This window comes from Prevotella sp. RM4, assembly GCF_000701965.1.
Lineage (GTDB): Bacteria > Bacteroidota > Bacteroidia > Bacteroidales > Bacteroidaceae > Prevotella > Prevotella ruminicola.
This window is the reverse complement of record NZ_JNKG01000007.1, coordinates 173015-288357: the sequence shown is the minus strand read 5'-3', so window position 1 is coordinate 288357 and position 115343 is coordinate 173015. Positions and strand designations below refer to the sequence as shown.

Here is a 115343-nt window from a genome sequence, read left to right as displayed (position 1 = left end):
CACCAGAAATGCCAGAGACATCAGGCGATAACCCAATGAATGATATGAACTTATACCATCAAATGTCATCATCTTAACCACTTCCGGAAAAACAAACGAATTCCACGAATCACCATAGAACAGAGCACGGAACACTACACGCAGCGTATCGCCTACGATAAACGACAGGTGCATCATCACGAATCCTGATACGGTAGCAAAAACGGTTGCTGCCAAAAACTTCTCTAAGTTGGTAGCAGGCAGCATGAGGAATGCCTGGCGACGGGGTTTCTTATCCAACTCAACAAACAAATTACAAATACCTACCACTACACCTATTATGATGTAAACCACAAAGAATCCACCCAAAATGCCTGTAGTATGAGTCTCCTGTGGCGTAGTAGTTTGTATCATAGCGCGCACCATCAACTCGCCCATAGCAACACCCAGTGTGAGTCCCAAGGTCCACATCAGCAATGAGCGGAAGTTTACGCTAATCATCCAGCGCAAGGCCCTCCCAAATCTATTAATATCGAAACTATTCATAACCTTCAAATGTTTACAAATTTACCAATGTTCTGAGTTCTGCAGAAGATTCTGTACGACAGCCAGTAGTTAACGATGGCCCAAATGCCGTAAACTGCATCAGAGATATAAAGCAGCGTAATAGCATCACCGTGAATCATATCAAACTGATTTTCGTAAGAAATAGGGAACAACCATGTTTGTACCATCGACAAGAAGATGAGCACCAATAAGGTGAAAATCCACGAGTACTTGTGCGAACGGAAGAAGGTGGCACCAAGGGCGAAACATGACTGAAGCCAAAGAAACATAATAATCAGGGCATTAATAACCGTAACCTTCTTTGAGCCAATGGCTTCCCAATTAACTGTGAAAGGATTTAAGCGACCGAACAGAGCGCCTGTTACAAACTGCGGATTGTTACCTATCAGCCAGTTAAAAACATACTGCACCAAGTCGGCCCCAAAGAAAGCTACAAGCGTAAGACCCAATACATATATCCAAGTGGTGTAGCGCATCAGGTATTTCTCGAAATTCGAGGCTGGCAACAACAACAGAGCCTGCATATCGTGTTTCCCTTTCATGCTGTTAAACATCATCGATGGGCCTAAGGCTACTTGAATAAAAAACATCATCACCACAACCACGCAACAAGGTTTATAACCTGTATCAGCACCTTTCAGCCAATAAAAACTTGTGGTAAAGAATAAGAATATCAGCGTAAGCACCACAAACATCTGGAGCAGCGTGCGCATGTAGAAGTGCTTGTCGTTAATGAGCGACCAACGAGCCACCTTTCCAAACCTATGTATATTAAACTGTATCATAAGATTTAATGTTTAATCTCTAAATTTTACCCTCGTTGACTGCATTAAACAGCAACTCCAAATTAACCTGAGTTTCAGCACTATCCTCCTTGCGTGGTGCAATCACGGCATTACCCTGCAGCGAAGGCTCGGCATAGAGCACATCGTCCATCTCGGCAGGCGTACGATACTCAAAGGTAAACTTCTCCTGGATATCAGCCACACTGGCATTCAGCAACAACTTCTGTGGACTCAAAATAAGGATATGATCCAGCAACGATTCAACATCGTGTACCTGATGGGTAGAGATAATGAGCGTACGATCGCCAGTCATATACTGGGTAACCACCTTACGGAACTGACTCTTCGAAGGGATATCCAGTCCGTTGGTAGGCTCGTCCATCAGCAACACACGGGTGTTGGTAGCCAAGGCAAAGGCCATAAACACCTTTTTCTTCTGTCCCATCGAGAGGGCATTCAGCTTCAAGTCGCTACTCAACTCAAAATCCTTCAGACAGCCCTCCAGTACGGTGGTGCTGAACAAGGGATAGAAGGGACGGTTGATCTTTACATACTCATCGAGCGACATAGCGGGCAGGTCGAACTCCTCAGGAACGATAAAGATATCCTGCAGTGTTTCAGGGTGGCGCAGCTTGGTCTCGATACCATCAAAGCTTACAGTACCCTTCTTGGGGCGCAGCAGTCCAGCAATCAGGTAAAGCAGTGTGCTCTTACCTGTACCGTTCTTACCCAGCAGACCATAAATATTATCCTGCTTCAGTTCCAGACTGAAATCATCGAATACCAGGTTCTTACCACCTGCGTACTTAAAACTGATGTTGTTTACCTCGATCATAATTCTATTTAATTTTAATGTTCAATGTTACGTGTTATAGTGTACCACTTTAATAGTACACTGCAAAAGTAGAATAAAAAACAATACGCTCCAAGCTTTTATGCAAAAAACTTTGAATTGTTAACACTATTTAGCACTTAAACCCTCACGCGTACATAACTAATAAACAGGGAGATAGTACGGCACTATCTATGAGATACTCGTAACTTATCTGCCCACGAAGTTACGGCTATTATTAATGGTAGCGATTGCTACATTTAATGGTAGCAAAAATTCCCATTAATGGGAACAATGGCAGCACAATGTAACACTGTAACATACGACAGGAGAGAGAAAATATATGGTCAAGATAGAACAAGTAATAGCTTATAAGATTATTTATATATTATAATATATAAATAATTAATATATAATATTATTATAATAATAGATATTATACAACCATGACCAAACTTTTTTTCGTTCCTGTCGTAAAATTAGCGTTAAACTCTTGGTAGATTGAAATATTTTTTGTACCTTTGCAGTGTAATCTTAAAAGACTGAATAATGACAAAAGAGACTAACTTAAATGACCGTTCAATCATCGAACGACAGATGCTATTCGCAGGTAAAGAAATCGAGAAACTGATGGATGTATATCCCTGCTTACGCGAGGTGTGCAAGGGCCTTAAAACCGAGGCCTACCCTGCTGCTATGTTTGCATCGTCGGCCTTTCTGGGCACACTCATGACGCGTTGCACCTATCGTTTTTACCATCGCCCTCAGGAGTTGCGTCGCCTTAACTATAGCGTATTCATCATTGGTGACCCTGGTTCAGGAAAATCGTTTGTAACCAATCTCTACGAACTTTTAGCCGGTCCTATCCGCAAAGTATCGAAGGAGGGGCAGAATGCCGAGAATCGCTATCGTCGCAAATACAAGGAGTGGCTGGACAACGGACAGAAAGGCGATGGTCCACAGAAGCCCCAGGTAATTATCCGTACCCACCCCGCCCGTACATCCAACAAGGTGTTTATCGAAGACCTGAAGCATGCCGTTGAGATGGTGGATGGCCAGGAGATGCACCTGCACATGCTCTCGTTCGACACAGAGCTCGACAATGCCATCAATCAGCAGGGCGAGGCATGGAGCAACAAGACCTATCTGGAATTGAAGGCTTTCCACAACGAGGAGGATGGACAGTTCTTCTCGAACTACGACTCAGAGCTTTGCAACTTCAATGTGTTTTGGAACTTTGTTTATACAGGCACACCCCGCGCTCTGAAAAACAAGGTGAATGCCAACAACGTAGGCAATGGATTCTCAACCCGACTGGCAGCCATTCCCATGCCCTCAACCCACTTCGAGATGCTGAAACGTGAGGAGTTGGAAGATGCGAGCATAGAGCCCGAAGAGCACAAAACCATGCGCATGTGGGCTGAGCGATTAGACTCTACCCATGGCGAACTGCCCATTGGCAAACTGGTAGAAAGCACCTACGAATGGGCCAAGGAGCACATGGAAGAAGCCGAGGAGGACCAGTCGAAAACCGACGAACTGTTGCTTAAGCGTGTACCCTACTATGGCATCGCCGTAAGCGTACCTTTCATTATGATGCGCCATTGGGATGAGTGGCAGCAGCACCACACCCTCACTCTCGACGACACCGACCTGTACTTGTGCCGTTTGGCCATGAACATCCAGTTTGCATGCCAGCGCCATTTCTTTGGCAAGTATTGGGATTACTACTTTATGCAGCAGGCTAACTGCATTAGCTATCCCACCCGCAAGCGCCACACCAAACTGATGCGTTCGCGTTACAGTGTTCTACCTGATGAATTCAGCGTGCCTTCCATGCAGATATTCCTAGGCGTGCCCCAGCGTACCGCCGAAAAGATGATAGAGCGATGGCTCAACGATGGCTACATCAAGCGCATAGAACCCGGCAGGTACCAGAAATTATATCTCGAGCTTACATAATTGCTTATTGCAATTAAACTTTCTACCACTTACAACATCTAAGATTTACAGCATTATCTAACAATTACAACTATATCAAACAAAACAGTGAAATGAAAAGACTTTTAACTTTAACCATCGCGGCGATGATGGGGGCAAGTGTGTTTGCCCAGGTTAAGTATCCGTATCTGGATACAAAGTTATCAAACAAAGAGCGCGTTGAGAACTTGCTGAGTCTGCTCACACCCGAGGAGAAGGTGGGACTGATGATGAACAAGTCGATCTCGATCGACCGTCTGGGCATCCCCAGCTACAACTGGTGGAGCGAGGCTTGTCATGGTGTGCGCCAGGATGGCTATACGGTTTATCCACAACCCATCGGTATGGCTGCCGCCTTTAATGCACAGCTGTTCTACGACGTATTCTCGCAGGTTTCTGACGAGGCACGTGCCAACTGGAACCGAACAGATCACAACGACCCCAAGCTTTTTAATGTGCCCATGGGCGTTACCTATTATCCTGGTAACCCTGAGCTTACGTTCTGGTGCCCGAATGTAAATATCTTCCGCGATCCACGTTGGGGTCGTGGACAGGAAACCTGTGGCGAGGACCCTTATCTGAATGCCGTATTAGGCGTACAGACTGTATTGGGTATGCAGGGTAACAACGATAAGTACTTCAAGACCCATGCCTGTGCCAAGCACTATGCCGTGCACAGCGGTCCAGAGCCCTTGCGCCACTCTATGAACGTAGAGCCTACCAATCGCGACCTGTGGGAAACCTACCTGCCCGCCTTTAAGGCTCTGGTAAAGAAAGGTAACGTGCGCGAGGTGATGTGCGCCTACCAGCGTTTCGAGGGTAAGCCCTGCTGCACCAGCGACCGTTTATTGATTGATATCTTGCGTAACAAGTGGGGCTACGACGCCATCGTACTGACCGACTGCGACGCTATCAACAACTTCTTTAATCGTGGACAACACGAAACCCATAAGGATGGACTCTCTGCCTCTGTTGATGCTGTGCTGAATGGTACCGACCTGGAGTGTGGTAAGGTATTCATGAGCTTGGTTGAGGGCCTGAAGAAGGGTCTGATTAAGGAGAGCGACCTTGACAATCATCTGCGTAAGACCCTGATGGGCCGCTTTGAGTTGGGTATGTTCGACCCTGCCGACATGCTGCCTTGGGCCAAACTGGGTGCCGATGTGATTAGCAGCGAGAAGAACGATGCAATGGCAGTTCAGGCTGCACGCGAGAGTATGGTACTTCTGGAGAACAAGGGTGCCGTGCTACCACTCTCAAAGAGCATCAAGACACTGGCTGTGCTTGGTCCTAATGCCGACGATGTGAACATGCTGAATGGTAACTATGGTGGTACACCAACTGCCGCCCACCAGCACTCGCTGCTCTCAGGTATCAAGGCTGCAGTACCTGGCGCTAAGATTATCTACAACAAGGCCTGTGAGTTGAACGACGAATATACCACCATCCACCATCTGCAGGACTTTAACGATGGCAAGGGTGTGAAAGTAGAGTTTTATAATAATAAGGAATTAGCAGGCGAACCTGCCAAGACTGATTACTACAACGAGCTTAACTTCTCGACCTTTGGCGCCTGGGGATTTGCCCAGGGCGTGAATCGCGATACCCTCAGTGTTCGCATCAGTGGACAGTACAAGTCAAACTTTACAGGCGAGATGAAGTACACCCTGACCACCGACAATGGCTACGTGCTGAAGGTAAATGGCGAGGTAGTAGAAGAGGCTCAGGCAGGTGGCCGTCGTGGTTTCTTCGGATTTGGTCGCAAGCCCCAGTATAAATCATTCCCTGTAGAGGCTGGAAAAACCTACGATGTAGTGATTGAGTACAAGCATGGAAACGGACAGTTTGCTATGCTGCGTGGCGACATCTGCGAGCGCAACCTGGTTGACTTTACCGACCTGGCCAACCAGGTGAAGGAAGCTGATGCAATCGTGATCATCGGTGGCATCTCAGCCCAGATGGAAGGCGAAGGTGGCGACAAACAGGACATTGAGCTGCCAAAAGTTCAGCAGATGTTGGTAAAGGCTATGCACAAGACTGGCAAGCCTGTTATCTTTGTGAACTGCTCAGGTTCAGCCATTGCCTTTGGTAGTGTTGAGGGCGAATACGATGCTCTGTTGCAGGCCTGGTATGCAGGTCAGGGTGGTGCCAAGGCTTTGGCCGAGGTGCTGTTTGGCGATTACAACCCTGGTGGAAAATTGCCCGTAACCTTCTATCGCTCTAATAACGATCTGCCCGATTTCCTCGACTACTCGATGAAGAACCGTACCTATCGTTACTTTACAGGTGTGCCTCAGTATGCATTCGGCTATGGTTTGAGCTACACCACTTTTAATGTAGGCGATGCCAAGATCTCAGCCAAGCAGATGAAGAAGAATGGCAAGGTAACCCTGACCGTACCTGTAACCAACACTGGCAAGCGCGAGGGAACCGAGACCGTTCAGGTATATGTAAAGCGTCTCGACGATGCAGGCGCACCTATCAAGGCCCTGAAGGGTTTCCAGAAGTTGAACCTGAAGGCAGGCGAGACACAGAAGGCCACCATCACACTGGATGGCGAGGCATTCGAGTACTACGACGAGATGATCGACGAACTGGCCACAAAGGCAGGTCGCTATCAGATTCTTTACGGTACCTCATCAATGGATAAGGACCTGAAAACCATCGATTTTGTTGTTAAGTAATCAGCGTGTATCAGCACCCCACATCATTTTTTCACGAAGGGTGTTGAAATAACGATGATCAGAACGCTTAACAACCTTGATGTCATAGGGGGCACGACGGAGCACAATCCTCGTGCCCTCTTTGCATTTCTCCGATCGACCGTCGATAGCCACCAGAAAGTTATGCGAGCGACTCTCTACATCGAGCTCAATCACCGACGAATCGGCCAACACTATGGGGCGCACATTCAACGAATGTGGTGCAACTGCCGTCATCGAGAACACCTTGGTGCCAGGCACAATGATTGGGCCGCCATTAGAGAGCGAGTAAGCCGTTGAACCTGTAGGCGTTGAAATCACCAGTCCATCAGCCTGATACGTATTCAGATACTGTCCGTTAACGCTGGCACGTATCGAAATCATCGATGCAGTATCGCGTTTCAGGATGGCCACATCATTCAGTGCACAACTGCACTCTCCCAATGGTGCACCATCAGCCTCCACCTGTATCAGTGCACGACTCTCAACAGCATAGTCGTCGTTATAGAGTGCACGCATACAATGTTCGATATCATCGGGACTGATATCGGCCAGGAAACCCAGTCGGCCCATATTTACGCCTAAGATGGGGATGTTCTTCTTGCCCACACGGCAAGCCGCCTTCAGGAATGTACCATCACCACCCATCGAAATCACAAAGTCGGCATCAAAGTTATTGTCAGAGAAAACCTTAGTGGCCTTCACGTCCAGTCGCTGATTATCCTTCAGGAAGTAATAATACTCCATGTCAACATAGAGCTCCGCGCCATAGTTGGCGATCGTTGAGAGCACCTTCTGGATACTGGCCGATTTGCGGGCCTGATAAATATTGCCCAACAGGGCAAACCTGAGTTTACGATGTTCCATTCTTGTATCTTTTGGGTGCAAAGATATAAAAATTCGTGCAATTCGTGTAATTCGTGCCAAAAAATTTGTATCTTTGCCGTCAGAATAACAAATTATCGAGAATATTATGGCAAAAGTTTATGTTTTCCTAGCAGAAGGTTTCGAGGATGTAGAGGCCTTGATTCCTATAGATGTATTACGTCGTGGGGGTGTTGATGTAACCACCGTTAGCATCTCTGAATTTCCTTTGGTAACGTCGGCCCACGGTGTGAATATCGAAGCTGATATTCTGTTTGAGCAGGGCGAGTTCGATAATGCCGACCTGCTGATGCTGCCAGGTGGTATGCCAGGTGCCAGCAACCTGTTCAACCATTCTGGTTTGTGCGAAGCCCTGAAGGCTCAGTACCAGGCAGGCAAGAAGATATCTGCCATCTGTGCTGCTCCAGGCGTAGTACTCGCCCCACTGGGTATCCTTGAGGGCAAGCAGGCTACTTGCTATCCAGGCTTTGAGAAAGCATTAGCCGAGAATGGCGCCAGCTATACAGGCGATCTGGTAACCGTAGATGGTAACATCACCACCGCCGAGGGCCCTGCAGCAGCTTTCCCCTACGCCTACGAACTGCTCAGTCAGTTGGTTGACAAGCAAACTGCCGACCAGATTGCCGAGGGTATGCGCTTTAAACATTTAATGCAGAAATAATGGATTATATTATCATAGTAGCAGGCGGTAAGGGCTTGCGCATGGGGTCGGATATCCCCAAGCAGTTTCTGCCCATTGGTGGCAAGCCCGTACTGATGCGCACACTGGAGCGATTCCGCGAGTACTCTAAGGATATCCAGATTATTCTGGTATTACCCGAAGCCCAGCAGGCCTATTGGCATCAGCTGTGCCAGGAGTACCATTTTGATGTGGAGTACACCTTAGCCAATGGCGGACAAACACGCTTCCACTCAGTACAGAACGGACTGGCCAAGGTACCCGATGACGCCATCGGCGTAGTAGGTGTGCACGATGGTGTGCGCCCCTTCCCCAGTATCGAGGTGATTCGTAACTGCTATACGACAGCAAGAGAAAAAAAGGCCGTCATTCCAGTCATCCCCGTTGTTGAGACCGTACGCCATCTGGAAGGCGAGCAATCCAAAACAGTGCCTCGCGATGCCTATCGACTGGTGCAGACACCTCAGACCTTCGACATCCAACTGCTGAAGGCAGCCAATCGTCAGCCCTACAACGACGGTTTTACTGATGACGCCTCGGTAGTTGAAGCATTCGGCTACAACATCACCTTGGTTGAAGGCAACCGCGAAAACATCAAGATTACCACTCCCTACGATTTAAAAATCGCAGAGGTTCTTATATAATGGACATACTCAATCAGGATATCAAATACCTACCTGGCGTGGGACCTAACCGTAAGAAGATGCTGAGCAACGAGCTTGGCATTGAGAGTTACGGCGACCTGCTGGAGTACTACCCCTACAAATACGTCGACCGCTCGAAGGTGTACACCATCCACGAGCTTACGGGCGACATGCCGTTTGTACAGGTGGTAGGACATATCCTGAGTTTCGAGACCTTTCCGATGGGCCCGCGTAAGGAGCGCGTAGTGGCACACTTTACAGATGGCACAGGCATCTGTGACCTTACCTGGTTTAATGGTGGCAAATACGCCAAACAGAATTATAAGATAGGTACCGAGTATCTGGTGTTTGGCAAACCCACTGTGTTTAACAACCGCATCAACTTCACCCATCCCGACCTGGATGATGCGTCGAAACTCGACCTCACCACCATGGGACTTCAGCCCTATTACAACACCACCGAGAAGATGAAGAAGAGCGGATTGAACTCGCGTGCCATCGAACGACTCACCAAGACGCTCATCGAGAAACTTCCGCCACAACCCGAAACCATCCCCGATTTTATCTACCAGCCCTTGCATCTGGTAGGTCGTGACTTCGCCCTGCGCACGGTACACTATCCACAGAACACCAAGGACCTGGAGCGTGCCCGATTGCGTTTGAAGTTCGAGGAACTGTTTTTTATACAACTTAATATATTAAGGTACGCGAGCGATCAGCGTCGCAAATTCCGTGGGTATGTATTCTCTACGGTAGGCGATGTATTCAACACTTTCTATAGTCAGTATCTGCCCTTCCCACTCACAGGTGCCCAGAAGCGTGTGATTAAGGAGATTCGCAAGGATATGGGTTCTGGCCGCCAGATGAACCGATTGTTGCAAGGTGATGTGGGTAGCGGTAAAACACTTGTGGCACTGATGTCAATGCTGATTGCCATCGATAACGGCTATCAGGCCTGTATCATGGCCCCAACCGAAATCCTGGCCGAACAGCATCTGCAAACCATCATGGGATTCCTCAAGGATATGAACCTGCGCGTAGCCCTGCTTACCGGTATGGTAAAGGGGAAACGTCGCGAAGAGGTGCTCGAAGGTCTGTTGGATGGTACCATCAACATTCTGGTGGGCACCCACGCTGTCATCGAGGATACTGTGCAGTTTGCCCGATTAGGCTTTGTGGTGGTCGATGAGCAGCACCGCTTTGGTGTGGCCCAGCGCGCCAAGCTTTGGAGTAAGAGCGCTAACCCACCCCACGTATTAGTGATGACTGCCACGCCTATTCCACGCACCTTAGCCATGACTCTGTATGGCGATCTCGACGTGAGTGTTATCGACGAGTTGCCTCCAGGCCGTAAGCCCGTACAAACCACACATGTTTTCGATTCGCGTATGACATCGCTCTACGATGGTATCCGTCGGCAGATTAACGAGGGCCGACAGGTTTACATCGTGTTCCCCCTGATTGAAGAGAGTGCTAAGAGCGACCTAAAGAACCTTGAAGATGGCTTTGAGGTACTGCGCGAAGCCTTCCCCGAGTTCCGGTTGAGTAAGGTACACGGACGTATGAAACCTAAGGACAAAGAGGAGGAGATGCAACGCTTTGTACGTGGTGAGACACAGATACTTGTGGCAACAACGGTGATCGAGGTAGGTGTGAATGTTCCTAACGCCTCGGTAATGGTTATTCTCGAGGCCCAACGCTTCGGACTGGCCCAGTTGCACCAGCTCCGAGGTCGTGTAGGTCGTGGTGCCGACCAGTCGTATTGCATTCTCGTCACCCCCTTCAAACTGAGCGAAGACACCCGCAAGCGTATCGACATTATGTGCGATACCAACGACGGTTTCCGTATAGCCGAGGCCGACCTGAAACTCCGTGGTCCTGGCGACCTGGAAGGCACCCAGCAGAGTGGTATGGCTTTCGATTTAAAGATTGCTGACATAGCCCGTGATGGACAGATTGTGCAGATGGCCCGCGACGAGGCACAAAAGATTATTGACGAGGACCCAGAATGTAACTCTGAGAAATTCAGCATGTTATGGAACCGACTGCGCCAATTACGTAAAACAAATATTAATTGGGCGGCTATATCCTAAAACTATGTTAACTTGTGCTGTTAGCGCGCACGTAGTTTAAAAAAAATTACTACCTTTGCAGCAGAAATCTTTTTCTATTGCAAACCATTATGAAGAAATTGTTTATATTTGCCCTGATGTTGATGCTTTCTATGAGCGACCTCGCTCTTGGAAAGGTTAACCCTGACCAGGCTCCAGACGAGGAGGAGATTGGCAACTTCGACTTCATTTATGGAACACAAGACGATTTGAACGAAGCCTTCGAGAAGACCGAGATGATTATGAGCGAGGCTTTCTCACACATGGGTGCCCGCTACCGCTCAGGTGCTAAAGGTCCAAGCGCTTTCGACTGCTCTGGCTTTACCAGCTATGTTTACAAGCAGCAAACCGATTTGTTTATCGGTGCTTCATCTAGAGATCAGTATGCACGCAATATCCCCATCACCCGCGATGAGTTGCAGAGTGGCGACCTGGTATTCTTTACCAGTCCACGTTCTGGTCGAGGTGTTGGCCATGTAGGTATCGTGGTTGATGTAGATCCCATCAACAATACATTCACCTTCATTCACGCCAGTACCAATAACGGTATTACTATCAACAGTTCTACCGACTCGGGTTACGCCCGTCGTTACATCGGTGCACGTAGAGTGCAGCAGTAAACGGAAATCGACACATTTAGCCATATTAACCTGAAAAAACAACAAAATATCGGCGAAAGTGTTAAAAGTGAACAAAAAACACCAATATATTTCCGTTTTTCATGCAATATTAGTACCTTTGCACCGGATTTTTTAATTTGATATTAACTCAACTAAGTATATGAACATTAAAAGCTTTAAGAAAATAGCTGTTTTGGCATTCTCAGTTTTTGTTGCAGCCCCCGCGTCTGCACAGGATCTGTTGGCTAAGCAGGCACCAGTCGATCGCAAGATGAAGGCAGTCGACTCGATGGTTCTCAAGCGAATCATTGAGCAGGAGGAGAAGTACAACCCCTCAGCCGACCTCTACGAAGACTGGAATAATGTATATGCCCACCGCGAAACAGTACTCCCCGACTCATTCCGTATCGACCTGAGAGGTTTCCACATGCCTACCGATAGCCGTGTGCTCACCTCAAACTTCGGCGCACGTTGGGGACGTCAGCACAAGGGCCTCGACATCAAAGTATATATTGGTGATACCATCCGCGCCGCCTTCAGCGGTAAGATCCGTATCGTAAAATATGAGCCTAAGGGTTATGGTAAGTACGTAGTTATCCGCCACCACAATGGTCTGGAGACTATCTATGGTCACATGTCAAAGCACCTGGTAGTTGAGAATCAGGAGGTTAAGGCTGGTGATCCTATCGGATTGGGTGGTAACACTGGTCGTAGTACTGGTTCACACCTGCACTTCGAGACACGTCTTTGCGGTGTAGCCCTGAACCCAGCTCTGCTGTTCGACTTCCGCAATCAGGATGTTGTAGGCGATTTCTACATGTTCCGTCGCAGCAAGTACGCTGCTGAGTCGGCTATGGCCACTCGTCTGCGTGGTGTTGGTGGTGTAACCGCTGGCGATAACGATCAGGACGACGAGCTCGAGATTGCAACTGCCCCACGTACATCATCTAATGTACACTTCCACAAGGTTAAGAAGGGCGATACCCTGCAGGCCATTGCCCGCAAGCACCACACTACGATTGCTAAGCTCTGCGAGCTGAACCATATCGGCAAGAACATTCGCTTGCGCCCAGGACAAATTTTGAAATACAACTAAAAAAATATCAGGAATCCCGTCAAGTTGACGGGATTTTTTTTGGTATATTGCTCACTTATTTGTATATTTGCGCCATAAACTTAAAACAAAAGCGTATGTACGACAAGGAAAGAGGGCTTTACATAGCCCACTGCTCTAATGGAGCACTGAGTATTACAGGTAAGATGGCCAACCGTCATGGTTTGATTGCTGGTGCCACAGGTACAGGTAAAACTGTTACCCTGCAGGTGATGGCCGAGACCTTCTGCCAGGCAGGTGTACCCTGCTTCATGGCCGATATGAAGGGCGACCTCTCGGGTATCTCGCAGACTGGTAAGCTGAGTGGCTTTATCGAGAAGCGCATGCCCGAATTTGGCATCGAGAATCCAGAGTTCCAAAGTTGTCCTGTACGCTTCTTCGATGTGTTTGGCGAGCAAGGACATCCCATGCGTGCCACCATCTCACAGATGGGTCCACAGCTGCTCAGTCGTCTGCTCGACCTGAACGAGACACAGGATGGCGTACTGAACATCGTGTTCCGCATTGCCGACGAGCGCGGACTGCTGATTCTCGACCTGAAAGACCTGCGCGCCATGCTCGACTATGTATCGCAGCATGCCAAGGAGTACACCACTAAATACGGTAATATCTCAACTGCCTCGGTTGGTGCCATCCAGCGCGCCCTGTTGCAGTTGGAGAACCAAGGCGCCAACCAATTCTTTGGCGAGCCCTCGTTCGACATCTTCGACCTGATGCAGACCGAAGGTGGCAAGGGTATCATGAATGTGCTGGCTGCCGATAAGTTGATGATGCAGCCCAAGTTGTACTCTACATTCCTGTTGTGGCTTTTGAGCGAGCTCTACTCTACCCTCCCCGAGGTAGGCGACATGCCGCTGCCTAAGTTGGTATTCTTCTTCGACGAGGCACACATGCTGTTCGACGGCACATCAAAGGCATTGCTCGATAAGATTGAGCAGGTTATCCGTTTGATTCGTTCAAAGGGCGTGGGTATCTACTTTATTACCCAGAGTCCTACCGATATCCCCGAAAACATCCTCGGACAGTTAGGCAACCGTGTGCAGCATGCCCTGCGTGCTTACACACCAAAGGATCAGAAGGCTGTTAAGACCGCTGCCGACACGTTCCGTCCTAACCCAGCATTTAAAACCGACGAGGCCATCATGAACCTGGAGACAGGCGAGGCGCTTGTTAGTTTCCTCGACGAGAAGGGTGCACCCAATATCGTAGAGCGTGCCAAGATTCTGTTCCCGCTCTCGCAGATTGGTGCCATCACCGAGGGGCAGCGTCTCGATATCATCAAGCAGAGTCGTATCTATGGTAAGTACGACACACCAGTGGATCGCGAGAGTGCCTTCGAGGTACTGATGGCCGAAGCCGATTGCGCCCTGCAGGAACAGGAGCAGACCGAAGTTGAGGTTCCACAGCCTGAAGCTAAGGCCGAGAAAAAGAAGTCGGGTATACTGGCAAAGGTAGGCAAGGCCATTCTGACTGCCATCACCTCTACCCTGGCAGCTATGTTAGGCACCTACGTAAGCGATAAGGTAACGGGTAAGAAAACCAAGAGTCGCACCTCGGCAAAAGGTCGCGTAGTGAAAAACGCCACCAGTGCCGCTACACGAACAATTACCAAGGAGCTTACAAGAGATATCCTTGGTAACCTGATTAAGTAATTAAAGATATTCACAAACAGTATAAATATACCGCTGTCGCTCGACGGTGGTATATTTATATTTGGTGGGTTTGATCAGGGATTTCACATCGTGAGTGATGCCAGTGCCGACAAGCTTGGCAGTGGCCTCTTTCATCGTCCAAAGGCGGATGAAAGTGGCTTCTGGGGTGGCAGATGCGGCGATTTCTGTTCTCTCCTCATCGTTCATGGTGTAGTTTACCAGGCTATCCTTGAATTCGCGGATACACTCCACATCTACGCCAACGGGCTTATCGCTGATGACACAGATGACAGCCTCCTTGCAATGACTCACGTTAAAGAATATCTCCGGATGGCCTATGATGCCAGGCTTACCATGCTCGTTATACTCAAAGATGGGGTTATCCATTATGCCATACTCCTTACGCAAGCCTTCCTTTAGTAGCTGATAGGCAAGCACACACAAGCGCTGCCCCTGTTCAAATTTGAACTTCAAGGCCTGCTCGCGGCGCTGCTCCGAAATCTCACCCAGCGCCGCCTGCAAATCAAAATCCCATATCTTCTCGCTTATATATACTCCCATTTTCTTTTTTTTAGCAACGGACTACAGGACTTTAGGATTTATCTTTCAGATAAACTCGTTTATAATCCCTACCCTCACCAAAGTTAAGAAGTAATCCTACCTTATAGTGAGTAATAGTCAAATAATTAATCAGTTGAGCACTGTGTGCAGGTATCAATTGTGATACTGCTTTTAATTCCAATATAATCTTATTATCTACTATAATATCTGCAATATACTCTCCAATAATATGTCCTTTGTAAACAACCTCCAGGTGTTTCTGTCTTTCATACGAAACACCCAATTCGTCAAGTTCTATACATAGAGCATTTTCATATACAGACTCTAAGAAACCTGTCCCTAAAGTACTTAAGACTGTAAAATATGCCTTTAGTATCTTCCCTGATAGTTCTTCGTATAACATAAATCCTAAAATCCTGTAGTCCGTTGCTAAAAAATCATTCAATACCAATCTCAGGTGTGGGGATTTTGCGGTTGGGATTCTCCTTGGCACCTAAAGTGATTAGTTCTTGCGCCTTTTGCGTGACGCTTTGACGACCAGTTATCAACTTGTTATTGGTGTTGTCGTAAGCCTTCTGCACAGCCTCAATCTTACTACCCAGGTCGTTATAGCGCTGCACAAAGTCGCCTAAGCGATCCAACAACTGCTCAGCCAAGCCAAATACTTTCTCCTGATTCTCGGCCTGCTGGTTCTGCACCCAGGCAATGTGTATCATGTGCAGAATGCCCAACAGGTTCTGCTCGCCCGTTACAAACACCTTCTTTTCGAAAGCCTCGCGCCACAACGTAGGATCATTGGCCAATGCCAACTGCAGCGACGACTCGAAGGGTACGAACATAATCACGAAATCAACCACATCGCGACCATTCTTCACGTATTTCGAATAGTCCTTACGTGCTAACTCGTTTACATGCTGGCGCACACTCTTGATGTGATCCTGCAGGTAACGCTCCTTATCCTCGGGTGTCTCGGCATTCACGTATTTCTCGTAGGCTACCAACGATACCTTCGAATCGATGATAGCATCCTGCCCCTGTGGGTAATGCAGAATCACGTCGGGCTGCATCTCGCGACCAGTCTCATCGTGTTTCATGGGACGTCCGAGTTCATCGCGCAAACGGGCCTGCACCTCGTAGTGGATGCCCTCCGTCAGACCCTGACTATTCAGCAGGTCGCCCAGAATAATCTCGCCCATGTTACCACTCACCTTGTTATCGCGTCGCAGCACATTCGTCAAGTTTTCAGCCTTCTCACCCAGTTGCTGCGTTTGCTGCATCATCAGCAGCATCTGCTCACGAAACGAAGCCGAATGGGCTGCGCTCTCCTTTTGGTTTTCACTGATAGCCTTCTGCATGTTGGCGATAGCATCCTTCAATGGTTGCGTGATGCCAGATATTGTTTCGGTATTCGACTGCTTCAGTTTCTGGGCACTTTGCTCCAGCAGTTGCTGAGCCATATTCTTAAAGCGCTCCTCATGGCGCTGCGACTCTTCAGCCATCTGCTGATGCAGCAACTGCAACTCTCGCATCTGAGCTTCGGCACGTGCATGCAACTCACGGTTCTCACCCTCCAAGTGGCGCACTCTGCTGGTGCTCTCTGCCAACTGCTCATTCTTCAGTTTCAGCTCCATGCCAGTTTTGCCACCCTCTATACGGAGGTGATCCATTTTGCGATCCATCAGCAGGTAAAGCGCTACAGCACCCACTGCGATACCTATTATAATATAAAGTACAATCATAAGTCGTATTGTTTTTATTTTGCTGCAAAATTAAGCAATTTCTTCGTAATAAGGACCAAATGAACCTATAATTTTGCACAAAAAAAATGTGCGTTCATTCGTTTTTCGAAATCACGCACATTTTCACTCGTTCCGTATATTACTTCATGTCAGATTAAAGGTAAACTAGATCAGATTGTTCAATAAAACTTAAAAAACTGTTGTACGAGTGCAAAAGTACGCATTTTAATCTACCAAACCAAATCTTTTCTCCATTTTCTTTGCTTTGTTAACTCTATTTAACTTTAAAAAGAGGTTGTGTTCGTCCACACAACACGAAAAACACACTAACTATGACTTTTTCTTTGCTTGGAACGTATAACCATGATTGACGACCAATGCAGTGAAAGACGTTTTTGACTAATTAAAGCGAATTTTTGGTTAAAGAATCTGTAAAATGTACGTTTTACACCTCTATATTTCGTCCACTCTTTTTAGATTTTTTAAAAATCTTATCACACTGTGTATCAGCGCTTTAGACATTTTGAGCGTATCATTTCGTCCACTTTTCGCTCTGTGCTGCCAAATGCGAGCATTAGAATTAATTATCTTTGCAGCAGAAAATCCTAATAGGGTATATTCTAACTTAACATTAACATTTAATAAAACCAAAGTATGAAGAAAAGCAGGTTAGTAATGATGTTTCTGGCACTTATGGTGACCATGACATCTTGGGCCCAGGGAATCGTGGGCACTGTGATTGACGACCAGGGCGAGACCGTTATCGGTGCTTCGGTCGTTGAAAAAGGTAATCCTCAGAATGGTACTATTACCGACTTTAATGGTAACTTCACCATTAAGGTTAACGAGGGCGCTACTATCGTAGTAAGTTACATTGGTTATGTAACCCAAGAACTAAAAGCAACCCGCAACATGCGTGTGGTGCTGAAAGAAGATGCACAGACTCTGCAGGACGTAGTTGTTATCGGCTACGGTGTGCAGAAGAAGAGCGTGGTAACAGCCTCAATCGCCAAGGTTAGCTCGGATGATCTGGAGGGTAAGACACGTCTGCGTGCCGATGATGCCCTGAAAGGTCTGGCTGCTGGTGTAAACGTTACATCTGCCAACGGACAGCCTGGTTCACAGTCGATGATTCGCGTGCGCGGTACAGGTACTATTAATGATACCAACCCGCTGTACATTATCGATGGCATGCCTACCGACCAGTACGGTCTGGAGAGTGTTAACCCTTACGATATCGAGAGTATCGAGGTACTGAAGGATGCTGCATCAGGTGCCATCTACGGTGCACGCGCAGCCAACGGTGTTATCCTGGTTACCACCAAGAAGGGTAAGATGGGTAAGGCTCAGATCAACTATAACTTCAGCTACGGTTGGCAGAGCGCCTGGAAGCATCGCGACGTGACCAGTGCTACCGACTATGCCATCCTGCAGAACGAGAAATACGTGAACGGCGGACAGGCACCTTTGTATGCCGATCCTTATAACCTGACCGATGCCAACGGTAACAAGATTACCGGTTTTGGTACCGATTGGCAGGAACTGCTGTTTAACGATAACGCCCCTGTAGTACAGCACGACGTATCGGTTAGCGGTGCTACCGAAAAGGTAAACTACTACCTGTCGCTGGGTTACTACACTCAGGATGGTATCGTGGGTGGTAACTACGGCCGCTCTAACTACGACCGTTTGACCATCAACTCAAACAACCAGTTCAACCTGTTCGACGACTCAAAGGAGCGCAACTTCCTGAACAAACTGGACATCAGCGCAAACCTCTCTTATATGCGCACACATAGCACAGGTATCGACACCAACTCTACATGGGGTTCGCCCCTGGGTTCGGCCCTGTACCTGGCTCCAACACTGCCCGTAACACTCACTGGTGCTGTGGCTCAGGATATGATTGACCGTTACAGCGCTTACGACCTTTATCGCGACGAGAACGGCAATCCTTATACTATTCCCAACTACGTAGGTAGCTATCAGGAGCAGAACAACCCCATCGCCATGATGCAGGGTAACCCCAGCCGCGGCTGGAGCCATAAGTTCAGACCTAAGTTTGCTATCGATCTGCAGATCTGGGACAACCTGAAGTACCACTTCACCTGGAGTGCCGAGCAGAGTTTCTGGGGCAGCGAGGGTGCTACCGTATCAAAGTACTACCTCTCTGGTAACAACAACAGCGACCACACATCGGCTTCAGCCGAGAAGGCCGACGCTACACAGTGGCAGGTTGAGAACACGCTGACTTACGACAAAGAGTTTGGCAAGCACTCTATCGGTGTAGTACTGGGTCAGAGCGCCCTGAAGTACAAGGGTAGCTACGTAGGTGCATCGCACTGGAACCTGATTAACGTAAACAAGCCTTATGTTGACTACACCACTGGTGGTAGCATTGAGACCACTACCGATGCCGACGGCCACATTACAGGTGTTAAGAGTCTGGTTAGCGGTTGGGCTGGTCCTAACGTAGAGCATCACCTGGCTTCGCTCTTTGCCCGTTTGAGCTACAACTACGACGAGAAGTACATGTTCCAGGGCACCATCCGCCGCGATGGTTCAAGCCGCTTCGGATCAAACAACAAATATGGTGTGTTCCCCTCATTCTCTATCGGTTGGAACATCATGAACGAGGACTTCATGAAGAACACCAGCGACTGGCTCAGCAACCTGAAGTTCCGCGCCAGCTGGGGTAAGAACGGTAACGAGAACATCGGTGACTTCCGCTACACCGTGCTCACCACCACTGGTGGCACAAGCAACTACTACTTTGGCCGTCAGGGCGTGATGAATTACGGTTCGAAGGCCAACGGACTGGCTAACGAGAACCTGAAGTGGGAGGAGAGTGAGCAGACCGACCTGGGTATCGACCTGGGCCTGTGGAACAACAAGCTTACATTTACTGTTGACTACTATATCAAGAAGACCAATGGTATGCTGATGACCATGCCTATCCCAAGCTACGTAGGTGAAACCAAGCCTATCGGTAACGTGGGCGACATGGAGAATAAGGGTATCGAGTTTGAGCTGGGTTACAAGTTCAACATTGCCGATGCACACTTTGCCATTAAGGCCAACGCATCGCACCTGAAGAACACCCTGAAGAACCTGGGTAACGACACTGGCTTCCTGAACTACGGTATCAGTCAGTTCAGCGATGGTGGCACACGTGCCGAGAACGGTCAGCCTTTCCCATACTTCTATGGTTACAAGACTGCAGGTGTACTGCAGAACCAGGCCGAGGCCGATGCTTACAATGCTAAGAATCACGCTTCGTCGGTTCCTGGCGACCTGATCTTCGTGGATGTAAACGGCGATGGCTACATTACCAGCGACGACCGCACCAAGATTGGTAAGCCAACACCCGACTGGACTTACGGTTTGAACCTGAATGCCGATTGGAAGGGCTTCGACTTCAACATCTTCTTCCAGGGCGTTTATGGTGCCGATATCTTCGACGCTACCTGGCGCCAGGATATCGCATCGGGTAACTACCCAACTTGGGTGCTGCAGCGCTGGACCGGCGAGGGCACATCAAACAAGATTCCTATGCTGAAGCTGGGCGACTCGAAGAACTGGGTTGTTAGCGACATCTACGTACAGGACGGCAGCTACCTGCGCCTGAAGAACATCTCATTGGGTTACACACTGCCTAAGCAGCTTACCAAGCGTGTAAACATCGAGCGATTCCGCGTGTATGTTCGCGCCGAGAACCTGTTTACCTGGACTAAGTACTGGGGATTCGATCCTGAAATCGGTACCAGCAGCACATCGATGGGTGTAGATTACGGTGTATATCCACAGGCACGCATCTTTACTGTAGGTTGCAACCTCTCGCTGTAAAATGTAATAATGTAATAATGTAAAAATTAAAGAATTGAAGTATTATGAATACGAAGATATATAAAACACTGTTCGCTGGAGTAGTAGCCGTATCGCTGACTGCTTGTAACGACAGCTTCCTGGAGGTAGAGAATCCAACCGGTGAGCCTCTGGAGGAATATTACATGACCGACGAGCACCTGAGCGAGGCTTGCACATCGGCCTACGCACCACTGCACTGGCCCGACTGGGACGGAACAGCCTATAACGACCTGACTTGCGACGCCGAGATTATGGGCGACGACTTCTGGGTTGGTGGTTCGAGCATCAGCGACAACCAGCACTGGCACAAGCTGTTCAACTTTGAGGGCGACGGCAACAACACCCTGGGTACTCTTTGGGGCGACTTCTACAGCGGTATCAAGCGTTGTAACGACGTGATTAAGTACTGCTCATGGGGTGGCGGCAACGAAAAGAACCGCACATCGTACGAGATGCAGGCCCGTCTGCTCCGCGTGTACTATTATAATATTCTGTGGCACTACTACGGCAACGTTCCTTTCTATCTTGAGAACCTGAGCGAGCCTTACACAGCCCCACAGATTACTGCTGATGAGATTTATGCACAGCTGCTGCCTGAGCTCGAGGCCATCATCGCTTCGAACGTGCTGCCTATGCGTTGGGATGCAGCCAACGAGGGTCGCGTATCACAGGCTATGGCCTACATGCTGTATGCCGAGATGGTGATGTACCAGAACGACGCAGCCCGCTATCCTACTGCTCTTACTTACATGAAGCAGATTATCGGCGACAGCAACTACTCGCTGAATCCCGACTTCAAGGATCTGTTCTCAGAGAACGGTGAGATGTGCTCAGAGAGCATTTTTGAGATTACTTACGACGACGATAACGCCCAGCGCGACTGGGGCACACCACTGCATGCAGGTGGTACCGTATTCCCTACACTCTGCTCGCCTAACGGTTGGGCTGGTGGCGAAGGCTGGGACAGCGGTAACGACGGTTGGGGATTCCTGCCCATGCGCTTAGAGGCCTACAATATGTATGCCGATAACGACAAGCGTCGCGATGTTACCTGCTGGGACGTTCGTGGCTACACCTATACCGAGCGTTATCAGGACACTCACATCTGGCACGGTAAGTATCGTCCACAGAGTGCCAACAATCAGGACTGTCCTACATCAAAGAACCTGAACTACAATAACAACAAGCGCATCTACCGCTATGCCGAGACCCTGCTGAATGCAGCCGAGCTGCTGTTGCAGACAGGTGGCAGCGCAACCGAGGCCACTGGTTATGTTAACGAGGTTCGTACACGTGCAGGTCTTGCTAACCTGAACAGCGTTACTATCGACGACGTACTGAATGAGCGTCACCTGGAGTTCTGCGGTGAGGGCAAGCGTTACTTCGACCTGGTTCGTGCCGAGGGTATCAGCGGTGCCACCGAAAAGGCCAGCCTGAAGCTGGTTCCCGACACCTACGGCTATCGTACTAACACCTGGAGTGCCAGCAAGAAGCACATTCCTCTGTCACAGAGCGAGCTTGATGCCGACCCAACACTGGTGCAGAACAACTATTAATATTAAACATTAATGATTAAACATTAAAAAGATTATGAAGAATCTGATTAAATATACAATGGGTGCGCTGGCAGCAGGTGTGATGATGACCGCCTGCTCGCCCGAAAAATTCGACGGCGCCGACCCCAATGGTATTCCATCGGTAAGCGGTGTTGATTTCAGCATCAGCGTCGATCAGGAAACCAACCAGATGATTGCCAACTACACCCCACAGCCAGGCACATACCCCATCTGGATTATCAACGGCAACACCTACTCTACACTGCAGGAGGTGGGATTCCAGAATCCTGAGGCCGGCACCTATACTATCGACATGAAATTGGGCAACCGCAATGGTTTCAGTCAGGGTGTCATCAGCAAGACATTCACTTTCAACGAGACTAAGATTGACTACTCTGCCGATTTCCGTCGTATCTGCGACAAGGAGTGGCGTATAGCCAACAAGGAGCAGGGACACCTGGGCTGCGGCCCTGCCGGAACAGCTGCCACCGAATGGTGGAGTGCTGCTCCCAACGATAAGAAGGACTTTGGTGTTTACGACGACCGCATCACCTTTACAGCCACCACACGCAAGGGCGGTAGCTATACCTACAATGCTGGTGCCGACGGTAACACCTATGTGAATAAGGGCGTAACCAAATGGAACACCCAGAACGACAATGCCGACGTAGATGTAGCTGTGGGCAACCAGACATCAAGCTGGAGCTTCGAGATCTACGACTGGGAGGATGCCGAGGGCAACGTGACCAAGCAGACCTACATCCAGCTGGCCGACAACACCGCATTCCCCTACATCTCGAGCGACGCTCAGTACGAGAATCCTAAGTTCCGTATCGAGACCCTCACAGCCACCAAGCTGGTGCTGGTTTACGACGCTCCTGATCGCGGTATTGCATGGCGCTACATCCTGACAAGCGCTCCTGATGAGCGCCTCGTTGAGGAGCAGGGATTCGATGCCAACAGCGACTTCAACCTCTGGAAGGGCATCACTCCTAACGCCACATTCTACTTCAACCCAGGTTGGGGCACAGAGCGCACTGGCGAGATGGAAGCTGGCTACACTGGTGGAAACAACGACTACACCGTGACAGTTCCCGATGCTTGCTCAGACCGCTGGCAGGCTCAGTTCCACCTCCACACCGACCTGAATCTGAAGGCTGGAACCAACTACGACTTCTCTGTTATCTTCAATGCTGATAAGGATATCGACGGTGTGACTGTTAAGCTCACCGACGAGGCAGATGCCGATGCTATCATCGATGTAGCCGACGTGAACCTCAAGGCTGGTCAGGATATCGTATTCTGGCAGAGCGACATAGCAGGTAAGGACCTTTCTAAGGTAAAGTTGGTATTCGACTTCGGTCATGCTACCGGTGCTACCAAGATCAACGTAAGCAACGTGGTTATCAAGGATCACGCTAACGACGATGGCACCATCGTTTCAGGTGGTGGCGAAGAGGGCGAGAAGCCTGTGATGGATTGGAACTATGAGAGCGGCGCCAACCTTTGGAAGGCTGTTGACGATGGTACAGTAGCCAGCGAGTTCGCTTACTGGTTTGCTGATGACAGCTGGACACAGATTACAAGCCCAGTATGTACACACAGCGGCGACACTTACGAGCTCACCATGCCTGATGGTATCGGTGGCAGCCAGTGGCAGGGCCAGTTCCATATCGACACCAAGCTTACAGCAAGTGCATCAAAGGCCTATAATTTCTACTGTGTATTAGAGGCCGACAACGACTGCGCTGGTGTTACCTTCAAGCTCACCGATGGTGGCGACAGCAACTTCCTGCTCGAAGAGCGCATCCCTGTTAAGGCCGACGAGCCACTCATCGTGAAGCGCGAGGGCCTGACACTGAAGGATGGTGCTGATGCCGACCAGCTGCGCATGTTCTTCGACTTTGGTGGTACACCTGCTGGCACTCACGTGAAGATCAGCAAGATCTATCTCGAAGAGGCTGTAGTTCTGAACTACGACGATGCCAGCAACCTGTGGAAGGGTGTTGACGATGGTTCAGTAAAGAGCACATTCGCCTACTGGTTCGCCAACGACGCTTGGACAGAGCTGGCCAACCAGCCTGTAGCTACTCGCAACGGCGACACTGTTGAGCTCACTCTTCCAGAAGGAATGGGTGGCAGCCAGTGGCAGGGTCAGTTCCACATTGATACTGAGCTGACAGCTAAGGCCAACAAGGAGTATCACTTCCAGGTGGTAGTAACTGCTGATGCCGACTGCCCAGGCGTAACTATCAAGCTCACCGACAGTGGCGATAGCAACTTCTTCTGCGAGGGTCGTCACGACATCAAGGCCGACGAGCCTTACACATTCACATTGAAGAATGCTACATTGAAGGAGGGTACTGATGCATCGGCTCTCCGCCTGTTCTTCGACTTCGGAGGATCAACACCTGGTACAAAGGTGAAGATTAGTAAGATTGTCTTTAAAGAGGCATAATAAATAAAAAAATTGAATAATTAATGAAACGTTACATGTTTAACACTCTATTGCTCGCGCTCACCGCAGTCTTTACTGGCTGCGGTGGGGGTGGCGATGATCCACAGCCCGCTGCTCCAACGATCACCGTATCGCAGGAGAGCATCAATGCACCTGCCGAAGGAGGCAGCTACACAATTAACGTTACCACCACTGGAAAAGAGTGGGGTGTTTATGCCGATGGCGACTTCGTGAAGGCCACGGCTCAGTATGCTAACAATGCGGTGGCTGTGACCATCGACGAGAACCCTAATACCACGGAGCGTACAGGTAACGTCGTCATTATGTCGGGTACTGCCCGTAAGAACATCACAGTGACTCAGGCCGCTGCTGCAAAGCCTGCCTACAACGCCCCCGATGGCTACACACTGGTTTGGCAGGACGAGTTCGAGACAGGCTCGGAACTGAATGCTGCCGACTGGAAGCACGAGGTGCAGAACGCCGGATGGGTGAACCACGAGTTGCAGAACTACGTGAACCACAAAACACCCGATGGTGCGCTGGTAACACAGGTTAAGAACGGCACCCTGCGCATTACAGCCCTGAAGGAGAACGGCAAGATATACTCTGGTCGTGTGTATGCCCACGTAAAGGAGGGCTGGACCTACGGCTATATCGAGGCCAGCATCAAACTGCCAAAAGGCAAGGGCACATGGCCTGCCTTCTGGATGATGCCTGTAAACTTCAAGTCATGGCCTGCCGATGGCGAGATTGATATCATGGAGGAGGTAGGCTACCACCCCAACTACGTATCGTCGAGCCTGCATGCCAATGCCCATGTACACTCTAACAACACACAGGTAACCCACGAGATGAAGTGCGATGGTGCCGAGGGCGAGTTCCACACCTACGCCATCCTGTGGACAGCCAAGAACATCACCACCTATGTGGATGGTAAGGTTCAGCTGAGCTACGACAACCGCGGACTGGGTCGCGACGACTGGCCATACGATGATCCGTTCTACGTGATCTTCAACCTGGCTTGGGGCGGCGACTGGGGTGGCGCTCAAGGCGTTGACGAGAGTGCATTGCCAGCCACCATGGAAGTAGATTACGTGCGTGTATTCCAGAAGAAATAAATGAAACCAAAATTAATACTCTCTATTTTGTTGACGATTGCCTGGGCTGGCCCTGTGCTGGCCCAGCAATATCAACAACTCACCGATGTACCAACGGTGTATATCGAGACGGAGAACGGTCAGAACATCACCAGTAAGGAAGAGTACATCATGTGTACTTTTACGATGGTGGATGGCACCGACACGCTGCGCCTTGAGAACACCCAGATAAGAGGACGAGGCAACTCATCGTGGTGGAATTCTGACAAGAAACCCTACCGAGTTAAGTTCGACAAAAAGCAAACACTGTTAGGTGAGGACTTTGCGAAAGCCAAAAGTTGGACCTTGCTGGCCAATCACGGCGACAAGACCATGATTCGCAATGCCCTGACTTATCAACTCGGACGTTTCATCGGCATGAAGTTCTGTCCAGCTGCCAAGTTCATCGATCTTTATCTTAATGGCAAATACCGCGGAACCTACCAGATTAGCGACCAGGTGCAGGTGCACAAAAAGCGCGTTGAGGTAGATGAGGACAACGGTTGGCTGCTGGAGGTGGCCAACGAGAACTCGCGCGAGGAGCCCTACATCACATCCACCCGCTACGGCATCATGTACAACATCAAGAATCCTGATGACGAGCTGCTCACCATGGATAAGCGCATCGCCATCGGACAGTGGCTGGAGGCATTCGAGAAAGCAGTGGCCAGCGACGACTACTGCGACCCCGAGAAAGGTTATCGCGCCTATATCGATGAGACCGATTTTATTAACTGGTACGTAGGCGCTGAGCTCACGGGCAACATCGATGCACTGTACAGCATCTACATGTACAAGGAGGCCGACGAACAGAAGATGCACTTCGGACCGCTGTGGGACCTTGACTTGGGCTACGACAATAGTTCGGAAAAGAGTCTGCTGCGACAGATGGAGGCCTATTTAGGCTTGTGGAACCGTCCATTCGAAAAAATTCTGCAGCGCCTGTGGCTCGACCCTTGGTTTGCCAAGGCTTGCAACGACCGCCTGAACGCGCTGGTAGAAGCCGGACTGCAGCAGCACCTGATAGCATCTATCGACAGTTTGCGTGGTGCCATCTGGCAGACACAGGCTCAGAATTTCAAGGTGTGGCCCATCAACCAGCAGGTGTACGACTGGGAGAAGCACAGCTACCACAACGACTACGATGGCTACATCAGCGATCTGAAGGCGTTTGTGAACACTCATATCCCCTATCTGCAGGAGGCCTTCGCCCAGAAGTTGAGTGCCACCGGTATTACACCTGCCAAGACAACAGAAAAGAACAGCAGCACCCTCTACGACCTGCAGGGCCGAAAGGTGCAGCAACCCAATAAAAAAGGAATATACATCCAGAACAGACAAATCATAACAAAACAATGAAGAAAGCATTCGTTTATCTCTTTGCGCTCCTGCTGATGGCCTGCAACGTGGGCAAGCAGAATAATGCCAATGGGTTCGTCACCATCAACGGTCACGACCTCATCAAGCCCAACGGTGAGAAACTCCTGATTCAGGGCACAAACCTGGGCAACTGGTTGAACCCCGAGGGTTACATGTTCGGTTTCGGACGTACCAACTCGGCGTGGATGATCGACCTGATGATGAAGGAGGCCGTGGGTCCCGACGCCACTGCCGAGTTCTGGCAGCAGTTCAAGGATAACTACGTGACACGTAAGGATATCGACTTCATTGCCAATCAGGGTGCCAACACCATTCGTCTGCCTTTCAACTACAAGCTGTTCTGCGACGAGGATTACATGGGACAGACAGGCAAGAAGGATGGCTACGCACGCATCGACTCGGTCATCACCTGGTGCAAGGCCAACAACCTGTATCTGATTCTGGATATGCACGACTGTCCAGGTGGACAGACGGGCGACAATATCGACGACGGACACGGTTACCCCTGGTTGTTCGAAAGTGAGAAGTGCCAACAGCAGTTCTGCAATATCTGGCGCGAGATAGCCTATCGCTATCGCAGCGAGACCACCATCCTGGGCTACGAACTGATGAACGAGCCCATCGCCCACTATTTCGAGAACCGCGACTCGCTCTATCAGCTGCTTCAGCCTGTATATAAGAAGGCAGTAGAGGCCATCCGACAGGTAGATAAAAACCACATCATCCTGCTGGGCGGTGCCCACTGGAACAGTTTCTTCTGGATGCTGAACGACAGCACCTACGACGATAAGCTGATGTACACCTGCCACCGTTACGGCGGTCCTGCCACCAAAGAGGCCATCACCCACTACATCAATTTCCGCGACTCCATCAACCGTCCGATGTATATGGGCGAGTTCGGTCACAACACCATGGAGTGGCAGCGCGACTTTGTGAAGGTGCTGAAGGAGAACAACATCGGTTACACCTTCTGGCCTTATAAAAAGGTAGATGAGTCGTGCATGATGGGCATCAAGCGCCCCGAGGGTTGGGATAGCATCGTGGTGAAATATGCCGAGACATCACGCAACACCTATCAAGAATGGCGCGAGGCACGCCCCAATCAGGCTCAGTTCCGCCAGCTGCTCAAGCAGTTTGCCGAGAACTGTCGCATCGAGAACTGCAAACCACAGGCGGAGTATATCCAAAGCATGGGGATGAGAAGGTGAGAAAATGAACAATAAAACTAATTATAGAATGAAGAAATTTATCATGTCAGCACTACTGATTGGCGCTACTGCAGCGGCACAGGCTCAAAGCATACCTGTGTATCTCGACGAAAGTAAACCCATCGAGCAGCGCATCGACGACGCACTCAGTCGAATGACACTCGAGGAGAAGATTGCCGTGATTCACGCGCAGTCAAAGTTTTCAAGCCCTGGTGTAAAACGTCTGGGATTCCCCGACCTGTGGACCGACGACGGTCCTCACGGTGTGCGCCCCGATGTACTGTGGGACGAGTGGGAACAGGCCGGTCAGACCAACGACTCATGCGTGGCCTTCCCTGCCCTCACCTGTCTGGCTGCCACCTGGAATCCCCAGTTGGCCCGCATGTATGGCGAGAATCTGGCCGAAGAAGCACTCTATCGCAACAAGAGCGTGATGCTGGGCCCTGGCGTGAATATCTATCGCACCCCACTGGGCGGTCGTAACTTCGAATATATGGGCGAAGACCCCTGGTTGGCCTCACGCATGGTGGTGCCCTACGTACAGGGACTGCAGTCGAAAGGTGTAGCAGCCTGCGTGAAGCACTATGCCCTGAACAACGACGAGGAGTATCGTCATCAGGTAAACGTGATTGTGAGCGACCGTGCACTGCACGAGATTTATCTGCCTGCCTTCAAGGCTGCTGTGCAGGAGGGTGGTGCCTGGAGCATCATGGGTGCCTACAACCTGTATCAGAACCAGCACAACTGTCATAACGCCACCATGCTGAACAAAATCCTGAAGAAGGACTGGGGTTTCGACGGCGTAGTGATTAGCGACTGGGGCGGCTGCCACGATACCGAGGAGGCTATCAAGAACGGACTCGACCTGGAGTTCGGCTCATGGACCAACGGTCTGAGCGAGGGCACCTCAAACGCCTATGACAACTACTATCTGGCAGTGCCATACAAGAAGCTCATCCAGGAGGGAAAATATACCACCAAGGAGCTCGACGAGAAGGTGCGCCGCGTGCTGCGCTTGTTCTATCGCACCACGATGAACCGCCACAAACCCTATGGATTCCTGTGCAGCGAGAGTCACTATCAGACTGCGCTCAAGATTGCTCAGGAGGGTATTGTACTGCTGAAAAATGATAAAATTAAAGAATTAAAAAATGAACCCCTTTTGCCGCTCAACCTGCAGAAGATGAAGCGCATCCTCGTAGTGGGCGAGAATGCCATCAAGATGATGACTGTGGGTGGTGGTTCTTCGTCGCTCAAGGCCCAGAAGGAGATTCTGCCTCTCGACGGCATCAAGGCCCGTTTTGCTGATGCCGAGGTGGATTACGTTCGCGGTTACATGGGCGATACTGTTCAGAGCTATAACGGTGTGAAAGTGGGACGTTCGCTCTACGAAACCCGCTCGCAGGCCGAGCTCACTGCCGAGGCTGTTGAGAAGGCCAAGCAGGCCGATGCCGTGATTTTTATTGGTGGACTGAACAAGAGCGACTATCAGGATTGCGAGGGTCACGACCGCAAGAGTTACGATCTGCCTTACGCCCAGAACGAGGTGATTGAGGCCATCCTGAAGGTAAACCCACGCTTGGTTTATGTAAACATATCGGGTAACGCTGCTGCCCTGCCCTGGATTAACAAGGTGCCCGCTGTGGTACAGGCCTGGTTTATCGGCTCCGAGGCTGGCGAGGCCATCGCCTCGGTACTGGCTGGCGACGCAAACCCATCAGGCAAGCTGCCATTCACCTGGTACGCATCGCTCGGTCAGTGCGGCGCCCATGCCACAGGCAGCTACCCCGGCAACTGGCGCGAGGATTATAAGATTATCGATGAGGAGTACAAGGAGGGTATCTACGTAGGCTACCGCTATACCGATGCCAATAAGCTCAAGCCCCTCTTCGCATTCGGTCACGGTTTAAGCTACACCACCTTTAAGTTAGGCAAGGTAACCACTAACACCCAGGAGATAACACCCAGCACCAAGCTCACCTTCACCGTGCCAGTAACCAATACCGGCAAGGTGGCTGGTAGCGAAACAGTTCAGCTGTACATCGCCGCCAAGCAGAGCAAGGTTGATCGCCCAGTAAAGGAGCTCAAGGCCTTCCAGAAGGTATATCTGCAGCCAGGCGAAACCCGCAACGTAACACTTACCATCGGTGCCGATGCCGTAAGCTATTACGATGAGACTGCCAACAGCTGGTGTGCCGAGCCAAGCACTTACGAGGCCCTGATTGGAACAGCCTCGGATAAGCTCCCAACCAAGTACACATTCAAACTGAAGTAGATTCATGCGTTATTTTAAATATTTAGGTACACATATAGTTGATATTAGTTAGTAATTAGTAGTTCCAAAATGATTGTTTACCAGGATTAACACAAAAGGAGCCGGCAGCAATGCTGGCTCCTTTAATAATTAACAAACACATCAATTATCAAATAAAAGAGGGATTCAATACTCTCACAGTATCAAATCCCCCACGCAAACTTCAATAAATCGCTTTTTGCGATTTTCAAACAACCAAAAAAAGAATTGTTTGATTTAACGATTATCGGATGAACAGCAGTTCTCTGTACTTAGGCAGTGGCCACAGCGCATCGTCGACAATCAGTTCGAGCTTATCGATCTGATAGCGAATCTCATCGAGCTTTGGCTCTACCTTATCATGATAAGCGATAGCCTTCTCATGCTCGTCCTCGATCTTGTTGGCCAGCTTGCGAGCGTTAACCAACTCCTCAACACCCTTCTCGATGGCAGATGTGCGCTCGGCAATCTCCTCGATAATCTTCAGGTTACGGGCGTTCAGCTTCTCGGCTTTGTCAACGGGGAATACAGCCACCATATTCTCTACATTCTTCAGCAGCTGGCTCTGATAGCTGGTAGCCACTGGAATGATGTGGTTCATGCTCAGGTCGCCCAGTACGCGAGCCTCAATCTGAATCTTCTTGGTGTAGGTCTCCCACTTCACCTCGTTACGTGCCTCAAGCTCCTTCTTGGTCATTACACCCAGGCTCTCAAACATCTTAACGCTGGCGTCGTCGAGGTAACGCTCAAAGATTTTTGGACAGCTCTTCTCAACGTCCAGACCGCGTTTCTCGGCCTCGATAACCCACTCGTCTGAGTAGCCGTTACCATCAAAGCGGATAGGCTTACAGGTCTTGATATCCTCGCGGAGCACGTCGATGATAGCGTGGAACTTAGCGCTGTGCTCAGTACCAGCCAACTTCTTCTCGAACTCAGGAATGCGAGCATCAACACGCTTCTTGAAGTCAACCAGAGCCTCGGCTACGGCACTGTTCAGGGCAATCATAGCGCTGGCACAGTTAGCCTCACTACCTACGGCACGGAACTCAAAGCGGTTACCGGTAAAGGCGAATGGTGATGTACGGTTACGGTCGGTGTTATCGATGAGCAGCTCAGGAATCTCGGGGATATCCATCTTCAGTCCCTGCTTGCCAGCCATAGCGAGGAAGTCCTTATCGGCAGTCTCGATGTGGTCGAGCAGCTCAGAAACCTGCTTACCGAGGAACGAAGATACGATGGCTGGGGGAGCCTCGTTAGCACCCAGACGGTGAGCGTTGGTAGCACTCATGATGCTGGCCTTGAGCAGGCCGTTGTGCTTGTAAACACCCATCAGGGTCTCAACAATAAAGGTAGCAAAGCGCAGGTTGGCCTCGGGAGTCTTACCAGGAGCGTGCAGCAGTACTCCATTGTCGGTGCTCAAGCTCCAGTTGTTGTGCTTACCCGAACCGTTAATGCCAGCGAATGGCTTTTCGTGCAGCAGCACGCGGAAACCGTGCTTACGGGCTACACGCTTCATAACCGACATCAGCAGCATATTGTGGTCAACAGCCAGGTTAGTTTCTTCAAAGATTGGTGCCAGCTCAAACTGGTTTGGTGCCACCTCGTTATGACGGGTTTTGCAAGGAACACCGAGTTCCAAAGCCTGAATCTCAAGGTCGCGCATGAAAGCAGCCACACGCTCGGGGATTGAACCAAAGTAGTGGTCGTCCATCTGCTGGTTCTTGGCACTATCGTGTCCCATCAGGGTACGACCGGTAAGCAGCAGGTCGGGGCGTGCAGCATACAGTCCCTCATCTACCAGGAAGTACTCCTGTTCCCATCCGAGGTTTGAGGTTACTTTCTTTACTGCGGGATCAAAGTAATGGCAAACATCAGTAGCAGCCACGTTGACTGCATGAAGAGCGCGCAGCAGAGGAGCCTTATAGTCAAGGGCCTCGCCGCTATAACTGATAAATACTGTGGGGATACAAAGTGTATCGTCTATAATAAATACTGGAGATGTGGGATCCCATGCAGAATAACCACGTGCCTCGAATGTAGAACGGATGCCACCAGAGGGGAATGAAGAAGCATCAGGCTCCTGCTGAACGAGCAGCTTTCCGCTGAACTCTTCAACCATACCGCCCTTGCCATCATGCTCGATAAACGAGTCGTGCTTCTCGGCAGTACCTTCGGTCAGGGGTTGGAACCAGTGAGTATAGTGAGTTACGCCATTCTCGGTAGCCCACTGCTTGATACCAGCAGCTACAGCGTCGGCAACAGTACGATCCAAACGTGCGCCATTATCAATCACGTCGACCATTTTCTCGTACACGTCCTTTGGCAGGTACTTGTACATTTTCTCACGATTAAAGACCTTCTTGCCAAAATACTCGCAAGGTCTCTCACTTGGTGCTTTTACGTCGAGTGGCTTCTTCTTAAAAGCCTCGCCGACAACCTGAAATCTTAATGCTTCCATAATTACTGTTTATGTTGTTATACAATTTGCTTACACTTTGCTATGATTTCGATGCAAAGGTACTACAAATTGAAAGTAAATTACCTATTTTATCGACACTTTTTATCTTGTTTTTATCTCGAAATTACAAATTGTAAGTTCTGTATATGTATTTTCTTACAGATTGTAATCAAAATGCAGGATTTAGCTAATACCTTTATAAAGCTATTTCGCCATCACACACAAACTCGGCCGGACCAGTCATGTACACGTGGTTGTCCTGTTCGCTCCACTCGATGGTAAGCGTGCCGCCATCCATCACAATCTGCGATGTGCGACTGGCCTTACCTGTAAGTGCGGCGGCCACAGCGGTGGCGCAGGCGCCTGTACCGCAAGCCTGGGTGATACCACTGCCACGCTCCCACACACGGGTACGGATGCCGCCGTCAGCCTCTACACGGGCAAACTCGATGTTACATCTTTGTGGGAATGCAGGGTGATATTCGAGTGCGGGGCCTGCTTCGCCAACCTCATCCACATCATCGGTAAATATCACGTAGTGGGGATTGCCCATCGATACAAATGTGCCATGACCAGGGTTACGCGATGGCAGGAACTGCGACTCGTTTTCAAGTACAGGCTCGCCCATATCTACGGTAACACTCTCTACAATACCATCGGTTACGTGCAGACTGAGCACCTTTACACCCGAAAGGGTGAGCAGACGGATCTCGGTCAGGTCGGTCATACCGCGCTCGTAAAGGTACTTACCTATACAGCGACTGGCATTACCGCACATCATGGCCTCGCTACCGTCGGCATTAAAAATGCGCATGGTAAAATCAGCTTCGGGAACGGTAGATTTGCCAATGAGTACCAGTCCGTCGGAACCAATGCCCTTGTGGCGGTGGCTCCACTTAATGGAGGCCGCCTCAGGGTCGGGTATATTGTACTGCGTGGTGTCAACGTAGATGTAGTCGTTACCACAGCCGTGCATCTTGGTGAAATGGATCTTGCTCATGCTAATTTTTACATTTTTGCATTTTTACATTTTTGCACTTAAAAAGCCGTTCACCTTCTGGGCTGTCTGGCGGCCGCTGGCCATAGCGCGCACTACAAGAGAGGCGCCATTGGCCGCATCGCCACAAACAAACACATTATTACCATAAGCGGGATGCTCTGGCTTCAAGAATCCCATGGCCAACAATACCAGTTCAGCTTTTATAATCTCGGGCTTGCCCTTCTCAACCATGATGGGGCGACCGCCTTCGGGATTTGGTTTCCAATCTATCTCCTGTACTTTTACGCCGGTAAGCTTACCGTCCTTACCTAGGAACTCCAGGGTATTGATGTTCCAACGGCGGGTGCAGCCCTCCTCATGACTTGATGTAGTCTTCAGGGTGCGAGGCCATTCGGGCCAAGGGTTCTGTGGGTCTTCGGGCCCCTCAACGGGCTTAGGCATAATCTCAATCTGGGTAACGCTCTTACAACCCTGACGATGGGCTGTACCAATGCAGTCGCTACCTGTATCACCACCACCTATTACCAGCACGTCCTTGCCTTTGGCTGTTACGCGCTCGTCCTTACTGAACTCCATGCCTGCCAGCACGCGGTTCTGCTGCGACAGCATGTCGAGAGCAAAGTGTACGCCCTTGAGTTCGCGGCCAGGGGCTTTCAGATCGCGGGCTGTTGGAGTACCGGTTGAGATAACTACGGCGTCGAACTCCTTGGCAAAGGCGTCGTTCACCTCTACAGCCTGACCGTACTTAAACTCGATACCCTCCTGCTCCAGCAGGGCGATACGACGGTCGATAACGGCCTTGTTCAACTTAAAGTTAGGGATACCGTAGCGCAGCAATCCGCCTGCAGCTTCGTTTTTCTCAAACACGGTAACGGTATATCCCATGTGGTTCAGGTCGTTGGCAGCAGCCAGTCCGGCAGGGCCGGCACCAATCACAGCCACCTTCTTACCGTTGCGAACGATGTCGGTCTTAGGCTGGATAAAGCCCTCCTGAAATGCCATCTCGGTGATGGCAGCCTCGTCCTCACGGTTGGTGGTTGGCTCGTGGTTAAAGCGGTTCAGCACGCAAGCCTTCTCGCACAGTGCAGGACAGATACGACCTGTGAACTCGGGGAAGGGGTTGGTGGTGTTCAGCAACTGATAGGCCAACTCAAAGTCGCCTTTGTACAGGGCGTCGTTCCACTCGGGTGCTTTGTTGCCCAGCGGACAGGCCCAGTGGCAGAAGGGCACGCCGCAATCCATACAGCGGCTGGCCTGCAGTTTGCGTTCGCGAGTGCTGAGCGTCTGCTCTACCTCGCCAAAATCGTGGATTCTATCGTGAATCGGACGGTAACCCGCCTCCTGGCGGTGTATCTCTAAAAATGCTTTTGGATTTCCCATTGTGTAAAATTTAAAAATTTAAGAATTTAAAAATTTAAAAATGAAATGCGACAACTTTTACATTATTACATTTTCTCGCTCGGCTTTGCCGCTTAGCTCGTCTAAGAATTTTTACATTTTACTAATAGTCGCGCTGGATGTCGGCAATCTTCTCGTGCAGGCGCGCCATCTTCTCTTCTTCGAGTACGCGTTTGTACTCGATAGGCACTACTTGGATAAAGTCCTCGATGTAGCGGTGCCAGTCGTCGAGCATACGTCCTGCCAGGGCCGAGCCTGTGTGCAGATAGTGCTCACGAATCAGCTCAAGCAGTTCTTTGCGCGATACGCTGTCCTCAACCAGCGAGAGTTCAACCATATCCATGTTGCAGAAGTAGTCGAAGGTGTGATCGGGGTCGTAAACATAGGCCACGCCACCACTCATACCGGCAGCAAAGTTACGGCCTGTCTTACCCAGCACTACCACACGTCCGCCAGTCATATACTCGCAGCAGTGGTCGCCGGCACCTTCAATCACAGCGATGGCACCCGAATTACGCACTCCGAAGCGCTCGCCTACCTTACCATTTATATAGAGTTCGCCCGATGTAGCACCGTAAAGTCCGGTGTTACCTGCGATAATATTTTCTTCAGCCTTGAAGTCGTCGCTGCGGCGAGCTGGAGGCAGAATAGAGATGCGACCACCCGAAAGACCCTTACCAAAGTAGTCGTTGGTCTCACCCTCGAGGCGCAAATCCAGTCCCTTCACGGCAAAGGCACCGAAACTCTGACCAGCCGAGCCCTTGAACTTAATCTTGATAGTTCCGTCGGGCAGTCCTTCCTCGCCGTACTTCTGGGCAATCACACCACTCAGCATGGTACCCACGGCGCGGTCGGTATTCTTGATGGCATAGTCGAGTGTTACCTCTTCCTGGTTCTCGATAGCCTTCTGTGCAGCCTTAATCATCTCCTCGTCCTTCACACCTGTCACCTTGGTGTAGGCACCACGATCCCAGTACAGAGCCTTGTCGGTTGCAGGCTTGTGCAGCAAGCGGGCAAAGTCGATGGTCTTCTGCTTGTCGGTAGCGTTCTCGGTGTTCACCTCAATCAGTTCGGTGTGTCCGATAATCTCCTTCAGACTCTTCACGCCGATTTCACTCAGGTATTCGCGCACCTGCTCGGCCAGGAAGGTAAAGAAGTTAACCACGTACTCGGCTCTACCCTCAAAGTGCTTACGCAGCTCGGGGTTCTGGGTAGCCACACCCATGGGGCAGGTATTGGTGTTACACTTACGCATCATCACACAGCCCAGAACAATCAGGGGCAGTGTTCCGAACGAGAACTCGTCGGCACCAAGCATAGCCATGATTATCACATCCTTGGCAGTCTTCAGCTGTCCGTCGGTCTGCAGGCGAACCTGGTTGCGCAGGCCGTTCATCACCAGTGTCTGCTGGGTCTCGGCCAGTCCGATCTCAGGACTGATACCTGCAAATCGCATACTTGAAGCAGGGCTGGCACCTGTACCACCCTCGGCACCACTGATAACAATCAGGTCGGCCTTGGCCTTTGCCACACCAGCGGCAATGGTTCCTACACCGCTCTCGGCCACCAGTTTTACGCTGACGGCGGCTGTTGGGTTGATATTCTTCAGGTCGAAGATGAGCTGTGCCAGGTCCTCGATACTGTAGATATCGTGATGAGGTGGAGGCGAGATGAGCGAGATACCGGGGATGGCGTTACGTGTCTTGGCGATAATCTCGTTAACCTTAAAGCCAGGCAGCTGTCCGCCCTCACCAGGTTTTGCTCCTTGTGCCACCTTAATCTGTATCTCCTCGGCATTCACCAGGTACTCGGCGGTTACACCGAAACGTCCACTGGCAATCTGCTTGGTCTTCGAGCTCAAGCTTACACCGTCAACCTCCGAGTGGTAGCGGGCGTTGTCCTCACCACCCTCACCGGTGTTACTGCGGGCGCCCAGCTTGTTCATGGCCAGTGCCAGTGCCTCGTGGGCCTCGATGCTCAGGGCACCGAAACTCATGGCACCTGTAACAAAATGCTTAACAATGCTTTCTACGCTCTCAACCTCGTCGATTGGGGTTGGCTTAGCAGCCTTCTTGAATCCGAAGAAGTCGCGGATAAAGATGGGGCTCTCCTTCTCATCCACCAGCTTCGACCACTGCTTGAACTTTTCGTAGTTACCCTGACGGGTAGCCAACTGCAGCTTAGCAATCGTCTCGGGGGTCCAGGCATGCTTGATACCATCCTTGCGCCAAGAGAATTGACCGTTATTGGGCAGAACGGTATCGTTTTTGCCCCCCTGCGGAAGCCATCCCCCCGTTTGGCGGGGGGATTCCGCATGTAAGGCAATGGCATCACGGGCAATCTCCTTCAGGCCTACACCACCAATGGTGCTCACCTCGGTACCGAAGTAGCGGCGCAGCAGATCTTCGCTCAGTCCGATGCTCTCAAAAATCTTGGCACCGCGGTAGCTGCGGATGGTACTGATACCCATCTTACTCATAATCTTCTTCAGACCCTTGTCCACGGCCTTGATGTAGTTCTTCTCGGCGGTGGCGTACTCCTCCTGAATCTTGTGGTGCTTCACCAGATCGTCGAGTACCGCAAATGTCATGTATGGGCACAGGGCGCTGGCTCCGTAACCCAGCAGCAGGGCTGCGTGCATTACCTCGCGAATCTCACCGCTCTCAACAATCAGAGCTGTCTGCACACGCTTACCTACGCTAATCAGGTAGTGGTGAACAGCACTAACGGCCAACAGCGATGGGATGGCGGCATGGGTATCGTCCAGGTCGCGGTCGCTCAGGATAATGTAGTTCACACCCTCATCTACACTGGCTTCGGCCTGGTGGCACAGGTCGTCAAGAGCCTGGCGCAAGCCTTCCTCACCCTTGGCCATCTCAAACACGATAGGCAACTTCTTGGTGTTGAAGCCCTTGTAGCGGATGTTACAAAGTATATCAAGTTGTGTGTTGGTTAAAACTGGCTGTGGCAGGCGCACCATCTTACAGTTAGATGCATCGGGGGTAAGAATGCTGGTACCCACGGCACCGATATACTCGGTTAGACTCATCACCAGTTCCTCGCGGATAGGGTCGATGGCAGGGTTGGTAACCTGTGCAAACTGCTGACGGAAGTAGTTGAACAGCACCTGTGGACGGTCGCTGATAACGGCCAGCGGTGTGTCGTTACCCATGGCAGCTACAGGCTCCTGTCCGGCTGTGGCCATAGGGATAATCGTCTTGTCGATATCCTCCTGACCGAATCCGAAGGTAACCAGCTTCTGCTGCAAGTCGCTCACCCCGTTATCCACCTTACGTCCGCTCTTCAGTTTCTCAAGCTGCACGCGGTTCTCGGCCAGCCACTCGCGGTAAGGATGCGCCTTGGCCAGCTTCTCCTTAATCTCGCCATCGTAGTAAATCTTGCCTTCCTGCGTATCAATCAGCAGAATCTTTCCTGGCTGCAGGCGTCCCTTCGAAACCACGTCGCCGGGCTCAAAGTCCATTACGCCAACCTCAGAGGCTACCACCATCATACCTTGCTTGGTGATGGTGTAGCGGCTGGGGCGCAGACCGTTGCGGTCCAGCATACCGCCTGCGTAGCGACCATCGCTAAACAGCAGTGCGGCAGGACCGTCCCACGGCTCCATCAGGATAGAGTGATATTCGTAGAAGGCTTTCAAATCTTCTGAAATAGGGTTCTTATCGTTAAAGCTCTCGGGCACCAGGATGGCCATGGCCTGTGGCAACGAGAGTCCGCTCATCATCAGGAACTCGAATACGTTGTCCAAGCTGGCCGAGTCGCTCATGCCGTCCTGCACAATCGGGCGCAAGTCCTTGATATCGCCCAGCGCCTCGCTGCTCAGCACACTCTCTCTTGCCTTCATCCAGCCGCGGTTACCACGAATGGTGTTAATCTCACCGTTGTGGGCCAGCAGACGGAAAGGCTGTGCAAGCTTCCATTTTGGGAATGTATTAGTCGAGAAACGCGAGTGAACCAAGGCCAGTCCGCTCGTAAAGTAATCGTTCGAAAGATCAGGGAAGTAGCGACGCAGCTGTCCGCTGGTAAGCATTCCCTTGTAGATAATATTCTTGCTTGAAAGTGAGCACAGGTAGAAGTCCTCATCATCAATGCGGTTCTCTATGCGCTTGCGTACCTTATATAATATACGCTCAAACACGGGCACGTTATCCTCCGACACGCCCGTTACAAATATCTGCTTAATGTCGGGTTCCACCTCGCGGGCAGCCACACCCAGCACCTCGGGGTTGGTGGGCACCGTGCGCAGGTGCATCAGCTGCAGGCCCTCGCGCTCAATCTCCTCAATCATCACGCTCAGAATCTGCTGCTGGGCCTTCTCGTCCTTAGGCAGAAAAACCAGACCTGTGCCGTACTTACCTTTCTCGGGCACGGGGATACCCTGTAACAAAATAAACTCGTGGGGTATCTGTACCATGATACCCGCACCATCACCGGTCTTGTCGCGTGTCTCGGCGCCACGGTGTTCCATGTTCTCAAGCACCTTCAGTGCATTGTCAACCAGATCATGACTTTTTCCGCCGTGTATGTTAACCACCATACCCACGCCGCAAGCATCATGCTCATAGTCAGATTGGTAGAGTCCTTTTTTTGGTTTCTTGCTCTGGCAAGCGTCGACTTCGTCGCCGAGCTGAGTTTGCTTTCTTTTTGTCATATTATCCTTTGTTAATCTTACATTTTGTCCGATTTCGACCGCAAAGGTATAACGTTTTGCTATCAAACAAGCCGAAACGCTGACGTTTTTATCTACATTTTTGTCGAAAATAACAATCTGTAAGCAAATCGCATTGAAATGCTTACAGATTGAAACTAATTTCTATTTTTCTTATTAACATTTAACGGCGTACTATGCGGAAAGGCTACGCTATAGGCACTGTCGATGGGGGCAAATCGCACGCTACGCGCTACAGTGCTACAGTGCTACAGTTAGAAATCATGCCATCCAACACTCAACGTAAGTCCCTATATTAATATATATATTATATATAAATATAGAAGTATTTTTGTGTGTGCGATGGGGCGAAAAACAACTGTAGCGCTGTAGCGCGTAGCAACAGGATGAGATCTGTTTCTATTAATAGTAGCAATTGTTACCATTAATAGTAGCAACTGTTACCATTAATAGCAGCAACCTGCATAATAAATACCATGTCCGAACTCATCGAGCACTGGGGGCCACCAGCTGCATGGGCATGTGAACGGAGCGGCCATCAATCAACGAGATTGGTGGCCGTTTTTGTTTTAATCTGTAAGCAAAATAAAAGTGATTGCTTTCAGGTTGATAGTTGGAGCCAAAATGAAGATTTAAAATTATGCCCTAATATTGACTGGAAACGGGAAAATGCTTACCTTTGCAGTCCATAAAAAGGATAAGGTTTTTATGGAAACAAAGTACATTTTCGTAACAGGTGGTGTGGTTTCCTCATTAGGCAAGGGAATTATATCGGCCAGCATTGGAAAGTTGCTGCAGGCACGCGGCTACAAAGTAACTATACAGAAATTCGACCCGTACATTAACATCGACCCGGGCACGCTGAACCCCTACGAGCACGGCGAGTGCTACGTAACAGCCGACGGCTTTGAGACCGACCTGGACCTGGGACACTACGAGCGATTTACAGGCATACACACAACACGAAACAACAGCATAACAACAGGACGCATTTACAAAACGGTAATCGACCGTGAGCGTCGCGGCGACTACCTGGGTAAGACAATCCAGGTAGTGCCACACATCACAGATGAGATTAAGCACCGCATGCTGCGCGAGGGCCTTGACGAGGGCTTCGACTTTATCATTACCGAGGTGGGCGGCACCATCGGCGACATTGAGAGTGCCCCATTTATGGAGGCTATCCGACAGCTGCGTTACCAGCTGGGCCGCAATGCCGTATGCGTACACCTTACGTACGTACCTTACTTAAAAGCCGCCGACGAGTTGAAGACCAAGCCCACACAGCACAGCGTGAAGGAACTGCAGGGTATGGGTATTCAGCCCGATATCCTGGTACTGCGCACCGAGCGCCATCTTGACGACGGCATGCGCATGAAGGTGGCATCGTTCTGCAACGTGGATCTGGAGTGCGTGGTGCAGAGCGAGGATCTGCCCAGCATTTACGAGGTGCCCGTGAACATGCAGCACCAGGGACTTGACGCTGCCATTATGCGTAAGATTGGTATCCCCGTAGGCGAGACACCTGCCATGAAGCCCTGGCGCGATTTCCTTGACAAGCAGCGCCGTGCCACCAACGAGGTACACATCGGACTGGTAGGAAAATACGACCTGCAGGATGCTTACAAGAGTATTCGCGAGAGCCTGAATCTGGCTGGTATCTACAACGATGTGAAGGTAAAAATGCACTTTGTGAACAGCGAGGAGATTACCAAAGCCAATGTGGCCGAAAAGCTGAAAGGTCTGGCTGGCATCGTGGTTTGTCCGGGATTCGGACAGCGTGGTATCGAGGGTAAGATCATTGCCGCCGAATACACCCGCACCAACGATATCCCCACATTCGGTATCTGTCTGGGTATGCAGATGATGGTGATTGAGTTTGCCCGCAACGTGCTGGGCTACAAGGATGCCAACAGCATGGAGATGGACGAGAAGACGCCACACAACGTGATAGACATTATGGAGGAGCAGAAGAATATTACCGAGATGGGCGGCACCATGCGTCTGGGCGCTTACGAGTGCGAGTTGGTAAAGGGCAGCCGCGTGTACGAGGCCTACGGCGAGGAGACACTCATCAAGGAGCGACACCGCCACCGCTACGAGTTTAACAACAAGTACCAGGAGGAGTACGAGGCCAAGGGCATGAAGTGCGTAGGTATCAACCCCGATGCCAACCTGGTAGAAATCGTAGAGATACCCGAGAAGCGCTGGTACATCGGTACCCAGTTCCACCCCGAATACTCATCTACGGTACTGAACCCACACCCACTGTTTATGAGCTTCATTGCAGAATGCAAGCATTAAACATTAAACATTAAAGATTAAACATTAAACATTAATGGAGCAACTGAAGCATGAGTGCGGAGTGGCGATGATTCGCCTGCTGAAGCCACTGGATTACTACGAGAAGAAATACGGTACCTGGGCCTACGGTTTTAACAAGCTGTACCTGATGATGGAGAAACAGCACAACCGCGGACAGGAGGGCGCCGGTATAGCCAGCGTGAACCTGAACAACAAGCCCGGCACCGAGTATATGTTCCGCGAAAAGGCGGAGGGCAAGAATGCCATTACCGAGATATTCAGTCGTGTGACCGAGGAGATGAAGGGCGAGCTGCTGATGGGCCACCTACGCTACTCGACAACCGGCAAGAGCGGGCTGACGTTTGTTCACCCCTTCCTTCGCCGAAACAACTGGCGCGCCAAGAACCTCTGCCTTTGCGGTAACTTTAACATGACCAACATCGACGAGGTGTTCGACTTCCTGACCGCCCAGGGACAGAGTCCACGTATCTACGGCGACTCGTACATCACCCTGGAGCTGATGGGACACCGACTGGACCGCGAGGTGGAGCGCCTGTATCAGGAGGCCACCGCACAGGGTCTGACAGGCATCGACATTACCAACTATATCGACAACCACATTGAGATGGCCAACGTACTGCGCACCACCATGCAGCACTACGACGGCGGTTTTGTGATGTGCGGACTGACGGGTAGTGGCGAGATGTTCAGCGTACGCGACCCCTGGGGCATACGACCCGCATTCTACTACCGCGACGACGAGATTATAGCCCTGGCCAGCGAGCGCCCCGTGCTGCAAACCACATTTGATATCGACAGTAAAGATGTGCATGAGCTGCTGCCAGGTCAGGCACTGATAGTACATAAAAACGGCGAAAGCCGACTGGAGCAGATTATGCCTGCCCAGAAACTGAGCGCCTGCTCGTTCGAGCGCATCTACTTTAGTCGCGGTTCCGACTGCGACATCTACCAGGAGCGCAAACGACTGGGCGAACAGCTGACTCAACCCATCTTAAAGGCCATCGACGGCGATGTAACCCATTCAGTTTTTTCCTATATCCCTAACACCGCCGAGGTGGCCTTTTATGGGATGACAGACGGATTCCGTAAGCTGCACGGCGACGTGCGTACCGAGAAGGTGGTGTGGAAGGATATTAAACTGCGCACCTTTATTACCGACAACAGCGAGCGCAACGATCTGGCTGCCCACGTTTACGACATCAGCTACGGCAGCTTGCAGGCCGGTGTGGATAACCTGGTGATTATCGACGACTCGATTGTGCGCGGCACCACCCTGAAGGAGAGTATCTTTAAGATTCTGGACCGCCTGCACCCCAAGAAGATTGTGATGGTATCGAGCTCGCCACAGATCCGTTACCCCGACTACTACGGTATCGACATGGCCCGACTGGAGGAGTTCTGCGCCTTCCGTGCCACCATGGCCCTGATTGAGGAGCGCGGCATGTGGCAGCTGGTAAACGACACTTACCTGGCCTGCAAACGCGAGCTGGAGAAACCCAAGGAGGAGATGCAAAACTGCGTGCGCGCCGTGTACGAGCCGTTTACAGTAGATGAGATTAATAAGAAAATTGTTGAGATGTTGCGACCAGCCGACATGCAGGCCCCCATCGAACTGGTTTTCCAGAGTATCGAGGGCCTGCACAAGGCTTGCCCCAACCACCCAGGCGACTGGTACTTTACAGGCCACTACCCCACTCCGGGTGGCGTAAGACTGGTAAACCAGGCGTTTATAAATTACGTAGACAAGGTAACAAAAAAATAGGTTCCGATTGGAACCTATTTTTTTAACCAATTCTCGATGCGGTGCAGCGCCTCGTCGGTTTGTTCGTGACTGCCGAAGGCCGTGAATCGTACGTAACCTTCGCCCGATGGACCGAAGCCGACACCCGGCGTACAAACCACATGGGCACCGTACAGCATCTCTTCGAAGAACTTCCAAGAACTGCTGGTCTCTGGCGTCTTTGCCCAGATGTAAGGGGCATTCTCGCCGCCGTAACACTCAAAGCCTAAGCCACGCAGGGTGGTAAGCATCTTCTTGGCATTTTGCATGTAGTAGTTGATAGTTTCCTTAACCTGCTGCTTACCCTCGGGGGTATAGATGGCCTCGGCAGCACGCTGCGAAATGTAGCTGGTACCATTAAACTTGGTACACTGACGACGGTTCCACAGGGGGTTAAGAGGGATGCGCTCGCCATCGAGCGTGGCAGCCGTAACCTCCTTAGGCACGATGGTGTAGCCGCAGCGCACACCGGTAAAGCCTGCCGTCTTGGAGTACGAATGGAACTCGATAGCGCACTTGCGGGCACCACGAATCTCGTAGATGCTATGGGGAATCTCATCGTCCTGGATGTAAGCCTGATAAGCAGCATCGTAGAAGATGAGTGTATCGTTCTTAAGCGCGTAGTTTACCCACTTGCGCAGCTCGGCCTTAGAGATAACGGTACCTGTGGGGTTGTTAGGATAGCACAGGTAGATCACATCAACGCGGCGGTCGGGCAGCTGGGGCACAAAACCGTTCTCGGCATTACAAGGCATATACAGCACATTAGACCAACGACCATTCTCCTGAACTCCCGCACGACCAATCATCACGTTCGAATCGATGTAAACAGGATAGATAGGATCGGTAACGCCGATAGAGTTATCCCAGCGCACCAGTTCCTGAATGTTACCCGTATCGCTCTTGGCACCATCGTTGATAAACACCTCGTCGCGATCCAGATGGATACCACGTGGCAGGAAATCGTTCTTCAAGATAGCATCGCGCAAGAAATCGTAGCCCTGCTCAGGTCCGTAGCCACGGAACCCTTGACGGGTGGCCATTTCGTCGGCAGCCTTGTGGATAGCCTCGATAACGGCTGGTGCCAGTGGTTGCGTTACATCGCCTATGCCCAGTGAGATGACATCCACCTTGGGATGCATGGCCTTAAAGGCGTTTACCTTTTTTGCAATGTCGGCGAACAGATAATTGTTCGGCAGCTTCAAGAAGTGGTCGTTTACTAATGCCATATAATATAAACCTATTTAATTTCGGGTGCAAAGGTAGCACTTTTTGGAAGAAAATTCAAAAAATACTTAGCATAATCACCTTCGATTTAATGAAAAGTAACAATTTGTAAGCATTAATAGTTGTTTTGCTTACAATTTAAAAGTAAAAACACTGTTAACGCTAACAAAAAGATAACGACACAAAACCTTTTATAACAAAATGAAACAAAAGCACTTGTTTTACTTACAAAATGCATTAACTTTGCACCCAAGAAATGACAAAGTGTCATCAATTTAACAATTTATTATAATAATTAGGTAAAAGTTTAAGAGGTATGAAAAAGATTGAAGCGATTATCCGAAAGACTAAGTTCGAGGAGGTGAAAGCTGCTTTGCTATCATCCGACATCGACTGGTTTGAGTACCACGACGTTCACGGCATTGGTCAGAGCCGTCAGGAGCGCATCTATCGTGGTGTACAGTACAGTACCGACGTGATCGAGCGTGTGGCCATCACCATTGTGTGCCGCGACATATTTCTCGATCCAACCGTAAAGGTTATTCTGCAGGTAGCTCACACAGGTGAAATCGGCGACGGTCGTATCTTTGTAAGCGATGTGATTGACACTTGGAGCATTCGCACAGGCGAGAACGGCGACACCGTATTGAGAGATAAGAAATAGTTCATTGAACATTGAACATTGAACATTAAAAATTAAACATTAAACATTTTCAGGATTATGAACGAAATTGGAATTTCACTCGATACCGTATGGATGCTATTGGCAGCTATGTTGGTTTTCTGGATGCAGCCAGGTTTTGCGCTGTGTGAAGCTGGATTTACACGCAGTAAGAACACCGCTAACATCCTGATGAAGAACTTTGTAGATTTTATGTTCGGCTCGCTGCTGTTCTTCTTCCTTGGCTTCGGCTTTATGTTTGGTGGCGACGTGCTGGGCGGTTTTATCGGTATGCCTAACTGGGGCGACCTGAGCTTTTACGAGAGCGACCTGCCTGTAGAGGGTTTCCTGATTTTCGAAACCGTATTCTGTGCCACTGCCGCAACCATCGTTAGTGGTGCTATGGCCGAGCGCACAAAGTTCTCGATGTATTTGGTTTACAGTGCAGTTATCTCACTGATTATCTACCCTGTAGAGGGTCACTGGACATGGGGTGGCGGCTGGCTTTGCAACGATGCTGCCGATAGCTTTATGATGACTACCTTTGGTGATGTGTTCCACGACTTTGCCGGTTCGGCTATCGTACACAGCGTAGGTGGTGTGCTGGCCCTGGTAGGTGCTATCGCCCTTGGTCCCCGTGTAGGCAAGTATGATGAGGACGGCAAGAGCCGCGCTATTCCTGGTCACAACCTGGCCATGGCTGCTCTGGGCGTATTCATCCTGTGGTTGGGATGGTTCGGATTCAACCCCGGTTCACAGCTGGCTGCCAGCGGCGAGGTTAACCGCATTGCCATCAGCCACGTATTCCTTACCACTAACCTGGCTGCTGTAGCTGGTGGAACTGCTACCATGTTCCTTACCTATATCAAGTATGGCAAACCATCACTCTCACTCACCCTCAACGGTGTGCTGGCAGGATTGGTAGGTATCACCGCCGGTTGTGACCTGGTATCACCCTTCGGCGCAGTTATCATCGGTCTTGTTTGCGGTATCGTACTGGTTTACGCCATCGAGTTTATCGATCACAAGCTGCACATCGACGACCCTGTAGGTGCTTCGTCAGTACACGGTGTTTGCGGTATCCTGGGTACCCTGATGACCGGTCTGCTGTCAACCTCAAACGGTGCTTTCTACGGTCACGGTTTCGGTTTCTTCGGTGCTGAGCTGTTCGGTGTTCTGGTTATCGACCTCTGGGCTGCTGCCTGTGGTGTAGTATTGTTCTACAGCATTAAGAAGATTCACGGTCTGCGTGTTAGCAAGCGTATCGAGGAAGAGGGCTTGGATATCTACGAGCACGGAGAAATGTGCTACAACTAATTGAGAATTGACAATTGATAATTGACAATTGAGAGAGAAATAAATTAAAGAGAGAGATTTTACCATTAGTTAAAAATTAAAAGCGAACGAATTATGAAAAAGATTGTTTTAATGGCGCTTATGTTCGCCGCAGGAATGGGTGCTTCGGCACAGGATGAAGGAGTAGAAACCACAGTTGCTGCAGATGTAGTAAGTTCGTATATCTGGCGTGGCCAGGATTGCGGAAGTGCAGCCATCCAGCCTACACTGGGCATTGGCTACAAAGGCCTCTCGCTCACAGCATGGGGAAGCTACGGACTGGTTGACACCAACGATGCCAAGGAGTTCGACCTGACACTGGCCTACACTGCAGGTGGTTTCAACATCGGCTTGACCGACTACTGGTTCAACGCCGGACTGGATCCTGAGGGTCGCTACTTTAAGTACGATGCCCATGGCACCAACCATATCTTCGAGGCAAACATCGGTTACGACTTTGGTGCCGCCAGCATCCAGTGGTTTACCAACCTCTCGGGTAACGACGGTGTGAACAAGGATGGTAAGCGTGCCTACAGCTCGTACGTAGAGCTGGGCGTGCCCTTCAAAGTAGCCGCAGTAGATTGGAGCGCAACCGTAGGTGCTGTGCCTTACGCCACCAGTTTCTATGGTACCGATGGCTTTGCCATCACCAACCTGGCACTCAAAGCTACAAAGGATATTAAAGTAACCGATTCGTTTAGCATCCCAGTGTTCGCCCAGGTGGCTGCTAACCCCTGTGCCCAGAAGGCATACTTCGTCTTTGGATTCACGCTTCAGCCGTGAGTCCAAGGACTCTTAAAAAAAAGCAAACATTCAAAACAACTAAAAAACAATAATATTATGTGTGGAATAGTAGGTATTTTCAACGTAAAAGAGCAGTCGCAGCAAATGCGACAGAAGGCTTTGAAGATGAGTCAGAAAATTCGCCATCGTGGACCCGATTGGAGTGGTATCTACTGTGGCGGCTCGGCTATCTTAGCCCACGAGCGATTAAGTATTGTTGATCCAGAGTCGGGTGGTCAGCCCCTGTTCTCGCCCGACCACAAACAGGTGCTTGCCGTTAACGGCGAGATTTACAACCATCAGGAGATACGTCGCCGCTATGCCGGTAAGTACGATTTCCAGACGGGTAGCGACTGCGAGGTAATCCTGGCCTTGTACCGCGAAAAAGGTATCGACTTCCTGGAAGACCTGAGCGGTATCTTTGCCTTTGCCCTTTACGACCAAGAAGCCGACGAATTCCTGATTGCTCGCGACCCTATTGGCGTTATCCCACTGTACATTGGTTGCGATGCCGACGGAAAGGTGTACGTAGCCTCGGAGCTGAAAGCCCTCGAGGGCCAGTGCGAGCACTACGAGCCTTTCTTGCCCGGCCATTACTACTGGAGTGCCGACCCAGGACAGAAGCGTTACTACAAGCGCGACTGGATGGAGTACGATGCCGTGAAGGACAACCCCGCATCGGTAGAGGCTATCCACGACGCACTCGAAGGTGCCGTTAAGCGCCAGCTGATGAGCGACGTGCCTTACGGTGTACTGCTGTCGGGCGGACTCGACTCGAGTGTGATCTCGGCCATCGCCGAGAAATACAGCGAGATGCGTATCGAGGACGACTCGAAAACCAAAGCCTACTGGCCCCGCCTGCACTCGTTTGCCGTAGGACTGAAGGGTGCACCCGATCTGGCCAAGGCCAAGCTGGTGGCCGACCACATCGGTACCGTTCACCACGAAATCAACTACACCATACAGGAAGGTCTGGATGCCATCCGCGACGTAATCTACTTTATCGAGACCTACGACGTGACCACCGTACGTGCCTCAACACCTATGTATCTGCTGGCGCGTGTCATCAAGTCGATGGGTATCAAGATGGTACTCAGCGGCGAAGGTGCCGACGAGATTTTCGGTGGCTACCTGTACTTCCACAAAGCCCCAACGGCCAAGGACTTCCACGAGGAAACCGTCCGTAAACTCTCTAAGCTGCACCTCTACGACTGCCTGCGTGCCAACAAGAGTCTTTCGGCATGGGGTGTTGAGGGTCGTGTGCCATTCCTCGACAAGGAGTTCCTGGATGTGGCCATGCGCACCAACCCTGCAGCCAAGATGTGCCCAGGCAAAACCGTTGAGAAGAAGATTGTACGCGAGGCCTTTGCCGACATGCTGCCCGAAGCCGTAGCCTGGCGCCAGAAGGAGCAGTTCAGCGATGGTGTAGGCTACTCGTGGATCGACACCCTGAAGCAGATTACATCCGAGGCCGTTACCGACGAGCAGATGGCCCACGCCGCCGAGCGATTCCCAATCAACCCACCCAAAAATAAAGAGGAGTATTACTACCGCTCTATCTTTGCCGAGCACTTCCCCAGCGATTCAGCTGCCCTGAGTGTGCCCAGCGAGGCCAGCGTAGCCTGCTCTACCGCCATCGCCCTGGAATGGGACGAGGCATTCAAGAACTTAAACGATCCTTCGGGACGTGCAGTGAAAGGTGTGCACGAACAAGCATACTAAGAATAACAAACCTTTTATACTTACCCAATATGGGAAGGGCAACAAGCGTAGCACAAGCGCTGTTGCCCTTATTTAAATCTTAGAGTGTTACCTCGGGTACTACCTGACCATCAAGCAGGTTGATGGTGCGCTGGGCATAACCGGCATCGCGCTCCGAGTGGGTTACCATTACCACGGTGGTACCCTCCTGATTCAGCTGGGTAAGAAGCTGCATCACCTCAAGACCGTTCTTTGAGTCGAGGTTACCAGTGGGCTCATCGGCGAGGATAATCTTAGGATTCATCACTACGGCACGGGCGATGGCTACACGCTGTTGCTGACCTCCTGACAACTGCTGGGGGAAGTGGTGGGCACGATGACTGATGGCCATGCGGCGCAGTACCTCCTCTACCCTTGCCTTGCGTTCCTTCTTGGGCACACCCAGATAAGTAAGAGGCAACTCTACATTCTCTTCAACATTCAATTCATCAATCAGGTTAAAGCTCTGGAACACGAAACCAATCTGGCCCTTGCGAACCTTGGTACGCTGACTCTCCTTGAGCGAGCCCACATCCTGACCATCCAGCAGATACTGACCACTGGTAGGATTATCGAGCAAACCCAGAATGTTAAGTAAGGTTGATTTACCACAGCCCGATGGACCCATGATGGCCACGAACTCGCCTTTCTTTACTTCGAGCGATACACCGCCCAATGCAACGGTCTCCACCTCTTCGGTACGGAACACCTTCTGAATGTTTTCTAACTTAATCATAAGCTTATTGTACTATTTGACTATTTACTATTTCACTATTTATTCGTTCTTAAGATAATCAACCGGGTTGCTGCTGGCCACACGATAACAGCCGATGCAAACCACCGAGAGGATAACCACCACTACTGCCAGGGCACAAAGGCCGAAGAGTACTGGCGACAGGACAGCCTTCTCGCTGAACTGCTCTAACCACAAGCGCGATACATACCAGCCACCGATGGCACCGATAACCACTGCAGGCAAGGCCAGGCGCAGAATATCGCGGATAAAGAGCTGCAGCACGTCGATGATATGGGCACCGTTCACCTTGCGCACGGCAATCTCCTTCTGTCGGCGAGCCAACTCACCAGCCAGATAACCAATCAGTCCGATCAGGGCAATAATGAGTGCTACCATTCCACCAATCATCACGGTACTGCGGAAACGCTGCGCGTCGGTATAAAGCTGCGTCATCAACATGGTATAGGGGCGCATGGCTACATCGGGATTCTCGGGAATCAACTCATGCAAGCGCTTGTTGGCGGCATCGAGCGCACCCATATCGTGGAAACGCACGGTGATATGGTGGGTGTATCTCATATTCTGGTCGTAGAAACAGATGCTGGGACGCGTGTCGGGATGGGTGATACTACCGATACGGGGATCGTCGAACACACCCACGATGGTGTATGGACCTTCGTAAGAGGTACAGATTACCTGCTTGCCAACAGCCTGATCCCAACCAGCCAGCTGCTTCATCTTCTCCTCGAACTTACGACTTACCATGGCCTCGCGCATGGTGTCGGTCTGCTGCGTAAAGGTACGACCAGCAATCACGGGTATGCCCATCACCTCGAAGTAATCGTCGCCCACATCAAACAGGTCGGCCACATTCATGTATTCCTTGTCATCGCCTGGCAGGAAGATGTTATCGCCACTCTGCATCTCGGGCAGGTAGGCATAAGATGTGGTAACACCTTTCACACCCGACAGCTTTTTGAGCTCACTAACCACCAGTCGTTTCTGTGTCAACGAGAGCTCGTCGGTATTGAGATCGGCCAGGGTTGAATAGTCGTAACCTGGATTATCGTTCACCATCAGCTGATACTGGCGACCTACCACCAGCAACAGCACAAAGAGGAAGGTGGCCGAACCGAACTGCAATCCCAGCAACAGCATTTTCCACGCACGGTGCGAATGGTTGTAATGCTTAAAGGCGGCAGTCATGGGGATATGGGTGTAGGCCCAACCCGGCACCAGACCTGTAATAACCAGCACCACCAGACAGGTGAGGGCGATGAACCCGATGTTATGACCTGTAGTAAAGATGACTGGTAGTGGCGTGCCCGTAAGTTCCTGGATGGTATCCTGGAAGACGAACAGCAAGCCAGCGGCCAGTGCCAGCGACAACAGCAGGTGCAGCACACTCTCGATCATTACGCGACCGTAGATGTTACGTGCCTCGGCACCATAGCAACGGTGTACAGCCATCTCGCGGGCTCGGCGACCGATGCCACCAACCACCAGCAACAGATAGTTCATCACCGCACAGCCAATCAGCACCATGGCCAGCAACGATACAATCCAAATCATGCGGCGTGTAGCATCGTCCTGTGTATGATAGTCGGCCAACGGGCGCAGCGAGTAATCGAGATCCACACCGGCCTTCTTCAGTTCGTCGGCAGGCAGGTTGTCATGGCGCATCTTCTTTATCTGCGGTTTCAGGTCGTCGGGGGTGACACCCTTGGCCAATCGCACATAACCAAAGTAGCGATCGTTACCCACCCAGTTATCGCGACCATCCCAGGTTATCTGGGGCAGTGTGGGCATCGATACCAGTACCTCCAAGTCGTGCAGTCTGGTATTCAGGGGGATATCCTCGTAGATACCGCCAATAGTGAGTGCCAGATTGCCACGCTTATTATAATACACCTTCTTACCAATCACGTCGCCACCCAGTTTCTCGGCTATCGACTGCGGAATCATGCAGTAGTTAGGCTGACTGAGCGTCTTCTTAGGATTACCTGCCAGAATACGGTAGGGGAACACATCGAAGAAACAGCTATCGGTAAAGAAGAAATTGGTACGTATGCGCTTATCGTCTTCGGTAACCAGTGGCAGGTCCCAACCAAAGCCTGTATAGCGGGTAGCGGCCTCAACCTGCGGGCAGTAGCGCTTCAAGCCGTGAGCGATAGCACCCGATGTTTGTGAGTAATGCTGATATTCGCCATCGCGAATCACATCCTCGTAAAGCACATAGATGCGGTCGCTCGTGTCGAAGTCCTTATCCCACGACTGTTCGAAACCAGCCTTACCTATCAATACTACACCTGTAGCCAGACCTACAGCCAGACAGAGGATCTTAATCCAGTTGTGCTGACCACGCTGATTGAGAGATTTGATTACGTTCATATGCATTATTTGTTGATGTTTACGCTGCAAAGATACGGCTATTAACCAATATCTGCAAGCTTTTTGCAAGCCCTAAAGACGGTATGTCTAAACATTATACGGTTCACTGTATGATTTTTATACACTTGCCACCAGTTACTCGGTTTTAATGCTCTCAACCGGGTTAGTACGCACGGCTTTGATAATCTGGATGCTAACCGAGAGCACAGCTACCAACAGGGCGAAGGCACAGGTAACAGCGAATATCCAAGGACTCAGGCTGATGCGATAGCTGAAGTTGCTCAACCAGTCGGTCATCACGTACCACGACAGGGGGATGGCGATAACAAACGATACCAGCAATGGTGCACAGAAGGTACGCAGCATGAGTGCCATCACCTCGTGCGAGGTTGAACCCATAATCTTACGGATACCAATCTCCTTCTGTCGCTGACGGATAAAGAAGAGCGACATACCGATGAAGCCCATCACCGAAATTACAATCGCCACAATGGTAAAGAGCGAGATGATTTTCAGCGTGTTGCGCTGTTCATCGAAGGTTTTGGCAATATTTTCCTCGAGCGACTGCACATACCACTCCATATCAGCCTCGGCTACACCTTGTTCTTTCAGCATAGCAATAAAGGCAGCCTTGGCCTGCTTGTCGCCATTGGTCTTCACCAGGAACGAAGGATATTCGAACGAATCCTTGAATTGGATGACAAAAGGCTCAACACCTTGCAACACATTGATACGATGGATATCGTTAAGCACACCAGCGATAGGTTTATTCCAAACAGTCTGTGTGGTGGTGTCGGTATATTCCATCTGGCGCATGGTTTCCTCCGTCAGATAGTAACCATCACTGGTTTGTCCATAGTCTTTCTTTTTCTTAAACCCATAAAGGTCGTAGGCCGTTTTGTCAAGGTCTAATAAGTAGAGAATCACCAATTTATCGTTACGCGTCACACTTTGCATGCTACAGCTACCAGTAGCCAACGAGGTTTTCTCGAACCTACCTATTTTCTCCACAAAAGGCATCTTCTCCAAGAGGTTTCTCACAGTTTGATGTTTGCCATCGGGAGCGTTGATAACAAACAGATGCTCTGTGTTGTAGCCCAGCGGCGCATGAATCAGATGATTCAGTTGCAACCAGATAACGAGGGCCGACGTAAGCATCACCAAGGTTACCACATTCTGCAGAATGATAAAGATCTTGCTCAGCACCATCTTGGAGCGATAGCGGAAACTGCCCTTGACGATGTCGATAGGCTGGAAACGTGAAATCTGCCACGAAGGCATGATGCCTGATAAAATACCCACCAGCAGGATGAAAGCGATGCAGACACTGACGGTACCCAGACTGATATCGCCAGCAAGGTCGATCTTGCCCTTAAACAGTTCTACAGCATCATCCTGGAAAGCAAAGGCTAAAGCCAGACCGATGGCAAACGAGAAGGCTACCATCAGGGTCGATTCAGCAATCAGCTTCAGTGAGATATCGTTCTGACTGCTACCAAAGAGTTTGCGGGTGGCCATCTCCTTGGCACGGAAGCCTGTGTTGGCAACCGTCAGGTTGATGTAGTTGCTGATGGCAAAGAAGAGGATGGCCAGCACAGCAGCCAACAGGATGCGAAGTCGCGACTTATCACCTTTCTGCATGCCCGTGCCATTGTTCTGCGGTGCAAACATCACGTCCTTGAGTGGCGTAAAAGTCAAAGGATTCTCATCCCACTTACCATAGTAATTCTTTGACATATAATCGGCGATGATAGCTTTCTTGCTATCGAGACTGGTGCCTGGGTGCAGCATGAAGAATACCTTACTAACACCATTGGGGCCATAGGCCGCTGTGTAATTCTCGAGCTGATAGCCCATCACCTGCGGATAGCGCTGCATGCTCACGATAATCTGCGTCTCGTTAGGCAGTACCGTATGATCAAAGTCCTTGGCTATCGCACTAACGGTATATACCAGCGTACTGTCGTAAGGGTCGTCGTGCCCGATACGTACATGGCGTTCGCCAGTAATCTGAACCGACTCGCCAATGGGGTTCTTATCACCAAACAGGCGCTTGGCCAGTCGCTCTGTAATCACGCACTTATCGGGTTTATCAAGTGCATAACGCTTGTTACCCTGCGTCAACTCATAGTCGAAGAAGTTGAAGAAAGTAGAGTCGGCCAGCATGATCGTACTCTTGTCGTCGCCATCTTCCACCACGCGGTCGCCATATTTGATTTTTCCACTCTGACTCATCACACAGCAAGTTTGCTCCACCTCAGGGCACATCGCTTTGATATCGGTGGCAGCCTGAGGCCACATAAAGAAATTATCCTGACTACCTATCAGAACAATCTGGTCGGCATGCTTGTGCCACGAGTCGATAGTAAACTGGCGCCAGGTGTAGTCGCCCAGCAGGATGATAAACATGAGTGACACTACAAGCCCTACCACATTGATTAATGTGTAGAGCTTGTTGCGTGAGAGAAAACGGAAATAACTCTTCATTTTTTATTCTTTATTTTTTTATTTCTGTGTAAGATAATAATCCATGTTCAGCGTATGACTCTCAACAGGTGCCTGCCACTCCAGTTGCAAATCGGTTTTGCTGCGCTGACGGGTGTAACAAGCCACGCTGGCGATGCTTTCATCGGGCATCAGGGTATAGGTAATCTTACCTACGGGCTCGTCGAAGTCGGCCTTCTTCTTGTTCCAGCGACTATAGGTGGCGGTGTAGAATCCGGCATCCAGCGAGTAGCTGTGGCGACCTGCGCACTGCCACTGGTTCTTGCGCCATACGTACTTAGTACGACTGGTAAGCATGCCATCGGCAGCATAGTTGTACTGGTAGCGGTAGATGGGCTTCAGGGTGAAGTTACCCTTGCGCTGGGGCTGTTCCTGATATACCACCATCGTAGCAATCTTGCCATCGGCATCACGATCAGCATTGTAAACAAACTCTGCGTCGTTAGCTTGAGAGACTGTGTCGAAAATCTTATCGACTGTTGCAGATGTCATTACTTGTGCATTTGAGGTCAGAGCCATCAGGCACATCATCGAGCTAATCATAAACTTTTTCATAATCGTACTTATTTAAATTGTTATTACTTTGTTTTTTTATTTTCACATTGCAAAGTTACGATCATTCTTTATTATATGCAAGCTTTTTTGAGTGCCCGGAGGGCGTTCGTCTAATCTTTATACACACTATCGTATGATTTATTTACACCACCCTGATTATTCGGTTTTGATACTCTCAACAGGATTGGTACGCACAGCCTTTATTATCTGGATACTGACAGAAAGAACAGCTACCAGAAGGGCGAAAGCACAAGTGGCGACGAATATCCATGGACTGAGACTGATGCGATAACTGAAGTTCGAGAGCCAATCGTTCATCACATACCACGACAGGGGGATGGCCATCACAAACGATACCAGCAACGGCACACAGAAAGTGCGCAGCATCAGCATCATCACCTCGTGCGAGGTAGATCCCATAATCTTACGAATACCGATATCCTTCTGTCGCTGACGGATGAAGAAGAGCGACATGCCGATAAAGCCCAAGACAGACACCACGATGGCAATGAGCGTAAAGAGCGTGATGAGCTTCAGCGTATGTTGTTGATCCTTGAATGTCTCAGCAATGCTTTCCTCAATACTCTGCACTCTATCTTCTGCAGATCCATTCAGTTTTTTCATCATCTCATCAAAGGCAGCCTTTGCCTGCTTATCACCATTTGTTTTTACCAGAAACATTGGGTACTCTTTATCCTTCTGTACTCGGATAGCAAATGGTTGTACAGGCGAAAGAACATTGACAGAATGGAACTCTTCGAGTACTCCAGCAACCGGTTCTTTTCCCCCATCATACCAACCTAATTCTCGGGCATCGATTTTATTGTCTAACTGCCGTAGTGCCTCTTCATTCAGATAAATACCGTCATTACTGGTTCCATGATTATGCTTGATTTGCAGTCCCAACAATTCGAAAGTAGTCTTGTCCATATCCGTCTCAAACATAGATACAAACTTGTCGTCACGGACAATGATATAAACACCTGTATGAAACTGATTGAATGTGCACCCGTTAAAGGTTCCTATTCTCTCTACAAAAGGCATCTTCTCCAGCTTACTTCTGACAACCTGCTCCTTCCCTTCGGGACTGATGATATAGAAGAGATTTTCTGTATTAAAGCCAAGGGGGGCATGGATAAGATGGTGCAACTGAAGCCAGATAACCAAACTGGCCGTGAGCATCGTAACAGTAATAACATTCTGTAGGATGATGAACACCTTACCAAGTACCATTTTGGAACGAAAGCGGAAATTACCTTTCACGATATCGATGGGCTGATAGCGGGTCATCTGCCATGAGGGCAAAAGACCTGAAACAATACCAACCAGGAAGATACCTCCAAGACAGAGGCTCACACTCACAATATTAATATCATCTGTGATGGCTATCTTACCTTTAAACAGACTGATGGCATCATCCTGGAAGCACAGCGCCAAAGCCAATCCTATAGCAAAAGCAAGTGCTACCATCAATGTCGATTCGGCTATCAGCTTCCACGCAATCATTCGTTGACTACTACCGAAGAGCCGTCGGGTAGCCATTTCTTTGGATCGGAATCCCGTATTGGCTACAGTTAGATTGATATAGTTGGTGATGGCAAAGAATAGCAGAGCAAGCACGGCTGTAATCAAAATATGCAGGCGTGTTTTGTCGCCTTTCTGCAGACCCTTTCCATCATTCTGAGGTGCAAACATCACTTCTTTGAGCGGCGTTACACTCACCTTATATTCTCCGAAAGGAATGAAATAGTTATTGACTATATAGTTATCAATGGTTTTCTTCTTGTTATCGAGAGTCATCCCTGGACGGAGCATGAAGAACACCTTGCAGGCACCTGCATTACTGAATGCATAGGAGTAGCTAGGAAACTCTGCACTCAGCATCTGTGGATAGCGTTTCATATTAGCGATGATCTGCGTCTCGTTAGGCAGCACTGTATGGTCGAAGTCCTTTGCAACGGCACTGACGGTATATACCAACGTGCTGTCGTAAACAGTATTTCCTGGTTCCACATCATACTCGCCTACAATCTGTACTGATTCGCCAATAGGATTCTTATCTCCAAACAGTCGGTGAGCCAGTCGTTCTGTGATGACACATTTATCTGGGGAGTTTAAGGCTGTTTGACGACTTCCTGTCTCCAACTCAAAGTCGAAGAACTGGAAAAAAGTGGAGTCTGCCACCATGATGATGCCATTTTCGTTTTCGCCGTCCTTCACCTCCTGCCGACCATACTTGACTTTTCCCCTCACACTCATCACACAGCATTTCTGCTCTATCTCAGGACACATCTCCTTAATCCTATCTCCAGCCTGAGGCCACATGGAGAAACTTGTCTGGTCCCCCACCAGATAAATACGATCGGCATTCTTGTGCCACGAGTCGATGCTGTACTGGCGCCAGGTGTAATCGCCCAGCAGGATGATAAACATTAACGACACTACAAGCCCTACCACATTAATTAATGTGTAGAGCTTGTTGCGTGATAGGAATCGAAAGTAACTTTTCATACGGTTTTATGGTTTATTCGTTCTTAATGTTGTTGATAGGATTCTCGGTTGCGGCGCGCCATCCCTGCAGGGCGGCAGTAAGCACATTTACTACCAGCACGATGATCAGCGAGAGTACCAACGGCGTGAACTGCATCTCTACATGCAAACCTGATATACTGCCTGCCGTAGGTGCCAGCCAGTAAGCCAACGGGATAGCAATGATGGCGGCTACCAGCGACTGTACAAACACCGTTCGTAACAAGTGCAGGGTGATACTGCTTACTTCGGCACCAAACACTCGGCGCACAGCAATCTCACGCCTACGCTGACCTACGAAGTAACTGTTCATCGCCATCAGTCCCAGGATAGCTATCAGCAAGGCCACAAACGTAAACACGGTAAGCACACTCAGGAACCGCTCGTAATCCTCGTACCATTCCTGATGCTTCTGACTCAGCGAATGAACCTCGGAAGCCTCATGACCAGTCAGCTCCTGGAACAAGGTTTTCATCTTTGCCTCTACCCGCTCGCGATCGCCATGATATTTCACAATCGTCATACGTGGCGAGCCGTACATACGCTGCACAAAACTGGTGGTGTCGTTAACATATTCATCCGTTTTCAACATCATGATAGGTGTGGGATGCATCTCCTCGTTCATCACGGTCTGATAGATAATATCGGGATAAACAGCCGAAATAGTCATATTGAAGTGACCACTGGTGCTCACTATCTCTCGGGTATCATCACTCTTACCAAACTGGCGCAGTAACTGGTGGTTCACACCTACTCCATTATCCGAATAAGTCTTCTCAGGATGCAGGTTCAAGATATTGAAGAAACAGCTGTCGCCCATCAGGTAGCGCATACTTACCACTGTACCATCGTCGGCCTGGGTGGTATTGTTCTCCAGAAAATCGAGCGGTGTACCATAGCCATAGCCCACGCCATCAACCTCGGGCATCTGCAACAACTTCTGACGATAGGTCTGACGCTGTGTCAAACTCAGGTTATTAATGCCCCAGGTTTCCAGGATATTCTCGTGATCGTAACCTAAGGGCTGACGCATCTTTTCACGAATGTTGCCACTCAACAGCAGGGTAACGGTGAGCATCACGATGGCAAACACAGCCTGAATCACCATCAGCACATGGCTCCAACGCTGACGAACACGGCGACGGAAAGTGCCACGAACGATATCGATAGGCTGATAGCCACTGAGTATCGAGGCGGGCACAAAACCTGCCAACGCACCTACCACAGCAATGATAAGCACAAAGCCGATGATTGTAACGATGCCAGTATCCTTCAACAGATCCATCGGACAGGCGGCCATCTCAATAGCCTTATCCTGCAGGGCAAGGGCTACCAGATAAGCCACACCAAAAGCGATGGCAGTAAAGAAGATGCTCTCGCCAATCAGCTTCAGGAATACCTGCAAACGCGACAGACCTAACAATCGGCGTGTAGCCATCTCCTTCGAACGCTCTGTGGTGAGCGACACACTCAGGTTGACATAATTAAAGATGGCGAACACCAGCACCAACAGGGCTATCACCACATAAAGATGAGCCATATCGCGATTGCCGTGGTTCAGGTCGCCCGACTGGAATGAGCATTCCTTGGCATCGTAATACAGATTGGTCAGCGATGTAAGCACCACCTTCTTTACAGCATCCATACGATAAAGCCAAAAGAAGGTCTTCATATACTCGCGCATCGCGTCGGCCTTACTGCGCAGGTCGCAACCCTCTTTCTCCATCAGAAACAGTACCGTACTGCCGGCATTGGTCATCTCCTCGGTATAAGCCGAATAGTTAAAATGCTTATGACTTTCGAGGTTCACCACGCACTCATGACTGCTGGGGATGACAGAGCGGTCGAAATCGTCCATCACACCGCTGATGGTATAGGTGACATGCCCGTCGGGATCGTTCTTATCACCCAGCACCACCTCCTTGCCTACTGCATCGCCCTCGGGCCAATAGCGTTCGGCAAACTTCTTGCTCACCACCATCTGGTTGGGGGCTTCGAGCACTTTATGCTTGTCGCCAGTCAGCAACTGGTAGTCGAAGAACTCAAAGAAGTTAGGTGCAACCACCAGGATATCAGTATTTACCTCCATGCCACGGATATCAAACATGGCATTATAACCAGAGACAGAGCACCAGCCCTCGATTTCTGGGAAACGGTCCTGCAATTTCTGTCCCACACGGAAGTGCGACATGGTAAACTCCTCGTTGCCCAATGCGAAGATACGCTCGCCACGGGTCTGGAAGTTTTCTACCGATGTCTGACGATAAATCAAATCGCCCAACAGCAGCAGGAAGGCCATCGACAGGCACAGGCCCACAATAATAATAATGGTAAACAGGCGATGGCGACCCAGGAACTTAAAATAGCTTTTCATAACGCTTTACTTAATCACTAACACTTCGTTATCCTTAAATGCTTCGTAGCCACTGGTAACTACTCGCTCACCAGGCTCCAAACCTTCGAGAATCTCGTAGTACTGTGGGTTCTGGCGACCTACACGGATGTTACGACGATAAGCCTTAGAGCCACTCTTGTCGAGTACAAATATCCACTGTCCACCTGTGGTCTGGAAGAAGGTACCACGAGGGATGATGATGGCCTGCTCGGGCTGACCCAGTTCCAGGTCGATATAATAGGTCTGACCAGAACGGATGTTCTCAGGGCGCTCGCCTTTGAATACGAAATCACAACGGAACTTACCATCGCGCACCTCGGGGTACACCTTGCGCACCTGCAACTGGTACTGCTTGTCGCCACGGGTAAAGGTAGCCGAAAGACCTGGACGAACGCGGTCGATATAATGCTCGTCGATGCTGGCCTGCACCTTGTAGTCAGAGAGGTCGTTCAACTGACCAATCTTCTGTCCAGGCTGAATGCTCTGTCCTAACTCCACATCCAGTAGTCCCAGTTCGCCATCGATAGCCGAACGTATCTCGAGCTTATCCTTACGCTGGCGAACCAATACCACGTTCTTACGCATGTTCTGGAGATTGTCCTCCATCTGGTCCATCTGCACGGTGCGATAGATAGAGTCCTGCTTCAGGCGCTTGGTAATGAGCGAGCGCTTCTTGGCAGAGAGCTGGTAATCCTCCTGCGACTTGATGTAATCCTCCTTGCTAATCAGTTTCTCGGCATACAGACGCTTGTTCTGATCGTAGGTACGCTGTTTGCGATGGGTGTCCATATCCAACTGAGCCTGTTCGGTCTGGTTGTTCAGACGGTCCTGTTGCATAGCCACCTGGGTGTTACGCAGCAGGTTCTGCTTCTCGGCCAGTTCGGCCTCGGCATTCAGAATCTGCAGGTCGAGGTTCGAGTTGCTCAATCGAACAATCACATCGCCCTTGTGCACCATCGTACCTTCTTCAACCACCTTCTCCATCACGATACCACCTTCTTCGGGCGAAATCTGTACTATCTGGATGGGCAGCACCTGTCCGTTGGTACGTACATAGTCCTTGAACTCGGCACGCTGTGCTTCGCTGATGGTCATCTCGTCCTTGCTCACCTTGAGCGTCGAGGCATGGTTGCCGAAAATCAGCCAAGCTAACATAACTAACAACAAGCTACCGCCTGCTGCGTATGGCCAATACTTCTTCAGTTGCTGACTCTTAGTTTTTTCGATTACTCTGTCCATATTGTTTCTCCTTTATAATATCTTACTAATTGTTCCTTTACCATAGCCATGAGCTGACATTGCAGCAGGGTGGCTTTTGAGTTGAGTAGCTGTGCCGATGTGGTATGCAGATCGATGGCTGTTGCAAGTCCCTCTTCGAACTGTCGACGGGTAAGCTGATAGGCGATGCTATCGGCCTCAACCTTCTTCTCCATCTGTATGGTCTGCTTCTGATAGCCCTGCCAGTCCTGCCAAGCCTCGCTACTCAGTTTGGCCAGTTCCAGTTGTTTCTGGTCGTAAGCCTCCTGGGCAATCTTGTAGTTATTCTTGGCCTTGCGGATGCTGGTGAGCGTCTGCAGACGGTTGAACAGAGGGATATTGACTGATATACCCAGATACTCACCCATGTTGTTCTTCATCTGGTTGCGGAATGTCTCCGCAGCATCGTTATGTAGCGTTTTGTAATAAGTGGTGCTCAGGCCCGCACTGAGAGAGAGTGACGGATAAAGAGAAGCGCGAGCCTGATGCCACTCATGTTTCGATGTCTGCATGCGATAACGGGCCACCTGCAGTTCGGGGTGATCGGTGTTGGGTGTTGGGTGTTGGATAGCACTATCAGCCATCACCAATCCACCATCACCTACCACCTTAATACTATCACCCAAGGGATAGTTCATGGCCTTTTTCAGTTCCAATATAGCCGAGGCATAAAGGTTCTGCTGGCGTGTCAGTTCGTAATCGGCCTCAGCCTGTTGCGATTCCACCTGAGCCACATCAGCAGCACTCTTTCGCCCCACCTCTTCAAGCACTTTTACCTGCTTGAGCAACAACAACGTTTCTTCTACTTTCTCCTCGGCCATTTTTACTAATCCATCGTAGTAAGCCACGCTGGTATAGGCCTGCAGTACGTCGAGTGCCGTCTGATCCTGACGCTGGCGCAGACTGGCGCGTCCCATCAACTCGCTGGCCTTAGCGGCCTTGAGGGCATGCAGACGACTGAATCCGTCGAATACTGGCAACGACGCCGAGAGTTGATAGCCATTATAAAAGGTACTCACATCGGTATAGCCGTTGGTCTCTGGGTCGATGGCACGTCCAAAGTTATACTGGGCACCGATGTAGCCATCCACAGAAGGCAGGAAATTACCGATAGCACCGGTCTTCGATGCCTTATAGTTGTCGAGTTCCAACTCGGCCTGTTTCACCTCGTGATTATGCTGCACCGCATACTGCATGCATTGCTGCATGGTCATCTGTTGCGCCTGAACCGAATTCAAACACAGAGATACAGAGATACAGAGGATGATCGACTTTTTCATATCGCGTTATTTTTGATTTCATTGCAAAGATAGGGTAATAAATATTACCTGCCAAGCAAAAATAGGGCTCCAAAGGCTGATTGTCTAAAATTTATACACCCTTTTGTATGACTTTTATACAATTCTTCGTATCTTTGCACACAAAAATTACATTATGAACAAGTACGGAACCATATTAATCGTTGATGATAACGCGGCCATCCTTACCGCTATGCGTTATCTGCTTGACGGCACTTTCGAACAGGTGCTGACCTCGACCAACCCCGATGACATTCTGAAACTGATGGCCCAGCAAACCGTTGACATCGTAGTACTCGACATGAACTTTACCCTTGGTGTAAACAATGGTAACGAGGGGCTTTTCTGGCTTCGCACCATCCGCAAACAACACCCAGAGACACCTGTGGTACTGCTCACAGCCTATGCCGACATTAACCTGGCGGTAAAGGGACTGAAGAACGGTGCCGCCGACTTTATCACCAAGCCTTGGGACAACGACGAGTTGCTACGCAAACTGAAGGATGTGCTGGATATGCAGAACGAAATCGTCAGTCTCGACGAAGTGGAACAGGAGCATATCCGTCGCACCATCGACCACTGTCATGGTAATCTCACGCAAGCCGCCCAGTTGTTGGGTATCACCCGTCAGACTCTTTACAACAAGATGAAGCGACTTAGTTAGTTGATAGTTGACAGTTGATAGTTGACAGTTGACAGTTATGGTTACCTTGTGTATTATTATAGGTGTGGTACTGGTAGTGTTGGTGATAGCCATTGTGCACCACCAGCATAAGTTGCGATTGCGTGCCCACCTGATGAAAGAGGCCATACGCAATCAAGACTTCTCGTTTCGCCTGCCCACCAACAATCTGTTACCTGGCGAGCGTGCCATGCAGGAGGCGCTCAACGAGCTGGGCGAGAATATCCGTCAACAGATGAACAAGAACGAGGTAGAATCGTGGGAGCGATTAACCCGTGTGCTTACCCACGAGATGATGAACGCCACTGCACCTATCACCAGCATCAGTCAGTCGTTACTGAGCCGTCCCGACGTAAAGGGCACACTCCTCGAAGATGGTATCAAAGCCATCTACGACACCTCGCGCCATCTGAGCGATTTCGTAACCACTTATCGTAAGATGTCAGAACTCGAAAAGCCAGTCCTTTCCGAAGTGCCCTTGCGCCCTATGCTCGACGAGCTTTGCAAAACCTATCAGCAGTTGGCTTGGACCATCGATGTGCCTGCCGATACTATCTTAAAAGCCGATAAGGGCATGCTGCGACAGATATTGATGAACCTCATCAAGAACGCCATCGAGGCCGAAGCCACCAAGATTATCATTGAACTCACCAACCAGCCATCACCTAACACCCAACACCCATCACCTATCACCCTACTTATCGGCAACGATGGCAGTCCTATCCCTGCCGAAAATCGTCAGTCGCTGTTTGTGCCATTCTTTACCACCAAGCGCACAGGTAGCGGCATCGGCTTGTCGTTAAGCCGACGAATGATGATACAACAAGGTGGCATGCTGGATCTGGCAGAAAAGAATCTACCAGGTTGTCATGTTACGTTTGTACTCTCCTCAATCTGAGTGGTAGGCCAGTTTACCAAAAACAGTTTTTCGGTAGCACGTGTAAAAGCGGTGTAAAGCCAGTGGATATAGTCGGGCGTCAACATATCGTCCGTCATATAACCTTGGTCGATATACACATGCGCCCATTGTCCGCCCTGCGCCTTATGACAGGTAACGGCATAGGCAAACTTTATCTGCAGGGCATTAAAGTATTTATCTTTCTTCAGTTGCTTAATACGGTCGGCCTTCAGGGGAATATCGGCATAATCTTCCATTACCACATTATACAGCTGTTCCTGTTGTTCGCGCGACAGAGCAGGCGACTCGGTAGTCAGCGAATCAAGAATCACGGTAGCCGTGAGTTCGTAGCTATCGTAATCGGGTAGCGTCATCGTTACATCAGCAAAGCGGAACCCGAATAGTTCTTGTACATTGCGTACACGCTGCACCACAGCGATATCGCCGTTGGCCAGGAACGATATCTCCTTGGATTGTTCAGTCCAGTAATAGTTGTTCTTCACAATCATCAGTTGGTCGCCACGACACAGTTCGTCTTCGCGATCCAACACCGTGTTTCGGATACCCTGATTGTAGATGTTAGCGCGCTTGTTACTACGGGTAATCACCATCGTCTCGTCCATCCCCACTCGACTATAGCTGGTGGCCAACGATTCTATCAGCTCATCGCCTGGCACACGCACAATATCAGCAAAGCCCTGGAATCGGATTTTGGGCAGAATCCAATCGTCAATCAGCGTTCTGATACGGGTAGCATTCCACAAGATCCCCGAGTCCTCGCTCTGTCTCAACACCTGATTCAGGTCGCACTCGTACACTTTCATACCGTAGGCACGTAGCACATCGCTCATCAGCGCCGGACTCTCATCCTCGCCCACAGGTGGCAACTGGGCCTTATCGCCCACCAGCACCATACGACAGTTCTGTCCACTATACACAAACTGCATCAGGTCGTCCAACAGGCATCCGCTACCAAACGCGCTCTCGCCATAGCCTTGGTTGGCAATCATCGATGCCTCATCTATCATAAACAAGGTATCGCGGTTATTGTTGAAGTTCAGATTAAAGGCCGAGATATCGCCAGCCGATTTCTGACGATAGATACGACGATGGATGGTGTAAGCCGGATGACCAGCGTTGAGTGCAAACACCTTTGCTGCACGGCCTGTTGGGGCCAACAGAATCATCTTCTGTTTCAACACATTCATCGCCCTTACGATGGCACCCGCCAAGGTGGTTTTACCCGTACCTGCCGAACCACGCAGAATCATCACCACATGGTCGTCGCGGTCGGTCATAAAGAGCGAGAACACGTCGATGGCGTGCTCTTGTTCGGCCGTAGGCACCATGCCCATAGCCTCCCGAATGCGGAATTTAAACTCGTCGCTAATCATTTCGGCCACAAAGGTACGAAAAATTAAACATTAAACATTAAACATTAAAAAAAAAGTAGTATCTTTGCACCCAGATATGCATATCAACAACAAATTAGTGAATATTGTGCTGGCTGTGATAGCAGCGTGCTTGCTTGCGCTGTGCGTGGCCAGTGTGATGAACGTGAAGTAGATGGACGCGAAGACAACAATCATACGCATAGGGCGCAACACGCTCTCATTCACCGCACTCGATGTTGCCAACACCGTGCACCCCATCGACTATCGTCCGTACGTGGTTCGTGGCGGTATCTCGATGTCGGCCAATCTGCGCGAGGCATTCAAGACAGGCGACTATGTAGACGAGGATACTGCCAAGGTTTTTATCATGGTAGATACCCCTTCGTTGCTGGTACCCATCGAGCAGTTCGACGAGAACGATATGGAGGCGCTCTTTTCGTATTCGTACCCTCCTGGTCAGGAAAAGCGTGTAATACTGTACAACGTATTGCCCGACCTGAAGGCCGTTTGCGTCTTCGCCATCAACAAGAATCTGGATACGGTTATCAAGGACCGTTTTGAGAGTGGCTACAACTTTGTACATGCCCTTACACCTGTTTGGCGCCAACTGCATCAGCGTAGCTTTACTGGTCATCGCAACAAGCTGTATGGCTACTTCAACAGCAAGAAGCTTCATATCTTCAGTTTCCAGCAGAACCGCTTTAAGTTCTGCAACACGTTTGATGCCGCCCATGCACACGATGCTCTTTACTATCTGATGTACGTGTGGAAGCAACTGCGACTGGAACCTGAGCACGACGAACTGCATATCCTAGGCAACATACCCGAAGAAGAGTGGTTGCTGCAGGAGTTAAAGCGATTCCTGCACAACGCCTACCTGATTAATGCTACGGCCGAATTCCCCGATTCGCCTGCTAGCAGCATCAAGGGTATGCCCTACGATTTAATAACCTTTATATCACGCGGACGATGAGAATTATTACAGGTATCTATAAGGGGCGACATTTTGATATCCCCCGCTCGTTCAAGGCACGCCCTACCACCGATTTTGCCAAGGAGAACATTTTTAATGTACTGAACAGCTATATCGATTTCGAAGGTATCAACGCCCTCGACCTGTTTTCGGGTACTGGTAGTATCTCGCTCGAGCTGGTATCGCGTGGTTGCGAACATGTGGTAAGTGTTGAGATGGACCGCGACCATCACAAGTTTATTACCGAATGTCTGAAAAAGCTTGATACCGACGTTTGCCTGCCCTTGCGCGGCGATGTGTTCCGCTATATCAAATCGTGCAAACAGCAGTTCGACTTTATTTTTGCCGATCCCCCTTACGCACTCAAGGAACTGCCCACCATCCCTGGACTGATTTTCGAGAAGAACCTGCTGAAGGATGGCGGTATCCTGGTGTTCGAGCATGGTAAGGAGCACGATTTTTCTAACGCCCCACACTTTGTAGAGCATCGCAGCTATGGTAGCGTAAACTTTTCGATTTTCAGAAAAGAGGCGACAGCATCCTTGTAACACTCTCCCACAGGCGTACCAGGAAATTGTTACGCATGCGTTTCTTCAGGTCCTTCAGCAGCACACTCTGCTCAAGGTCGCGTAAGAAAATGGTTTTCATTCGCATAGCCACACCTTCGTCGAAGAAGAAGATGTTGGCCTCGAAGTTATTCTCGAAACTACGGAAATCGAGATTGGTTGATCCACAGGTGGTGATAGCATCATCGCACACCAGCATTTTGGAGTGCAGGAAACCAGCCTCGTACAAACTTACCTGTACTCCCGCCTCAAGTACCTCGCGCAGATAGCTCCTGCTGGCCCACTCCACAAACTTGGCATCGCTGCGACGCGGACAAATCACTCGCACATCCACACCACCCAAAGCGGCTGTTTTCAGGGCAAACAGCACCGAATCGTTTGGCAGGAAATAAGGCGTTTCGAGATACAGATAACGCTTGGCACCTAAGATAATGCGCACATAACCCTGCATAATCTCAGGGTAAGGCGTGGTAGGACCGCTGGTAACCACCTGTGCCAGACAGTTGTTGTTGATATCCTCGCATCGTGGATAGTACTTTTTATCCGACAACAAGGTACGATCCACAAAATACCAGTCAACCAGGAACGCACGCTGTAAGGCATGCACACCACCTCCGCTAACCCTCAGCATGGTGTCGCGCCAAGGCATATCGCCAGTACCTTTTACGTAGCGCTGGGCAATATTCATACCACCGATATAGCCCACCAGACCATCAATCACAATAATCTTGCGGTGGTTACGATAGTTCACCTTACTGGTAAACGACGGGAATCGCACAGGCATAAACGAGCGCACCTCGATACCCGCCTCGCGCATCCGTTCAAAAAAGCGATGGTGCACATTCCAACAACCCACATCATCGTAAATCACCTTTACCTCAACACCCTCACGGGCCTTGTCAATCAAGGCATCGGCCACCAACATGCCCAGGGCGTCGTCGGCAAAAATATACATATCCAGATGTATGTGATCCTTGGCCTTGCCGATATCTTCCATCAATTCGGCTATAAACTGATAGCCATCGGTACAGATATCCACCAGGTTGTCCTTAAAAGGCAGCGACAGGTTCTGGTTAATAAACAAGTCAATCAATGGTTTGTGGCGCTCGGGCAGTCGCAGGTTCTGTTGCTCAGCAAACTCCAGCATCGAACGCTTGGTAAGCTGGTTCATCGAACGTTCGCTCACATAGCGCTCCTTGCGATGGTTAATGCCAAAAAACAAATAAAAGACGATGCCCACCACTGGCACAAAATAAATCACCAGCGCCCAAGCCATCGTCTTTGCAGGTTGACGGTTGTCCATAATCACGTGTACCACCGCCATGATAGCAATGATCTGGTACACTATGAATATGATATTCAGCCAACTCATCATCCTAACTTCGTCCTAATTTATTTGCCACTTCTTTGTAAATCTTATCAACGTCGTTTAATTCCTTGAGTACTGCCATATAGTTATCCTTACAGTTCTTCAGCGCGTCCTTCAGTTCCTTCACCTTGGCACCCAGGCAGTAATAACGGAAGTCGAGCACAATATGCTCAACATGCGCCCGCAAACCGCCCTCACGTTCTTTCAGTTGGAATCCCTTACCCAGCTGATATGAATCCACAGCCATGCTGGCCGCTATCGAACTGATTTCGTAATCAGTATGGCGCGTCAGGTATTCCTCGGCCTTAAAACCTTCTTCGCCGCAATGGGCCACCACCTCTTGCAGAATCTTGTTATATACAGGCTTACTGAAACTAAGTCCGTCCTCGCCCATATCGTAGCTGATAAACTGTGCTACCGAGAGGTTGATGGTTTGCCCGTCTTCGGTCTGAAGGTTTTCGTAGATAATCTTCTCGCCATCGCGAACAATGGTTTTTATCAACAGGTCCTCTACCTGCTGAATCTGATCGCTGATGGTATGCAGACCGATAGCCATGGGCTTGCCCTGCGCCTCGCGCTCCTGTTGGATGGCGTTCTGTGTCTGCTCGCGATTGTATTCCTTTTCCTTCTCCTCGCGATCGCGACTAATCATGCCGTTCATCGATTGGAGCAGGGTTTCCTCCTTGATGCCCAAACGGCGCGACAACTGGGTCAGATACTCATCGCGCAACAGGTTATCATCCACCACCGAGATACTCTTCACAATACCACCGATAGCCTCCGAACGCTTCACGGGGTCGCTCACGTTCTCAACCGTCAGTTTGGTTTTGAACGAGATAAAGTCCTCGGCATGCTCTTCGATATACGCCTTAAACTCCTGGGCGGTATGCTTACGTGAGAACGAATCCGGGTCGTCGCCATCGGGCAGTAACAGCACTTTTACCTTCATGCCTTCGGCCAACAGCATATCTGTTCCTCGCATGGCGGCATGGATACCGGCCTCGTCGCCATCATACAGCAGGATGATGTTAGGCGTAAATCGTCGCAGAAGTTTTATCTGATATTTCGAGAGAGCCGTACCACTGTTGGCTACCACATTCTCCAGTCCGCACTGGTGCATGGCAATCACATCGGTATAGCCCTCAACCATATACACACAGTCTTCCTTGGCAATGGCTTTCTTACCTTGGTACAAACCATACAGCTCGCGCTCCTTGTGGTAGATTTCCGAGTCGGGCGAGTTCACGTATTTCTGTTGCACACCCTTGGTACGCGCATCCAGCAGTCGTCCACCAAAGGCCACCACCTTTCCACTTACGTTGAACCAGGGGAAGATAACACGACCCGCATAGCGATCGTACACACCCTTCTCGCCTTTGATACACAAGCCCGTCTTAATCAGGAACTCCTCCTGATAGCCCGCTTTCTTAGCGGCAATATCAAGCGCATCGCGCTTTGAAAGCGAGAAACCCAGATTGAACTTCTCCACAATATCATCGCGGATACCACGACTACGGAAGTACTGGCGACCGATGGCCACACCGTCGGGATCGTTGTTCAGCACATCCTTAAAGTAGTTCATGGCCCACTCGTTAACAATGAACATCGACTCACGGTCGCTCTGCTCACGTTTCTCCTCCTCGGTCAGTTCCTTTTCCTGTATCTCGATATTGTATTTCTTGGCCAGCCAGCGCAGGGCCTCGGGATAGGTAATCTGCTCGTGCTTCATCAGGAAGTTGATGGCCGTTCCGCCCTCACCACACGAGAAACACTTGCATATCTGCTTGGTTGGCGACACCATGAACGATGGCGTTTTATCGTCGTGGAACGGGCACAAGCCTTTATAGTTAACGCCCGATTTTCGCAGCGTTACAAACTCGCCCACCACGTCAACGATGTTCGTGGCATCAAGTATCTTGTCTATCGTTTGTCTGTCAATCATCCTACTTATCGTAAGCGTGTACAGGATAATCAGTAGTATAGTGCAAACCGCGACACTCCTTGCGCTCCAAAGCCCAACGTGTAATCAGATAGCCCACGTTAATCATGTTACGCAATTCGCAGATATCCTTCGAGGCCTTTACACGCTTAAACAGGCGCTCGGTCTCCTCGTAAAGCATATCCAGACGGTCCCAGGCACGATGCAAACGCAGGTCGCTACGCACAATACCTACGTAGTTCGACATAATCAGGTTTACCTCCTTCACGCTCTGGGTAATCAGCACCTTCTCCTCGTTGGTCAGTGTACCCTCGTCGTTCCACTCAGGCACCTTCTCGTTGAAGTCGTAGAAATCCACATGCTCCAGCGAGTGCTTTGCGGCCGTCTCGGCATAAACCACTGCCTCAATCAGCGAGTTGCTGGCCAAGCGGTTACCACCATGCAAACCAGTGCACGAGCACTCACCAAGGGCATACAGCTGTTCTATGCTGGTTTGTCCGTTCAGGTCCACCTTGATACCACCGCACATATAGTGGGCGGCAGGACGAACGGGGATATAATCGGTAGTGATATCGATACCCATCGACAGGCACTTCTGGTAGATATTGGGGAAGTGCTTGCGTGTCTCGGCAGGATCCTTATGGGTCACATCCAGACATACGTGATCCAAGCCGTGAATCTTCATCTCCTTATCGATGGCACGTGCCACGATATCACGTGGTGCCAGCGACAGACGCTCGTCATACTTCTCCATAAACGTCTCGCCATTAGGCAACTTCAGTATGCCACCATAACCACGCATAGCCTCGGTAATCAGGAAGGCGGGATGCGTTTCGTTAGGGTTATGCAGCACGGTGGGGTGGAACTGTACAAACTCCATATCAGCCACCGTACCCTTGGCACGATACACCATAGCGATACCGTCGCCTGTAGCAATCACGGGGTTCGATGTGGTCAGATACACAGCACCGCAACCACCGGTACACATTACGGTCATCTTAGCCAGATAGGTATCCACCTTCTGGGTATCAGGATTCAGCACGTACGCACCATAGCAGTTAATGTATGGCGAACGACGTGTAATTCTGGCACCTAAGTGGTGCTGGGTGATAATCTCCACCGCAAAGTGGTTCTCCTTAATGTCGATATTGGGATTGTTGCGCACAGCCTCCATCAGTCCGCGCTGTATCTCGGCACCCGTATCATCCTTGTGGTGCAGAATACGGAACTCAGAATGTCCGCCCTCGCGATGCAAATCAAATTTGCCATCGTGATTCTTATCAAAGTTCACGCCCCAGTTTACCAGTTCTTTAATCTGTTCGGGCGCCATTCTTACTACTTGTTCTACGGCTTTGGGGTCGCTGATGTAGTCGCCCGCAATCATCGTGTCTTCAATGTGTTTCTCGAAGTTATCCAGTTCGAGATTGGTAACCGATGCCACGCCACCCTGAGCAAACGATGTGTTGGCCTCATCCAGCGAGGTCTTGCATATCATACACACCCTACCCTTGTTGGCGCGAGCCACCTTCAGTGCGTAGCTCATACCGGCCACGCCAGCTCCTATCACCAGGAAATCATATTTGTATACCATGTGCTGATGTTATATTTTGTCACAAATCTGCTGCAAAATTACTTAAAATTTCCAATATTCTTTGCATCTTATCAATTTTTTTGTAACTTTGCAGCAAATAGACACCAAACTCATTACACCAATGAAACAACTAGCGCTTATAATCATGCTGATGGTTCCGATGGTGGCACTGGCACAACAGACTACCGTAGGTGGAACCATTATCGACGAGAAATCGGGGCGCCCATTGCCCCAGGTGAGTGTTTCTGCTGGCCGCATCTCTGTGGTCACAAACGAGGATGGTGCCTTCCTTCTAAAACTGGGCGATAAGCCCGCAAACATCACGGTATCGCACTTAGGTTACAAAACCAAGAAAGTGGCATTACGCGCAGGCGAGACCGAGAACCTGAAGATAAAACTTCAACCCACCACCATACAACTGCGCGAGGTGGTGATACGTACTGGTAATCCACGCGACATTGTAGAGATCGCCATCAAAAAGATTCCCGAGAACTACAGTCGCCAGCCCGAGTTGCTCAAGGCGTTCTATCGCGAAACAGCCATGAAGCGCAAGCACTTCATCTATGTAGCCGAGGGTGTGGAGGACATGTACAAAACCAGCTACACACGCGGTGTAGGTCGCGACAGAGTGGCTATCATCAAAGGTCGCCGACTGCTCAGTCAGAAACAGGGCGACACCCTGGGCTTAAAGGTCATGGGCGGTCCGGTACTGCCTGTACAGCTCGATGTGGTAAAGAACACCGAGTTACTGCTCAACCAGGAGGATATGGATGCCTACAGCTACAGCTGGGGCACACCCGAGATGATCAACGACCGCCTGCAGATGGTGGTTCTGATAGAGCCTCTCTTCAGCAAGGAGTATGCGCTGTATCATGGCAAACTGTATATCGACAACGAGCGCCTGGCATTTACCCGCATCGAACTCAGTCTCGACATGAGCGATAAGGAGAAAGCCACCCGCACCATGTTGGTGCGCAAGCCGTTCGGTGTGAAGTTCAAGCCACGCGAGCTGTCGTGTGTAGTCGATTATCGCTATACCGACGGTATTACACGCATCAGCTATCTGCGCAACACCTTTAAGTTCAACTGCGACTGGAAGAAACGTCTGTTCAGCACATCGTTTACCGCCACCTGCGAGATGGCCGTTACCGATAGCCAGTCCGAAGGTGTACAGCCCATCGTCAGTCGCAACTCGTTCGACTCGCACGATGCCTATTACGACAAGGTAGAATATTTTATGGATCCAGAATACTGGAACAACTACAACATTATAGAACCCTCAGAATCGCTGGATAAAGCGATACGCAAACTGGTATCAACTTACCAGCGCAATTGATTAGGTAGAAATTTAAAATGAAGCAGAATATAAGGAATTGGATTTTTTCACTCTTATTGGCAGGTACGGTAGGCAGTTTGCAGGCGCAAACGGTCGATACACTCGTAGTAGATACCTGCGCCACAGATACCATCGTTGAACTGCCCTGGCCACAGAACCTGCAGGCCCGGTTAGACACACTTACCAGCGATAAGATGTTCGACTATACCCAACTGGGGCTGATGGTTTACGATATCACTGCCGACTCAACCCTTTACACCTATGGTGCCAAACAGATACTGCGCCCAGCCTCAACCATGAAGCTGCTCACAGCCATCACCGCACTCGATCAGTTAGGCATCAAGCACAAGTTTCGCACCTCACTTTACTACACAGGCGAGGTAGTGGATAGCGTGCTGGTAGGCGATCTGTATTGTGTGGGCGGTATGGATCCCTTGTTCGACACTACCGATATGAAGGCTTTCTCGGCCAGTGTTAAGGCATTAGGCATCCACACGGTGAAAGGCAAACTGGTAGATGTAAATACCTTTAAGGATCAGGACCTGCTGGGCGAAGGCTGGTGTTGGGATGATGATAACCCATCGCTCAGCTCACTGCTCATCAATGGCAAGGACGATTTCATCAGTCAGTTCGCACAACAGCTCGATAAGGACAGCATCTTCCCCGATGGCCCTGCCGAATATGCAGCCCTGCCAAAGGATGCCGTTCTGCTATGCCAGCGTAGCCACTCGTTAGAGGATGTGCTGGTACCGATGATGAAGGACAGCAACAACCTTTTTGCCGAATCGATGTTCTATCAGATTGGTGCCGCTACAGGCGCCCGTCCGGCCAAGTCGTCGCATGCCCGCAACGCCATCAAGCGCACCCTGCATAAGGCCGGCATCACAGGTTCGCATTATAAGATAGCCGATGGTAGCGGACTCTCGCTTTACAACTATGTAACCCCCGAGTTGCTCACCAAACTGCTGGTTTATGCCTATCGCCACCCCAGCATCTATCGCTACCTGTACGTATCGCTACCCGTAGCAGGCGAGGATGGAACTCTGAAGAAACGCATGAAGGATACCCCTGCACAAATCAGCGTGCGTGCCAAAACGGGTACCCTCACTGGTATATCATCGTTGGCAGGCTATGCTGTAGCCACCAACAACCATGTGTTGGCATTTGCCATCATCAATCAAGGCGTTATGAAGAACGATCAAGGACGTGACTTTCAGGATAAAGTATGCACAGCGATGTGCAAATGACATTAAACATGAAACATTAAAAATTAAAGATTAAACATTAAAAGATTAACGATTATCATGAAGAAAGAACAGATACTAGTTAGAATTACAGGTCAGGATCGCCCAGGCCTTACCGCCTCAGTAATGGGCATCCTCGCAAAATACGATGCACAGATTCTCGACATCGGCCAGGCCGATATCCACTCTACCCTGTCGCTGGGTATCCTCATCCGTATGGACGAGACAAACTCAGGTCAGGTAATGAAGGAGTTGCTTTTCAAGGCCACCGAGCTGGGTGTGCAGATAGGTTTCTCGCCTATTAGCGACAATGAGTATGAGGACTGGGTAGGTCATCAGGGTAAGAACCGTTACATTCTCACCGTGATGGGTCGCCAGTTAGAGGCACGCCAGATTGAGGCCGCTACCTCGGTAATTGCCGAACAGGGACTGAACATCGACTCTATCATCCGTCTTACCGGTCGTAAGAGCATCAAGAACCCCGCCAAGCACACCCGTGCCTGCATCGAGTTCTCGCTGCGTGGCGAGCCCAAGGACCGTCAGGAAATGCAGTCGAAACTGATGAAGCTGTCGAGCGAGATGGAGATCGACTTCTCGTTCCAGCTCGATGACATGTTCCGTCGCATGCGCCGTCTGATTTGTTTCGATATGGACTCAACGCTGATTCAGACCGAGTGTATCGACGAGCTGGCCGAGCGCAATGGCGTTGGTGCACAGGTACGCGCCATCACCGAGAGTGCCATGCGTGGCGAGATCGACTTTAAGGAGAGTTTCACCCGTCGTGTCAGTCTGCTCAAGGGTCTCGACGTGAGCGTGATGCAGGAGATAGCCGAAAAACTACCTATCACCGAGGGTGTAGATCGTTTGATGACTACCCTGAAGCGCTATGGTTATAAGATTGCCATTCTCTCAGGAGGATTCACTTACTTTGGCGAATACCTGCAGCGCCGTTATGGTATTGATTATGTATATGCTAACGAACTGGAGATTGGCCCCGATGGCAAGCTCACAGGTCGTTATGTGGGCGAGATAGTAGATGGCCATCGCAAGGCCGAACTTCTGAAGTTGATTGCCCAGGTTGAGAAGGTGAACCTGGCACAGACCATTGCTGTGGGTGATGGCGCCAACGACCTGCCAATGATCTCAGAGGCCGGTTTGGGTATCGCTTTCCACGCCAAGCCCCGTGTGGTGGCCAATGCCGAACAGAGCATTAACACCATCGGTCTTGATGGCGTACTCTATTTCTTAGGATTCAAAGATTCGTATCTTGGCGACCAAGGTGTGATGTAAATGAACGCGGATTTTTCTACTACACTACTTAATTGGTACAAGGAATATGGTCGTGATTTGCCCTGGCGGCAAACTCACGATCCATACGCCATCTGGCTCTCCGAAATCATCCTACAGCAAACGCAGGTAAAGCAGGGCTGGGATTACTGGACCCGCTTTATGCACCGCTGGCCCACCGTAGAGGCGCTGGCATCGGCTACCGAGGATGAGGTGCTGCGCGAGTGGCAGGGACTGGGCTATTACAGTCGTGCCCGCAACCTGCACTTTGCCGCTAAGCAGATTGTGGCCATGGGGCATTTCCCTGATACGTTAGAGGATATCAAGAAGCTGAAAGGCGTTGGCGATTACACTGCCGCGGCCATCGCCAGCTTTGCCTTTGGCATCCCTGCAGCAGTGGTAGATGGCAACGTTTATCGTGTGCTCGCCCGCCACTTCGGCATCGACACTCCCATCAACACCACCGAGGGCAAAAAGGTGTTTGCAGCGCTGGCCCAGGAGCTACTCCCCGCCTCCGCCGCAACATACAACCAAGCGATTATGGACTTCGGTGCCATCCAGTGTACCCCCGCATCGCCCAACTGCATGTTTTGTCCGCTCGTAGAGTCCTGCGTAGCCTTCCGTTCAGGTACGGTTGCCGAACTCCCTGTAAAACTCAAAACGCTCAAAGTTACCGAGCGTCATCTGGCCTATGTCTATATCCGGTGCAATGGTCAAACCGCCATCCATCGCCGTGGTCCCGGCGACATCTGGCAAGGGTTGTGGGAACCCTGGCTGGTAGAATCACCAACCCAAATCCCTCATGATACTGTGATACTGCGTAAGAATGTGAAGCATGTGCTTACCCACCGAGTGCTCTATGCCGACTTCTATCTTTTAGAAGTAGATGAGCGCCCGAAGCTACCTGCTGATTATATATGGATAAAAGAATCGGAGCTCGACGATTACGCCAAGCCCCGACTTATTGAGAAACTGCTCAGCAGCCTTTTGCCTTCAGATAATTAGCAAATATCCTTGCTGCACTCTCCACTTTCGCAGCACAAGGACGCGACTTGTAATATTCCGCAGTACGCTCCGAGGCTACATAATTGTTGTGTGCTTTCTCGTAGCCTTTCAGTCCCAGAATCTCTGCGCAGATGATACTGCCATTTTCTGCTTTCGATTTGGCCAGCAAATCCTGCACCACCTTATAGCAGGCCGATTTACCCTCACGGTCGCTACCTTCAGTCTGTCCACAGTCCAGGCCCACCAGCATCACAATCCCCGATACGGCACCACACATCATACGCAGGCGTCCCACGCCACCGCCAAATCCTGCGGCTATCTTCTTAGCCAGGGTATCGTCAAGCCCATACAAGTCGGCAAACGCTGCCACCACACTCTGGCAACAGCCATACCCTTGCATAAAATTATCTACTGCACGATCAACTCTCTCGTCTAATTCCTTATCTGTCATCATCTTCTATCAAAACCTGTTTATAAAAACTCGGCGCAAAGATACCACAAATCACGCAATACGCAAAACAAATATCAGTTAATTATGCAAAAGTACAACCAATTCCCTAGGCAAGGTAATAATTTTCAGACGTTCGTACCAGATACGGTTCGAACCTTCAAAGTGTTTCTGCGTGTGACTACTGATAATATAGTAGCTAGCCGTGTATTCGTCCATCATATCCAGAAACGTCTTTTTTATGCGCGAACATTTCTCGTTGATGGCATTATCCAGAGGGTTTACCAGATGGTCAACGCCCTCAATAATCTTATCCCTATCCAAACCTTTGGCCGTAGCAGTATAGTACTTTATTAGTTCATCGCGATAATCAGCCAATCGTTTAAACTCAATACCCTCAGGATGCGCCAAGAACAGCAGATACACCGCCTTATGCACAGGTTGCAGTTCTACCTCTTTCTGATAATCAGCCAAAATAAAGCGATAATCCTCTGTGATAACAAGTCGACTCAATTTGGCCTTAGCCGCCTCTATGCGTAGCTCCTCCAGTAAAGGTGCACCAATAGCCTTTAGCAACAGGTCTTTTCGCCCGGCTGCATGCAATTGCTTAGCCAATGTACTCACCTGCTCAGCAATCTCCTCTACCGTATATGGTGCCTCGTGGTTCATTCAGTTACGCTCTTCATCACTTTATCCAACCAAGCCTTCAGTTTCGTTAGCGCAGTAGGCTCCTCTGGTACAATCTCCTCAACCACAGGTTCTACTACAGGAGGTTCTGGCTCCGGTGCAGGAGCAACATCGAAATCTATCTCTGTTTGCACAATGGATTCACTTATTGTTGGAGGTTTGGGATTAGTTGGTTTATAAAGCAACTTTATCAAATCTTCGTAGTAATCATCTTCATCATGGTGAACCTCTTTCTTCACCTCGTTGCTCAGACTATCTTCCAGTCCCGTAGCCAATATCGTTACCTTAGCATCCTCACCAAGGGTATCATCTGTAGCCGTACCCCAAATCACATCAATGTTAGGATCCAACTGGTCAAAAAAGTCGTCTATCTCCTGTAGTTCGCGCACAAAAATCGGATACTCGTCGCTGGCATAGATGTTAAACAAGATACGTTTAGCCTTGCCGATGTCGTTGCCATAAAGCAAGGGAGAATCGAGCGCATCCAAGATAGCCTTTTCTACACGATGTTCGCCACTGGCACGTCCCATCGCCATAATGGCACCACCACCATTACGCATCGTTGTTTCCACATCACGAAAGTCACTTTTTATCCCCCCATCACTCGGCATGGTAATCAGTTCCGAAATACCTTTCACGGCATCCATCAGGATGTTATCTGCTCGTTGAAAAGCCTCTTTTACCGACAATTCCGAATCTGCATACACATCACACAGGCGCTCGTTGTTCACAATCAGCAAAGCGTCCACATTCTTACGCAACTCGTCTACACCCTTCAGAGCCTTGATAATCTTGCGTTTTTTCTCGAAGTAGAAAGGGATGGTTACCACGCCCACCGTAAGCAGGCCCATTTCCTTGGCCACACCAGCCACCACAGGGGCCGCACCAGTACCAGTGCCACCACCCATGCCAGCGGTCACGAACACCATCTTGGTACCATCGCTCAGTAGCTTCATTATATCGTTAATGTTAGCCTCAGCCTCCTTCTTACCCAGTTCGGGATTGGCACCCGCTCCCAGACCACTCTCACCCAGCATGATCTTTACAGGCACAGGCGAACGCGACAACGACTGACTATCCGTATTACAAACCGCATAAGTCACGCCCTCAACGCCCTCGTTATACATATTCCTAACGGCATTGCAACCACCTCCGCCGACACCAATCACCTTGATGATGCCCTGCATCTTATCCTCAACGGGACCAAAATTGATAAGCTCTTCACCCATACCTCAAATTATTACTGCTGCAAAGATACAAATAATCCTCGAAACAATCAACCCTTCCACCCTTCGCAAGCCTTGCGAAGAATTAATTATTTTCCAAAGTCTTTCTGAATACCTTCACCAATAATCTTTGCGAGGTAAACATGCTCTTCCCTCACAATCACATGGGCAAAATAGTCTTCCGCTATACCTTTAACTGTAACCACCTGATTTCTTATTCCAACAATATGATGCCCATTTACGTATCGCTCAAACATATTTGAGAAAAGCCTACTCCTATATTCCTGTACGGACATATTCTTCTTTGATGATGGAATTAGGCTTATGAAGTCGCAGAAAAAGCATATCATTACATCTTGATGGGATAGAAAAATATCAGCAATACACTCTTCTATCTTAGCGAGTACCCTAGGACTAGTAACATTGTCCCCTTTTGTGCGCTCCAATTCTATATCAACTACTTGAACGCCTTTATTCGCTAACTCTCGAAGAACATCCTCGGATAACATCCCTATATGATCGGACGTTATCCTCAATCGATATTCGTCACCTTGATCTGATTGGATAACAAACTCTTGATTCATCAGATAGTAATAACTTTTGCAGAAGACATATCATCTGTAGCAAGTTTCTTCAAACGAAGATACTTGCGAACACCAATCTCACGCAAACGCTCTTCAAGCTTTCGTGAAGGGTTCTCTATTACAATCTTATCGGTATAACTCATTAGCTATCAAATTCTTATCCGCTGCAAAAGTAGACAAATAAAACGAAACTTCCAAACATTTATAAGAAAAAATGCTATTTTTCATTATTTCGGGTTCCAATCATGCACCAGTGACTTTAGGTTCTTTACTTTTTCGTCACTGAGTCCAGGCGAATAGAACAATCCCAGTACATAGATATAATCTTTATCTACTACGTATTGCTCGTAGAATTTATAATATCTATCCATTCCTTCCAGATAAAAGTAACCCGGATGTTTATCTATCATAGTTATCGAGTCCTCATGTGACTTTCTAATGCCCACAGAAAACTCTACCGCCGCACTATCATCCATATGGGCATCATTCGGATAAGAGAAACATTTCAAGAACACTTCACACCCAGCAAACGAATAGTCAAACCTCATATTACGGTTATCCAGAAGCGAACTATCTGGCACGAAATTATCAGGATACTCCACCTTAAAAGTCGGATTGCTTAACACAAACGTATCCAGCTTCTCCCAGGTAATCGTCTTTACCTCACGATACCTTGGTCTTCTCACCTGATAGCTCTCTTTATAGCAATACATCATCATCAATATAATGCCCGCCACAGCAATCATGCCTATTAAATACTTCTTCATATTCCTTTGATTTATTGATTCTCTGTTACTTTACACTTTTCTAATTCAGTAAACACTAACCTCTGAGCCCTAAAGAAATCATTTAGAATGCTTCTCAGATACAGGTCTATCTCTGGTATCTCTTTAATAAACAATACCGTTCTTCTGCAATGTACACCAATTTCTTCTATCTCCTTATTGGTTGTGTAGAGGATTGTACAGTTTACATACTGATTCGCGAAATTGATGGCTTTATGAAGATTTGCAATGTCCTCAACGTCGCTATAGATCGATATGCCATGCCACCATGCATCATAGATCGTAATAAATTTACACGTATCATTACTTTCTATCGTAAACTTCTCGCCTTGAAAAGTAAAATACGTATATTGCAGATTATTACGCTCTTCTGTTTCAGGTTCACAGCCTATCCTACGTAACGTAGTCAATACCAATTCTGCGTTTGTGTTAGTTCTCTCATCTAAGCATTTCCGCTCTTTTACGACAACCTCCTCTTGATGTCCACCATTCATCAACTCCTGGAAGAACCGTTCTTCTTCCTTATCAGCTTGTTCCTTTTCAGATATATACTGAAAGAGATAAAAGCTTAACACTACCGTTGCAACAATTATACTTATACTCATACCTATATCCTATTAAAATTATCGCCAATCTGGTTCCAGAATATTATCGAGAATGAATGACCGTTCACCTTCATTATTCTGCTGATTTTGAATTACTTCCTCGATGCTCATTATTCCACGTCTTCAATTACCAGATCCAACTTATCAATTAGCTCGATTGGCACTTGTGATTTAATTATTTCATTCTCAATATCACTTTTCTTTCCATTATATCTAACCTCATCTTCTAAGCGCTGTCTATGTCTTTCTTCTATATAAGCCAAAAAAGCTTGTTGATTTCTTGGATCAATTGGGCTCCATGCATCAACATACTCCTTATCCAGATTCTTATAGCATGCCCATTTTATATATTGCCTATTTAATTCTTCATTCGCAACTGTTGAATCATCCCCGTAATCAAGTCTAAAACTATATAATGCCTTCCACATCCATGTTTTTAATTCTGAAACCAGGTATTGTTTGCCGAACCCATTGATTATTTCATTCAGCATACCCTTTACCAACGGAGTTTCAAATATTACAAGTGTGGTACCATACTCACTCTCAACAATCGGTTTCAATACCCTGAATTTATATATCCCCTTACATAATTTGTAGATAAGCAAGAAAAACAAGTCAAGAATATCCCCATCTGTAACCACTTCTCCTAAATGGCGTTTTACTGCCAACAAGTCTGTTTCATTCAAACGGCTTTTGTCAACAACAAAGTCTTTGTCATCAGACAAACGCAGAAATATATAGTAGTAATTCCTACCCAAACTTAAGTTCTCTAGATTATTCTTTAAATAATCTTTGGAACCATATTGGATGATAAGCCTTGCCAATGAGGCATCTCGATACTTTTCCCAATGCACAATTACGATGGGCATAAAACAATTATCCCAACAGGAATATAGCTTTCTATATGCCCATTCACGATCAGTTTTCCCCGACTGAAGAAAGGAAAAAAGTATCTGCTTCTGATACCTCCAGTCGAGTGCATCAAATCGCCATAAAATCTCATTACGCGATTGCCTAACCTTGCCACCCTTTTTGTCTAAGAACCACTTTAAAAGGGTTCCAATGGGAGTATTATGTTTCCTAGCTTTAAATTCCATTTAATTGCTTTTTAATTCACCCTCCTTGCTTTTCTTTTGTTGTTTCTCCAACCATGCCTGGTCGCTTTTGTTGGATTTAGCCAATATTTCAGCTATCTCCTCCATATCCCGGCCAGCCTTATATCGCTCTTTAAGTTCCACTCTACAAAGCGCCACATTACCACTATTCTTATCCTGGAACTCCGCTATCAAAGCATTGGTTTCCAGATTTTTTATGCGCTCCTCACGTTTACCAATCTTATCTTTATACAAAATATTGAAGATGCATTCTCTCAGCACCTTAGCCTCCTTTGTCCACTTGTTCAAAGTAAGGGTTATCAACTCCTGTCTCGAAAGATTTGGCAACATATCCACACACTTTCTTAACTCTTCATCGTTCCATTTTGAATAATGGGCCTTCTTTGCCTGTTGTAAAATGTACTCGTAATCTGTCATAATCAATATATTAAAATAAACGTTCGCATTCTAGAATGGTAAATCGTATTTTGCGTCATCGACCATTTTCTTAAATTCATCCTCCATACCCTTTGGGTAAACAAAGTTCTGAAGATGGTCACTATGATCAAATGCGCCACATACTATTGTCTTAAGCGATGTAGGCAGAGTTATTGTCTTAAGATTCGGGCAAAAACTGAAAGATTCTATTCCTATATATTCAACTCCTTCTGGAAGCACAACATTGTCAATGAGTTTGCATCCACTAAAAGCATAAACACAGATCATTCTCAACGAATTTGGCAAAATGACTTCCTCCATTCGATCTCTTCCGCCGAAAGCTCCTTGAGCTATTATTTCAACACCATCTTTTACAGCAACTCTCTTGCCTTCATTCACACATCTAAACAATATCTTACCATCAACGCTCATAAGCATTCCATTTTCAACCTTGAAGTTTGGGTTTGTATTTTTAATCTCGACTAAACTTTTTGTATAATAGAATGGATTATCATTTTGCCATGACGCTTTCCACATAAAATCACCGCGTATTTTCAACTTCTTAAGCCCATCACAACCGAAGAATGCATTCTCGTTAAGATGATGCAAATACTTGGGGAGTACAATCCTTTTCAATCCTTTACCGAGCCCTCCACAATACTGAAAAGCATATTTGCCAATCGTTATAATTGAATCTGGAAGATTAACACTCTCCAAATAATGAGCTCTTAAGAGTGCATAGGGCTCTAATATCTTAACTGTATTTGGCATTTTAATGTGTGTAACCTGTGTGCTGTCAAAGGCAAAACTTGCGATCACTTCAACACCTTTTTTTACCTTTACTCTCCTAAGGTTTTCTGCAACATTTAAGAGAGCCTTCCCATCTTTACTATAAGTTACCTCTCCATCATATTCCTTTAATATGCCTTGTAGTTTGAATAGAAATACCACTGGCATTACTAAAATAAATATAATGAGAAATGGCCATAAAATCCAATTTATAAGAAGTCGAATCCGTACCTGTTTGTTATTACCAGTCACCTTTCTAAACAATGCATATTTTTCCTCTGTCCATGGAGTCCATAAATAAACATCCAAGGCTTCATCCCTATATACAGGATAAAGAAGAAACAATGCGTGAACAACCGCAATACCTACTAAAAGATAAATCAATGTCATAAGCCATTAAATGTAACAATATTAAACTTGGTTGCAAAGTTAGGCTTTTACCTCTTTGCAACCAAACTATTTCGCTCCACAAGGCTTGTGAAAATGTGATTTTATTCCCAAACCACCAAGTTTCGGGGCACTATTATCTTTTTAACTTCCCCACGCTCTCCTGTTACAAAATAATTCTTTGCCAGCCCCTCGTCAAACTCCTTGACGAAAGCAGAACGAATGCGGGCACACTTCTCGTTGATAGAGTTAAGCAATGGATTTGTAACGTCTTCAATACTTTGAATAGTCCTCTTGCTCAGCCCCGCCGGTTTTAAACATTTATAAATATCCATCAGTTCTTCCCTGTAATCCGTCAGTTCTTTAAAAGCGATTCCTTCAGGATGTTTTAAGAACAAGAAATAAACCGCCTTCACCAAAGGTTCCATCTTTATCTCAATGTCATTATAATCAGGCAATAATACTCTATAATCTTTGGTTATAACAAGCCGACTCAATTGCGCCTTTGTCTTGAACAGCCCTCTGAATGTCCATTCGTTTATGCCTTTGGCCCTTAATTTCTGTACTCGCACATCCATATCTTCCAACAATGTCAGACTAACGAATTCCTGGTCTTCATTAAGTGCAAGAATACAGGGGATATGGTCATTCTCCTTACATCCCGCTTTCAGATTATTGAATTCCGAATACATCACAAAGCGACACTTCTTATCATCAAAGCTATGGATTTCTACCAACACATCGTATGATAAGCCATCACATGTAAACGACAACTGGCAATGCGAGTTTTTTAATTCGTACGGTGTTGCCCAAGTTATTGTCTTATCCCCTAATTCTGTTTTTATATATTGTTCTATCGCTGCGACTGCTGCGGCTTGCTCATGCAAATCGGTTTGATGAACAACCCCAAATGGCGATCTGCCACCCAACTGTTTGAACCACCATTCACCTGAGGGGGTTATATCTATCTTCTTTATTAATCCATCTTCGATTTCTATGCGATGAAGCAAATCCTGTTCTTCGCCGTCTACAGTGATACAAGCAAAATATTTATCATTAAAACCAACAACATCAGCCTTATAACTACTTTTTGAGTATTTAAGCGATTCGAAAACCTTTCGCATTAATTGCAAATATTCCTCCTTGCCATGAATCGTTACATTTGATATCCACCTGCTCCATGTAACATTCTCATCTAAATACGGTTCAATCATGCTCATATCCAAGCTATTCCAACAGGAGCACATCAGTTCCGCAGCCTGTCTATATGATGACAATTTTCCAGGATGCTGTTTTTCGGATGACTCTCTATTGAAAATGTAATCAAAGATACCCATAGTCGATTTCCTATTAGTAATAATTGTTATGTTTAAGTGCAAAGTTACATTATTTTTCAGTTATTATTGCATAATTGCCCAAAATATTTTTTCACAAGCCTTGCGATAACATTTTTTTTGTATAATTGCAATAAAATGATTACCTTTGCCCTCAATAATAACAGAATAGTATGGCGACACGAGAGCAGATAGAGTCGATGAAGATTGACGAAAACATTTTTGAATTGGTAGAGGATACTGAGTTGGAATACCTTGTGCATTTTGCAGCACCATTCACTGGCAGTGACAAATGCATAATTCCCAAAGGTACAGCATTCGCTCCACATAGTCCTATGCGAGGCGACGCTTTGTATATGCATTTGGTAGAAGAGGATGGTGAATTGCTTAAAAGAATGGAAGAATTGGTTAAGGTCAACTACGAGCAACTCTATACCAGACTTCAAGGGTTCTCTTTCTTTATTACTGAAGAGCAATTACATACGATTCCATTAAAGTTTCGCAGTGGTAGCGCCGAACGTTTGCTAGATATTATGCGCAAGTTACGATCACCGCTTTATCCCATGTTCCCATAAAAAGGCTTTATGGTCAAGATGATTATGAGTTATCATTGCCGAATCTTTTGAAAATACCATCACGTCATTTATTGTGTTAGCAATTACACCAATAGCACTAACACGCATTGCACTACCATTACCATAACTATTGTAAGGTTGTGGGGATGAATTCCTCAACCAAATTTTAACGAGTGCCCAAAACAAAATTAAAAAATACGACCTAACGAATTGACAATACTGCACAAATCTGCACTATCTTCAATACGCCAATTTGCTATAGCAAGCGCTAATACCGTATCATCTAAAAGGTGCTACTTTAAAAAAAAGAGGGAAATCCATAGTTTTAATTCTATGTCCATTCAGTTCATATGGCGCGCCAACGATATCACCAAGAATAGCACCAATAACAGGAATAGAATGTTCTTTTATTAGCATAACTACTTATATATATTACAAATGATTAATTATTCTACGATACGCTATTTTTATATATTATCATAACGAATGGATGCTTTTTTCTTTGCATACTCGTTCCAATACCACTTTATGGTTTCTTCCAATCCCTTGTAGAAAGTATAACTTGGCATATAATCTAGGTATTTTTTGGCTTTCTCGATGCTTGCCAATGAATGTGGTATATCGCCAGTTCTATTCGGGCCATAGATAGGATTTATATTACTGATTTCGGGATTATATCGAATTAAAATACCCTTTATAAAAGATGCTAATTGGTTAATGGTAGTTCTTTCTCCACAAGCAGTATTATAAATCTGGTTAATTGCATGTGGGTTTGAAGTTATTAAAGCAAGTTCGTTCATCTGGATGACATTATCAATGTACGTAAAATCACGACTATTTGAGCCATCCCCATTAATGCGAGGCTGTTTAAGACTCATATATTGCTTAATAAAAAGAGGAATTACTGCTGCATACATACTATTCGGATCTTGCCTTCTTCCAAATACATTAAAGTATCTTAGCCCAATGAATTCCATATCGTATGTTTTTGCAAAAACATCTGCATATAATTCATCTACCAACTTTGTTAGAGCGTAGGGAGACATTGGCTTGCCAATATTATTTTCTACCTTGGGAAGATCTTTGTTGTCTCCATAAGTAGAGCTGCTCGCCGCAAAAATGAAGCGTTTTATCTTCAAATCTCTTGCTGCAACTAACATATTAAGAAAACCACCGATGTTTACATCATTGGTTGTTATGGGATCATTTATACTCCTGGGAATGCTCCCCAAAGCGGCTTCATGCAAAATATAATCTACGCCAGAAGCTGCTTTAATACATGTCTCAAAACTACGAATATCACCCTCTATTAGTTGGAATGAACATGGGTGATTCTCCATTAATGCAGCAATATTTTCCATATGACCTGTAGAGAAATTGTCCAAACAAATGACACAATGTCCTTTGTTTACAAGGTATTCACATAGGTTGGAACCTATAAAGCCTGCGCCGCCTGTTACTAATATCTTGCTCATATTTTTACTATTTGCACATCAACATTTCTGTTTTCAATATCTATTATTAAGAAACCTTCCTGCCCCTTGTCAAGTTCGTATTTTGGGAAGTCTTTATTAAATGCAAAACCCACAGATGGCGCAGAAACAAAAGTTTTACCATATTGTTTGTGTATCATATGATAGTGTATATGACCATAAAGAATTAAAAAAATGTTTCTGTAATGTTGGATGGTGTCATTAAATAACTCTCTATTTTTAAGGATCTTGTTGGTCATCCAGCCGCCTGGATCAATTGATGGATGATGCATAATAAGAATAGATGGATTATCTTGTCCTAATATGTTTTTCCTGAGATATTGGAAATCATTTTCGAATAGAACGCCCCTTGAACGGTTCAGATTTGGGCAATTTTCATCTGGAGCAACTGTATTCAGTGGTATAAGTTGAATCCCATTAATAGTTACGGGATTCTCAATAATGCTTTTTGATGATTTAGCAAAGGCGAAAAGGGTATCAATATTATCGTGGTTTCCTGGACACCATAAAACTGGAATAGAAAACGAATTTAACATATCATCAGCATATTGGTAGGTCAATAGGTTCCCATCATCAGCTATATCTCCAGAAACAACGATACAATCAACATCATGGATACTACCAATTAAATTAAGTGCTTTAACAAATTGCTTATAAGTATCCACCCCCCAAATTGGATGTTTGTCTGAGGTTAGATGCAAATCTGACATATGTATAATTCTCATATTCATCTCACGCATTTATTTCCAAGTCTGATTCTATTTCATTACAAATGTTAATTATACCATTCATATTGAGTGCCATATTCGCCTCCCTAGAGACACCATTAGTAACTCCTTGCTCGAAAACAAGTTTCAATTCTGAGAGATTATCAATCTTACGAATATCATAGTAACAGCCAAGTTTTTCTATGTTTTTTGTTTGTTCGTCATCTTCATCATTGTTTAGTACGGACATACTAAAAACCGTCTTATTTCTCCCCTGCATACTTTCTAATAACGAATTATAGGCTCCACTGCATATAACAAAATCAGCAGAAGCATGGAGCTTATACAGAAGATTTGTCCATTTGATAATTCTCGCGTTTGCGTTTAAACATTCTGGCATATCTTTTAGCAAGGGACTATAATAACCTAAAACAATATCAAATTGGAAATCTTCAAATCTTTTATCTTGTGAGAGTTTAATACATTCCCTGATGAGAGAGGCTCCTTTTTTACCTCCACCATCAGAACATACCACCCATTTTTTATAAGGTTTCCTATACCACTCCTGTTTGGTTTGCTCTATTTCATTTTCAGAAACTTGATAAGTAACAAAACCAGAATATACCATCTTAGTTCTTATACTCTTTGGGAGCCATAAGAATGAGGAAGGTGAAGTGATAAGAGAGTCACTTGCAACAAATATTTTGTTATAAAACCTTTCCAAATATAGAATATTCCGTTCAGAAAAGACATCATTATGAGTCAAAGCGTCTCCACCAATTTCACTTCTCAAAATAAAATATTTTTTACATGAAAAACCAGTAATTATTGAAAACAACTCAAGTCTTTTTCCCAAAGGAAGATAGTCTGTAACAAAAGCATCTGGTTTATAACTAAGCATAAGATTTCTTAAGCAGATGATTCTTTTCCCATTTACTTCGGCATTGGTTTTCCCTTTGTCTCGCTCTTCATAAAAATTGGGCAATAAATAGTAATCAATACCAGGATGTATTAATTCCGGGAGTGCCTTATGGCCAGAGACAACAAGCACATTGCATCTGTTAGAAAAACCAGATGCAATTTTAATGAGTCTCATCAGGTGTCCTAACCCTGTACCATCATACGCGAACAGCAAAACCTTCTTCTTTTCCATCCTCAGAGTGATAAGATTTTTTCTAATGCGCTGTCATTACCACATTCAAACTTGTTATTAGCAAGTCCTCTTTCTATCATATTCAAGCAGAGTTCCTTTAAATCATCTGGCGTAATCTCTAAAGATGCAGGAACAATATTTAAATTTGAGAGACAATTCATATTCTGTTTTTGCTCATCTTTCCTATAAGAGCAACCAGAAACAAAAGATATAGCAGGAATCCCCAAATATACCAGTTCGCTTAATGTATTACGACCAGATCGTGTTATTATAAGGCAAGCATCTGAATAATATTTAGATGGATCTAAAACCTGATTATATATAGATACGTTTTGCGGAATGGAATTCTCATTTATTGCGTCGTATATATTCTGACTGGAACATACTATGTGCATTTTGTAGTCTGGGAGGATATTAGCGACTCTAACACAGAGTTCGCCAATTCTTATCGTGGACTCGAAGAACTGATGTCCGACATTAACAGTCCCACCACCTAACAGACAGTATATGTTTTTCTTGGGATGGTTGACAATTCTGAATATCTCTTTTCTAATAATTGTCCCAACAGAGATGTATTTACAATACTGGGATGGTGGAATGATAGTCCGTAATCCATGGATGACAGCCAAATCCGCTAAAGAATAAAGGTTGTTGAAAAAATCCATCGCCTCTTTGTCATTGCTTGGATTATCAACATCAGCAGGATTAAGCAATGCTATAACATTCAAATGTTTATGAGATATTTTTATGGATTGTACCATTAATGGTTCTCCGTCTACAATGACAGCATCCGGTCTGAACTCTTTTATAGTCCTATGAATATAGGCCCCCATCTTATTTGTAGGAAGAAGACCAATAGAACAATAGTCCATAGGAACTGTCTCTTGTAAATCGGCATAACCTTTTGATTCAAGGTATCGATTGCCTTGAAGATATGAAATAATCTTAATTTCACATCCATATTGCTCCTTTAGTGTTTCAAGTAGTGATACACCAGAAACAACTCTCCCAAGTCCAGGGAACCCCCTAAATATACCAAGAATCTTTTTCATTTCTCTAACGAAAGCATTTTATAAATGTCCGATATTGAATATCTTCTTAATTGCAACTTATCTATCGCCAATGAAGTTCCACCCTGTGAAACAGCAAAAGCATATTTATAATACTTCTCGACACAGAACTTTATAAATCTATTATAAGAGCCATATGGATATGCATAGGTCATAACATCACCAACGATATTCGACAACACCCGTTTTGATTCTGAGAGTTCATATTCGACCTCTTTGTCGCTAAGCTTCAATAGATTTCGATGAGTTACACCATGTGAGGCAATTTCCCACCCATTGTCTTTGAGTTTTATTATATCATCAAGGTCTAAATGCTGCCGTAGTGTAGCATCTTTATTGTTCCATTTGTTATCTTTTCCTATTAAATCTGTACAAACGTATACCGTAGCAGTATAGCCGTACTTAGCAAGCATTGGCATAGCCACAGATAACAGATTCTTGTATCCATCATCGAATGTACAAACAACATATCGTTTACGTTCTTCCTTAGTTTTACCCAAATAATCCCTCATAGAACATAATCCATAACCACCATCATGAATGAAATCCACGAACTGTTGGAAGACAGTTATGGGGGTTGTTATACTATCATGTAATTCACCACAGACATCATGCAGTCCAACTGCCAATATATTTTCAATCCCCAACTGCTTGGGAACAGATGTGTTGTATGATAAAAGACTATGCCATTTGCTAGCAACCAATTCCCTATTACATTCCCTTTCCAAAATAGTCCATGCCTGTTCATAGAATTCTTCTAGATCTGGTTTATTTATAAGCTGTATTAATTGGCCAGCCATTTTCTTGGGATTAAAAGAGTCAAAGAATAGCATCGGGAACTCTTTGTATAATTGCTCTGCGATAAATCCGGTGTTTGAACTGATGAACGCATGCCCATTTTCTAATGCCTCTGTAATTGAATTAGGATGTCCTTCACAGACTGATGCCTGAATATAGAAGTCCCAATTTGACATTGTATTACTCAGTTCTTCTCGTGTTTTATAACTATGGAATACAACATTACTGCTTATCTCCAAATTATTGATAATAGAAATATAACTATTTCTTAAATCTGAATCAATCTCTCCGACAAGCTCTAGAGTTATAGGAATATCGACAATTGCTTTAAATTCTGATATCATGTATAAAAGATTACCGATTCCCTTTTTCTCATTCAAGTGAGAAGCAGCACATCCAACAACTACCTTCTGGGGGAGATTTGGAAAGGAGATCGAACCCTTCTTTTGACCCAATTCATTGGGGATAATGATCACTTTGCCATTAGCACCAGGAGCAATACTCAGAACATTATTTGCCATTTCATGTGAAAGACAGACAATTTTGCTTGCTCTCCGACATGCTTCTATCGTATACCAGCTATCATCTACTGACCATTTTGTAATATTGATATCACTTCCTCTAAAATTCAGAATGAACCTCGCCCTTAATCGATCAGCCAAAAGGGAAGCATAATAGCCATTATATCTCCCACCAAAACCAATGACTACGTCAATGTTATTATATTCGCATTCATCTTCCTTTAACTTATATTCTTTTCGAATACCATCTTCTGTAGCAGGGTTAATACCTCCTCGAGCAGTCACAATAGGATATTCAGTGGAAAGAGATACTTGAACTTTATGCTCAGATGACAAAATGTTCATAAGACGAGTACAGGATAGCGACATACCACCACCATCATAGCCATATTCTGTTGTTATAATGAGGATGTTCATAATCTTTCTATCAAATATAATGTTTTACTTTTTTTATTCTCTGGGTACTTATAGGTTATCCATGATTTAATAGCGCATTTAGGGAAACTATCACGGATATCTGTCGAATTGAGCCTTATATGCAAAGGAAACTCATTGTCATCTTTTGTGTATGAATCATCAATGACCTCTAATATAAAATATCGAGGATTACCTGCTGATCTGTAAAATGAGCATAATGAGTCAAGATATTCTGACTTATTATTTGTTTGATAGGCATAAGCACAATTTACAAGTATTAGTATATCGCAACTATATGCGTTCCCATTTGGATATTCTGAGGTGAAAATGATATTATCTCGATTAAAGAGGTCTTTAATCCGTTGTCTGGCTTTATCTGCCAAAAGGGAATCTTTCTCAAATGAGGTTATATTCCTATATCCTAAATAACACAGAATGGAAGTAATTGCGCCTAAGCCACACCCGATTTCAATAACACGGCTATTCTTATCTAAAGATTGGAGAATAGCATAAGTGGTTTCCCAATATTTGGGAAACACATCTTCGCAATACTGCTGGTTCCAAGGAGCTAGCAAATTGTCATCAGAATGGCTTTGATTATATGTCTTTAGCAATGATTGAAGTCTTTCCATAACGCATGAAATTGACCTAATACAAACTCTTTCCCTCTCTCTAATGCCAGGGGGGATGTACCTCCCTTCAATATACATGATTGTAGCGTCATATCAGGCAGAACTCGAACTTCGCCATATTTTCTACAGCGTTCTATGTCTTTTGTAAAACATGGAGAGTCAATATATAGGACCGTTGTTCTATGGTTACCCTTTTCTAACGTATAACGAATGGCTCCAGTTCCTTTGTCTATTCGCTCAACAGCTTTTTCCTGAAGAAGAGGATATATTTTTTCTTTAAACCTATCGCTGCCAGTAAGACCAATCTGAGGCAGTAGTTTTAAAGGAAGTTCATTCTCCAACGCAAATTCAAGCACCTGGACGAGCTTACTCATATCAAGACTTTGTATAACGCTATTTAAGCCGATATTAATGCCTGAGTCCTGTACCTTTTTTATCGTTTCTACAACCTTCATATAATTCCCTGTTCCTGTGCTGTCACGAAAACCAGCATCAGAAGCAAATGGAAATTGAATATTGAATTTAACACGAGTTGATGATAATTCTTGAATCTGTGTATTGGTTATTAGTGACAGATTGGTAGCACATCCGATGTCACTTGTCGTATTTTCATCTGCGTATCGAATCATTCTCACAAGGTCTCTATTTAAGAATGGCTCACCACCACTAAAACATAATTCAGCAACATCCTGATCCTGTATAAAATCAATCAAAGTCTTTAAATTCTCGAATGACATATACTGTGAAGGAGAATGCTTTGATTGTCCCTCATTGTGACAGAAACGGCATCGATAATTACATCCGTTAGCCACAAGAATGCGTATTTTATCCCAATATATCTGGCTCATGCTAAAATGATTTTTGCACCATAAAAACGTTCCAGTTCTTCCATTTTTTCACCTTGTAAGTCCTTCCCATCTGAATTGTACATTTCGTTAGGTAAAATCATCACATCATTTTTGTCTGGATGGAATTGCTCTCTGATGTCACCATGGTTTAATAGACCAGCTACAGATACAGAGCCGCCGTACAAGTGATTTTCTATAAGATTTGTTTTCACATTCGGCATGTCTTCAAATGCCTTTGTAAAATATTCATATCCCGACAAAGGGCAAATGAGATTGACAAATGTACCTTCTGGTAAATTACTGATAATCTTCTTTTGAGCATCGATTCTTTCATCAGCATCGATGAAATACTCATTATTACCACCTCTAAACGCATCTTTTAGGATAGGTACGGTAAAAACAACATCCGGATAGTTTTTCTTGATCCATTGAATACATTCCTCGTAATTGTCAATACTGGCCTGAGACAACTTCTTCAACCTAGATTGAGAAATGGCTGTATGTTCCATTCTTCTTACTAAAATTTGTCTAACCTTCCTATTTACACCTAATTTATATAGCAACTCCAAATCCCTCTTCACTTCATCCAAGTTCCCGGTGAAAATCAGAGTACATTTATTTAGAGGGGCATGTTTTAAGAGATACATGGTTCTCTCTCTTTCTGAGCGTGGAATGATAGCCTCTCTCTGCTCCTGCATGGTTATCAGTGACAGATCAACCCCATAGTTACTTATACTATTCAGGAAGTCCACTTTATCTTCACGAATATAGGCACCCGTGGTTACTGTTGTCACTTTTTTAGTTGGGAAGTGCTCAGAGGTAATTTTGATAAAATCATATATTTTGGGGTGTAGGAAAGGGTCTGTATGAGGAGCTACGAGAACTCCTGCACCAAGTCTAACGTAATTGACATTGGAATTTACATACTGGAATCCCTTCAGCAAATCTTCCTCGTCTATTTGAGGAATCTTTGGATAATGCCCCAAATAGGAATCTGTATGTACCTTACAGAAGACACAGCCTATGCCACAATACTGGCTAAGTATTGGGATATTTCCAAATGTAGCGATCTCCATTCGGAATGCGTCAAACTGTTCCTGATTTAATATCATAAATACATTCCTGCGTTAAAATACCGAGTAGTCTTGACTGTCATTGCATGCTGAACATAACCCAATTCTTTTGTTCTCTAACAAAGCCAATCGGTAATCATTGTACGCTTTGGCATTCCATGAGTCAATAAGAGAATCCCTCATTACGTTTCCGAAACAGGTGTCATACATAAAATCGTCACAGCACAAAAGGATGTCACCATTATACGCAATTGTCAACTTGCGGAAGGGATAATTGCAGAAACCGAATTCTTCTTTCTTGTATTCCTGGGGGATATTACCTGCATAATTCGGCAACTTTTCATCAAAGCTACGTTTCTTGAAATAAACTTTAGGGTTATTCCCATAGGCTTTATGGATCGTCTCAATATTTGGTGACCACTTCTCGGGATTTTTTTCTCTGTCTCCTCTGTAATCATTAATATTGATATTGTCAAGTCCTAATGAGAAGAGTTTATCTAATTGTTCTACTGTCAACAAACGGCCATTAGTTGTTATATCTATAAACAAACGCTGAGATTTACATTTGGCGTACTTGATCATGTCTTCCAACCTTTCTTCTAACAGCGGTTCATTTGATAGCATGAGAGCGACTCTTCCATTATAGCCAATTGAAACAAGCTGGTCAATAATTGTGTTATAGCACTCCCAAGTCATGATGCCCAATGGCTTTTTATTAAAAGCGTGTGGGCAAAACGGGCAGTTGTTATTACAATCTGTCCTTGTTTCAACAAGAACTTGTTGGAACAAGGGGAAATGACCATGAGCAGCGTAATAATCTCTAAGATATAAGATGTCTGACTCATGAATATTTCCATCTCTGACTGACATGTTATTAACCTGTTGTATCATAAATAATCCTCCATTTCTATTGTTGTTTTTGCTTTATACTGCAGATTTTTAATGCACTTGTGCTTTACTGCAATAATAGCCATATCATAGTCATTACCTGAAATGTCTTCCTGAGAAAAGATGATATTTAAACCATATGTCTTTTTGACCTCATTTGGATCTACAAGAGGGTCGTAGCATTCAATCTTCCCGATAGATTTAGATAGAATACCTATCAACTCTGCGACTTTTGTGTTTCTAACATCACCAACATCTTTCTTATATGAAAAACCGAGAACCAACACACTTAGATTGTCACTATTAGGGAATGTGTCATTAACATAGCCAACAATCCGTTTAGCAACGAGCCCTACTTTAGCTTCATTAATAGACCTTGCTTTTTCAATTAGCTGCAATTCTGTACCTTTTGCTTTTGCTCTTGCCAATAGATAATATGGGTCAACGCTAATACAATGTCCTCCTACTAATCCTGGATGGACTTTTGAAAAGTTCCATTTTGTCGATGCGCATTTAGTAACTTCCTTAATATTTAAACCTTCAGTGAAGCAATATTCGGAGTACTGGTTTGCGAGAGCAATTAGCACATCGCGCTGTACGTTTTCATACATTTTAGCGGCTTCAGCCGTCTTAATTGAACTTGCCTTAATTATTCCGGCATTGAATACATTATTGTATAAATTATATATAGCATCAAGAGTGTTGTCGTTCTGAGCAGACACAATCTTTGGGGTATTTGCTAAGCCATGCTCATTGTCACCTACATTAATTCTTTCTGGAGAATAGCCAACAAAGAAATCCGAATTACTCTTCAAATTGCTTCCTTTCTCTAAGATGGAAATACAAAGCTCTTCCGTGGCTCCTGGATATACAGTTGACTCAAAAACAATTATATCCCCCCGCGATACTATTTGAGACAAAGAGTTGCATACTTCTTCTAATGCAGAAGTATCAGGAGTGTTTTTATCGTCAATAGGAGTTGGAACCGTAATGATATAAAAATTGCAATTGGATATAGCATCCCATGAGTTGCTAATAACACAACGTTTCGTTAAATCAGTGACCTCAGAAGGCGAAAGACTGCCTTTAGAATCTTTTCCTGATAAAAGTTGTTGAATGCGTATGTTATCAGTATCAAGCCCCCAACAATTATACTTGCAGGAGAACAGTGACAGAACAGGCAATCCTACATAACCCAATCCGATAACACCGATTTTTATATCTTTTTTAGACATATTTCTGTTTGAAATATTATTAAATCAATAACACTTATGATAGTGCAAAGATACAACTTTTTCTGATACAGAAAAGGATTTAAAAGAAAAAAGTGGATTCCACAAGGCTTGTGGAAAAGAAAACATGTGAAATATCGCATTCTAAAGGAAAAATTTGCGCCACAACTTAATTTTCAAGTTAATTATTTGGTAATTTCAGAAATAGTTCTTATCTTCGCAGCGAGGTAACATAAACTTCTCGAGAGATGAAGAAGAGTAGTATTATTGAGGCAAGACGTAAGTTGGTCAATCCAGTTGTCCGTCAGAGAGTAGAACTCTCTTTCCAAATCGTGGATCGAATCCACGAGATACTTGAGTCAAAGGGGCTTAAGCAGAAAGACCTGGCAATGATGCTAGGCAAGAAAGAGGCAGAAATCAGCAAATGGATGCGTGGAACTCATAATTTTACGATAGACACGCTTGTATCTATTGAAAACGCTCTCGGTGCACCCATCTTGCAAGTGGTGCATCAGGAAATAAAATATCCTGATTATGAATATGAACCCATGATGGCCTCAGAACCCGTACCGCCCCCAAAGCCATAATAGATAGGTCAGTTCCGCAATACATTTTATGATCACTTTAAAATCAGCCCAAATGTACAACGGGGCTCAATTTATAAGGTAATTCCTTCGTTCATAACATTTATAAAGAAAGGTGTTTTGAATGGTCGGTTTTATTCGTTCTACAATCTCTGGTCTTCGCATTACCTTTATATTTCTGCGGCAAAGATAAGAAGAAAACGTGAACTTTGCAAATATTTAGGGAAAAACTTACCAACCTGCGGGGAGGACGATATTGGGGACTTCGTGAGCTTTGGCAAACAAGGGCGATATCTCCTCGTTGGTAAAGCCTGCGATACCGCAACCTACACGAGTTACCAGGAACGTAAGGTCAGGTCGGGTTTTAGCAAACTCAATGAACTCATCCACATAGGGTTTGATGGCATCTACGCCCCCGTGCATTGTGGGAATGCCGTAGCTCTTTCCTTGCAGACCTACACCTTGGCCCCAGATAGCACCAAACTTACGATAAGCCAATAGCGCTGCTCCGCCTCCATGGGCTCCAGCCAGGTTGCTACCAAATACAAACACCTCGTTTTCTGCAAGGTCGGTTATACGTTCAGGGGTTACTCTTTTCTGTTCCATATACTTGTTTTTAGAAAGTCATCGGAGCAAAGATACAACATTTTCTTGAAAACAAGTGGTACATCACACTTTTTCTTTATAAATTCTTTTGTATTACAGAAGAAGTTGTAAATTTGCAGCGATGTTTGAAGACGAGATCAAAGAATACGAGAGCATCCGAAAGGAGTATCAGCAGAAGATAGCCGATAGGATGGGCAAGAAACAGTGGATGGAATATAACGAGATTCTGTTCTCTGCGCATTCTTGTGCTATTGAGGGCAACTCGTTTACGGTTGACGATACTCGCATTCTGCGTGAACAGGGCATGGCCATGATTCCTGTTGGTCACTCGTTGTTGGAATGTACCGAAATGGCTGACCATTTCCGTGCATTCGACTATATGGTTGAAAACTTGGAACATCCGTTTGACGAGGCCCTACTGAAGGAGGTGAACCGCTTGGTAACCGAGCATACCATTGCTTATCGTGCACAGGGTGCCATCGCAGGTGAATATACGACTGAAGATATGGCAGCAGGTGATACGGTATTTGGCGACCACGAAACGCTGATCGCTCGTGTACCCAGTTTGATGTCTTCGACCCAAAAGGCTATCGATGATAACCAGCATCCAATGATAGTTGCTGCAAAGTTTCATGGCTACTACGAATATCTGCATCCCTTCCGTGATGGCAATGGACGCACAGGTCGATTGTTGTCGAACTTTATATTACTTCGTGCAGGTCATCCCCTTCTGATTGTGAAGCTTGAGGATCGCTCTGCCTACATCTCTGCTCTCAAAAAGATTCGCACTGAAGGCACAGACGAAAGGCTACGGGTAGGCGAGCTTAGCTCGGGAATGTTCCTAGTTTCATTTTTCTTCCAGACCGCCATCAAGCGCATGAAAGAAGAACTTGCCCAAAAACGTAAGAATAGCATCCCTAAGATGTTCTTCTAGGGGAACCTGCTACTGATGACATGTCTTCTGCAATGATTATAAAAGTTTGATAATCTCGCGGCATCAAGAGTTTTCGTTCATAATTTAATCCCTTCGTTCATAACATTTACATAGAATGGTGTTTTGAATGGGCGATTCTCCCATTGTTTGCGAAGCATAATCATAGGGCTGATGGGAACTCCTGTGCTAAGTTCTATATCATATAGAGCTCCAGATACTGCATCTTCTCTTTTAAAATCTCTATAATCACCCTCAAGAAGAACAAGCACGTCAATATCACTATCAACACGAGCATCCCCTCGTGCTTCAGAACCATACAGAATTGTCGTTGCCGTGGGCTCAATCTTCTCTATGGTTATTTTTATTTGCTCTACAATCTCTGTTCTTCGCATGAATCTTCTACTTTATCACAAACTATTTCAGAGAACGGTCCATTGCTGAAATATCTCCCCTCCATAACTGTTATCTTTGCCTGCAAATATAGAAAGATTATTCGAACTTTGCAAATATTTATGGAAAAATATCCTAACGAGTAGTCCTCATGGCCAATGCTATAGCCTCGCCAACTAAAGCCAGGTTAGCAAGCAGATAGTGACTCTGCCCCAACCAACTGATAGTACTACCAGCGATTTCTGCCGTTTTGAGTAGTTGTTTGCGAAATTCCATATCGCCCAGATTAGTGGCACATCCTATCGCAAAAGCAGTGCCCGATGAACTCAGATTCATGATGATAGGCCCCGCATCAATATCCACACCCAACCAGCAACTATGGTCGTGATATTCCTTGATTCCACCAACTGGGAATGTCTGTTTAAAATGCGTCTTCAACAGTTCATATTGCTCCATGGCAAAGCCCTTATCAACCAGCGACAGATAGTAGCAATTAAGTGAAGAATACGAACCTTTAATCGAAGGTGCGACCTTTAAACTATCACCATCCACTTCCAGGAACGATGCCAACAGTCCCGTCTCTTGGTCTATCCATTCTCGTTTAGCCCTTTCTATCCACAACTTCACCGTTTCAGAATATCTTCCACCATTCTGCTTGGCATAATAGTTCAGCGCCACTATAGCCACTAGCATATCTGGCACATAGATGCTCTCACCTGGATACGTAGGCAGATTCAGATATATGCTTTCACGAATTCTGCGATTCATCGCCTCGCACAACGCGCGATACTCCCAATCGTACTTATCATCGCCCCCTATCTCCTTATATCTACTGATCATCCATGCCAGATGACTATAATACGATATGTGGCTCAACTCGCCATAAATACCATCCATTGGATCCTCACCCCAACGCAAGGCATCATATTCACGAATCTCTTCCGACAGAGCGATATCGATAATCTTGTCAATGTACTTTAGCGACACCTCTTTGTTCTGAGGATACAGCAAAGCGATATTAGCCAATGCAACAGATGTCATCGAGCATGTGTACAATGCCCACTCCCCCTTGAACTGTCCCCCGATACCACTCGGCATCTCATCCATCACTTGTTGTGGTGACGAAGCCACCCTCTCCGTCAGATAATTCGCCCTCCGGATAATATCCTTCCTTTCACTATCCCAATCACCAAGCCCACTAGTGGCACATGTCACCCATAGCATCTTTACGATAATGAGTGAGGCAATAACTGCTATCGTTATAAGCATTATCCTAGGTCTGCGACGTTTCTTATTTAGGGCTCCACTCATGTACAAGTGCCTTTAGGTTTTTTACCTTTTCTTCCCCAAGTCCAGGCGAATAGAACAATCCCAGCACATAGATATAATCTTTATCTACTACGTATTGCTCGTAGAATTTATAATATCTATCCATTCCTTCCAGATAAAAGTAACCCGGATGTTTATCTATCATAGTTATCGAGTCCTCATGTATCTTTCTTAAGCCCACAGAAAACTCTACCGCCGCACTATCATCCATATGGGCATCATTCGGATAAGAGAAGCATTTCAAGAACACTTCACACCCAGCAAACGAGTAGTCAAACCTCATGTTACGGTTATTCAGAAGCGAACTATCTGGCACAAAATTATCAGGATACACCACCTTAAAAGTCGGATTGCTTAACACAAACGTATCCAACTTCTCCCAGGTAATCATCTTTACCTCACGATACCTTGGTATTCTCACCTGATGGCTCTCCTTATACCAATACATCATCATCAATATAATGCCCGCCAATGCAATTAATCCAATTATATACTTTTTCATATCGCCTGTATTGATTACGTTTACAAAAAAACTAAATTATTCATATATTGATGGTCATATAATAATCTTTCCAAGTACTTGTATCTTATTAGTGCATTCTTGTTTGTTGGCATATTATTATCTAATTTGACGCTAAATTATGTAATTGAAGCGAACTCTATGTTTGCGTCCTTAAATTGATAATTAATGAATAAAGCTTTAGAGTCATAGGTAATCTATTTTACTAGATGCATTGTATGGTAGACTACTTAATGAAACACCCGTATTTAAGCATACATATTCTACGCTCATATATCCATTCGTATCAATAGTTATTCTAGTTTGAAACTTTACTTCGCCTGCTTTCCCCTTGGGTAAGTTATTCATTGGTATTTTAACTAAGGGTTCATTCTCGTTTGCTTCATCTGAATTACCATATACTACATCACAAATTATGCTTGTCTGATTATCGATTACAGTATATGTTTCTACTTTTTTGGTATATGGAAGTTCCTGCCCTTGTTTGATTATATTCAATGTTTTATCGTCTATTCCATTTATTCGACATCTCATCCCAATATTTGCTTTCAGAACAGGTTTAGTACGTTTCGTATTAACAACTACCGTATTAAGCTTTGTTATTGAGAAATCTTTCCTGATATTATCTACATCAGTAACTGACAAAGGCTTTTTTATCCGGGTATGATCCATTGATTCATACTCTTCATGTAAAAAATCAAAGCAGTTGAAGAAATTTTCGGAAGAAACATCTTCGAATTTCATATGGCAAAAATTAGTAACGACAGGCAATTCCTCACGTATTTTTACAAACTGTTCAAGGAATGCAGAGCAGACATTTTCATCATTTGTAACAATAATATTCTCTGCATTCCGAGCTTCAGCAGAGTAAGTCCAATTATATGAACCTGTCACTAAGACTTTATTATCAAATATACAGAATTTGTTATGCATCAGAATCTTTCGGGTATTCATAAATCTGAGCGACCCTCCTTTTGCAATAAAAGAAGAAAAGTCCAATCCGTTTGGACCACAATTTATGATGTCCTCTACTATTATAACCGACACTTTTACACCCCGGTCTAAAGCAAGCAGCAATGCGTCAAACAAATCACGATGAGTAAACCAGGCGACAGCAATCGATATCTCCGAGTTTGACATTTCAATGAATTTTGTGATTGTTAGTTTTATCTGGGAGAAATATGCATATATCATCGTTATATATTGTTTGAATTTACAACATCATCAAACCTCTCACTAACCTCTACCATCCAATCGGGGAGGTTCTTTAGGGCTTGGTATACTAATGCATCTGGCATTTTCTTGTAATAGGCATAGGCCATGGGGCCTGCGATGGCGGCGAGGGTGTCAGAGTCACCTCCTAAAGAGATGGCAAGTTTGATACAGTCGACATAATCCTTGGATTCCAGAAAACAAATCATAGCAGGACCAACGGTACCGGCACAGGTGGAGTTGAAGGTGTATCCATCGTGGAAATCTGCATACTTCCGATTGGCCCAGTCGGGATAATACTTATTCAACAGATGTTCGCGAACAAAGTCTTTATCCTTGCCACTCTTTAGATGGAAAATAGTGAGAGCCGTAGCTATTGCACCTTTTATACCTTCTGGATGGTTGTGGGTTGGGATGGCTGTTGCTGTAGCCATCTTAATGCACTCTTCTTCTGTTTTGGCTAACCAGCCTGCTGATGAGCACCGCATAGCGGAACCATTGCCAAGACTACGATAGGGTTGTGGTTTGTGACTAGCCATCCAGAGTTTGAACTTGCTACCAAAACCTGCATGGCGATGTTCGTTAGCACATTTCCAAAGATTCATCGTCATATCCAAATTATCGATAAAGGCTTCTGCACAAGCAAAGGTAAGCACGGTATCATCGGTGAAGTGTGCCCTCGAACTGAACAACTTCACCTTATCATAATCCTTTATGCGGAGTGATCTACCTTCGTAAGCACTACCCGCAATATCGCCTATAGCCTCGCTAATCAGATAATTCTTCATAAGCCCTTAGTTATCAACAGTGCAAATATACAACTTTTTCCAGAATAGAATAGATTTTAATCGAAAAAAGTTGATTTCACAAGGCTTGTGGAAAAGAAAAACACCATCACACGATGAGGAGTGATGGTGTGTATATAATGGAATGATTAACCTTATTTTATTCTTCGAATAAGTGTTCGAGGATTCATTCTGGTATCCCAAACATCTACAATATATACAGTATCTTCTGTTTCTTCTTCCCAAACTACTTTAGCCATGGAAACTTCTCGTAAAGATGATTTGTTACCTCTTCAGAAGTAACCCATTTAACCTCTCCTTTCTCCAATCTCTCCTCAAATCTGTCGATTCTTGCAATAGCCTCTTCTTCTGAAAATGGTCCATTGCTGAAATATCTCCCCTCCATATCTATTATATCTTTCTGACTGCAAATATAGAAAGATTATTTGAACTTTGCAACAAATTTTGAAAAAAGGCACAAAAAAAATCGCAACAGGTTTTTGGCCTATTGCGATTTGATACTTGGGGGTGGATGCTCTACGATCCTACACAGCTGGTGGCGCCGAGGGCGGTTACGATGGCTGTGGCGATGGATGCAATCATCTGGACGATGAACTTCAGTGTTTCTTTCTTTGTCATAATGATTTAGGTTATATGGTTAATACTTTGTGTTTCATGGTAAAAATGGTGGGGCTTGTGCCCCAACCATTAGTCGCCAATGGGCTCGTGGCCACCGCCGCCGGTATTACCGCCACCGCCAGTGTTTCCACCGCCACCGGTATTGCCACCCTGAGTGCCGCCACCGGTATTACCTGGCTTATCATCCTCGATAAGCTGGCCAGCAAACGCCTCGGCATTTACAAACTCGGCCTTCTTGATGAACTCACGGCTTGAGATGTTGGTCTCGGCCTCCTGATCGGGCAGGAATCGGATGTGGAGGGCCTTCAGGTTCTTCTGAGGTGAAAAGTCCTCCTTCTTCAGAGCACCACCCTTCTCGTTCTCCAAGGTGGTAAAGAAGATGCCCAGACCGTCGATCTTGACGCGCTTGGAGTTCAGGAGCATCTCCAACAGACAACTACGGAACTTCTCCAGCACTCCGAACACCACGTCGGGAGTGTAGATACTGCCGTGCTCGGCGATGTGGTTGGCCATCTTACGAGTGTTCAGCGTCTCGACGGTCTTGCTGTGGGCAAACCACTTACCGAAAATCTTGGAATTCTTGATGTTGTTTTGCTTCAACAGATAAAAGATCTTTGCCATAATGTGTAAAAGGTTTTAAATGGGTTAATTATTAAGTTTGACGATGCAAAGGTACTACTATAGAATGTAATCTACAAACTTTTTTGGCTTCCACTTAGTTAAACAGTGTTAACAAAAATCAGCTACCACTTCATCGTTCACAATCCGTAACTTCGTGATTTACGATCTAACGGATATCGATGAGATAAGTGCCACCTCGTTCCAGGCACGCAGTATCACAGTAACATAACCGATTTTGCCTGTTCTGCAGAAAAACTGGCTATATTGAATATTATATATATTAAATATATATAATATTTATAATACTATAATTATATATATTACCACCTATCGCCGCCTAACCTACTCGCAGTATCGTAATGTTACTGTGATACTGCGTGGAAACAGATACATCAGAACAAAAATTGCGCATAAATCTTGTATATCTAAGAATTTTGCAATACCTTTGCAATATGGAATATTACATATGCCCATTCAGGATAGCAAGCAGCGAGAAATGGTACGCCCAGCCCGATGGGTTTCAACCACAGGAAGTCCTGGCGACAGTGACGCGAGATGACTTCCTACGACAAAACAAAAAATTACTATTCACTGACAAAAGCGGCAACCACATCTATTCGCACAAATACATATACCAACCCAAGGATGGCATAGCCGTACTTAAACTAGCAAATAGATACGTAGATAGTGATGATGAAGAATTCTGGAGAAAGCGGCCTTGGGAAGACCGGTTCTTTACAGTTATCGTCATAGTCAGTAGAAAGGATGGTACTTGTTTCTATGTTGAGGATAACGAGCGTGCATTTGATAGGGTTGAAGACGTGGTGAAGATACTGTGCAGAGGGCTTAACCATAGTCTGTCGAGTCATCAATTATTTATAGGTTCTGATTACAACTTCATCAAGCAAACCGATAACTTTGCCCTGATGTCGGCTTGTGCTATTATCAACCAGCAACTTGAAGACTCACTCAACCTTCAGTTTGGTACATGCGACGCGATGAAACATGAGTATGACGAGAATGCCCTATTAGCAGCACAACTGTTTACCAGCGCCTTAACCGACCAACGCAAAGCCAGCATGGTTATATCGTTGCTCTACGAACTTACCAAAGGCAGAAATGATCGGAAAGCGCTGATGTGCGGGCTACGAGCGGCTATGGATGCGGGGGTGATAGTAAAACCAAGCTACAACGATTTTATTACGGTGTTTAACTGTGGTCATCTGGTATCAAAAGAGCAGTATAGCACTTATACCAACCCGAATTATAACGGATACAAGAAATACGAACTCTACAAAAACGCCTACATCAGATTCAAACAAATAAAGGAGTCAGCCATCTAAACACCCCAAAACGTTTAACTTTTCTGAACTTATCACAACTATTCTGGTCAAATCGGCACTCGGCCGAAATAATCAGTTTTTTTATTTGCTCATATCAGCCGGATGCTATATTTTTGCGGCCGCTGAGCACAACAATAATTAAAAACCTGAGACAGGCATGGGCCCATTCTGTTTCTTAAACTTTAACAACAATGAAGCAGAACAACAATGAAGTGCAGTACATTTGGCACGACGGGGCTACTATCCCCGAAGACCTGCTGATTAGCATGGCTAAAACAGCAGGATGTTACGAATCGGCTAAGCCTTATCTATTTTCGTTGATGGCGCATGGCCTTAACCATGGTATCCGCAACTATATATATAAGGTAAACGAGATACGTGATTATTACCACGTGGTACCTATCCCCATAGCCAAGGAGATGGGACAGGACACTACCTGCAACCAAACCCATCACGCCGATGTGGCAAGAAAGCTATACAAAGCCATGAACCAGGAAGGTCGGGAACTGGTAGTAACCAACAGTCTGAAGCTACTGCTAACCAATCACCGCAACCTATTCTGCTCGAAAACCGATTGGGCGGGTATCTACCTGGTAATCAAGGACAGGCTGAATGGACGAATAAGCAAAACCCGATTTACACGACTGATGATGAACCTTACCCGCGACTGGTGGCCCGGGGAGCTACAGATAGGCGAACGCACACTGAGTAACTTTGGTAGATGTGTGGCCTACAAAGACCGATTGGAAGCTTACTACGACATGGATAATAACCCATGGGCCGAACTTTGCGACACCTATTGGAACCTACTGATGCAACAGATTCTGACGCAGAACTGACGCTGTTTATCGCCCATCGACGCAAATAACGACGCGATTCTGACGCACTGACGCATCAGCCCCACCACCTATTTATTTCATCATATCTTTGCATCGTCAAAAAGAAATTAAAGCGAACAAGTATGAGAAAAATTGAAGAAAAAATCACGGTTACAACCAAGCCCAACGGCTATGCGTTGACAGTAAACGAGAAGGAGTATTTATACTTTAACACGTTAGATCTGGTAAAGGGTGTTTGCATTCACGTGGGATTGGGACGAAAGAGTCCGACCACCAAGTATGGACGCGATGCGATACTGAAGGCTATGGGCGATGGAAGTCTGGAGCGCAAGCTACAGAAAGAGGTAAACGAACTGAAATCACAAGTGTTTAATTTAAAGAACGCGCTGCATGAAAGCAAAGAAGAACAAAAGGGGAATAACGGTCAAGAAGGGCTGTATCTCATGTAAGTGGAAGATGTACGATGGTGAGGGCAACCGCATCTGTACCCTGTTCCGTAACAACGAGAAAGGTTACTGCAACAAATGGCGCATGACCCAAGCCCTGAGGAATGCCGGTACACCATATGGCAACATTCATACCAAACCCTATCTGCGCTATGCCATGGAGATAGCACAGGACGAGCAAAGGTGGATAGCCCAAGGTTACAACATCACCCCCACCCCGATCGAAGAGATGCGAAATAACTATTTAAAAGAACATAAAACTTATAACATCGATTTTTAACTAACTTATGAAAAAGAAACTTATCAACATTCAGGACATCACCGTAGTTATGAACCGTGCATCGAGAGGCCTTACCATTGAGGGCGTTATGTTTATCGACAAGCACACACACCATCTGACGTTCAAGCCTTACAACCTGGCCAAGTATCAGCCTGGCTACTACCAGCGAACCAAACCCAAACTGATTAAGAAACTGCCATGGGGAGCACTTAAACAGAGTATTCGCAACAACATTCTGCGACTGAGTGTGCCACAGGCGTTGGGAACAGCGCAAACCATAGCCATCTTTAACGACCATGTAGCCCAGGCCAACGATGCGCTGATTGATTTAGAACTCAAAGAGTTCTGCTAGACATTGACCATTGAACATTGAACATTGAACATTGAAAATTAATTATGGGATTTTGTTATCAGAAGAACTTTAGTAATCCGACGTTGCCGGTTGACGAGGCCCAGTTCTGGGCCCTCGTCAAGGCAGAAAAATGGAACGAGAACATTGATAAGTATCGTGAAACTGGCGACGCTGCGTTGAAGCGAAAACTGCCTGCGTTTATCTTCCAGGCTACGTTCGACGAGACCACATCGAAAGCGGGCAAAGCTGGTGCCTGGCGCAAACAGAGTGCCACGCAGTTAACGGGATTAGTGGTGATGGACGTGGATCACGTCGAAAAACCTCGTGAGGTATTCGACCAATGGGGATTAGGCACGGATGAACACGGCTTTATAAATAAAGACGCGGCTGGGAGAATACTTTTGGTGTATATAACGCCTAGCGGAAAAGGGCTGAAAGTTGTGTTTAAAGCTGATGTGGCAGTAGGCAACCTCATCGACAACCAGCATGCCATGGCAAAGGTGCTTGGGGTGGAGGTTGATGAGAGTTGCAAGGATGCCAGTCGTATGAGCTTCATCTGTAAGGAATCGGATATTTTGTATTTAAACAAAGAACTTTTTACGTATGAGAACAAGGAATTTGCTGAGCGATATACTGCTCTATATCGAGACGGTCATAGCCAGGCTACGAGAGAGGATTTAGCAACCACCGGCCGCGCGGGGCGTGACAAGGGACAGGGCCCAGTCACATCCTGTGACAGGTACCAGTCCCCAGTCACACCGTCCCTAGTCACGCCAGTCACAGAAAAATCTTTCAAAGGGGTTGCGTATTCGGATATTATTGATGAGTGGTGGCGGCAGAATGGAGGGGTGCCACAGGAGGGCGAAAGGAATGTAAAACTGTACCAGTTGGCGGTGAGCTTGAGGGCGATTTGCGATAACAACCGACAGTTGTTGATGGAGATTATGCCACGATTGGGACTGAGCGAAGAGGAGGTTCGCAGCATTGTGGAGAGTGCCTGCAAGGAAACGCCAAAAGGTCTTTCAAAAGCCATGCGGAGTGTGCTGGAGGAGAATAAGAATCCGTCTGAACAATCAGAACACGATATCGACCAATGGCTGTGGGATTGGGGCGAGCAGATTGAGGGGCTGTTTGACGACTTCCCGATACTGCGCGACATTTGCAAGGGATTGAAACGCAACCAGTATGCCTCGGCCTTGTTTGTGAGTGGTGGATTTATGATGACGTTGATGACGCGATGCCGATACAGCTTTTATCATCGACCAGAAGAATTGCGACGCCTGAACTGCGAGGTGATGGTGATTGGCGATCCTGCCAGCGGAAAGAGTTTTGCTACCCGATTGTACAAACTGCTGATAGCTCCGATTATCGCCGCCGACCGTATAGGTAAGGATGCCATCAACGCTTATCGCGAACAGATGAAAACCAAGGGTGCCAACAAGGAGAAACCGAAGAAACCCAAAGTGGTGGTACGTGTGCATCCTGCCCGCACCAGTAATGCCCAGTTTATTCAGGACATGGTGAATGCGGTTGAAGAGGTGGATGGCGAGCCCATGCAGTTGCACATGCTCACTTTTGATACTGAGCTGGACAATACCCTCTCGATTCAGAAAGGTGGTAGTTGGATTGACAAGCAATCGCTGGAGTTGAAAGCTTTCCACAACGAGGAGGACGGTCAGGCTTATTCGAACATGGACTCGGTGATTGAGAACTTCTGCGTAACCTGGAACTTTATATATACCGGCACGCCACTGGCCCTGAAGGCAAAAATAAACGAACGCAACTTTGGATCGGGATTGGCCACACGATTAACCTGTATCCCCTTGCCTCCCACTAACTTTGAGATGATGACCCGCGAAAGCGTGGTTGACCGTGAGAGCGACCATCGACTAAAGGAATGGGGTGAGAAGTTGGACCGTATGAAGGGTGTGCTGAGTGTAGAGAAGATTGTGGATGAGCTGTACGACTGGACGGCACGTCGCATGGCCGATGCCAAGGAGAACAACTCGAAAGCCGAAGAGATGCTGCTGAAGCGTTGTGCCTACCACGGACTAAACTTTGCCGCCCCGTTTATTGTGATGCGCCATTGGGAACAGATGCATCAGGATGGTGCCTACTACTGCGGAGAGTTTGAGACCGACGAGGTGGATTGGAAGTTGGCTGAGCTAATCGTCAACATACAGTACGCCTGTCAGCGCCACTTCTTTCTGGCTATGGCTGAGAAATACTTCGACGACCAGCAACGCGATGTTTTAACTACCACCCACCGAAGACAGAAAACGTACGATGGGTTTAACCGATTACCCGAGGAGTTTGCGGTTGACGACGTGATGACTTGCTTTGCCATCTCGAACCCCACGGTGGCACGTGTAAAGATCAGCCGTCTGATGAAAGACCATCTGATAGAAAAGACAGACGAGTTTGTCGACAACGGCACCACCAAAGCCATCTACAGAAAGGTTGGTGCCATGTGTTAATCGCAGTATCACAGTAACATTTACATTAAACATTTACATTAAAGATTAAACATTAAACATTAAAGATTATGGAATCTATAGTGCAGCTTAATAGTAATGCCAAACTCTCCGAGCATTTTGTGCTCGGGGAGTTTACCAGGAGCAAGTATCCTGAGGTGTATAACATCCCCAGTCACGAGGCGATAGCGAACCTCACCAAGCTCTGCCAATGGCTTGAGTTTTTGCGAGAAAGGGCCTTGCAACCTATCATCATCAACTCAGGCTATCGATCGCCGCAATTGAATAGGAAGGTTGGCGGGGCGGCAAACTCGAACCATCTAACGGGGTGCGCGGTGGATATACGCACATCGGGCTACGAACAGGCCATACAGTATGCAGCCATATTGATAGACTATGCCAACAAAAACAATCAGCAGTTTGATGAACTGCTGATTGAGAGGAATCGTTATGGGGCCGTATGGTTGCACTTGGCAGTACGCCCCAAGGATAATCGTAGAAAAGTGCTGTTTATAATTACTTAAACAGCAACTGGGCGAACTGGTAGAGGCTGCGGCGCCAGGTTTGCCACTCATGGGCGGTCTCGGGTGAGATGTATGAGTGGGCGTTAATGCCAATTTTCTTCAGGCCCTCGGCGGCGTTGATGACGCTACCCTCGCCTTCGGCCATGCCCTTCTCCTTACCACCGGCACTCATAAACAGCACCTTGTTGGTTGCCTTGAAATCGGGTACGTCGGTGAGTTCGTCGGCACCAATGGTACCACCACTGAAGATACCTACATAAGCAAAGGTCTTAGGATTGTTGAGTGTGATGCCGTGGGTCTGCATGCCACCCATCGACAAACCTGCCATGGCGCGATGATCGGCATCGGCAATCACACGGTAGTTCTTCTCAACCATAGGGATGATATCCTTAATGAGCACCTCTTCGAATGCACCACCCATGCGGCGGGCCATCTTAGCAAAGTCGGCACCGCTCATGCGTGGGCGCTGACCACCTGCTGGACGTGCTCCACCCTGTGGACGCTGACCGCCTGGACGTGGACCACCAAAGCCCATAGGCTGCTCGCCTGGCTTGCGGGCATTCAAACCATTGTCCATAAAGATGATGAAAGGTTTAGCCTTGCCAGCGGCAATGAGGTTATCCATAATGATACCTGTCTTACCTTGTGCGCTCCATCCTGTCTCGTTCTCGCCCATACCATGCTGCAGGTAGAGTACGGGGAACTTCTTAGTGGGGTTGGCATAATACTCGGCGGGCAGATAGATATAGCCGTGGCGCATCTGCTGGGTTACTGATGAATAGTAGTAAACCTCGTTGACAGAGCCCTGAGGCACGTTCTTGACGGTATAGAAGTCTTCGTCGGCGGCAGGGATATCGATACCGCTACCCCAACGGCTGGCACCGTAATAGTATTTGCTGCCTGGATCGGGTACTGAGGCACCATCGATGTTGAGCTGATAGTAGTGGAAGCCCTCGTCCTGTGGAGCCGACTCACCAGTCCACACACCGTTAGCATCCTTCTTCATCTCGTACTTCACACCACCGATGTCGAGCTTTACGCTATTAGCCTCGGGGGCCGAAATCTGAGCGCGAACCATGCGCTGTGAATTTACCATGGGATACTGTTTTCCCTCCTGATTAGTACTTGCAGGCTTAAAGTCTTCAGTTACTTGGGCACTTGCCGATACAGCCACGAAAGCTGCCATTAATAAAAGAGTTTTCTTCATATATTTATAACAATTGTTAGGTTTATTATGTTACTTGTTTGACACCCGAGAGGGCAAAAAGTAAAATGCCGCCTGCGATAGTTAATGAAGATTAACAAATAAAAAAGAGCACCCTTATGCAGGATGCTCTATTTATAATAGTGTTTAGGGATTGCTTACTCGGCAGTCTCCTCGTCGTTAGCCTTGAAGTTCTCGAGGTCCTCAACCTGGAAGGCCTTGATGTAAGCAGCCTTACCAAGAATATCCTCTTCGGCCATGCGAACATATACGTTAGCGCTCTTAGCGAACAGCTCAGGAGCCTTAGCAGCATCGCGGAGGATGAGCAGACACATCACGAGCTCGGCTGTCATGTCGTAGAGACGACGAGCCAGGAAGTCGTGAGCATCCTGATTGTCGAGAGCCTTAACAGCGGCGAGAGCCTCCTCGTAAACAGGGATGAGCTTCTCGACACGGGCCTTGAGGGCAGCGTTAGCCTCAGCAGGCAGTGCAGCCAGCATGTCCTTGATGTTGTTGAGCATAGTGCCGTTGGTGATGTAGCGGATAGCAGCTACAACCTGCAACTGGGTGGTACCCTCGTAGATAGAGAAGATACGTGCGTCGCGGAACAGGCGCTGGCTCTTGTACTCCATGATGAAACCTGAACCACCGTGGATGCTGATAGCATCGTAAGCGTTCTGGTTGGCGTACTCTGAGTTCATACCCTTGGCCAGTGGTGTGAATGCATCGGCCAGGCGCTGGTACTTCTTGAGCTCCTGCTTCTCCTCGGGAGTAAGCTTGCGGTCGCGCTCGATATCCTCCAAGCACTTGTAGATATCAACGTAAGCGGCTGTCTCGTACAGCAGTGAACGACCAGCATCGAGCTTAGCCTTCATGCGAGAGAGCATATCGTAAACAGCGGGGAAGTTGATGATCTTATCACCGAACTGCTGACGCTCCTTTGCGTAAGCCAGACCCTCGTTGTAAGCCTCCTGCTCAACACCTACACTCTGTGCAGCGATACCCAGACGGGCACCGTTCATCAGAGCCATCACATACTTGATCAGACCCAGACGTGTGCTACCGCAGAGCTCGGCCTTAGCGTTCTTATAGGTGAGCTCACAGGTAGGTGAGCCGTGGATACCCAGCTTGTGCTCGATGTGACGAACATCAACACCGCCCTGGCGCTTGTCGTAGATGAACATTGACAGACCACGTCCGTCCTTGGTGCCCTCCTCAGAACGAGCCAGCACGAGGTGGATGTCGCTATCACCGTTGGTGATGAAGCGCTTCACACCATTCAGGCGCCAGCAGTTCTCCTTCTCGTCGAAGGTGGCCTTCAGCATCACACGCTGCAGGTCGGAACCAGCATCAGGCTCGGTCAGGTCCATACTCATACCCTCACCAGCGCAAACGCGGGGGATGTACTTCTGACGCTGCTCCTCGCTACCGAACTCATAGAGGGTATCGATACAGCTCTGCAGGCTCCAGATGTTCTGGAAACCGGCATCGGCTGAAGAAATCATCTCAGAGAGCATAGAGAACACTGCGTTAGGCAGGTTCAGACCGCCGTAACGGCGAGGCATACTTACACCCCACAGACCAGCCTTACGGGTGGCGTCGAGGTTCTCGTAAGTCTTAGAGGCGTAGATCATACGACCATTCTCGAGGTGTGGACCTTCGAGGTCGACGCTCTCAGAGTTTGGCTCGATGATATTGGCAGCCACGTCGCCAGTGATGTCGAGAATCTGCTTGTAGTTCTCGATGGCATCGCCCAAGTCAACGGGAGCATAGTCATATTCCTTTGCATCAGCAAAGCCTTTTTCCTTCAGCTCAACGATACGAGCCATCAGGGGGTGGTTCAAGTAGAACCCGATCTCAGGATGATCGCTATAATAGTTTGCCATAATTATTCTTTGTTTTCTTGATTCTTCTTATATATTCTACCTCCTATTCTTGCACCAACAGGGATACCGCAAGCATAAGCGCCGATGTTTACTATCGCAGCACCTGCATGCTGGTCGATTGTCATCAGATAATACGATATACCGAGCAGTACGATGGTACAGAGAATGAGGAAATAATCTAAAGCTTTCATCTTACTTTGAGTTCTGCTTGTAGTACTTGATCAGTTTAGGTACAACCTCCTCAACGGTGCCAACGATTACGTAGTCGGCAATCTTGTTGATAGGTGCATCGGGATCGCTGTTTACAGAGATGATGATACCAGAATCCTGCATACCAGCGATGTGCTGAATCTGTCCAGAAATACCACAGGCGATGTAAACCTTTGGATGAACGGTAACACCTGTCTGACCAATCTGACGGTCGTGGTCCAACCAGCCCGCATCTACAGCGGCACGAGAACCACCAACCTCACCATGCAGCACCTTAGCGAGCTCGAAC

99 protein-coding genes (2 of these 99 running past the window's edge) are annotated in these 115343 nt (G+C 47.4%); 39 read left to right on the top strand and 60 right to left on the bottom strand.

The window, feature by feature from the left end; genetic code table 11:
• The 3 genes in view from T499_RS0102385 to T499_RS0102375 are tightly spaced (at most 19 nt apart) and all read right to left on the bottom strand, a layout consistent with a single transcriptional unit that may run on beyond the window.
• Positions 1–525, bottom strand: partial view of a hypothetical protein gene (locus T499_RS0102385; RefSeq protein ID WP_157054478.1) — the 5' portion only. 315 nt of this gene lie to the left of the window's left edge; 525 of the gene's 840 nt are visible here — the first part of the coding sequence; the start codon lies at positions 523–525; its stop codon lies beyond the left edge, outside the window.
• A 5-nt stretch (positions 526–530) separates the two neighbouring features.
• Positions 531–1331 carry a hypothetical protein gene (locus tag T499_RS0102380; protein WP_033149601.1) on the bottom strand — a complete coding sequence of 267 codons (801 nt, stop codon included), beginning with the start codon at positions 1329–1331 and terminating at the stop codon, positions 531–533.
• 19 nt (positions 1332–1350) lie between these two features.
• Positions 1351–2166, bottom strand: coding sequence for an ABC transporter ATP-binding protein (locus T499_RS0102375; RefSeq protein ID WP_033149600.1), 816 nt, complete (start codon positions 2164–2166; stop codon positions 1351–1353).
• A 546-nt stretch (positions 2167–2712) separates the two neighbouring features.
• Between T499_RS0102375 and T499_RS0102370 the strand changes: the two genes are divergently transcribed.
• Complete coding sequence (locus T499_RS0102370) at positions 2713–4125, top strand: YfjI family protein (RefSeq protein WP_033149599.1); 1413 nt, start codon at positions 2713–2715, stop codon at positions 4123–4125.
• Between the two features lie 92 nt (positions 4126–4217).
• On the top strand, positions 4218–6827 hold the full coding sequence (locus T499_RS0102365) for a glycoside hydrolase family 3 C-terminal domain-containing protein (RefSeq protein ID WP_033149598.1): 2610 nt from the start codon (positions 4218–4220) through the stop codon (positions 6825–6827).
• On the opposite strand, the gene T499_RS0102360 is transcribed toward T499_RS0102365, so the two are convergent.
• Positions 6828–7712, bottom strand: a complete 885-nt coding sequence (locus tag T499_RS0102360) for an NAD kinase (protein ID WP_033149597.1) — start codon at positions 7710–7712, stop codon at positions 6828–6830. It lies immediately after the preceding gene.
• A 106-nt stretch (positions 7713–7818) separates the two neighbouring features.
• On the opposite strand from T499_RS0102360, the gene T499_RS0102355 reads away from it, so the two are divergent.
• The 6 genes from T499_RS0102355 (at position 7819) to T499_RS0102330 (ending at position 14550) form a co-directional block, all read left to right on the top strand.
• Positions 7819–8391: a DJ-1 family glyoxalase III gene (locus T499_RS0102355; RefSeq protein ID WP_033149596.1), complete on the top strand. Its 573-nt coding sequence runs from the start codon at positions 7819–7821 to the stop codon at positions 8389–8391.
• Positions 8391–9053: a 2-C-methyl-D-erythritol 4-phosphate cytidylyltransferase gene (locus tag T499_RS0102350; RefSeq protein WP_033149595.1), complete on the top strand. Its 663-nt coding sequence runs from the start codon at positions 8391–8393 to the stop codon at positions 9051–9053. The genes T499_RS0102355 and T499_RS0102350 overlap by 1 nt, the downstream gene beginning before the upstream one ends.
• Positions 9053–11146, top strand: a complete 2094-nt coding sequence (recG, locus tag T499_RS0102345; protein WP_033149594.1) for an ATP-dependent DNA helicase RecG — start codon at positions 9053–9055, stop codon at positions 11144–11146. Before T499_RS0102350 ends, recG begins: the two co-directional genes overlap by 1 nt.
• Positions 11147–11235: 89 nt before the next feature.
• Positions 11236–11784 (top strand): C40 family peptidase, encoded by a 549-nt coding sequence (locus tag T499_RS0102340; protein WP_052173309.1) that lies wholly within the window; start codon positions 11236–11238, stop codon positions 11782–11784.
• Positions 11785–11944: 160 nt separating this feature from the next.
• Complete coding sequence (locus T499_RS0102335) at positions 11945–12880, top strand: M23 family metallopeptidase (RefSeq protein ID WP_013064255.1); 936 nt, start codon at positions 11945–11947, stop codon at positions 12878–12880.
• Between the two features lie 95 nt (positions 12881–12975).
• Positions 12976–14550 carry a helicase HerA-like domain-containing protein gene (locus T499_RS0102330; RefSeq protein WP_033149593.1) on the top strand — a complete coding sequence of 525 codons (1575 nt, stop codon included), beginning with the start codon at positions 12976–12978 and terminating at the stop codon, positions 14548–14550.
• Here T499_RS0102330 and T499_RS14000 read toward each other — a convergent pair whose 3' ends face one another.
• From T499_RS14000 to rmuC, 3 genes are read right to left on the bottom strand one after another with little or no spacing between them, the layout of a single operon-like run.
• A complete protein-coding gene (locus T499_RS14000; RefSeq protein ID WP_052173307.1) occupies positions 14551–15111 on the bottom strand; it encodes a 4'-phosphopantetheinyl transferase family protein in 561 nt (186 codons plus the stop codon).
• 31 nt (positions 15112–15142) lie between these two features.
• Complete coding sequence (locus tag T499_RS0102320) at positions 15143–15514, bottom strand: GxxExxY protein (protein WP_033149592.1); 372 nt, start codon at positions 15512–15514, stop codon at positions 15143–15145.
• Positions 15515–15548: 34 nt separating this feature from the next.
• A complete protein-coding gene (gene rmuC / locus T499_RS0102315) occupies positions 15549–16850 on the bottom strand; it encodes a DNA recombination protein RmuC (protein WP_033149591.1) in 1302 nt (433 codons plus the stop codon).
• Between the two features lie 654 nt (positions 16851–17504).
• On the opposite strand from rmuC, the gene T499_RS0102310 reads away from it, so the two are divergent.
• From T499_RS0102310 to T499_RS0102280, 7 genes are read left to right on the top strand one after another with little or no spacing between them, the layout of a single operon-like run.
• Positions 17505–20696, top strand: coding sequence for a SusC/RagA family TonB-linked outer membrane protein (locus T499_RS0102310; RefSeq protein ID WP_033149590.1), 3192 nt, complete (start codon positions 17505–17507; stop codon positions 20694–20696).
• A 44-nt stretch (positions 20697–20740) separates the two neighbouring features.
• Positions 20741–22273 carry a RagB/SusD family nutrient uptake outer membrane protein gene (locus T499_RS0102305; protein WP_033149589.1) on the top strand — a complete coding sequence of 511 codons (1533 nt, stop codon included), beginning with the start codon at positions 20741–20743 and terminating at the stop codon, positions 22271–22273.
• Positions 22274–22307: 34 nt separating this feature from the next.
• Positions 22308–24731 (top strand): hypothetical protein, encoded by a 2424-nt coding sequence (locus T499_RS13995; protein WP_052173304.1) that lies wholly within the window; start codon positions 22308–22310, stop codon positions 24729–24731.
• A gap of 23 nt (positions 24732–24754) precedes the next feature.
• On the top strand, positions 24755–25849 hold the full coding sequence (locus tag T499_RS0102295; protein ID WP_033149588.1) for a family 16 glycosylhydrolase: 1095 nt from the start codon (positions 24755–24757) through the stop codon (positions 25847–25849).
• Positions 25850–27226: a CotH kinase family protein gene (locus T499_RS0102290; protein WP_084162857.1), complete on the top strand. Its 1377-nt coding sequence runs from the start codon at positions 25850–25852 to the stop codon at positions 27224–27226.
• The gene (locus T499_RS0102285; RefSeq protein WP_033149586.1) at positions 27223–28455 is read left to right on the top strand and encodes a glycoside hydrolase family 5 protein; all 1233 of its coding nucleotides are present in this window, start codon (positions 27223–27225) and stop codon (positions 28453–28455) included. The genes T499_RS0102290 and T499_RS0102285 overlap by 4 nt, the downstream gene beginning before the upstream one ends.
• A gap of 28 nt (positions 28456–28483) precedes the next feature.
• Positions 28484–30730 carry a glycoside hydrolase family 3 C-terminal domain-containing protein gene (locus tag T499_RS0102280; RefSeq protein WP_033149585.1) on the top strand — a complete coding sequence of 749 codons (2247 nt, stop codon included), beginning with the start codon at positions 28484–28486 and terminating at the stop codon, positions 30728–30730.
• A gap of 262 nt (positions 30731–30992) precedes the next feature.
• On the opposite strand, the gene T499_RS0102275 is transcribed toward T499_RS0102280, so the two are convergent.
• From T499_RS0102275 to gltB, 4 genes are all read right to left on the bottom strand, one after another.
• The gene (locus T499_RS0102275; RefSeq protein WP_013063918.1) at positions 30993–33206 is read right to left on the bottom strand and encodes a glutamine synthetase III family protein; all 2214 of its coding nucleotides are present in this window, start codon (positions 33204–33206) and stop codon (positions 30993–30995) included.
• Between the two features lie 196 nt (positions 33207–33402).
• On the bottom strand, positions 33403–34206 hold the full coding sequence (gene dapF, locus T499_RS0102270; RefSeq protein WP_033149584.1) for a diaminopimelate epimerase: 804 nt from the start codon (positions 34204–34206) through the stop codon (positions 33403–33405).
• 24 nt (positions 34207–34230) lie between these two features.
• On the bottom strand, positions 34231–35586 hold the full coding sequence (locus T499_RS0102265; protein ID WP_033149583.1) for a glutamate synthase subunit beta: 1356 nt from the start codon (positions 35584–35586) through the stop codon (positions 34231–34233).
• A gap of 121 nt (positions 35587–35707) precedes the next feature.
• Entirely contained in the window at positions 35708–40273 is a 4566-nt protein-coding gene (gene gltB, locus T499_RS0102260; RefSeq protein ID WP_033149582.1) for a glutamate synthase large subunit, read from the bottom strand.
• Between the two features lie 726 nt (positions 40274–40999).
• Here gltB and T499_RS0102255 point away from each other — a divergent pair.
• Positions 41000–42595 (top strand): CTP synthase, encoded by a 1596-nt coding sequence (locus tag T499_RS0102255; protein WP_033149581.1) that lies wholly within the window; start codon positions 41000–41002, stop codon positions 42593–42595.
• Between the two features lie 34 nt (positions 42596–42629).
• Positions 42630–44378 (top strand): amidophosphoribosyltransferase, encoded by a 1749-nt coding sequence (locus T499_RS0102250; RefSeq protein WP_033149580.1) that lies wholly within the window; start codon positions 42630–42632, stop codon positions 44376–44378.
• Between the two features lie 14 nt (positions 44379–44392).
• On the opposite strand, the gene T499_RS0102245 is transcribed toward T499_RS0102250, so the two are convergent.
• Positions 44393–45625 carry an LL-diaminopimelate aminotransferase gene (locus tag T499_RS0102245; protein WP_013063476.1) on the bottom strand — a complete coding sequence of 411 codons (1233 nt, stop codon included), beginning with the start codon at positions 45623–45625 and terminating at the stop codon, positions 44393–44395.
• A gap of 314 nt (positions 45626–45939) precedes the next feature.
• Between T499_RS0102245 and T499_RS0102240 the strand changes: the two genes are divergently transcribed.
• From T499_RS0102240 to asnB, 4 genes are all read left to right on the top strand, one after another.
• The gene (locus T499_RS0102240; protein ID WP_013065263.1) at positions 45940–46287 is read left to right on the top strand and encodes a P-II family nitrogen regulator; all 348 of its coding nucleotides are present in this window, start codon (positions 45940–45942) and stop codon (positions 46285–46287) included.
• Positions 46288–46344: 57 nt separating this feature from the next.
• On the top strand, positions 46345–47601 hold the full coding sequence (locus T499_RS0102235) for an ammonium transporter (protein WP_013064493.1): 1257 nt from the start codon (positions 46345–46347) through the stop codon (positions 47599–47601).
• Between the two features lie 93 nt (positions 47602–47694).
• Positions 47695–48402 (top strand): hypothetical protein, encoded by a 708-nt coding sequence (locus T499_RS0102230; protein WP_028907007.1) that lies wholly within the window; start codon positions 47695–47697, stop codon positions 48400–48402.
• Between the two features lie 57 nt (positions 48403–48459).
• On the top strand, positions 48460–50124 hold the full coding sequence (gene asnB / locus T499_RS0102225; RefSeq protein WP_033149579.1) for an asparagine synthase B: 1665 nt from the start codon (positions 48460–48462) through the stop codon (positions 50122–50124).
• A gap of 79 nt (positions 50125–50203) precedes the next feature.
• On the opposite strand, the gene T499_RS0102220 is transcribed toward asnB, so the two are convergent.
• The 8 genes from T499_RS0102220 to T499_RS0102185 all read right to left on the bottom strand — a co-directional run bounded on the left by T499_RS0102220 (position 50204) and on the right by T499_RS0102185 (position 63790).
• Positions 50204–50878 carry an ABC transporter ATP-binding protein gene (locus T499_RS0102220; protein WP_013064157.1) on the bottom strand — a complete coding sequence of 225 codons (675 nt, stop codon included), beginning with the start codon at positions 50876–50878 and terminating at the stop codon, positions 50204–50206.
• 39 nt (positions 50879–50917) lie between these two features.
• Positions 50918–53269: an ABC transporter permease gene (locus T499_RS0102215; RefSeq protein WP_198021230.1), complete on the bottom strand. Its 2352-nt coding sequence runs from the start codon at positions 53267–53269 to the stop codon at positions 50918–50920.
• 135 nt (positions 53270–53404) lie between these two features.
• Positions 53405–55756, bottom strand: coding sequence for an ABC transporter permease (locus tag T499_RS0102210; protein ID WP_033149577.1), 2352 nt, complete (start codon positions 55754–55756; stop codon positions 53405–53407).
• An 18-nt stretch (positions 55757–55774) separates the two neighbouring features.
• The gene (locus tag T499_RS0102205) at positions 55775–56329 is read right to left on the bottom strand and encodes a DUF3836 domain-containing protein (protein ID WP_033149576.1); all 555 of its coding nucleotides are present in this window, start codon (positions 56327–56329) and stop codon (positions 55775–55777) included.
• Positions 56330–56485: 156 nt separating this feature from the next.
• Positions 56486–58840: an ABC transporter permease gene (locus tag T499_RS0102200; protein ID WP_084162856.1), complete on the bottom strand. Its 2355-nt coding sequence runs from the start codon at positions 58838–58840 to the stop codon at positions 56486–56488.
• A gap of 13 nt (positions 58841–58853) precedes the next feature.
• Entirely contained in the window at positions 58854–61232 is a 2379-nt protein-coding gene (locus T499_RS0102195) for an ABC transporter permease (protein WP_033149574.1), read from the bottom strand.
• Positions 61233–61238: 6 nt separating this feature from the next.
• A complete protein-coding gene (locus tag T499_RS0102190; RefSeq protein WP_033149573.1) occupies positions 61239–62492 on the bottom strand; it encodes an efflux RND transporter periplasmic adaptor subunit in 1254 nt (417 codons plus the stop codon).
• Complete coding sequence (locus T499_RS0102185) at positions 62480–63790, bottom strand: TolC family protein (RefSeq protein ID WP_033149572.1); 1311 nt, start codon at positions 63788–63790, stop codon at positions 62480–62482. Before T499_RS0102185 ends, T499_RS0102190 begins: the two co-directional genes overlap by 13 nt.
• Positions 63791–63944: 154 nt before the next feature.
• On the opposite strand from T499_RS0102185, the gene T499_RS0102180 reads away from it, so the two are divergent.
• Entirely contained in the window at positions 63945–64472 is a 528-nt protein-coding gene (locus T499_RS0102180; RefSeq protein WP_033149571.1) for a response regulator transcription factor, read from the top strand.
• A 37-nt stretch (positions 64473–64509) separates the two neighbouring features.
• Positions 64510–65388, top strand: a complete 879-nt coding sequence (locus tag T499_RS0102175) for a sensor histidine kinase (protein WP_157054477.1) — start codon at positions 64510–64512, stop codon at positions 65386–65388.
• Here the strand turns inward: T499_RS0102175 and T499_RS0102170 are convergent.
• The gene (locus T499_RS0102170; protein WP_033149570.1) at positions 65358–66782 is read right to left on the bottom strand and encodes an ATP-dependent DNA helicase; all 1425 of its coding nucleotides are present in this window, start codon (positions 66780–66782) and stop codon (positions 65358–65360) included. The genes T499_RS0102175 and T499_RS0102170 overlap by 31 nt on opposite strands.
• A 172-nt stretch (positions 66783–66954) precedes the next feature.
• Between T499_RS0102170 and T499_RS0102165 the strand changes: the two genes are divergently transcribed.
• Positions 66955–67755: a DUF3822 family protein gene (locus tag T499_RS0102165; RefSeq protein WP_033149569.1), complete on the top strand. Its 801-nt coding sequence runs from the start codon at positions 66955–66957 to the stop codon at positions 67753–67755.
• Positions 67752–68303 carry an RsmD family RNA methyltransferase gene (locus T499_RS0102160; RefSeq protein WP_013065358.1) on the top strand — a complete coding sequence of 184 codons (552 nt, stop codon included), beginning with the start codon at positions 67752–67754 and terminating at the stop codon, positions 68301–68303. The genes T499_RS0102165 and T499_RS0102160 overlap by 4 nt, the downstream gene beginning before the upstream one ends.
• Here the strand turns inward: T499_RS0102160 and cls are convergent.
• Genes cls through nadB form a run of 3 tightly spaced genes read right to left on the bottom strand, consistent with a single transcriptional unit; the run spans position 68275 to position 73220 of the window.
• The gene (gene cls, locus T499_RS0102155) at positions 68275–69693 is read right to left on the bottom strand and encodes a cardiolipin synthase (protein WP_073047130.1); all 1419 of its coding nucleotides are present in this window, start codon (positions 69691–69693) and stop codon (positions 68275–68277) included. The two genes, T499_RS0102160 and cls, sit on opposite strands and share 29 nt — an antisense overlap.
• Before the next feature lie 4 nt (positions 69694–69697).
• Positions 69698–71632 (bottom strand): DNA primase, encoded by a 1935-nt coding sequence (dnaG, locus tag T499_RS0102150; RefSeq protein ID WP_033149567.1) that lies wholly within the window; start codon positions 71630–71632, stop codon positions 69698–69700.
• A gap of 1 nt (position 71633) precedes the next feature.
• A complete protein-coding gene (gene nadB / locus T499_RS0102145) occupies positions 71634–73220 on the bottom strand; it encodes an L-aspartate oxidase (protein WP_013063265.1) in 1587 nt (528 codons plus the stop codon).
• Positions 73221–73341: 121 nt separating this feature from the next.
• Here nadB and T499_RS0102140 point away from each other — a divergent pair, with 121 nt between their 5' ends.
• From T499_RS0102140 to mutY, 4 genes are read left to right on the top strand one after another with little or no spacing between them, the layout of a single operon-like run.
• Positions 73342–74556, top strand: coding sequence for a carboxypeptidase-like regulatory domain-containing protein (locus tag T499_RS0102140; protein WP_033149566.1), 1215 nt, complete (start codon positions 73342–73344; stop codon positions 74554–74556).
• A 17-nt stretch (positions 74557–74573) separates the two neighbouring features.
• Positions 74574–75803: a D-alanyl-D-alanine carboxypeptidase/D-alanyl-D-alanine endopeptidase gene (dacB, locus tag T499_RS0102135; protein WP_033149565.1), complete on the top strand. Its 1230-nt coding sequence runs from the start codon at positions 74574–74576 to the stop codon at positions 75801–75803.
• A 57-nt stretch (positions 75804–75860) separates the two neighbouring features.
• Complete coding sequence (gene serB, locus T499_RS0102130; protein WP_033149564.1) at positions 75861–77090, top strand: phosphoserine phosphatase SerB; 1230 nt, start codon at positions 75861–75863, stop codon at positions 77088–77090.
• Positions 77091–78092 (top strand): A/G-specific adenine glycosylase, encoded by a 1002-nt coding sequence (mutY, locus tag T499_RS0102125; RefSeq protein WP_033149563.1) that lies wholly within the window; start codon positions 77091–77093, stop codon positions 78090–78092. It begins immediately after the preceding gene.
• On the opposite strand, the gene T499_RS0102120 is transcribed toward mutY, so the two are convergent.
• The 11 genes from T499_RS0102120 to T499_RS13990 form a co-directional block, all read right to left on the bottom strand.
• On the bottom strand, positions 78064–78543 hold the full coding sequence (locus T499_RS0102120; protein WP_033150124.1) for a C-GCAxxG-C-C family protein: 480 nt from the start codon (positions 78541–78543) through the stop codon (positions 78064–78066). The genes mutY and T499_RS0102120 overlap by 29 nt on opposite strands.
• A 78-nt stretch (positions 78544–78621) precedes the next feature.
• Positions 78622–79209 carry a hypothetical protein gene (locus T499_RS0102115; protein WP_033149562.1) on the bottom strand — a complete coding sequence of 196 codons (588 nt, stop codon included), beginning with the start codon at positions 79207–79209 and terminating at the stop codon, positions 78622–78624.
• Positions 79206–80456, bottom strand: a complete 1251-nt coding sequence (ftsZ, locus tag T499_RS0102110) for a cell division protein FtsZ (RefSeq protein ID WP_033149561.1) — start codon at positions 80454–80456, stop codon at positions 79206–79208. Before ftsZ ends, T499_RS0102115 begins: the two co-directional genes overlap by 4 nt.
• An 86-nt stretch (positions 80457–80542) precedes the next feature.
• The gene (locus tag T499_RS0102105) at positions 80543–81037 is read right to left on the bottom strand and encodes a hypothetical protein (protein ID WP_033149560.1); all 495 of its coding nucleotides are present in this window, start codon (positions 81035–81037) and stop codon (positions 80543–80545) included.
• Positions 81037–81180 carry a hypothetical protein gene (locus T499_RS14570; protein WP_157054476.1) on the bottom strand — a complete coding sequence of 48 codons (144 nt, stop codon included), beginning with the start codon at positions 81178–81180 and terminating at the stop codon, positions 81037–81039. Before T499_RS14570 ends, T499_RS0102105 begins: the two co-directional genes overlap by 1 nt.
• Positions 81181–81264: 84 nt before the next feature.
• A complete protein-coding gene (locus tag T499_RS0102100; RefSeq protein ID WP_157054475.1) occupies positions 81265–81804 on the bottom strand; it encodes a hypothetical protein in 540 nt (179 codons plus the stop codon).
• Positions 81805–81815: 11 nt separating this feature from the next.
• Positions 81816–82427 carry a hypothetical protein gene (locus tag T499_RS0102095; RefSeq protein WP_033149558.1) on the bottom strand — a complete coding sequence of 204 codons (612 nt, stop codon included), beginning with the start codon at positions 82425–82427 and terminating at the stop codon, positions 81816–81818.
• Between the two features lie 110 nt (positions 82428–82537).
• Positions 82538–83524 (bottom strand): hypothetical protein, encoded by a 987-nt coding sequence (locus T499_RS0102090; RefSeq protein WP_033149557.1) that lies wholly within the window; start codon positions 83522–83524, stop codon positions 82538–82540.
• Positions 83525–83959, bottom strand: a complete 435-nt coding sequence (locus T499_RS0102085) for a hypothetical protein (protein ID WP_033149556.1) — start codon at positions 83957–83959, stop codon at positions 83525–83527.
• Positions 83960–83989: 30 nt separating this feature from the next.
• Positions 83990–85138, bottom strand: a complete 1149-nt coding sequence (locus tag T499_RS0102080) for a leucine-rich repeat domain-containing protein (RefSeq protein ID WP_033149555.1) — start codon at positions 85136–85138, stop codon at positions 83990–83992.
• A 101-nt stretch (positions 85139–85239) separates the two neighbouring features.
• Positions 85240–86472, bottom strand: coding sequence for a nuclear transport factor 2-like protein (locus T499_RS13990; RefSeq protein WP_052173301.1), 1233 nt, complete (start codon positions 86470–86472; stop codon positions 85240–85242).
• Positions 86473–86669: 197 nt separating this feature from the next.
• Between T499_RS13990 and T499_RS0102070 the strand changes: the two genes are divergently transcribed.
• Positions 86670–87044 carry a hypothetical protein gene (locus T499_RS0102070; RefSeq protein WP_157054473.1) on the top strand — a complete coding sequence of 125 codons (375 nt, stop codon included), beginning with the start codon at positions 86670–86672 and terminating at the stop codon, positions 87042–87044.
• On the opposite strand, the gene T499_RS15080 is transcribed toward T499_RS0102070, so the two are convergent.
• Genes T499_RS15080 through T499_RS0102020 form a run of 12 tightly spaced genes read right to left on the bottom strand, consistent with a single transcriptional unit; the run spans position 87018 to position 97879 of the window.
• Positions 87018–87269: an ADP-ribosylglycohydrolase family protein gene (locus tag T499_RS15080; RefSeq protein WP_369793343.1), complete on the bottom strand. Its 252-nt coding sequence runs from the start codon at positions 87267–87269 to the stop codon at positions 87018–87020. The two genes, T499_RS0102070 and T499_RS15080, sit on opposite strands and share 27 nt — an antisense overlap.
• Before the next feature lie 54 nt (positions 87270–87323).
• Positions 87324–87461: a hypothetical protein gene (locus T499_RS14795; RefSeq protein ID WP_198021229.1), complete on the bottom strand. Its 138-nt coding sequence runs from the start codon at positions 87459–87461 to the stop codon at positions 87324–87326.
• Positions 87462–87511: 50 nt separating this feature from the next.
• A complete protein-coding gene (locus T499_RS0102065; RefSeq protein WP_033149553.1) occupies positions 87512–88519 on the bottom strand; it encodes an SDR family oxidoreductase in 1008 nt (335 codons plus the stop codon).
• Positions 88516–89277: a metallophosphoesterase family protein gene (locus T499_RS0102060; protein WP_033149552.1), complete on the bottom strand. Its 762-nt coding sequence runs from the start codon at positions 89275–89277 to the stop codon at positions 88516–88518. The genes T499_RS0102065 and T499_RS0102060 overlap by 4 nt, the downstream gene beginning before the upstream one ends.
• Positions 89270–90397: a hypothetical protein gene (locus T499_RS0102055; protein WP_033149551.1), complete on the bottom strand. Its 1128-nt coding sequence runs from the start codon at positions 90395–90397 to the stop codon at positions 89270–89272. The genes T499_RS0102060 and T499_RS0102055 overlap by 8 nt, the downstream gene beginning before the upstream one ends.
• 2 nt (positions 90398–90399) lie before the next feature.
• Positions 90400–91449, bottom strand: a complete 1050-nt coding sequence (locus T499_RS0102050; protein ID WP_033149550.1) for a glycosyltransferase — start codon at positions 91447–91449, stop codon at positions 90400–90402.
• Complete coding sequence (locus tag T499_RS0102045) at positions 91446–93203, bottom strand: polysaccharide deacetylase family protein (RefSeq protein WP_033149549.1); 1758 nt, start codon at positions 93201–93203, stop codon at positions 91446–91448. The genes T499_RS0102050 and T499_RS0102045 overlap by 4 nt, the downstream gene beginning before the upstream one ends.
• Complete coding sequence (locus T499_RS0102040; protein WP_033149548.1) at positions 93200–93835, bottom strand: class I SAM-dependent methyltransferase; 636 nt, start codon at positions 93833–93835, stop codon at positions 93200–93202. Before T499_RS0102040 ends, T499_RS0102045 begins: the two co-directional genes overlap by 4 nt.
• Positions 93811–94683: a radical SAM protein gene (locus T499_RS0102035; RefSeq protein WP_033149547.1), complete on the bottom strand. Its 873-nt coding sequence runs from the start codon at positions 94681–94683 to the stop codon at positions 93811–93813. Before T499_RS0102035 ends, T499_RS0102040 begins: the two co-directional genes overlap by 25 nt.
• Entirely contained in the window at positions 94680–95795 is a 1116-nt protein-coding gene (locus T499_RS0102030; RefSeq protein WP_033149546.1) for a DUF512 domain-containing protein, read from the bottom strand. The genes T499_RS0102035 and T499_RS0102030 overlap by 4 nt, the downstream gene beginning before the upstream one ends.
• A gap of 15 nt (positions 95796–95810) precedes the next feature.
• Complete coding sequence (locus tag T499_RS0102025) at positions 95811–96647, bottom strand: radical SAM/SPASM domain-containing protein (RefSeq protein WP_033149545.1); 837 nt, start codon at positions 96645–96647, stop codon at positions 95811–95813.
• Positions 96644–97879 (bottom strand): nucleotide sugar dehydrogenase, encoded by a 1236-nt coding sequence (locus T499_RS0102020; RefSeq protein WP_033149544.1) that lies wholly within the window; start codon positions 97877–97879, stop codon positions 96644–96646. The genes T499_RS0102025 and T499_RS0102020 overlap by 4 nt, the downstream gene beginning before the upstream one ends.
• Positions 97880–98124: 245 nt before the next feature.
• Here T499_RS0102020 and T499_RS0102015 point away from each other — a divergent pair, with 245 nt between their 5' ends.
• Complete coding sequence (locus tag T499_RS0102015) at positions 98125–98463, top strand: helix-turn-helix domain-containing protein (RefSeq protein WP_052173299.1); 339 nt, start codon at positions 98125–98127, stop codon at positions 98461–98463.
• Between the two features lie 228 nt (positions 98464–98691).
• Here the strand turns inward: T499_RS0102015 and T499_RS0102010 are convergent, their stop codons facing one another.
• Positions 98692–99066 (bottom strand): A1S_2505 family phage non-structural protein, encoded by a 375-nt coding sequence (locus T499_RS0102010; RefSeq protein ID WP_033149543.1) that lies wholly within the window; start codon positions 99064–99066, stop codon positions 98692–98694.
• 121 nt (positions 99067–99187) lie between these two features.
• Between T499_RS0102010 and T499_RS0102005 the strand changes: the two genes are divergently transcribed.
• Positions 99188–100000: a Fic family protein gene (locus T499_RS0102005; RefSeq protein WP_033149542.1), complete on the top strand. Its 813-nt coding sequence runs from the start codon at positions 99188–99190 to the stop codon at positions 99998–100000.
• Between the two features lie 77 nt (positions 100001–100077).
• Here the strand turns inward: T499_RS0102005 and T499_RS0102000 are convergent, their stop codons facing one another.
• From T499_RS0102000 to T499_RS0101975, 8 genes are all read right to left on the bottom strand, one after another.
• Positions 100078–100392, bottom strand: a complete 315-nt coding sequence (locus T499_RS0102000; RefSeq protein WP_033149541.1) for a nucleotidyltransferase domain-containing protein — start codon at positions 100390–100392, stop codon at positions 100078–100080.
• A gap of 133 nt (positions 100393–100525) precedes the next feature.
• On the bottom strand, positions 100526–101659 hold the full coding sequence (locus tag T499_RS0101995) for a hypothetical protein (protein ID WP_157054472.1): 1134 nt from the start codon (positions 101657–101659) through the stop codon (positions 100526–100528).
• A 22-nt stretch (positions 101660–101681) separates the two neighbouring features.
• A complete protein-coding gene (locus T499_RS0101990; protein ID WP_033149540.1) occupies positions 101682–102221 on the bottom strand; it encodes a hypothetical protein in 540 nt (179 codons plus the stop codon).
• Positions 102222–102425: 204 nt separating this feature from the next.
• On the bottom strand, positions 102426–103433 hold the full coding sequence (locus T499_RS0101985; protein ID WP_033149539.1) for a phospholipase D-like domain-containing protein: 1008 nt from the start codon (positions 103431–103433) through the stop codon (positions 102426–102428).
• 2 nt (positions 103434–103435) lie between these two features.
• Positions 103436–104239 (bottom strand): ADP-ribosylglycohydrolase family protein, encoded by an 804-nt coding sequence (locus T499_RS0101980; protein ID WP_033149538.1) that lies wholly within the window; start codon positions 104237–104239, stop codon positions 103436–103438.
• A gap of 244 nt (positions 104240–104483) precedes the next feature.
• A complete protein-coding gene (locus tag T499_RS14565; protein ID WP_157054471.1) occupies positions 104484–104642 on the bottom strand; it encodes a hypothetical protein in 159 nt (52 codons plus the stop codon).
• A 131-nt stretch (positions 104643–104773) separates the two neighbouring features.
• Positions 104774–104875, bottom strand: a complete 102-nt coding sequence (locus T499_RS14560) for a smalltalk protein (protein ID WP_013064575.1) — start codon at positions 104873–104875, stop codon at positions 104774–104776.
• 69 nt (positions 104876–104944) lie between these two features.
• Positions 104945–105496, bottom strand: coding sequence for an HU family DNA-binding protein (locus T499_RS0101975; RefSeq protein WP_013063062.1), 552 nt, complete (start codon positions 105494–105496; stop codon positions 104945–104947).
• Between the two features lie 545 nt (positions 105497–106041).
• Between T499_RS0101975 and T499_RS0101970 the strand changes: the two genes are divergently transcribed.
• From T499_RS0101970 to T499_RS0101940, 7 genes are all read left to right on the top strand, one after another.
• Positions 106042–106839 carry a hypothetical protein gene (locus T499_RS0101970; RefSeq protein ID WP_157054470.1) on the top strand — a complete coding sequence of 266 codons (798 nt, stop codon included), beginning with the start codon at positions 106042–106044 and terminating at the stop codon, positions 106837–106839.
• 191 nt (positions 106840–107030) lie between these two features.
• Positions 107031–107678, top strand: coding sequence for a hypothetical protein (locus tag T499_RS0101965; protein ID WP_033149536.1), 648 nt, complete (start codon positions 107031–107033; stop codon positions 107676–107678).
• A gap of 122 nt (positions 107679–107800) precedes the next feature.
• On the top strand, positions 107801–108127 hold the full coding sequence (locus tag T499_RS0101960) for a hypothetical protein (RefSeq protein ID WP_013064224.1): 327 nt from the start codon (positions 107801–107803) through the stop codon (positions 108125–108127).
• The gene (locus T499_RS0101955; protein ID WP_139294865.1) at positions 108069–108404 is read left to right on the top strand and encodes a hypothetical protein; all 336 of its coding nucleotides are present in this window, start codon (positions 108069–108071) and stop codon (positions 108402–108404) included. Before T499_RS0101960 ends, T499_RS0101955 begins: the two co-directional genes overlap by 59 nt.
• A 7-nt stretch (positions 108405–108411) precedes the next feature.
• Positions 108412–108756, top strand: a complete 345-nt coding sequence (locus T499_RS0101950) for a hypothetical protein (protein WP_033149534.1) — start codon at positions 108412–108414, stop codon at positions 108754–108756.
• Positions 108757–108800: 44 nt separating this feature from the next.
• A complete protein-coding gene (locus tag T499_RS14380) occupies positions 108801–111233 on the top strand; it encodes a BT4734/BF3469 family protein (protein ID WP_198021228.1) in 2433 nt (810 codons plus the stop codon).
• Positions 111234–111301: 68 nt separating this feature from the next.
• A complete protein-coding gene (locus T499_RS0101940; protein ID WP_052173295.1) occupies positions 111302–111754 on the top strand; it encodes a D-Ala-D-Ala carboxypeptidase family metallohydrolase in 453 nt (150 codons plus the stop codon).
• Here the strand turns inward: T499_RS0101940 and T499_RS0101935 are convergent.
• The 4 genes from T499_RS0101935 to T499_RS0101920 form a co-directional block, all read right to left on the bottom strand.
• Positions 111747–112961, bottom strand: a complete 1215-nt coding sequence (locus T499_RS0101935) for an alpha/beta hydrolase (protein WP_033149532.1) — start codon at positions 112959–112961, stop codon at positions 111747–111749. The genes T499_RS0101940 and T499_RS0101935 overlap by 8 nt on opposite strands.
• Positions 112962–113116: 155 nt before the next feature.
• Positions 113117–114844: an acyl-CoA dehydrogenase family protein gene (locus tag T499_RS0101930; protein ID WP_033149531.1), complete on the bottom strand. Its 1728-nt coding sequence runs from the start codon at positions 114842–114844 to the stop codon at positions 113117–113119.
• 2 nt (positions 114845–114846) lie between these two features.
• On the bottom strand, positions 114847–115035 hold the full coding sequence (locus T499_RS0101925) for a hypothetical protein (RefSeq protein ID WP_033149530.1): 189 nt from the start codon (positions 115033–115035) through the stop codon (positions 114847–114849).
• Position 115036: 1 nt separating this feature from the next.
• Positions 115037–115343, bottom strand: the end of a protein-coding gene (locus tag T499_RS0101920) for an electron transfer flavoprotein subunit alpha/FixB family protein (protein ID WP_033149529.1). The gene runs 719 nt beyond the window's last position; the window shows 307 of its 1026 coding nt (coding positions 720–1026); its start codon lies off the right edge, out of view; it ends in the stop codon at positions 115037–115039.

Coding starts and splice junctions, on each gene's coding strand:
- T499_RS0102275 (WP_013063918.1), bottom strand. CDS start 33,206: ATGGAAGCATTAAGATTTCAGGTTGTCGGCGAGGCTTTTAAGAAGAAG.
- dnaG (WP_033149567.1), bottom strand. CDS start 71,632: ATGATTGACAGACAAACGATAGACAAGATACTTGATGCCACGAACATC.
- gltB (WP_033149582.1), bottom strand. CDS start 40,273: ATGACAAAAAGAAAGCAAACTCAGCTCGGCGACGAAGTCGACGCTTGC.
- T499_RS14570 (WP_157054476.1), bottom strand. CDS start 81,180: ATGAGTTATACCGATAAGATTGTAATAGAGAACCCTTCACGAAAGCTT.
- T499_RS0102265 (WP_033149583.1), bottom strand. CDS start 35,586: ATGGGAAATCCAAAAGCATTTTTAGAGATACACCGCCAGGAGGCGGGT.
- T499_RS0102360 (WP_033149597.1), bottom strand. CDS start 7,712: ATGGAACATCGTAAACTCAGGTTTGCCCTGTTGGGCAATATTTATCAG.
- T499_RS0102055 (WP_033149551.1), bottom strand. CDS start 90,397: ATGGAAAAGAAGAAGGTTTTGCTGTTCGCGTATGATGGTACAGGGTTA.
- T499_RS0101995 (WP_157054472.1), bottom strand. CDS start 101,659: ATGCTTATAACGATAGCAGTTATTGCCTCACTCATTATCGTAAAGATG.
- T499_RS0102245 (WP_013063476.1), bottom strand. CDS start 45,625: ATGGCATTAGTAAACGACCACTTCTTGAAGCTGCCGAACAATTATCTG.
- T499_RS13995 (WP_052173304.1), top strand. CDS start 22,308: ATGAAGAATCTGATTAAATATACAATGGGTGCGCTGGCAGCAGGTGTG.
- T499_RS0102210 (WP_033149577.1), bottom strand. CDS start 55,756: ATGAAGAGTTATTTCCGTTTTCTCTCACGCAACAAGCTCTACACATTA.
- T499_RS0102185 (WP_033149572.1), bottom strand. CDS start 63,790: ATGAAAAAGTCGATCATCCTCTGTATCTCTGTATCTCTGTGTTTGAAT.
- T499_RS0101925 (WP_033149530.1), bottom strand. CDS start 115,035: ATGAAAGCTTTAGATTATTTCCTCATTCTCTGTACCATCGTACTGCTC.
- T499_RS0102010 (WP_033149543.1), bottom strand. CDS start 99,066: ATGGAACAGAAAAGAGTAACCCCTGAACGTATAACCGACCTTGCAGAA.
- T499_RS0102320 (WP_033149592.1), bottom strand. CDS start 15,514: ATGTTATACGAAGAACTATCAGGGAAGATACTAAAGGCATATTTTACA.
- T499_RS0102365 (WP_033149598.1), top strand. CDS start 4,218: ATGAAAAGACTTTTAACTTTAACCATCGCGGCGATGATGGGGGCAAGT.
- T499_RS0102340 (WP_052173309.1), top strand. CDS start 11,236: ATGAAGAAATTGTTTATATTTGCCCTGATGTTGATGCTTTCTATGAGC.
- T499_RS0102375 (WP_033149600.1), bottom strand. CDS start 2,166: ATGATCGAGGTAAACAACATCAGTTTTAAGTACGCAGGTGGTAAGAAC.
- dacB (WP_033149565.1), top strand. CDS start 74,574: ATGAAGCAGAATATAAGGAATTGGATTTTTTCACTCTTATTGGCAGGT.
- T499_RS14000 (WP_052173307.1), bottom strand. CDS start 15,111: ATGGGAGTATATATAAGCGAGAAGATATGGGATTTTGATTTGCAGGCG.
- T499_RS0102240 (WP_013065263.1), top strand. CDS start 45,940: ATGAAAAAGATTGAAGCGATTATCCGAAAGACTAAGTTCGAGGAGGTG.
- T499_RS0102290 (WP_084162857.1), top strand. CDS start 25,850: ATGAAACCAAAATTAATACTCTCTATTTTGTTGACGATTGCCTGGGCT.
- serB (WP_033149564.1), top strand. CDS start 75,861: ATGAAGAAAGAACAGATACTAGTTAGAATTACAGGTCAGGATCGCCCA.
- T499_RS0102170 (WP_033149570.1), bottom strand. CDS start 66,782: ATGATTAGCGACGAGTTTAAATTCCGCATTCGGGAGGCTATGGGCATG.
- T499_RS0102045 (WP_033149549.1), bottom strand. CDS start 93,203: ATGAACATCCTCATTATAACAACAGAATATGGCTATGATGGTGGTGGT.
- T499_RS14380 (WP_198021228.1), top strand. CDS start 108,801: ATGGGATTTTGTTATCAGAAGAACTTTAGTAATCCGACGTTGCCGGTT.
- T499_RS0102250 (WP_033149580.1), top strand. CDS start 42,630: ATGGAGCAACTGAAGCATGAGTGCGGAGTGGCGATGATTCGCCTGCTG.
- T499_RS0101955 (WP_139294865.1), top strand. CDS start 108,069: ATGAAAGCAAAGAAGAACAAAAGGGGAATAACGGTCAAGAAGGGCTGT.
- T499_RS0102285 (WP_033149586.1), top strand. CDS start 27,223: ATGAAGAAAGCATTCGTTTATCTCTTTGCGCTCCTGCTGATGGCCTGC.
- T499_RS0102040 (WP_033149548.1), bottom strand. CDS start 93,835: ATGGAAAGACTTCAATCATTGCTAAAGACATATAATCAAAGCCATTCT.
- T499_RS0102175 (WP_157054477.1), top strand. CDS start 64,510: ATGGTTACCTTGTGTATTATTATAGGTGTGGTACTGGTAGTGTTGGTG.
- T499_RS0102280 (WP_033149585.1), top strand. CDS start 28,484: ATGAAGAAATTTATCATGTCAGCACTACTGATTGGCGCTACTGCAGCG.
- T499_RS0102060 (WP_033149552.1), bottom strand. CDS start 89,277: ATGCGTGAGATGAATATGAGAATTATACATATGTCAGATTTGCATCTA.
- T499_RS0102085 (WP_033149556.1), bottom strand. CDS start 83,959: ATGACAGATTACGAGTACATTTTACAACAGGCAAAGAAGGCCCATTAT.
- T499_RS0102235 (WP_013064493.1), top strand. CDS start 46,345: ATGAACGAAATTGGAATTTCACTCGATACCGTATGGATGCTATTGGCA.
- T499_RS0102230 (WP_028907007.1), top strand. CDS start 47,695: ATGAAAAAGATTGTTTTAATGGCGCTTATGTTCGCCGCAGGAATGGGT.
- T499_RS0102000 (WP_033149541.1), bottom strand. CDS start 100,392: ATGCGAAGAACAGAGATTGTAGAGCAAATAAAAATAACCATAGAGAAG.
- T499_RS0102140 (WP_033149566.1), top strand. CDS start 73,342: ATGAAACAACTAGCGCTTATAATCATGCTGATGGTTCCGATGGTGGCA.
- cls (WP_073047130.1), bottom strand. CDS start 69,693: ATGAGTTGGCTGAATATCATATTCATAGTGTACCAGATCATTGCTATC.
- T499_RS0102190 (WP_033149573.1), bottom strand. CDS start 62,492: ATGGACAGAGTAATCGAAAAAACTAAGAGTCAGCAACTGAAGAAGTAT.
- T499_RS0102330 (WP_033149593.1), top strand. CDS start 12,976: ATGTACGACAAGGAAAGAGGGCTTTACATAGCCCACTGCTCTAATGGA.
- T499_RS0102215 (WP_198021230.1), bottom strand. CDS start 53,269: ATGAACGTAATCAAATCTCTCAATCAGCGTGGTCAGCACAACTGGATT.
- T499_RS0101940 (WP_052173295.1), top strand. CDS start 111,302: ATGGAATCTATAGTGCAGCTTAATAGTAATGCCAAACTCTCCGAGCAT.
- T499_RS0102180 (WP_033149571.1), top strand. CDS start 63,945: ATGAACAAGTACGGAACCATATTAATCGTTGATGATAACGCGGCCATC.
- T499_RS0102295 (WP_033149588.1), top strand. CDS start 24,755: ATGAAACGTTACATGTTTAACACTCTATTGCTCGCGCTCACCGCAGTC.
- T499_RS0101960 (WP_013064224.1), top strand. CDS start 107,801: ATGAGAAAAATTGAAGAAAAAATCACGGTTACAACCAAGCCCAACGGC.
- T499_RS0102195 (WP_033149574.1), bottom strand. CDS start 61,232: ATGAAAAGCTATTTTAAGTTCCTGGGTCGCCATCGCCTGTTTACCATT.
- nadB (WP_013063265.1), bottom strand. CDS start 73,220: ATGGTATACAAATATGATTTCCTGGTGATAGGAGCTGGCGTGGCCGGT.
- T499_RS0101975 (WP_013063062.1), bottom strand. CDS start 105,496: ATGGCAAAGATCTTTTATCTGTTGAAGCAAAACAACATCAAGAATTCC.
- T499_RS0102255 (WP_033149581.1), top strand. CDS start 41,000: ATGGAAACAAAGTACATTTTCGTAACAGGTGGTGTGGTTTCCTCATTA.
- T499_RS0102065 (WP_033149553.1), bottom strand. CDS start 88,519: ATGAGCAAGATATTAGTAACAGGCGGCGCAGGCTTTATAGGTTCCAAC.
- T499_RS0102160 (WP_013065358.1), top strand. CDS start 67,752: ATGAGAATTATTACAGGTATCTATAAGGGGCGACATTTTGATATCCCC.
- mutY (WP_033149563.1), top strand. CDS start 77,091: ATGAACGCGGATTTTTCTACTACACTACTTAATTGGTACAAGGAATAT.
- T499_RS14565 (WP_157054471.1), bottom strand. CDS start 104,642: ATGGAGGGGAGATATTTCAGCAATGGACCATTTTCAGAAGAAGAGGCT.
- T499_RS0102305 (WP_033149589.1), top strand. CDS start 20,741: ATGAATACGAAGATATATAAAACACTGTTCGCTGGAGTAGTAGCCGTA.
- T499_RS0102005 (WP_033149542.1), top strand. CDS start 99,188: ATGTTTGAAGACGAGATCAAAGAATACGAGAGCATCCGAAAGGAGTAT.
- T499_RS0102120 (WP_033150124.1), bottom strand. CDS start 78,543: ATGACAGATAAGGAATTAGACGAGAGAGTTGATCGTGCAGTAGATAAT.
- T499_RS0101950 (WP_033149534.1), top strand. CDS start 108,412: ATGAAAAAGAAACTTATCAACATTCAGGACATCACCGTAGTTATGAAC.
- T499_RS0102335 (WP_013064255.1), top strand. CDS start 11,945: ATGAACATTAAAAGCTTTAAGAAAATAGCTGTTTTGGCATTCTCAGTT.
- T499_RS0102090 (WP_033149557.1), bottom strand. CDS start 83,524: ATGGAATTTAAAGCTAGGAAACATAATACTCCCATTGGAACCCTTTTA.
- T499_RS0101980 (WP_033149538.1), bottom strand. CDS start 104,239: ATGAAGAATTATCTGATTAGCGAGGCTATAGGCGATATTGCGGGTAGT.
- T499_RS0102165 (WP_033149569.1), top strand. CDS start 66,955: ATGGACGCGAAGACAACAATCATACGCATAGGGCGCAACACGCTCTCA.
- T499_RS0102035 (WP_033149547.1), bottom strand. CDS start 94,683: ATGAGCCAGATATATTGGGATAAAATACGCATTCTTGTGGCTAACGGA.
- T499_RS0102355 (WP_033149596.1), top strand. CDS start 7,819: ATGGCAAAAGTTTATGTTTTCCTAGCAGAAGGTTTCGAGGATGTAGAG.
- dapF (WP_033149584.1), bottom strand. CDS start 34,206: ATGAGCAAGATCCATTTCACCAAGATGCACGGCTGTGGTAACGACTAC.
- asnB (WP_033149579.1), top strand. CDS start 48,460: ATGTGTGGAATAGTAGGTATTTTCAACGTAAAAGAGCAGTCGCAGCAA.
- T499_RS0102115 (WP_033149562.1), bottom strand. CDS start 79,209: ATGAACCACGAGGCACCATATACGGTAGAGGAGATTGCTGAGCAGGTG.
- T499_RS0102310 (WP_033149590.1), top strand. CDS start 17,505: ATGAAGAAAAGCAGGTTAGTAATGATGTTTCTGGCACTTATGGTGACC.
- ftsZ (WP_033149561.1), bottom strand. CDS start 80,456: ATGGGTGAAGAGCTTATCAATTTTGGTCCCGTTGAGGATAAGATGCAG.
- T499_RS14795 (WP_198021229.1), bottom strand. CDS start 87,461: ATGCTAATAAAAGAACATTCTATTCCTGTTATTGGTGCTATTCTTGGT.
- T499_RS0102015 (WP_052173299.1), top strand. CDS start 98,125: ATGAAGAAGAGTAGTATTATTGAGGCAAGACGTAAGTTGGTCAATCCA.
- T499_RS0102200 (WP_084162856.1), bottom strand. CDS start 58,840: ATGAAAAGTTACTTTCGATTCCTATCACGCAACAAGCTCTACACATTA.
- T499_RS0101935 (WP_033149532.1), bottom strand. CDS start 112,961: ATGAAGAAAACTCTTTTATTAATGGCAGCTTTCGTGGCTGTATCGGCA.
- T499_RS13990 (WP_052173301.1), bottom strand. CDS start 86,472: ATGGGTATCTTTGATTACATTTTCAATAGAGAGTCATCCGAAAAACAG.
- T499_RS0101990 (WP_033149540.1), bottom strand. CDS start 102,221: ATGAAAAAGTATATAATTGGATTAATTGCATTGGCGGGCATTATATTG.
- T499_RS0102070 (WP_157054473.1), top strand. CDS start 86,670: ATGAAGATTGACGAAAACATTTTTGAATTGGTAGAGGATACTGAGTTG.
- T499_RS0102370 (WP_033149599.1), top strand. CDS start 2,713: ATGACAAAAGAGACTAACTTAAATGACCGTTCAATCATCGAACGACAG.
- T499_RS0102025 (WP_033149545.1), bottom strand. CDS start 96,647: ATGATACAACAGGTTAATAACATGTCAGTCAGAGATGGAAATATTCAT.
- T499_RS0102100 (WP_157054475.1), bottom strand. CDS start 81,804: ATGAAGAAGTATTTAATAGGCATGATTGCTGTGGCGGGCATTATATTG.
- T499_RS0102205 (WP_033149576.1), bottom strand. CDS start 56,329: ATGAAAAAGTTTATGATTAGCTCGATGATGTGCCTGATGGCTCTGACC.
- T499_RS0101965 (WP_033149536.1), top strand. CDS start 107,031: ATGAAGCAGAACAACAATGAAGTGCAGTACATTTGGCACGACGGGGCT.
- T499_RS0102050 (WP_033149550.1), bottom strand. CDS start 91,449: ATGAAAAAGATTCTTGGTATATTTAGGGGGTTCCCTGGACTTGGGAGA.
- T499_RS14560 (WP_013064575.1), bottom strand. CDS start 104,875: ATGACAAAGAAAGAAACACTGAAGTTCATCGTCCAGATGATTGCATCC.
- T499_RS0102350 (WP_033149595.1), top strand. CDS start 8,391: ATGGATTATATTATCATAGTAGCAGGCGGTAAGGGCTTGCGCATGGGG.
- T499_RS0102105 (WP_033149560.1), bottom strand. CDS start 81,037: ATGAATCAAGAGTTTGTTATCCAATCAGATCAAGGTGACGAATATCGA.
- T499_RS0102220 (WP_013064157.1), bottom strand. CDS start 50,878: ATGATTAAGTTAGAAAACATTCAGAAGGTGTTCCGTACCGAAGAGGTG.
- T499_RS0102030 (WP_033149546.1), bottom strand. CDS start 95,795: ATGATATTAAATCAGGAACAGTTTGACGCATTCCGAATGGAGATCGCT.
- T499_RS0102380 (WP_033149601.1), bottom strand. CDS start 1,331: ATGATACAGTTTAATATACATAGGTTTGGAAAGGTGGCTCGTTGGTCG.
- T499_RS0102095 (WP_033149558.1), bottom strand. CDS start 82,427: ATGAGTATAAGTATAATTGTTGCAACGGTAGTGTTAAGCTTTTATCTC.
- recG (WP_033149594.1), top strand. CDS start 9,053: ATGGACATACTCAATCAGGATATCAAATACCTACCTGGCGTGGGACCT.
- T499_RS0101930 (WP_033149531.1), bottom strand. CDS start 114,844: ATGGCAAACTATTATAGCGATCATCCTGAGATCGGGTTCTACTTGAAC.
- T499_RS0102080 (WP_033149555.1), bottom strand. CDS start 85,138: ATGACATTGATTTATCTTTTAGTAGGTATTGCGGTTGTTCACGCATTG.
- rmuC (WP_033149591.1), bottom strand. CDS start 16,850: ATGATTGTACTTTATATTATAATAGGTATCGCAGTGGGTGCTGTAGCG.
- T499_RS0101985 (WP_033149539.1), bottom strand. CDS start 103,433: ATGATATATGCATATTTCTCCCAGATAAAACTAACAATCACAAAATTC.
- T499_RS0102020 (WP_033149544.1), bottom strand. CDS start 97,879: ATGTCTAAAAAAGATATAAAAATCGGTGTTATCGGATTGGGTTATGTA.